We start from the raw sequence: 86,815 nt of genomic DNA, 5'->3' as shown, positions 1-86,815 counted from the left end.
TCATTGCTTTGGGATACAGCATTTTCTATGTAGAAGTGGAACTGCCCAATGGCTCTACAGGACAGCTGCTTGATATTATGGATTACATCAGCAACAGTGTTATGATGCCATTTATCGCATTACTTTCCACCATCCTGATCGGATGGGTTATGACACCTGATTATGTCATTGATGAAATGGAACGAAACGGCAGCAGATTCCGCAGAAAAAAACTTTATCGAATCATGATCCGCTATGTTGCGCCGGTTATGATGTTTATCCTGTTTTTACAGTCAACAGGAGTTCTCTCATAAGCAAAAACTTAATATAACAAAAAAGGAATCTGTTTTCCTGGAAAAGTTTTGAAATAAACACCAGTAAAAACAGATTTCTTTTTTATTCAATCACTGACACTCATAAAAACAAATGAATTTATATGCCTGACCCCTGCAAAAATTCCTGCACTGCGCAAAGCGATCCCAGAATCTCTTCTGCGAGGGACTTCATCTCCTCCGTCACCTCCATCAGATCCGGCACCATGATCGGATGCATCCCTGCTGCATAAGCCGCCCTGATTCCATTATGAGAATCCTCAATCACATAACAATTCTCCGGTCTGGTTCCCAGTCGTCTGCAAGCCTCCAGAAAAATATCCGGTTCCGGCTTACTCCGTTCCACCATATCTCCCCCGATAATCTGATCAAAATATCCCAGCAGCCCGCCATCTGAAATCTCCGAACGCACCAGTGCCTCCCGGGTAGAACTGGCAAGCCCAATCTTAAATCCCCTCATCTTCAGATATTTCAAAAGCTCCTCAACCCCCTGCTTCTTTGCCAGTTTACCTCCGGAAGCATGACTGAAAAACACCTCTGCCATCTCCGCTTTATATTCCTCATATGGAAAATCTTCACCATAATGCTTCAGAAAAACCCCTTTACTTACAACACTATTTGTTCCCAGACACTCATGACATGCCGCCTCAACTCCTGCGATTCCATGACGTTCTGCCACTTCTTTCCACGCTTGAAGCACAAGAATCTCCGAATCAAAAATCACTCCATCCATATCAAATATCACTGTATCAATTCCACTCGCCATAACTTTTGATCCTTTCCTCTTTCTCTCTATCAGCAGACTTTCTCAGGCAAAAATATCTTTGACGACAGTCTGATCGACTTATTCAAACCATATATAAGCCAGTAGTCTGACAATCTATTTTTTCATAATATAACCAATCGCATCACGAATCTGCGACACATAAACCAAGTTGATTCCTTCCACTTTTCCAACAGAAGCCCTACACACTTCTGGCAGCACAACTGTTCCAAATCCCAGTTTTTTCGCCTCCTGCACACGCTGGCCTGCCATATTCACTGCGCGGATTTCACCACTCAGGCCAACCTCGCCAAACACCATCACATTATCAGGAATCACAATATCCTTCGCACTGGAAACAATCGCCAGACAGATCCCAAGGTCAATTGCCGGCTCTGTCATCTTCATTCCCCCTGCAATATTGACATAAGCATCCGATGCAGCCAGACGGAGTCCGACTTTCTTCTCAAGCACAGCCATAAGGAGATTCACTCTGTTAAAATCAGTTCCCACCGCTGTCCGCCTCGGAATCCCGAAATTACTCTGGCACACAAGTGCCTGAATTTCAACCAGAATCGGCCGGGTTCCTTCCATAGAACACGCCACAACAGAACCCGACGCATCCTCCGGTCTGCCATTCAGCATATATTCCGACGGATTCTTCACCTCCTCAAGACCTGTATTACACATTTCAAAAACACCAATCTCATTCGTAGATCCAAAACGGTTCTTTACTGCACGCAAAATACGGTAAGATGCGTGGCGATCTCCTTCAAAATAGAGCACGGTATCTACCATATGCTCCAGCACTCTCGGACCTGCCACATTTCCTTCTTTCGTCACATGACCTACAATAAAAATGGACACCCCCATCCCCTTTGCGATCTGCATAAGGATATTGGTAGATTCTCTCACCTGAGAGACACTTCCCGGTGCCGAACTTACATCTTCGTGAAACATAGTCTGAATGGAGTCGATTACAACCACATCCGGTTTTCTGCGCTCGATCACCTCACGTATCACTTCCAGGTTCGTCTCACATAAAAGCTGCATCTTATCCGTAAACTGCCCGATACGATTAGCTCTCAGCTTAATTTGTCTCAGAGATTCCTCGCCTGAAATATAAAGAACCGAAACCTGCTTCTCTGCCAGATTCCTGCACACCTGTAAAAGCAGCGTTGATTTTCCGATTCCCGGATCTCCTCCCACTAAAACAAGGGAGCCGGGGACGATACCGCCGCCCAGCACCCTGTCAAGTTCACCAATCTGAGTTGTCTGCCGTTCATCTTCTGACAGGCTGATGTCTTTAAGGATCACCGGTTCCTGCCTTTTTTCTGATGATTTCATTGCTCCAGAAGAGGATGGCTTCTTTGTGGAAACTGTCTCTTCCACAAAGGTGTTCCAGGACTTGCATCCCGGGCACTGCCCCATCCATTTTGCGGATTCATATCCGCACTCCTGACAAAAATATACCGTCTTTTTATTTTTCAGCATTTTACAATCTTTACTTCTACTCTTGCAGCATTGCCAAGTTCCACGCTAAAGGAAAGTTTACCGCCCAGGTTTGTTTTCATCTTACCTGTGCTTGCCTGCTCAATAAATACTTCATATTCTGTATCCGGCTCCATCTCCACTGTGATCTGTGCATCTTCCGGTCCCTCTACATGGAAATCCATTTGAGCTTCACTCTGTGTAAGATTAAATACTGCTGTTCCCGGAACTGATTCGTAAACGAACATTCCGTTTCTCTCGAGCTTGGTAATCTCCTTAAAAGTTTTTACTTTATACATATCGCCCTGATGCTGATAGTCTGATAATTTAGACTTCTGTGCAAGCTCATAGTCACCAAAGCTGATTGCCCCATTCTCTTCTGTACGGATTAATTCTTTTACTACTGCCATTTCCTATGTCCTCCTAAGACTCTTTTGTTTGCCGCTCCACCGGTTCATCTGCCGATGCCGTACAGTTTTTCACTATCTCTGTACTTTTCCGACATTTTATGTGCTTATTATATAATACATTCACTTTTTTGACCAGTATCTCACTGATTTTTTTATACTAATTTCACAATTTCTGTGAATCATGTGGGTCCTCTGCTTTAATTGTAAATATCTGTCTGCTCAGAGATTTCTACTGTTTTTTCACTTCAAATGCAATCTCGTTTTTATGAAGTTTCACCTGTACACTATCTCCACGTTTTACTCTGCCTTCCAGAATCTCGTTTGCAAGCGCATCTTCTATCTTACTCTGAATTGCACGACGCAGCGGTCTGGCACCATATTTATTATCAGAACCTTTTTCTGCAATAAAATCTTTCACAGCATTTGTCACTGTAAGATGAATTTCCATCTGTTCTGCACATCGTTTCTCCATTGTTTTAAGAAGCAATGTCACAATTTTCCGGATATCTTCTTTATTCAGCACATGGAACACCATGATATCGTCAATTCGGTTCAGGAACTCCGGTTTGAAAATCCGGCGCACTTCTTCCATCACACCGCCTTTCATTCGTTCATAGTCTTTCTTCTCATCATTATCAGACATGAATCCCAGACGTTTCGGCTCCATGATCGCCTGTGCCCCTGCGTTGGAAGTCATAATAATAATCGTCTGTTTGAAGTCGACTTTTCTTCCCTGTGCATCTGTAATATGACCGTCATCCAGCACCTGTAAAAGTATATTAAACACATCCGGATGTGCCTTCTCAATCTCATCAAAAAGCAATACACTGTACGGATTTCTGCGGACCTTCTCACTGAGCTGGCCGCCTTCTTCATATCCTACATATCCCGGAGGAGAACCGATCAGCTTGGAGACACTGTGTTTCTCCATATATTCGGACATATCTACACGAATCATCGCCTGTTCACTTCCAAAGACAGCTTCTGCCAGAGCCTTGGAAAGTTCTGTCTTACCAACACCTGTAGGTCCAAGAAAAAGAAAAGAACCAATGGGACGGTTCGGATCTTTAAGTCCTACTCTTCCCCGTTTCACTGCCTGCGCAACAGCTTTCACTGCCTCATTCTGTCCGATCACACGTTTATGAAGTTCTTTCTCCAGACGAGCAAGACGTTTGGTTTCTCCCTCTGTCAGTTTCTGAAGAGGAATCTTTGTCCAGTCAGAAATCGTCTCTGCAACAGCAGCTTCATCTACAACAAGTTTCTTCCTCTTATTTCTACGTTCAGTCTTAATGCGGATTTTCTCCATTTCGGCTTCCACTTCATTTTGGCGTACCTGTGCTTTTTTTGCGCGTTCAATATCTGCAGTCTTAACTGCCTGTTCTTTCTCCTCACGAAGTTCATTCAGTTCCAGTTCATATTGTTCCATTTCAGGTGCTGACTGATAACCCGCAAGCTGAACCTTTGATGCTGCTTCATCAATAATATCAATTGCCTTATCCGGAAGGAAACGGTCATTGATATATCTTTGTGACATTTTTACTGCTGCCTCAAGTGCCTCATCTTCAATCTTTACCCCATGATGTTTCTCATAATATGGACGCAGACCTTTAAGGATCTCAACAGTCTCCTCTGAAGATGGTTCTTCCACTGTCACCGGCTGGAATCTTCGTTCCAGTGCTGCGTCTTTTTCAATATATTTACGGTATTCCTCCAGAGTAGTCGCGCCGATAAGCTGAATCTCACCTCTGGAAAGAGAAGGTTTCAGGATATTAGAAGCATCCAGTGCTCCCTCCGCTCCACCTGCTCCGATGATGGTATGGATTTCATCAATGAACAGCAGAATTCCCTGATGTTCTTTTACTTCCTGGATCACATTCTTAATGCGTTCCTCAAATTCACCTCTGTATTTGCTTCCCGCAACCATGCCGGAAAGATCTAACACAACAAGACGCTTATCCTTCACTGTATCCGGAACCATTCCCATAACGATGCGCTGTGCAAGTCCCTCTACAATGGCAGTCTTACCTACTCCGGGTTCCCCTGTCAGACACGGATTATTCTTCGTACGTCTGCTCAGAATCTGAATCAGTCTGGTAATTTCTTTATCACGCCCTATCACAGGATCCAGTTTTCCCTCTGCTGCAAGCTGTGTCAGGTCACGACTGTACTGATCCAGCGTAGGGGTACTGGTCACTTTTTTGTTTCCCGCATTCCTTGCGTACTGAAATTCCTCTGCAATGGTATCATTGTCAAATCCCATAGCTGTCAGGATAGCCGCAAACAACTTCTGGATATTTACTCCCATTGTAAAAAGCAGTCTGGTCGCTACGCAGTCTGTCTCTTTCAGAAGCGAAAGCAACAGGTGCTCTGTTCCGCAAAGACATTCCATACTCTCAGCATCTTCCTCCGCCTGTTCAATGATCCTTCTTGCTCTCGGGCTGTACTGGGGATCTTTTGTTTCTGCTACCGCAGTATTGCCCTGAACCGGTGTAACCAGGCTGCTGATAAGTTCCCTGAGTTTTTCTTCTTCTACGTTAAATTCCTGCAGCACTTTTCCCGCAGTGCCTTCAGGTTCTTTCAAAAGACCTGCAAGAAGATGTTCTGTTCCGATATATCCATGTCCACAGGTTTTCGCAGTTGTCTTTGCCAATTTGAGGGCATTCTCTGCCTGTCTGGTAAATTGTCTCTCCATGTCCTCTCCTATCTGTTTTCATCATATTCGTCAAAAATCTCATCAATAAGCTGATGTACTTCCTCTCTGCTTACGCTCTTGCAACATCCTTTCGCAAGCGCCACCATGAGATTCTGTTTCAGTTCTTCCAATGCTTTCCGTTTATTTACATCAATAGAAATCACTGCACCACGTCTGCGGTCGATAGTGACAAATCCCTCCTGTCGCAACAGTGAATATGCTTTATTTACTGTATGCATATTTATCCCAACTGTATCTGCAAGCTGTCTCACTGATGGCAGTGTATCTCCCTCCTGCAGTCTTGACGTAGCAATCCCCATGATGATCTGATTGGTCAGCTGGATGTAAATGGCTTCATCACTGCTGAAATCTATTTCTATCATCATACGTTTTCTTCTCCTTTTTGTGTTACACATATCCTAGCACAAACCAGCATTTTTTGCAACAGAAAGACGTATTGCTGTATTATTTTTCAAAACAAAAAGGGGTGTACTGCCATGTTCTCACACAGCATGCACACCCTTTATCTTCTTTCTGTCAACTGAATTTCATCTACATGACTTGATTATTTTAAGCCAATGATCTTATTGAGCTGTTCTCTGTTCAGAACAAGGTTAAAGCCTAATGGATTAACTGCATAAGCCATTGCCTTATCGATTAACAGCTCCGGAAGTTTTGCAAACGGTACTTTCGCAATACGCAGCTTCTGACCTTTTGTAAACTTCTCAAGTTCCATAACGTCTGTAAATACAGGCTGGAGAATTTCTTCTTTTTTATTTTTGAGATACGGAATATTGATCTTCTTAGGATCTTCAGGATCTACATTCATAGCAACCAGATATTCGGATTTCTTCAGGTTTACGATCAGTTCTTCCTCAAGCTCACGAAGATTTCCATGCTGATCCTTCTCTACCGGACGGCGGAGTTCCTGCATAAAGTAAATGCCGGAAAGCTCCAGTGTAGGATTCAGAAGCGGTCTCTTAGCCGGCTCAATCTTGCTCATATCTGCCTGTTTTGCAACATCCGGAAGATCAATCTCAATTTTATCTTCACCATCTACCCATACAACTGTATTTACGCCAATTGCATAGAAAGTTCCATATAATCTGGGATAATCCTTCTTGGTAAATTTCATACCCATAAGAAGAACCTTTTCTTCCAGCATTTTTTTGCCGAATTCTTTGATTCCTTCTTCTGTGGAAAAAATCCATGCCTGGTCATTATAAGTCTCTTCGTCACATTTCACATATGGCAGTTTGGTAGCCTGTGAGTATGCAACAAATACTGTCTCTCTGTTCTGTAATTCCTTGATTGCTTCTTCTTTGCTGATTCCCATTATTTTATCCTCTCTGTCTCATTTCTTTTATGATCTTTTTCATTTCCTTATCAACACGATAAGACTCTGTGATCTTCTGTAGTGATTTCTTATATGTAAATTCATCCAGTTTGTGACCGTCCTGCAAGTATGTCAGCATCTCATCCGGAAATGCCGCAAAATATACAGATACTGCCCACGCCACTGCCATCTTTGCATAATATCCCTGCTGAGTGATACTCTCCAGACGTCTGATACTCTCTTTCAAATATTCACGCTTCACAAAATGTCCCAGAAGCATGACTGCCGCAAATCTTGCTTCGTATTCTTTATTCGAAGTAAAATACGTTTCAATAAAATCCCAGTATTCTGTCTGGTATTTATCTGCATCTTTTAATGTACTGCAAAAGCAATCGCATACTGCCCAGTTATTAATGTCCGGCACAAATTTTGCCACATATGTTAAGCGTTCTTTGCATTCCATCTTTGCATAAGCGCTCACCAATCCGCGAAGCATCGTTTCTTCATACCACTGGTCATCCGCCTGTTCAAACCATTCCTGCCAGTCCATACCAGAAAGCTGCTTTGCAAATTTTCGCAACACCGGAAGTCTGATTCCCATAACATTATCCACACCCGGCAGAAGATTGCTGTGAAAATCCCGATAACCGGTATCTTCATTCTCCTGCAGAAACTGGCGCACCATATGTGTCGTCACCTGAATCTCTTTCTGACTTTTCCTGTTCATAATATTTCTCCCATTACTGTGCATATGCTGAACAGTAACTTTCTCCTTGCTGTTTCTGCTACGTTACAATTCATCTCAATCTGTAACTTTGCTTTACAGCACTTTTCTATTTTATAACAGATTGCATGAAAAGTAAAGGAAATCGCTCGTATTATTTATGCAAAATAATTTATGTGGATTCTATCGTTCTTTCAAAAAATATTACATCGAGATCATTTTGGACAGAAAAAGTATCTGCCAACCATAAAACAGGAGACAAGAATGGGACTTTTATCCCAGCTTTGTCTCCTGTTTATTTTTAAACATCAATATTTTTTATGCTTCATCAATTGCTTTTCCAATATCATGGCGCATATATTTATTTGCGAATGTAATCCACTCTGTAGCTTCATATGCATTCTTTCTTGCTTCTTTTAAATCTTTGCCTGTCGCAGTAATTCCCAGAACACGACCACCATTGGTAACAATCTGACCGTCTTTCAGTTTGGTTCCTGCGTGGAAGCAGTAATATCCGTCTTTGCCTTTGAAATTTTCAAAGCCGTACATTGGGATACCTTTTTCATATTTTACAGGATATCCATCACTTGCAAGTACTACGCACACTGCTGCATTATCCTCGAACTGAAGGTCTACCTGGTCCAGTGTTCCATTTACGCAAGCTTCCATTACTTCAATGATATCATTCTTCATACGTGGCAGGACTACCTGTGCTTCCGGATCTCCGAAGCGTGCATTATATTCCAATACCTTCGGGCCATCTGCGGTAAGCATAAGACCAAAGAAAATGATTCCCTTAAACGGGCGTCCTTCTGCAGCCATTGCGTCCACTGTCGGCTGATATACATATTTCCTGCAGAATTCATCTACTTCTTCTGTATAGAACGGACTTGGGGAGAAAGTTCCCATTCCGCCAGTATTCAATCCCTGATCACCGTCCTGAGCACGTTTGTGATCCTGTGCGGATGTCATTGTACGGATAGTTTTTCCATCTACAAATGATAACACAGAGACTTCACGTCCTGTCATAAATTCTTCAATGACCATAGTATTTCCGGCATTTCCGAATTTCTTATCTTCCATGATCTCTTTTACGCCGTCTTCTGCCTCTTTCAAATCCTTGCAGATCAGCACTCCCTTGCCGAGTGCAAGACCATCTGCTTTCAGAACAATTGGAAATCTGGCTTCCGTGCGGAGATATTCCAGTGCTTTCTCAGGATCATCAAAATTCTCATATGCCGCTGTGGGAATATTGTATTTTTTCATCAGATCTTTTGAGAACGCTTTGGAGCCTTCAAGGATAGCTGCATTCTTTCTCGGGCCAAAGACTTTCAGACCACGTGCTTCAAATACATCTACCACACCGCCAACCAGAGGATCATCCATACCGATAATGGTAAGATCAATTGCTTTCTCCTGAGCAAAATCAGCAAGTTTCTCAAACTCCATAGCACCGATATCTACACATTCTGCAAGTTCTGCAATCCCTGCATTTCCAGGTGCACAATAAATTTTATCCACTTTCGGACTCTTTGAAACACTCCATGCAATGGCATGTTCTCTTCCACCGCTGCCTACGATCAAGACTTTCATTTTATTTTTGCTCCTTTATCTACTCTTCTGTATCAAATTCCTCTGTTTCTACTCTTCCATCCACCACTTTCACTTTGTCATTGGCAATAAGATTGATAGCTTTCGGAAGAATCTTCCACTCCGCTTTCTCCATAACACGTCTCTGAAGAACTTCCGGGGTATCATCAGATTTAATCTTTACGGCCTTCTGAAGAATGATCGGACCTGTATCTGTACCTGTGTCAACAAAATGTACGGTCGCACCTGTCACACGTACGCCTCTTTCCAGAGCTTTCTCATGTACATGCAATCCATAATAGCCCACTCCACAGAAAGACGGAATCAGTGACGGGTGGATATTGATGATCTTATTTGGATACGCTTCCACGATCATTGGAGGAATAGCCACAAGAAATCCCGCCAGAACGATAAGCTCTACACCACTTTCTTTCAGCTTCGCAAGAAGTGCCCTGTGAAATTCTTCTCTGTTCTCAAACTGTTTTGGGGAAATACATACAGCTTCTATGTTGTGATTCTTTGCTCTCTCCAGCGCATAAGCCTTCGGATTATTGCTGATAACCAGAGAAACTTCTGCATTTGTAATCTTTCCACAGTCAATGGCATCCAGGATAGCCTGCAGATTCGTGCCGCCTCCTGAAACCAGTACACCGACTTTTAACATAAAGTCACTCCCTTTTCACCATCTTCGATACGTCCTACTACGTACGGAGTGTCACCTGCTGCTTTGATTGCTTCCATTGTTTTGTCCACATCTGCCGCATCTACAGCAAGGATCATTCCAAGTCCCATGTTATAAGTATTGTACATCATCTGTTCGTCAATATTGCCTTTTTCAGCAAGAAGTTTGAAGATTGGAAGTACCGGATAGCTGTTCTTTTCCACAACTGCACGTGTTCCCTCTTTAAGCATTCTCGGAATATTTTCATAAAAACCGCCGCCTGTGATATGACTGCATGCGTGCACACGAACTCCGGCATTTTTAATGCTCTTTAATGCTTTTACATAGATTCTGGTTGGTGCCAGAAGTGCTTCACCAAGTGTTGTTCCAAGTTCTTCATAATAAGTATCAAGAGATTCCTTTGTCATATCAAAAACTTTACGGACAAGAGAAAATCCGTTACTGTGAACCCCTGTGGATGCCATACCGATCAGAACATCTCCTGCTTTCAGTTCTTCACCTGTGATCATCTCTTTTTTATCGCAGACACCTACTGCGAAACCAGCCAGGTCATATTCGTCTTCCGGCATCAGTCCCGGATGCTCTGCTGTCTCACCGCCGATCAGAGCTGCATCTGACTGCACACAGCCTTCTGCAACGCCGCCTACGATAGCTGCGATCTTTTCCGGATAATTCTTACCACATGCAATATAATCAAGGAAGAATAATGGTTCTCCGCCTGCACATGCAATATCATTGACACACATGGCAACTGCATCAATGCCAATGGTGTCATGCTTGTCCATGACCATAGCAAGTTTTACTTTAGTTCCACATCCGTCTGTACCTGATAATAATACCGGTTCTTCCATTTCTTTGATCTTAGCAAGAGAAAAGGCACCGGAAAATCCTCCCAGTCCTCCCAGCACTTCTTCACGCATGGTTCTCTTTACATGCTCTTTCATCAGCTCTACTGATTTGTATCCTGCTTCAATATCTACTCCAGCGGTCTTGTAATCCATGATAATCCTCCGTTTTTACCCCTGATCCTGTTTATGAACCTGAGTTATCCTCATTTTATCTTAGTAATTTTTATATCCGACTTCCTGTAATCTTGCGTCTTTTGCTTCCACCTGTTCTTTTAATTCCTGGCTGTAAGCTTTTAATTTTGCAAGAAGTTCCTCATCTGATGTTGCAAGTATCTTAGCTGCCAGAAGTCCTGCGTTTGCGCCTCCGTTGATAGCGACTGTTGCAACCGGGATTCCTGACGGCATCTGTACGATAGAATAAAGGGAATCTCTTCCTCCCAGAGAAGTAGTGTGCATAGGAATTCCGATAACCGGCATCGGGAAGATTGCTGCGCACATTCCCGGCAGATGAGCTGCCATTCCTGCACCTGCGATGATTACTTTAAAGCCTTTTTCCTCTGCTGTTTTTGCATATTCAAAAAAGACATCCGGTTCCCTGTGTGCGGAAATGATCTTTATCTCGTAATCAATTCCCAGTTTCTCCAGAATGTCTGCTGCTTTGCTCATGATCGGCATATCTGAGTCGCTGCCCATCACAATTCCTACTTTTGCCATGATTATTCTCCTTTTCTTCTCAAGTATTCTCAGACAGACCAGATTTTATCTGTCCGGGACTTTGTTTTTATTTTATTGATAAAAAAAGTACGGTCAGAAAAGATTTTATCAAAACCCTCTCTAACCGTAGATTCTACTAAGATTCCCTTTTTCTGTCAATAAAATTAATGCAAAGAAATATTTTAACGAACTAATAAATTTTTTTGTATTCCGAACTTAACAGGAAAATGCCTTTATTCCCCAAACGGCTCGTTCAGAGCTTCCGTACCCGGAAGGACAAATCTTCCATCTTCAATAATAGAGATCATATCCCCCTCATCATCAATCGTACGGATGCTTCCCAGTTCGTCATATGGAATCGTAATATCTGTGTGACATCCATAATAAGCAAGGCTGACGTCTTCTTTTCGCATCTCGGAAATCTCATTGTCCCTTGCGATGATCTCTTTACCATCCGGATTATAGACCGGAGTATCTTCTGACCAGCTGTAACAGGTATCACCAACTGCAAAATGCGGTCCCATTTTCTCCGCGATCAGAATCGGAAGTTTGTCTGCGATATTATATTTCTGTGCTGCCACATAAGCTGTTGTATTAGTTCCGATCGCAAATTCTCCCATTGCAAGTTTCGGATGATGGAACAGAATATTATCTTCAATATATTTACGGTTCTCTTCCTCTGTCTCAAAATTAGAACAGCTGTAATCGATCACCTGTCCGCAGTCAAACACAAGCTTCAGGTCACAAAACTGCAGTCCGTTAAGATATACTTTTGAAACATGAAGCATTCCGCCTGTTCCTGCAAGCACCGGTGAAGTAAATACTTCACCCAGAGGAATATTTACATCTGCCACACAGTTCTCAAAATTTGTCTGTGTTTTCGCATCTGTTAATGTATGAAGATGAATGAGCAGATCTGTCTCATTCTCTCCCTTTCCCTTGATTTCCACCCATTCACAGGTATCAAGAGTATCTATGATCGTCTGCTGGATCTTCTGATATTTCTTATAATCCAATGTATTGATCTTTACGATCTCGCGGAAAATTTCCGGAAAATCCTCCCCGATCTCAGGTATCGGATAAGCAATGATCGTAAAACTTCTTTCCTCACCTTTGATATAACGATTTGTGATTTGACCGGATTCATTGTCCAGTTCCAGCTGAAGCTTCTGCTGTGCTTCTGTAAACGCCCAGCTTTCCGGTTTACTTACCGGTGAAAACGGCTTCTCTCCAAATGTCTCGATCACAGCCGGTCCGCCATGTACATCTGCCAGATCTGCATATTCATCATAAGAAGTCTGCATGGCACGAAGTTTACGCTTTACAAAATCCGGATCCAGAAACAGCGCACTGTCCTGTCTGTGGTCATAATCAAACTGCGGATTTGCAATTCCTCCTGTAAATCCATTTCTGAACTGATTCCGTCTGTTCACCGCATGAAGTGCATGGCGGTAAATAACCGTCTGCAGCCCCATCTCCCGGAACTGAAGAACAGCCGCTTTTACCATACGCTCAAAGCCAAGATGATAACGTATATTAACCGTTTTCTTCTTTGTAATATCTTTTCTTCCTGTGATGAATCCCATCCGATAGCCTTCTGTATAAGTACGTGCCATCTCATCAATTTCCCTCTGGGAAAGTGAATTCATAAATTCTGCTGTTTTCAGTTCATTTTCCGATACATATTCGCCGGACTGATACAGATAACTCAGATCGCTCAGATCCGAATCCATGATCATTTCAACCACAAAATTATTCTCAGGATCAATCGCCTCTCTGATCCGATTTTCCACCATATCCTGGCAGTAGTCATTCACGTAGGAAACGAGAATTTCTTTCACCTGTTTCTCAGCAGGAATTTCTTCCTGCGTAAATGCAGAATAGATTTCCAGAAACAATTCAAGTACAACCGTAAGATCCCATGCTTTTTTTTCAAACGCATAAGCAATCGTGCCATAAAGTTCTGTATAAAGAAAGGTAAATACTTTTCCGTATTCTCCCAGCATTTTCTGTGCATATGCAGGATTTCCATAAGAATTTTCATAATTTTCGGGCAGAATATCCTGATATAATTCATGATTCTGTTCCTGAAGTTCTTCAAGATTTTTCCCCGCAATTCCATGGTCCATCACATGAATCACCTGCTGTAAAAACATTGCTTCTTTTGTAAAAAAATCGCAGTACGGTTCTTCTGCCATTTTCTCGTCCGGTATCTGAGCGATTCTTTCTTTCGCCAGTTCATACCGTTCCATAACCCATTCGTCCAAACTATATTTCTCCTTTTTCTATCAGACTTCCCTGTTAATCAGCCGGAAATTCCCATCAGAAAGATTCCCAGCCATCCGATCATTATGATTCCGTTTGCAATAGAGCCGATCATACCTGCTTTGTGTGTCCGGTTTTCTTCTGAAAAGCTTTTCAGTCCCATCGCAAATCCATATACAGACAGAAGCATTGCGCAAAGACTGATCCCGCCTACAATATATCCGTATTGTCCCTGCAAAAAAAATGCCAGCAAAACTGCAGTCACAAATAAAACCAGTGAAACAGCCGCCAGCACTGCTGACAGTTTTCCCTGCTGTGCCTCTCTTTTCTTTGCAAACGCATATCTATATCTTTTTGCCATAAATTTTTCTCCTCAGGTGATCGCAGATAAAAAAAAGCAGATATCCCAGAGCCGCCCCTGCTGTATTCAATATCATATCATCTACGTCAAAGCACCCAACCTTTGTAATAAGCTGGATGACCTCTACCGTAACACTAAGCCCAAATCCTGCCAGTACGATCAGCCATCCGCTTCTCATTTTGTCCAGAATAACCGGCAGTATAAATCCAAATGGAAGAAAACCAATTACATTTCCAAAAAGATTTGTAACTACCGCCATAAGTCCAAGCTGTTTCCTGTATACCCAGAAACGCCTTATCTCAACAAACGGTATCAGATTATATCTGTACTGTCTTTCTTCCATTGCTGCTCTTCCGTATTCTTCTGAAAAGAACAGAAAATAAATCAGTGCCAGAACATACAGGATAAACAAAATGGTTCCCAGTGTCCGTATGATATGCTTCGTTTCTTTTTTCAATGTTTTCTCCTGTTTCTGAAGCCTTTTATATCAATATCTCTGATTTCTTTTTCAGCAGTCTTGCACCGTTTACGATCATCATGATCCCTGTTACGATTCCCGTTGCCAGTACAATGATCCCGACTGTCAGACTGCAGGCTCCTGTGGAAGACATGGTTTTATAAATTTTTTCGTTCATAATCGTCCTCATCAGTATCATGATCTGCTTTCGCAGATCATGATATCTTATTTATAAATCGCTGTTACCTGTATTTGCTTATTTTGCACCGTACTGCTCATAATATGCGTCGATTGCGGCTTTCAATGTATCGTCAATGATTACTTTTCCTTTATATTCTTTATTATAAAGATGTTCAATGACCTCTTTCATTGTAACAATCGCATTTGTTTCAAACCCATAAAGGTCATGGACTTCGTCAAGGGCACACTTCACGCCGCCTTTTCCGACTTCCATGCGGTCCAGAGAAACCATAAGACCGACGATTTCCACATCAGCCGCACCTTTTACCTTCGGTACTGTCTCTTCCATGGATTTACCGGATGTTGTTACATCTTCGATCATCACTACACGATCGCCGTCTTTTAATTTACTTCCGAGGAAGCTTCCCTTATCTGCACCATGGTCTTTTTCTTCCTTACGGTCTGAACAGTAGCGGATTTCTTTTCCATATAATTCGCTGAATGCAATTGCAGTTACAACACTTAACGGGATTCCCTTATATGCAGGTCCAAAAAGCACATCGAAATCATCGCCATATTTATCATGAATAGCATGTGCGTAGTACTCACCCAGTTTCTTTAACTGAGAACCTGTCACATATCCGCCTGCATTCATAAAAAACGGGGACTTTCTTCCGCTTTTAAGGGTAAATTCTCCGAATTTCAGAACTTCACTGTCTACCATAAATTCAATAAATTCCTGTTTATACTGTTCCATCTTATGTTATGCCTCCTGTATCTGTTTTATTTTACAATACCAACCATCTCTTTTACGGAATTGAATCCATTCTTCTTCATATACGCTTCAATTCCATCGATCACGTCCAGTGTCACTGCCGGATTGTGGAAATTTGCCGTACCCACAGATACTGCGCTGGCTCCTGCAAGAATAAACTCAATTGCATCCTCTGCGCAGGAAATTCCGCCCATTCCGATGATCGGGATATTGACTGCCTGTGCAACCTGATAAACCATACGGACAGCAATCGGTTTCACGATCGGTCCGGAAACACCACCGGTTTTATTTGCAAGCGCAAAAGTCTTCCTGTTGATATCAATCTTCATTCCTGTCAGTGTATTGATCAGGGATACCGCATCTGCACCGCCTGCTTCCGCACCTTTTGCAATCTCTGTGATATCTGTGACATTCGGTGTTAACTTCATGATCACAGGCTGTTTTGCAATCTTTTTGATCTGAGCGGTAAGTTCCTCTACATGATGTGCATCCTGACCAAATGCAAGGAATCCTGCATTTACATTCGGGCAGGAAATATTAATCTCCATCATATCAATTGGCTGATCTGCCAAACGTTCCACCACTGCCAGATATTCTTCCGGCGCATGACCGCATACATTTACAATGATCTTTGTATCATACTGTTTCAAAAAAGGAATATCCCTCTCACAGAAAAGATCGATACCAGGATTCTGCAGACCAATCGCATTCATCATGCCTCCGTAAACTTCAGCCACACGCGGAGTCGGATTTCCGACCCACGGGACATTGGCTACGCCCTTGGTTGTCACTGCTCCCAGCTTATTAATATCTACATAATCAGCAAATTCTGCTCCTGAACCAAAGGTTCCGGATGCCACTGTTACCGGATTTTTCCACTCTACGCCGGCAATATTTACACTCATATCCATCAGATTTCCACCTCCGTAGAAAGAAATACCGGGCCATCCTTGCAGATTCTCTTATTATTCACATTGCTATGTGCATCTTTTTCTCTGGATTTGCACACACAGGCAAGGCAGGCACCGATTCCGCATGCCATACGTTCCTCCAGGGAAATATAACATTCAATCCCATTTTCTTCGGCATATTTCTTGATTGCACGAAGCATCGGAGTTGGTCCGCAGGCATAGATCACGTCCGCTTCCAGAGCATTCTCTCTGATAGCATCCATAACATTGCCCTTTGTTCCCACACTGCCATCCTCTGTGGCAATATAAAGTGTTCCCGCCGCCTCAAATTCCTCTCTGAGGAACGTATGACAGTCCCTGTATCCTGCAATGATCTGTTTTTTCTCACATTTCATCTGCTTTGCAAGTTCCAGGATCGGAGGAACACCGATTCCACCACCCATAAGGAAAACTTTTTTCCCCTCAGCCTTCTCTACAGGAAAACCATTTCCCAGAGGTCCCAGTACCGGAATGGTATCTCCGGCTTTCATCTGTGAAAATTCATCGGTTCCGGTTCCCTGTCCGGTCACTCTGTAAACCAGATGAAGACGGCCATTTTCTTTGTCAATCTCACAAAGACTGATCGGTCTGGGAAGAATTTTGGATTTATCATTTGTATAAAGAGATACAAACTGTCCTGGTTTCGCATCTGCTGCAATTCTGTCAGTCTGGATCCACATACTGTAAATGCCTGCACCAATGCTCTCCTGACTTACAACAGTGCAGATTTCTCTTGTCTTTTCGCTCATTTCATGCCTCCTAGCGATTGTTTAAAGCAGTACTGATGTCTTCAATCATATCTTTTACCGCCTGGCGGGATGCATCTGCATAATTTAATTCACCAAAGGAAGCATATTTTTCCTGTTTGTAAGCTGCAATGATTCCTCTGGAGGAATTGACGATCGCACCAAGTCCGTCTTCATTAAAGAAATGAACAAGATCGGCACCTTTTCCGCCCTGTGCACCATATCCCGGTACCAGGATGAAGGTTTTCGGCATGATCTTACGGAGAGTTTTTCCCATTTCCGGATAGGTTGCACCTACTACAGCACCTACATAGCTGTATTCATTTCCCATATGTGATTCTCCCCACTGGGCAACCTTCTCTCCAACCCACTCATAAAGCGGACGTCCGTCAATGATTCTGTCCTGAAACTCTCCGCTGGACGGATTGGATGTTTTTACGAGTACAAAAAGCCCTTTGTTCTCTTCTTTACATACATCGATAAACGGGTTGACACTGTCAGATCCCATATATGGATTGATTGTCGCAAAATCTTCGTCAAAACCTGCGATTCTGTTACTTCCCACCTGAACTTTACCCAGATGTCCGACTGCATATGCAGCAGATGTGGAACCAATGTCACCTCGTTTGATATCTCCAATAACTACCAGACCTTTTTCTTTGCAATAATCAATGGTGTTCTTATATGCCATTAAGCCCGGAATACCAAACTGCTCATACATTGCGATCTGTGGTTTCACTGCAGGGATCAGATCGCTGATCGCATCAACGATTCCTTTATTATACTGCCAGATAGCTTCTGCTGCTCCCTCTAATGTTTCCCCCAGTTCAGAAAAAGCTTTCTTCTGAATATGCTGCGGGATATAGTTGAGCATCGGATCCAGTCCTACTACGATAGGAGCGTTTGTTTTTTTAATGTTTTCAATAAGTTTGTTGATCATGAGTCTTTCCTCCTGAATATTGATATGGTATTTTTATGCATTCTGGTATACAACTTTTCCATCACAGATTGTATAGAGAATTTTTCCCTTTACTTTCCATCCGTCAAATGGTGTGTTGCGTCCTTTGGAAGCAAATTCATTTTTATCTATTTTATATTCGTGATCAATGTCTGCAATGACAATGTCTGCCGGATGTCCCTTCTGAAGTGTACCTCTGTCACTTCCCAGAATCTGTGCTGGGTTCCAGCTCATTTTCTCAATAAGCTGTGAGATTGTAAGAATTCCAGTTTCTACAAGTGCAGTATAAGACAATGCAAAGCTTGTCTCAATTCCCACAATGCCAAAAGCCGCATTCCGGATAGAGCCTGTCTTCTCCGGCACTGCATGAGGTGCATGATCTGTACTGATCACTTTAAAGGAACCATCCTTCAGTCCTCGGATCAGTGCATCTACATCTTTCTTCGTACGAAGAGGAGGGTTCATCTTATAGTTTGGATCATCACATTTAATATCATCGGAAGTGAGGATAAAATGATGCGGGCAAACCTCTGCTGTGATATTGTCCAATCCCTCTTCCTTCACAATCTCCATCATCTTCGCAACACCTTCTGTGGAACAATGGCACAGATGCAGTCTTGCCCCTGTCTCTCTGGCAAGAAGAATATCTCTCGCTGCGATCACATCCTCAACTGCATTGCAGATACCTGGCAGACCAAGTCTCCGCGCATTCTCATCCTCATTCATACATCCATCACCGCGCAGATCAATATCCTCACAGTGAGCAAAAATCGGAACATTGAATTTCTCTGCCACTTCCATAGCTTCTTTGCAAAGTCTGGTATTCATAACAGATTTGCCGTCTTCAGATAATGCCGGGATTCCCGCTTTTACCATTCCTTCGATATCAGAAAGTTCCTGTCCCTTCTCCCCCTGCGTAATGGCACCTGCCTGGAGCACATGAATGCCGGCAAGCTGTTTTGCCTTATTATGCACATAATTTACACGATCCGGACTGTCAATTACCGGTGTTGTATTCGGCATTGCAACAACCGTTGTCACACCACCTCTTGCAGCAGCCCGGGAACCTGTCTCTATATCCTCTTTCTGTGTCTGTCCCGGATCTCTGAAATGAACGTGAAGATCGATCAGTCCCGGCATTACCAGACATCCCTTCGCATCTATTACTTTGTCGCTTTTATCTTTTATTTTAAGTTTCTCACCGATCTCGGTGATCACGCCATCTTCCAGATAAATATCGCCTTTTTTATCAGTGTCAGTAGCCGCATCTACGATACGTCCTCCCTGAATCAGAATACCCATGCAATTCTCTCCCTTCGTTGTCGTTTGACAATAACTTTCTGATATACATAATACACGAAACTTCTTCTTTTATAAAGCCTTTTTTTACTGATGTGCAGTCTTTTTTGCTTGACAATTCAAAATGCGGGAGATATAATCAGTTCATATCTGGATTATTTAATGTATAGTCACTGGTTTTTAGAGATTATATAACAGTATATAATCTGTAAAATCTGGTGATTTTTTTATTTGCCAGAAACTATATAATTTTTTTATTTTTTATGGAGGTAACAACATGAACAAGGGAACTGTAAAATGGTTCAACGCAGAAAAAGGTTACGGATTTATCACTGGTGAAGACGGTGCAGACGTATTTGTACATTTCTCCGCTATCAATGGTGAAGGATTCAAATCCCTTGAAGAAGGACAGGCTGTAACATACGACTTAACAGAAGGCGCTCGTGGTATGCAGGCTGCAAACGTTACAAAATTATAATTTATAATTTTTGTTAACGCGAGAGGATTGAATTCCGCACTTTTCTATACGGATTAAACCTCAAAAAAATCCCCGGATCATCCGGGGATTTTTTATTGCTTTTCTTCTGTGAATCCATCAGAGATTCAATTTCTATTTAGCATCTGCGCTGTCTGCATCCGTTGTTGAATCTGCTGTTTCTGCAGCTTTATCGTCTGCTACATTTGTATCATCTGCTTCTTCAGATTTATCTGCGGTTTCCGTTTCAGAATCATCTGCGGTTGCGTCTGCTGCATCAGCATCTTCACTGTCTGTATCAGTGGAAGCTGTTGTATCTTCTTCCTCCGCTGTATCTGCATCAGTGCTGTCTGTATCATCGGATGCATCTGTTGACAGATTCGAAATGTAATTGTCAAGTGCAGTAGTATCCATTACTGTATTCTGAACCACATTCTCTTTGGCTCCTGTCACTTTTACATATGCAGAATAACCAATCCATGCAACAATCACAACACAAATGAATGCCCAGGCAAACATTTCCAGTCCAAAAAGTACTTTTTCTTTTCTGTCTGTTTTGTTATGCAGTCCTTTTCTGGCCTTATAAGCATCGACTTTCTTCTGGCTCATGATAGATCTCCTTTGCATCAATATTTCGTATTTTCTGATTATAGCACACTTTACTGCAAAAGAAAACAATTAGTTTATACTGCAACGATCACTCCGCCGTCATTTGCATACATAGAACTTACACCCGCTGTATCAAGGACTACGATCTTTGCAAGTTTCATTCTCTCTTCAAAAGCCTCTTTGAGCACCTGTGCTCTTGCCGGACAATTGCAGTGACTGATGGCAAGAACCTTCTCTGCACTGTCCGGGGTTTTCTCGATTACCTGCTCTACAAGCTTGATCAGAGCACGATTCATACCTCTTGCCTGATCCAGCTGGCAGATATTTCCATCATCCGTAGAACCCATGACCGGTTTGATTTTCAATGCACTGGCCACTAACGCTTTCACTTTGCTCAGACGGCCGTTCTTTCTCAAAGTATCAAGATTCTCAAGTATAAAAAATGTATGCTGTCCTTCAATATAATGTTCCACAGTTGAAACAACTTCTTCAAAACTCATCCCTGCTTCTTCGCATTCCTGTATCTTCATTCCGATCAGGCTTTCCCCGATGGATGCGGAACGTGAATTAAACACATGTATTTTTTTATCCGGATGGTCTTCCATAATAAGATCTCTGCCAAGCAACGCACTGTTATAGGAACCACTCAGCTCAGAAGACAAAGTCACTGCATAAATATGCTCAGCCTCGCAGTCATATGCTCTCATATATCTCTCAGGTGACGGGCAGGCTGATTTCGGACATTCCGGGCAGGCTGCCACTTTATCAATAAACTCTGCCTGATCAAATGTTTCATCATCTATGATCTGTTCAGCTCCTACCATCAGAGTCAGTGGAATGGATTCAAAACATTCATCTTTCTTCCATTCGTCCAAAAGTTCTCCACAACTATCTATGATAATCTTATATCTCAATTATATCGTCCTCTTTTCCATTATATGTAGTATTCAATACCAGATATATCTTATCACACCGCTTTACGTTTGAAAAGACTTTTTAATAAAAACACTGTTCTTTTTTTCAAAAGTGCTTTATAATAAAAAGACGCTTCCCGCAAAGTGCAGGAAGCGCTGCCTGATCCACAAAATATGTTCAGAAATATGCAGCAATCCAGAAGTCTTTTTTAATTCTGAACAGCTGTAAATCATGTTATCAGAGAGGTGTTGTATGCTTGCTTTAAAAATTACTGATGTAAAAGATTTTATGAATAAACTCCTGATCGGTGAGGTATTTGACCGTTTTTCTCTTGTCGAGGCATCTGTGACAACCTTCAACACTTTTACCATAAACGGAAAACTTCATTACGATTTCTTTGATACTGACACAAAGGCTGCTTTTGAGGAGAATTCCACAGAATATTCCCTCTGGCATGATGTAAAACCTTATTGTTTTTCTATCATACGCGGCAGACGCACACCTTTGAATTTCAGGATTGTATTTGAACTTTCTCATGATCAGACACAGTCGTTGTTAAAAAATGAACAGCATATTGCAGATATTCCTGTGCAAAGCTTTTATCTGAATATCCGGTACAAGAACCAGTCCCTTTTATGTACAACAGGTGTTTCTTATACTTCATTCAGTCCGGATAAACGTCTGGAACATCTCTGGGATGATTCCATGACTGTTTTTCTCTCCAGTCATCACATTCCCTGTGAGAAATTATGAGTAGATTCTGTTATCAGTCTTTATCCGAATAACGCAGATAATAGACCAGAATATCTATAAACTCACTGTTCGTCGGTTTATCTGCCATTGTACACCCTGCCATTTCTTCCAGTGTATCCTTATGATTCATCCAACATAAGTTTACCAGTGTTCTTATGTTGTGTTCTACATTAGACGGCGTTGATTTATATTTTCTTGCAATGACCGGATAAATATCTTTGGTGACTTTTACCGGTCGCTCATAAATTTTCTGTGCCATTTCTACTGCATCCACAACATAATAATATCCTTTATACTTTGATGTTGCACCCAATTTTCTAATAACTCCATAAACTGCACTCATACATCGTTCCTCCTGTAACTTCCATAATCTGTGTTTTTACAGATTTGGATATCTCATTTATTTACACACATTTCTCTATAAGTAAATGAAAGTCACGATATTGGCTGCCCGGAAGCACCATTGCAGTCACTATTCTCTGTAACCCGTTATATTTTATGCGGATTCGGCATATTCATTAAAATATCGGCAACTTAATAATAGGAATTCATAAGACATTTGTCAATACCAATGTAATTGTTTTCCACAAAAATAAGGAGCAAAAGTTATTCTCCGCTCCTTATTTGATATTCTGCTATTCTGACAGGCGTATCTGTCCTCTCATTGATCTGCCGGCAAATTGCCTGCTTTCTATCTTATTTTGCAACCATCAGCAAAATTTCATTGCTTCTCTGAACAAATCTGGTCATTTCGTCCGGTGAAAGCTGTTTATGGCTCATCATCGCAAGGTCATACAACTGTTCACAGATAAGCGGAGCCTTGTCAGATTCCTGATTCTCTGCCAGATATTTAACCAATGGATGATTCGCATTCAGAACCAGTGTTTCCTGTCCGCCAAACATATTCGGATCCATTCCATACATATTATACATCTTCATCATATCCTGCATACGGCGGCTCTCTTCGGAAAGAGTCATCATTGCTGATACATTTTCATTTTTCAGATTCTCAACATGTACTTCCAGTTTATCTTTATTAAGGCTCTTGCGGAAAAGTTCTGTCAGTGCTTTGACAGTTGCTTCATCGGCAGTACCCTCACCCTTCATTTCTTCGGTCAGATCAGCATCAATACGCTTAAACTGTACTTCCTGATGTTTCTGCTCAAGACTGGAAATAAATGCACTGTCAATATTATGCTTCAGGATAACGGCATCTTTTCCTGCTTCCTTAAACATATTGATATACTGACTCTGCTGAACTTCATCAGTTACATAGAAAATTACTGTCTTCTCAGGTTCTTTCGCTTCCGCATTGTCTTTGTTTTCAGACTCTGCTGCATCTTCTTTCTTTTCTTCTGTCTGAGCCTCAGTTTCTTCTGTTTCTTTTTTATTCTCTTCAATGCAGTCCTTTAATGTGAGATATTTGCCATCAAGATTCTTAAAGAGTACATAATCTCCCATTTTCTCTGCAAACTTAGCATCTTTAATACAGCCATATTTAATAAACGGGCTGATATCATCCCAGTATTTCTCATAAGATTCTCTGTCAGTCTTGCACATTCCGGTAAGCTTATCTGCCACTTTTTTGGAAATGTATTCAGAAATCTTCTGTACAAATCCGTCATTCTGCAATGCGCTTCGTGACACGTTCAATGGAAGATCCGGACAATCAATCACACCTTTCAGAAGAAGCAGGAATTCAGGAATTACTTCCTTGATATTATCTGCGATAAATACCTGATTGTTATAAAGTTTGATTGTTCCTTCAATGGAATCATACTCTGTATTGATCTTCGGGAAGTACAGGATACCTTTTAAATTAAACGGATAATCCATATTCAGATGTATCCAGAATAACGGTTCCTTATAATCCATAAACACCTTGCGGTAGAATTCCTTGTATTCATCATCTGTACATTCATTTGGATGCTTCATCCAGAGCGGATTAATATCACTGATGGAAACCGGACGTTTATTGATCTTTACTTTATCCTTTGCAGGAGAAATTTCAACAACTTCCTTTTCACCTTTATCATTTTCTTTTTCTTCTGTCTTTGCTTCCTCATGAATATGTTCAACAACTACATCATCGTCTCTTAACTCAGATTCATCAATTGTCTCATATTCCTGAGGTGCATTTGCTTTGGAAAGGTAAATATGAACCGGCATGAAGGAACAGTATTTCTCAAGAATCTCACGCATACGGTACTCATTTGCAAATTCCAGGCAGTCTTCATTCAGGAACAGGGTGATTTCTGTACCAATCGTATTCTTGTTACCTTCCTGGATATCATATTCTGTTCCGCCATCGCAGGACCAGTGTACAGGCTGTGCACCTTCTGTATAGGAAAGTGTATCAATATGCACTTCATCCGCTACCATAAATGCAGAATAAAATCCAAGTCCAAAATGACCAATCATCTGATCATCTGTAGTTTTGTCTTTATATTTCTCAAGAAACTGAGTTGCACCTGAAAAAGCAATCTGGGTAATGTATTTCTCTACTTCATCAGCAGTCATGCCAATACCATTATCGATGAATTTCAGAGTTTTCTCATCAGGATTAACAATTACCTGAATCTCCGGTTTGTATCCTTCCGGAAAAGTATATTCTCCCATTACTTCCAGTTTTTTCAGTTTAGTGATCGCATCGCATCCGTTGGAGACCAGCTCTCTTACAAAAATATCATGATCGGAATATAACCATTTCTTGATGATTGGGAAAATATTTTCACTGTTAATTGATAAATTTCCATGTTTTACAGCCATGCTGTCCACACTCCTTTTTGTTTTTAATCATTTGCCGCAACTTTATCTGTCAATATACTGCATTCTTATCTGCTCTGCCTCCGGAGTCAAAACTATCCTCTCCTGTTTATCCTTTGAAATAGCTTTTGACTCCTGTAAGTTGCTTCTCTGAAAGATATAGTAATACCATTTATTCCAAAAGTCAAGAAAAAATTAGCACTCACTAAAAATGAGTGCTAATAATTTTATATTTTACATATTCCCCTGTATTTTTTTCTTCAGATAACTCTTATTTCTTTCGTCTTTTGTATACCACAACTCCCACAATACATCCTGCTGCAATCGCCAGAATAATCACAAACGGTGTGATATTAGTCGTATCTCCTGTCTTTACCGCTGTTTTCGCAGTTGCTCCATTCGGCTGTGGAGTCGGAGTTGCAGTTACAGTCTGCGCCTGCGTAATACTGAAATTCACCTGTTTAGTATCCTGCTCCCCTGTATTCTTCCATTCACTTCCATTATACTTCTGACGGTCAAATGTAACTGTCAATGTGTAGGTTCCGGCCTTCGTAATTCCAAATGCAGCAGTATAAGGTGCACTGCTCCAGCTATTTGTATTGATCACTTTCCAGTTATACGGTACATAGCGGACATCTCCCTTTCCCGGACTTTCATTGTCCATACCCGCTCCGACTGCTGTAAATGTAATCTTTGACTGTGTTGTGTATCCATCTGAACTGATTCCTGTAATCTTATTATCTGCCGGATCTGCAATTTTCGCCTTGCGGGCAGCTTTAACCGTAAACTGAACTTTTACTTCTGCACTGATCTGCTGTTCATTATCAATCACAACTGACTCTGTATAGGAGCCGGCCTTTAAACCCTCCTTCGGGCGGATTTTAAATGTACAGCTCTCCCCCGGTGCAAGCTCTGTGGCTGAAAGTTTCCCGATTTTAAAGTTTTTACCTGACGGTGCATTTAAAGTTACATTTGTATTCCCCTTATTCGTCACTGTAACTTTCTGCGCTTCCGGTGCCTCACTATATCCTTCTTTTGCTTTTCCAAAATTCAGTTCTTCCGGTGTTACGGATAATTTATAAATCTTTTTCACTTCCGAAACAGTCGCAGAAGCTTTGATCGTTGTTAATACATCTTCCTGTCCTTCCGAACTGGTCTGGGCTATCTGAATACTGTCCAGATAATTGCCGACTTTCAGACCGGTCACCGGTACTGCTGTAAATGCAGCAGAATCTCCCGGCTCCAGCACTGATGCCGAAAGTTCCCCAATATCAAAATACTCTGCATATGGCTGCATCAGCGAAACAGTTGTATTTCCTGTATTGGTAAGTGTAATGGTCGTCGCTTCAGGAGTATCATAACCTTCCTTCAGATCATCATAACTGAAAGATTCCGGATCTGCCTGAACTGCTGTGATCTGTTCCTGTTCTGCCTCTTTTACAGATACTTCCGCAGTTACCTGCACTGCTACTTCCGAATCCTCTTCACTTTCAAATATCAGGGTATCACTGTAATCACCCTTCGTCAGACCGGTTTTTGGCTGTACCATGAACATAAGAGAATCACCTTTTGCAATCTGTATTCCTGATACAGCTTCACTTCCATCTTCGTTCATCACCTCAAAATAATCTGATTTCGGTATCTTTAAAGTGACAGTTCCATCCCCTGTATTTGTTACGGTTACGGACAGTTTCTCATTGGCCTGTGTATAATTTTCTTCGATATCGCTGAAATTAAGACTTCCTGTATTTACCTCAAGAGACTGTGCCTCAAGAGATGCATCTGCATTGTCACCTGCCGATGGAGCCTCGCTGTCATCCGGCGTCTCTGTCGGTTCTGCAGAAGGCTCATCCGAAGGCTTCAGATCTTCGTCATCTGATGAATCATCCTCACCTTCAACTGCAATCTTCGCTTCAAAAGAAACCTCAATACCTTCTTCCGTCCGGTATGTGATCATATCATCATATTCACCCGGTTCCAGCCCTTCCCTCGGCTGTATCCATACGCTTACAGATTCACCTGCACTCAGCGGTTCTGTAATATCCTGAACCATAAAATGTTCCGGACTGATCTCCTGAAAATTCAAGCTCTCATTTCCGGTGTTCGTAATCTGCACATACTGTGCTTCCACATCCTCAAGATCACTCTTTACTGTTCCAAAATCACAAATCTGATCTTCGCTGTCCTCTACAGTGGCAGTCGCTTCGTAAGTCTTTTTATCTTTATCATCTTCACCTGCTGCCTGTCCATCTTTCTCTGATCCATCTGTCTGCACATTTCCGTTCTCATCCACCTGCAGCTGATCTTCTGTATAAATTTTCATCTGGGAATCATCAGTACCTTCTGTTGTTTCCTCCGGCTGACCTTCTGTGTTCTGAGATCCATCTTCCTGTTCATTTCCTGCATCCTGCTGTACATCTTCTGTTCTATCTGTGTCCTGATTTTCAGAATCCTGACTGCCTTCTGCATTATCTGCTGTTTCTTCCAACTGTGCATTCTCTGTTCCATCTGCCGTTTCTGCCTGCTGTGTATCCTCTGCTTTCGCCTCTTCTTCAGTTGCAGCTACCTCTAACGTCTTTGCAGTAAGAGTACCTGTCAGTCCGCTTCCATCTACAGGGGTCAGATCAAGCACCAGTCTGCATCCCAGATCATCCTGAGTAATCGTATAGGTCTTCTCAGTACCTACCTGTGTTAACTCCTTCTCCCCGGTCTGTCTTGACCAGGAAAAAGTGAAATCTTCATCCGTAACCTCTTCCGGTGTAACCTTTGCATAATCTGCACTCAACGCTACGCCTACAGCTGCAAGTCCCTTAATCTTAAGCTTACCGCCCAATTCTCCTGACGGAGCTGCCGCAAAAACCATGGATGGAATCATTGAAATAACCATCATCACAGTCATTACAACTGCAAGAAATCTCTTTCTCTCCATCTGTAGTCCTCCTTTTCATTTATAATAAAATTTGTAATTATTCAGCAGCCGCTCTGAAGGTACTGAATAATTACAGTTCTGTGATGCTTCTGTGTCTGTCTGCCCTTTTCATTCCCATCACAGACCACAACATCGTTTTTTCTCTGTATAAAAGCATTATAGCATCACATTTTCCGGAAATGTAATCTGTATTTTCTCCCTTAAAACAACTTCAGCCCCTGAGTATCAGAGTTCAATTTTCTCCAATATTCAGGGACCGAACTGTGTTTTACAGTTATTTCTCCGATATATCACGTGATATCCATAATTTGACCGAACAGTTTTTATCCTTCTACTATCAGATATTTTCCATCCGGCAGAGCAAATACTTCACTTGCATCTTCCAGTTCTTCATCTGACATTCCTTCCACATCAGCGCCTGACTCTTCCAGATATTCTCTCACTTCTTCAATAGAATCCACAACCTGCGCCATGCAATCCTCAAGGAATGCTTCCGCTGCTTCATATGATTCTGCTACCGCCTGTGGAAAAAGCTGCTCCTGATTTTCAAGAAACGTATTAATACATTCTTCTGTAAACAATTTAAATAACCTCCTCAATCTTTCCCTTTGCCCGGATCAGCTTCTCAAGGACCGGTTCAACCTGTTTTGTCATATAGGACGTAGCTGCCCGTACCCCCTCCTTGGAATGCTCCATGGCAAAGCCATATTTTACCGCTTTAAGCATCTCTATATCATTATATTCGTCTCCGAACGCAATACATTCTTCCGGCGAAATATGATATCTTTTCTGATATTCTCTGATTCCTTTTGCCTTGTTTGTTCCAAAAGGAATAAAATCAATCCACTCATTTCCCGAAGTGACAACAACACATTCTTTTCCAAATCTGTCCATCCAGTATTTCACAGATTCTTCTGTAAGGCCGGCCGGTTCAAACACAGCCAGCTTCATGATAGGAGCCGTCATCTCTTCCATGCTGTTTACAAATCTGCATTCATTTTTTACTTCATATAACATATGGTCATGAAATCTCTTTGTCTTCGGCATCAGATAGTGGTAATCCTTTGCAGAACAGGTAAACTCGGCATCCTTCTTTTCCAGGATTGCAGAAATAATCTCCCCTGCCAGCTTTCTGTCAAAAGAATCCTGATACAGTACCTCTCCATGATCCACTGCCAGTGCACCATTCTCCGAAATATAGGAAATCTCTGAAGCAACAGGCGCAAACAGCTTTGTCATATTCGGATATTGTCTTCCACTGGCTGCCACAAACATAATCCCCAGTTCCTCTAACTGCCTGATCAGCGAAAAAATTTCTTCAGGCAGAGACTGTGCCTTATGTAAAAGTAACGTCCCATCCAGATCACTTGCAACCAGCTTAATCATTTCCATGTTCCTCGCAAATCTTTACCAGATCTGTCGGTTTCTCAGCGACAAGATCTGCTCCATTCTCATTCAGTTCTTTTCGGTCACGAAAGCCCCATAGCGCACCTACTGTATACATTCCTGCTGCTTTACCGGTCTTCATATCTGTACTTGTATCTCCCACATACATACATTCTTCCGGTTTTACACCAAATTTCTCCGCAACCATAAGCGGACCATCAGGTGCCGGTTTCCTGCGGATTGCTTCACTCTGACCGACTACCATATCAAATTCCCCGTCAAAAAGCTGCGCAATTACTTTCACAGCTGCAGGATGAGGTTTATTTGAACAAACTGCCAGCTTCATTCCATGTTCCTTCAATTTCTTTAAGGTTTCCGGCATTCCCTTATAGGGAACTACTTTATACATCGGATCTGCTTCAAACATTTCCCGGTAAAGCTTCTGTCCCTCATCATAATGCGCAAGTTCCGGATCCCCCGCATCCTTAAGTGCGCGGCGGATCAGCATATTTGCCCCTTCTCCGCTGTAATATCTGAAATTATCCACCGGAAGTGTTTTCAACCCGAATTTTTCCATAATAATATTAGTCACATAAGCCATGGAATCCAGCGTATCAGCCAGTGTTCCATCCAAATCAAATATACATGCTTTAATCATCTTTTGTCATCCTCTTAAATCAATTCCTGATTTCTTCATTTCATAAAATAATCTGGCCACCGGGAGTCCTACCACATTATTGTAATCTCCGCAGATCCCCTTTACATAAATTCCGAAAAGTCCCTGGATGCCATAGCTTCCGGCCTTATCCATAGGCTCTCCTGTAGCAACATACTCTCTGATCTCCTCATCTGAAACCGGATAAAAAGTCACATCTGTACTTTCATAAAAAGTATGTTCTGTCCAGACTTTTTCTTTCTTTTCCCATACAGAAACGCCTGTATATACCTGATGAGTATCAGCCTGAAGTTTCTTTAATGTATTCACTGCATCCTCTGTATCATGAGGTTTGCCAAGGATCACATTCTCAAACACTACCACTGTGTCAGATCCGATCACAATTGTTCCGTCGGCACTATCTTTCATAGTGCGGATAACAGAAGCTGCTTTATCCGAAGCTAGCTGTTTTACTGCCTCTCCCGGATTGTCTGAGATACGGTTCTCATCGCCTGATGCAGGCAGTACTTCAAAATCCACGCCAGCCCGTTCCAACAGTTCTTTTCGTCTGGGTGAAGCAGACGCCAAAATAATTTTTCTCATAATAACCTCTTCTTTCCTGTCATAGTATACCTTGTATCTTTTGGGTATGCAACTGCTTTCATTAACTCTTTCCATAAAAATTTCGCTTTTCTTTTTATCTGAAAAGTATTAAAATAACAATAACCTATAGCTGAATAAAATAATGTCAGGAGTAAAAGATATTTTTATCCTGACTCGCTTTCAAAAATAGGAGAATATCAGAAAGGAGTTTATGATTATCATGGCTAAAATTAATAAATACTGGGGATATGTTGCAATAGGTGCCCTTACAGCAGCAGCTGCCGGTGCTGTAGCTGCCCTTATTGCCAAAAAAGGATCCTGTAAAGAGGATTTTGATTTTGAAGATGACTTTGATGATTTCGATCTGACTGATGAAAAGGAAACTGCTAAGGAAGATCAGGAACCTGCCGAAGATTTCCAGTCCTGGGAACATACAGGCGAGCAGTCTGCAACAGATGACACCGAAAGCGAAGAAGCTGAAGAAGCTGCTGATACAGACGATTCTGAGAAGTCTTCCGATAAAGCTGCTGAAGTTGAGATTAAAGATGCAGAAGAGGAAGAAGATGCCGATGAACCCGAGAATTTTGAAGAGACTATGGACGCTGCATCTGAATCTGAAGAATAAACGTTACCGTTCACAGTAACGTAACCAAAAAGGAATGTTACTTCACGATTATACAATCGTAAAAGCAACATTCCCTTTTTATTCTGATTATATTACTATTTCAGTCTCATTATGCTTTCGGAAGTTTAAATGAGCTCTTCAGAGACACGATACGGTTGAATACCGGTGCACCCTTTTTAGAATCATGGATATCTGCACAGAAAAATCCTGTTCTTACGAACTGGAAGCTGTCATAGCCTTTTGCTTCCATAAGTGCTGGTTCTACATATGCAGTAACTTTTGTCAGAGAGTTCGGATTTACATTCAGAGAACCATCTTCTTTGTTGTATACACCCTTCTCCTCGTCTACGATATTCTCATAGAGACGTATTTCTGCTTTTCCTGCCTGACTTGCTTCTACCCAGTGAATGGTTCCTTTTACTTTTCTGCCATCCGGCGCATTGCCACCCTTTGTTGCAGGATCATAAGTACAGTGTACAACACGTACAGTTCCATCTTCATCAGCTTCATATCCTGTACAGGTTACAAAATATGCGTTCATAAGACGAACCTCTGTACCCGGGAACATTCTCTTATATTTCTTAGGCGGATCTACCATGAAGTCTTCTCTCTCAATATAGATTTCTCTGCCAAACGGTATTTTACGGGTTCCCAGTTTTTCATTCTCCATATTATTCGGAGCTTCCAGATATTCTACTTCGCCTTCCGGATAATTATCGATCACAAGCTTGATCGGATCAAGAACAGCCATCAGACGTGGACGTTTCAGTTTCAGATCCTCACGGATGCAGTATTCAAGCATTGCATAGTCAACAGAGCTGTTTGCTTTGGATACACCGCAGAGTTCTACAAACATTTTGATAGATTCCGGTGTAAATCCACGGCGGCGCAGTGCTGCGATGGAAACCAGACGCGGATCATCCCATCCGTCTACGATGCCTTCCTCTACCAATTTCTTGATATAACGTTTACCTGTAACTACATTTGTCAGATACAGTTTTGCAAACTCAATCTGCTTCGGTGGCTGTGGGTATTCCAATTCTTTTACAACCCAGTCATACAGTGGTCTGTGATCCTCAAACTCCAGAGTACAGATGGAATGTGTGATTCCCTCAATCGCATCCTCGATGGGATGGGCGAAATCATACATTGGATAGATGCACCATGTATCACCTGTTCTGTGGTGAGTCATATGAGCAACACGATAGATAACCGGGTCGCGCATATTCATGTTCGGAGATGCCATATCGATCTTGGCACGAAGCACTTTCTCTCCGTCTGCATATTTGCCTTCTTTCATCTCTTCAAAAAGCTGCAGGTTCTCTTCTACGCTTCTGTTTCTGTATGGACTTTCTTTACCCGGCTCTGTAAGAGTTCCACGATATTCACGGATCTGATCTGCTGTCAGGTCACATACATAGGCTTTGCCTTTCTGGATCAGCTTTACAGCAGCTTCATACATCTGTCCGAAATAGTCAGATGCAAAAAACAGTCTGTCTTCCCAGTCTGCACCAAGCCATTTGATATCTGCCTTGATGGATTCTACAAACTCACTCTTTTCTTTGGTCGGGTTTGTATCATCAAAACGCATGTTGAACTTGCCGTTATATTCCTGTGCAAGACCATAGTTTAAAAGAATAGATTTCGCATGACCGATATGAAGATATCCATTCGGTTCCGGCGGGAAACGCGTATGCACGGTGTCATAAACACCCTCTGCTAAATCTTTATCAATGATATTCTCAATAAAATTTTTGGAAACTGTTTCGTTCTCCATCTTTTTCCCTCCTGTTGTCGTATTTTATACTGTTTTTTCACACATCTATATATAAAAAATACAACTGAATATTTTTTATGTCGAATGAATTTATATTATCATTGGAAATTCCATCTGTCAACCGTTTACACAACAGTGACAGGCCTTATATTTCTCAGACGTTACTGTTCACTCCGTTCACAGTAACGTAGCCAAAATTCATTCCAGATTGCCTGCGGCAATGGAATTTTGGCTTGTATGTCTCGGGATTTTGGCATATTCATGCCAAAACACCTCGCGGGACAGTGGTGTGTGAACAGTAACTTTTTATTTGTTTCAGAATGTTTCAGAATCACTTGCATATTGATTTCCTGATCTGCATATGCTATAATGCCAGTAGGCGAAAAGAAATAGCAAGTCCATGTAGACAAAAAGAATGAAGCCCTCAGTAGTGCGAATACTGGGGGCTTCTTCTTATTTTTTATGGTAGACAAGAAACTGCCAGGTTAGTGTTGCCCTACTTATCTCCGTCTAACCATTTGCAAACATAATAGGCGGCTATGCTTGCCATAAAGGAGACAAGAAAAGAAATAGCAAGATTCTCCATATAGACTTCACCTCCTCCCGTTGCCGGGTATCGGTTGGACAACACTGTAAGTATAACATATCTCTTGTCATTCTTGAAGTACAAACAGTTCTTAGAAGTATATCAAAACTTCTGTTCTGATTACTTTTGAGTTACTGAAGTTCAAGAAACCCTTTATTTTTAAGCAATAAAAAAAGCTGATGACGGGAATTGAACCCGTGACCCCTTCCTTACCAAGGAAGTGCTCTACCTCTGAGCCACATCAGCATTGTGTCGGATTTACCGCTCACATTTAAATATACTACCAGAACTTGTTTGTATTGTCAATCCCTATTTTTAACTTTTTGATTTTTATTTTTGGGTTTTATACAGATATCTTTCTATTTTTGATATTGCTCCAACTGCTCTCTGATCTTGATTCGGATACGCTGTAATGCATTATCTATGGACTTGGGTGTTTTTCCCATGATCCGGGCAATCTCTCCGTATCCGTTTCCTGCCAGATAATATTCAAGAACCTGGTTCTCCATTGGACTTAACGTTGCTGTTATCTCCTGCTCCAGATCCTGGACATTCTCCTGGTCAATAATGATAGACTCCGGGTTCTCTCCCCAGTTATCTCCAAGATGTTCTTCATTTTCCCCATCCTGTTCGCTGAGGGAAATATAGGAATTCAGTGGCTGGTGCTTCTGCCTGTTGGAACTCTGGATGGCGTTGTAGATCTGTCTGTCCACACATATACTGGCAAAGGTCTGGAATGCAGCATCCCTGTCCGGCTGGTAATCGCGGACTGCCTTAAACAGTCCGATCATGCCTTCCTGTATCAGGTCATCGTTCTCCCCGCCTATCAGGAACATGGTCCTTGCTTTCTTGCGGACCATGTTCTTGTATTTTTCCATCAGATAGTCGAGGATTTCTGATTCCCCGTTTTTGAAACGGGAAATTAATTCTTCATCTTTAATTCCGTCATACTGTTTCATCAATTTAACCCTTCCGTTTTTCTGAAAATCTCTATCATTCGCCCAGAGGGCTTCTTATAGCATAACAATATTGTGGAATAATTTTCTGCTGCAAAAATTCAAGCAGTCTGAGATAAACTTACTTCTTCTGCAGTCTCTGACGTACAATCTCATATCCAAGTACTCCGGCTGCCACAGATGCATTGAGGGAATCAATGTCACCCTTCATAGGAATAGATGCCACGAAATCACACTTCTCACGGATCAGTCTGCTTACACCTTCACCTTCATTGCCGATCACTACGCCGATCGGACCTGTCAGGTTAAGATTGTACATGGTTTCACCGCCCATATCTGCACATACAAACCACATGCCCTGTTCTTTCAGTTCATCGATGGTATGTCCCAGATTGGTAACCTTTGCAACAGGTGTATAGTTTAATGCACCTGCTGAAGTCTTGGCAACTGTGGAAGTCAGTCCAACTGCTCTTCTCTTGGGAATAATCACCCCATGTGCACCTGCAAGGTTTGCTGTACGGATGATCGCACCAAGATTATGAGGATCCTCAATATTATCCAGGATAAAGATAAAGGGATCTTCTCCTTTTTCCTTTGCCTTCGCAAGAATATCTTCTACACTTGCATATTCATAGGCTGCCACCTGAGCGATCACGCCCTGATGTGCGCCTGTCTCGCTTAACTGATCCAGACGTTCTTTTGCCACATAGTTAATAATCGTATCTTTTTTTCTTGCCTCTCTGGCAATAGTGCGGACCGGTCCGTCCTGGCATCCGTCCAGGATAAAAAGCTTATCTACACATTTGCCGGAACGAAAGGCTTCCAAAACCGCATTGCGTCCTTCTATCTGTTCACTCATATCTTATCCTCTCCGATCCCTGCACGGACCAGTTCTATGATCCTGCTGAAATCATCTTTTAAATATAAATAGCCCATCAGAGCTTCAAACCCTGTTGCCCTGCGGTAGTCTGCCATAGTTGCATGTTTGGCCATTGTAGGAGAATGAGCATTCCTTCCTCTTCTGTAAACGCTGTGTTCCTCCTCTGTAAGCATGGGCTCAATCACTTCCATCATGGAAGACTGAGTTCCTGCCTTAACCAGACTGCTGGCTTTTCTGTGAAGCTGGTTTACCGGACAGTTGCCTTTTTTTACAAGGATCGTGCGGATCACCAGTTCATAGACGCCATCTCCGATATACGCCAATGTCAGCGGAGAATAGGTTCGTAAGTCTTTATCCTCCAAATGAAATACCTGATTAAGCAAACCTTTCAAACTACTTAAACTCTCTTCATTAAGCCCGTTTGTCTCACTCATATTATTCAAGCTCGCTTCCATTTTACTCCCTCGCGGGTATCCTTAAGGATGATTCCCTTAGCCAGAAGCTCATCTCTGATCTCATCTGCTCTTGCGAAATTCTTTGCTTTTCTTGCTTCCTGACGCTCTGCGATCAGGTCTTCGATTTCTTTATCAAGGATTTCTTCTGTTTTCACAGCCTTCAGACCAAGTACATCGCATAATTTCACCATTGTGTCAAGAAGTGCTCCTGCAAATTCTGCGGAACTTGCCTCTGATACATTTGTATTTGCAAATTTAACCAGTTCAAAAATTGCTGCCAGTGCATCTGCTGTGTTGAAATCATCATCCATAGCTTCTTCAAATTTCTTTACGAATTCCTGTGCCTGTGCAAGCAGTTCTTTCTCTGCATCTGTTGCAGTTTCTGTCTGTGCTGCTGCTTTTCTGTCCTTTAAGTTTGCTGCTGCATCTGTGATACGCTCTAATGCATTCTTTGCAGCTTCCATCAGATCTGCGCTGAAATTCAGCGGACTTCTGTAATGTGCGTTCAGCATGAAGAAACGAAGCACCTGCAGGTCATACTGTTCACTGATTTCACGAACAGTACGGAAGTTTCCAAGAGACTTGGACATTTTTCTATTATCAATATTTAAGAATGCATTGTGCATCCAGTATTTTGCAAAGATTTTGTCGTTGCAGCATTCACTCTGTGCAATCTCGTTCTCATGGTGAGGAAAGATCAGGTCTTCTCCGCCTGCATGGATATCAATCTCATCACCAAGATATTTTTTCGCCATAACAGAACACTCAATATGCCATCCCGGACGTCCGTCACACCATGGTGAAGGCCAGGATGGTTCTCCCTCTTTCTTCGGTTTCCAGAGAACAAAATCCAGTGGATCTTCTTTCTGGTCTTCACCGGATACCTGCAGAGAACGGAAGCCGGACTGCAGATCATCCAGGTTCTTGTGCGAAAGTTTGCCATATTCTTTGAACTTCTTAACTCTGAAATAAACAGTACCGTCTGCTGCCGGATAAGCATATCCCTTATCAACCAGAGTCCGGATCATACTGATCATTCCGTCGATTTCCTGTGTTGCCTGTGGATTGGTTGTGGCAGGTTTTACATTCATGCCATCCATATCTTTCTTACACTCTGCAATATATCGCTCGGAAATTTCCTGTGCGCTTACGCCCTCTTCGATTGCTTTCTTGATGATCTTGTCATCTACGTCTGTAAAATTGGAAACATAGTTTACTTCATATCCTTTGTATTCCATATATCGGCGTACGGTATCGAAGATGATCATCGGACGTGCATTTCCGATATGAATCAGGTTGTATACAGTCGGACCGCAGACATACATACGAACTTTTCCCTCTTCAAGAGGTACGAATTCTTCTTTTCTACGTGTCAGTGTGTTAAAAAGTTTCATGTTTTATTCCTCCAGTTTTCTCTATCATTAACTCTCTTTTCTTTCATTAAGAAGACAGATCGCCTGAGATGCAATTCCTTCTTCTCTTCCCGTAAATCCCAGTTTTTCCTCTGTAGTAGCCTTAATGTTCAGCTGAGACTCATTGATTCCCATTGCTTTTGCCATATTGGCTCTCATCTGTGGAATATGAGGTGCCATCTTTGGTTTCTGTGCAATGATCGTTGCATCTATATTTCCGATCTCATAATGGTGCTCTCTCAAAAGCTTCGTCACATGTTCCAGCAGCAGAATACTGGAAATTCCTTTATATACAGGGTCTGTATCCGGAAAATGTTTTCCGATATCGCCCAGTGCAGCAGCTCCCAGAAGTGCATCCATAACTGCATGGATCAGTACATCTGCATCTGAATGTCCCAGGAGACCTTTTTCCCAGTCTATCTTCACACCACCCAGAATCAGATCTCTATCTTCGGTCAGTCTGTGTACATCATATCCCATTCCAACACGCATAATCATTCTCCTCTTATATCCAGCATCTTGCTGATTCTCAATAAGCTTAACCGTCTCCTTGTATAAGGAGCAAGTCTGAGGCTTGGCAAAACAGCCGATTCATCGAGTCCGATATCATAAACGGTTTTCGCGCATCCGGCTTTCTCCAGCAAATGGAACATAGTTTGTTCACTGGGAAGCTCATCAATAATCTCCTCTATCCCGTTCAGGCATTTTTCCAGGTGCTGGGGTGAAATAGTTTCTAACAATTCCGGCTCGTTTTCTTTTCTTATTTCTTCCAGAAGTCCTTTTTTTCCAAAAGTTTCTTTCAGAAGCTCATCGTCCTCATTCTCATAGGGTTTTGCGTGACATCTTCCCTGTGTGATGGCTGCAGCGATACGCTTGTATTCTTCCAGTACAAGAAGTGCTGCTACAGAAACCTTCTCTCCGTGGAGTGCATCCAGCGGACCATTGATCACTTCCATATCCCACAGATGTGTGACCTGGTGCTCTGCACAGGACGCAGGCCTTGAATTACCAATCATCTGCATTGCAAGTCCGGAAAGAATCAATGCATACATAAGCTGTTCGCATTCATCTTCCTCTCCCTCTGTAATATCCTGAATCGAAGATTTCACAGTTTTTAACGCTTTCTCTTCCAGCTTTACAGTTTCGCGGCAAAAATACTCTCCGGTGACCAGGTTCGCGATCTTCCAGTCTGCAAGACAGATGTATTTCGCCATCAGGTCTGAAATCCCGGCTGCAGTCAGGCGCTGTGGTGCTTTTGAAAAAATATCTGTATCTGCATATACACAGATCGGAGCTACTGAAGGCACAGTCTTCTTTACTCCATCCAGGGTCATTGCTGCTACTGTTGTTACAAATCCATCTCCACTTGCTGCGGTAGGCACTGAAATGAAAGGTACTTTGTAATTATGTGCAATATAACGGCTGATATCATGGATCGTGCCTGCTCCTACTGCAAGGATCAGGTCAATGTCCTCTTCCATGTTGTTCTCCACAATTTTTATTGCATGCCGGTCTGCCTGAAGTCCCTCTGCATCCAGAACAAGTACCTGACACCTGTCATAGATATCCTCCATAAGTTCTTCTGTTGCTGCATAGGTATTGGTATCGCAGATGACCAGCGGGGATATGTACTCTCTGAGCATTCCCTCTGACATCTCTTCTTCAAGCTTCTCTACAGCTCCGGCTTCTATCAAAATCTCTTTCACTGCAATCTGGTGTTCCCTGCCGCAGCTGCAAGGTCGGGCAAAATCGTCCGCATCAACTCGCATTTAAATTCTTCCTCCTGACTTTCCTGAATCAAGCGGATAAAATCATCCGTTTGAATATCTGCTCATAATTGAATAGTTGTTTCACAGCCTGATTCGGTTAAACTTTTTTCTATAGGCATAGTTCGTTGGTATTATACATGATTTTCCTGTAAAAATCAATCATTCCGCGCAGGTCTGGCGGCTACAGGTTCAAATAATTATATACAATCTTTGAAATATTCTGTATGTTCGTCACCGCCGTACTCTCCGGGCAGTTTTCAGACATCACACATAGGATATAAGTTGTCTTTTCGCCATAGACAATTGCGATATCGTGCTGATCCTGGTCTGTCTCGCCGGTCTTGTTGGCAGATTTTATTCCATCCGGAAGTCCCTGGGGGATTTTCCAAGTGTTTTCCTGATTTGACAGAAGATTTAACATTTCTTCTGATGCATCTTTGCTGACACATTCCCCCTTGTAGATTTTTTCAAGCAGAGTGCCGCAATCTTTTACAGAAGTCATGTTTCTGCCACCCAGACTCTCCTGTGCGGATGCCGCAGGATGGAGGGTGTGCTGCACACTTGTCTCTGTATAGCCCTCTTTTTCCAGATATTTGTTAATATCCTCCGCACCTTTTTTGAAATCAAGGGAATCTGTCTGAAGCTTCACCAGTTCATTGCAGGATTCATTGTCACTGACTGTGATCATATTCCACAGCAGGTCATTTAATTTTACATCTACAGTTTTTGTATCTGCAGTATTTAATTTCTTTGCCTCATCTGCCTTTACCTGCTCCATGTCCTCATATGTCTTTGCCATTACAAAGGCTTTGATCAGACTTGCAGAATAAAGGGAAGTATCATTGATCAGGATTTCCTTTTCTTCATTAAGGTCTTTCACATAAACACTCCAGGTTCCCTGATATCCGGACAGCATCTTCTCAAGCTGAGGCTTCAGATTATCCATCCCAAGATCATCCATATTCACGATCTTTCCCGTATCATCCACAATAAAACCATCATCCGTCACTGTGCTTTCCTGAAGCAGGGCGCCATTTGTACCGCCAAAATAATAGCTTCCGTCAAAATTCATCTCATAACAGTCCATCTCAAGTGAATGGATACCTGGCTCGGTTACCAGTCTGCCATTTTCATCAAAATAATAATATCCATTCAGAGTAATCCCGTCTATTGCCAGATTGTCAATATACCTTACCTGCGGTGCTGCTGACAGACGCCCCAGATTGTTCACAAAGTAATATCCGTCAAATTTCTCTGCCTCCTGGGCATTCTGTGTATCAGCTTCCTCATCTGTCTTATCCCCAAACACTGCAACACCTTTCAGATGCTCCATATGAGGACTGCAGGCTTTGAATTTCCCATCTGCATCATGGTAATAATATCCGTCAAATACAGTTCCGTCTATCTCATAATCCTGAAAATAATGGATCTCCGCCTGGGTACTTCCGGCGCCATTCACATCCAGACAGTAAAATCCGTCACTCTTCATCATATATTTGCCACTTCCGTCTCCCATGGGCTGAATCTGTGCCTGCCCGGTGACAGATGCAAGGCTCTGCTGTGCAGCCATAACAGGAACCGGCAAAGCCAGTGCCATGGAAATGGCTCCGGCCAGACTTCCGGCTATGATATAACTTTTAATATGATATTTCGCTGTTTGTCTATTTTTTCTCATGCAAAACTCCTTTTACGGTTTCTTTTCACATCCCATTCACAGTAAGCAAAGTATATATTGTTTTATTCAGGATAGCAAGATTTTTATCTTTTTTCCAGCAAAGACCAGAATCTCAGTATCAGTGTTCAGTTCTTTTCTCTGATCCTGTTCCAGAAGCTTCCCAGCTGTTCTTCCACAGTATTTAAAGTACAGTTTCCCCTGTCAGACCACTCAGCAGGAAACAGATTCCTGTAATCTTTTCCTGCAAATCTCTCGTCCAGCAGAAGTATGATCCCTGTGTCCTCCTGGGTTCTGATCACACGCCCGGCTGACTGCAGCACCTTATTCATCCCCGGATATCTGTATGCATAATCAAATCCATTCACACCCTTTTTATCATAATACTGCCTGAGGATCTCCCTTTCTGTTCCAATCTGAGGAAGACCAGTCCCTATGATGATTGCTCCGATCAGCTTCTCTCCCATCAGATCAATCCCCTCTGAAAAAATCCCGCCCATCACGCAAAATCCTACTAGCGTTCCCTCTGATGCAGAAAATTCCTCCAGAAATTCCTCTTTCTCCCTTTCATTCATTCCCGATGTCTGCGAAATACAACGAACCCATTCCGCTGAAAACTCATTCTCATACACCTCCAGAACATCTTCCATAAATTTATAAGAAGGAAAGAATACCATATAATTTCCTTTTCTTGTCCATACAGTTCTGGCAATGTAAGATGCGATCCTGTGATATTCCTCATATCCTCTTCTGGTATACCTGCTGCTCACATCCCGTCCTGTGAGAATGCACCTGTTCTCCTGCCTGAAAGGAGAGGTCACATAAATCCCATAGTCATCCTTTCTGGTGCTTAAAAGTGCACGGTAATAATCCATGGGAAGCAGAGTCGCAGAAAAGAACACCGCACTTTTTCCCTTTTCCAGACATCTATGAATATTTGCTGCAGGATTTACACAGAAAAGCCGCAAAATCACCTTTCCCCCTTCTCCCATTTCTGTATAAACCACATAATTTTCATCCAGAAGTTCATCAATGTTCAGGAAATCTCTCACACAGAAGTAAAATTCCAGCAGCTGCTCCGGAAGTTCCTTTCCATGAAGTTCCTCCAGGAGCTTATCCATCTCCCCCATCACCTGAAGCATTCCCAGAGAAACTGCTCCGGGATTTGGAAGGATTTTGTATTCTGTACACTCCTTTTCCAGAGTTCGAAGCTGTCGATTCACTTTTTCCAGTGCTCGTACCAGACCTTTGCTGTAATCAGCAGCCAGCTTCTTCGCCTCCAGTACGTCCGCTCTGTCCACATGAGCACTGTACATTTCCCTTCCTCTGTCCACCAGATTGTGAGCTTCATCGATCAGAAAAATGTATTCTCCGGAAGTACCCTCCCCGAAAAATCTTTTCAGATAAACATTGGGATCAAATACATAATTATAATCACAGATCACAGCGTCCACCCAGACTGCCAGATCCAGGCACATTTCAAAGGGACACACCTGCCATTTCTTCGCATGTTCCAGCAAAATATCCCTGTCATAGCTGTCCTGCGTAGTCCACAGTTCAAAAACAGCATCATTCACTCTGTCCAGATGTCCTCTCGCCCACAGACAGTTCTCAGGATTGCATTCTGTTTTATCACAGAAGCACAGCTTTTCCTTCGCGGTAATGGTAATCACTTTAAATTTCAGTCCATGCTCCTTTAATATGGAGAAAGCTTCTTCAGCCACAGTCCTGGTAATGGTCTTTGCTGTAAGATAGAAAATATTTTCCCCCAGCCCTGCACCAACTGCTCTCACTGCAGGAAAGATCGTGGACATGGTCTTTCCTACTCCTGTAGGTGCCTGGACAAAAATCTGTCTTTCTGTGGATATAGTGTGATATACACCGGATACGATTTTTCGCTGTCCCTCACGATATTCAAAAGGGAACTCCAGATCACTCATGGACGCATTCCGTTCTTTTTTCCATGCAAGCTGGTATGCGATCCATTTATGATACCTGTCCAAAAAATTCTGGTACCACAGTCTGAGTTCTTCCAGCGTATATTCTTCTCTGAAAAACTTAAGCTCCTCTGTGTCCAGATTCCCATATGTCATCTGCACTCCGATCTTCTCCGTTTTTTGCTCCTGTGCGTAGATCCAGGCATAACACATTGCCTGTGCACGGTGAACCTCCACAGGCTTTTCCAACTGACTGACATCTGCATAAACACCCTTAATTTCATCGATCCAGCACTGTCCATCCTCTGTGAAGATTCCGTCAGCTCTGCCCTCTACCTGGATACTTACATCTTCATATTCTGTTTTATATTTAAGAGAAACCTCCGCTCTGTAATGGCTTCCCATCCTGCCCTGTATTTTTCTGTGCAGTCTGCTGCCCTTCTGCATTGCTTCTCTGTCAGAAGATCCTCCCCGGTTGTCAAGATCCCCGCTTCTTAATATAAACTCCACCAGATTTCTGACGGAAATACGAACCACCGGCTTATCCATATCAAAACACCTCACGCAACAATAGCTGTCAAATAATTATCCACATCGTCCGTTCATTATAACACAGAATTCATCATCATGTAAAAACTCCTGAATTTAAGAAAGAATCCTGCTTGCAGAATTCTCCGCCTGCAACGGGTCGCTTCAGCGACATAATTCCTCTCCGTCGCAGTGCGATCCTGCCCGGAGGGCTTTTTTATGTTATAGGAACATTACGGAGTAATTTCCTATAATATAAAAAGCCGCCAGAAATCTCTATGCTGATTTCTGACGGTCCATTATTTTGTTTATCCTATAATTGGTAAACATCATATCCACAAATTGCTCCGCTGTGAAGGAGCTCCTGCAATTCTCAATTAGATCTGAGTAATTACAAAGATATCATAAATAGCCTTTACTGCAGTCTCAAAATCTCTGTTCTCCACACCGATAATGATATTCAGCTCACTGGAACCCTGGTCAATCATCTTCACATTTACATTTGCATGGGCAAGTGCTGAGAAGATTCTTCCTGCTGTACCTCTGGTGGATTTCATACCACGTCCTACAACAGCGATCAGTGCAAGGTCAGATTCCATTTCTACGAAATCCGGCTGTACTGCGCGATGGATTCCTGCGATTACCTGCTGCTCTTTCTCTTCGAATTCATCCTGATGTACATATACAGTCATTGTATCGATTCCTGATGGAACATGCTCAAAGCTGATTCCCTGATCTTCGAATACCTGAAGTACCTTACGTCCGAAACCAACCTCACTGTTCATCATGGATTTCTCAATATTGATAGAACAGAATCCCTTCTTACCTGCAATACCTGTGATTGTAAATTTCGGTTTCTTGCATGTGCTCTCAACAATAAAAGTACCCTTGTCTTCCGGTCTGTTTGTGTTTTTGATATTGATCGGAATTCCCTCTTTACGAACCGGGAAGATCGCATCTTCATGAAGAACAGTTGCACCCATATAAGAAAGCTCTCTGAGTTCTCTGTAGGTAATGCTCTCGATTACTTCCGGATTTTTAACAATACGTGGGTCTGTTACCAGGAAACCGGAAACATCTGTCCAGTTTTCATAGAGGTCTGCCTTAATAGCCTTTGCCACAAGAGAACCGGTTACATCAGAACCTCCTCTGGAGAAAGTTTTAACTTTTCCATCTTCACCAGCGCCATAAAATCCAGGGATAACGGCATGTTCACATTTTGCCAGCTTTTTGGACAGAAGTCTGTCTGTCTTCTCGGCATCCAGATTTCCGTTCTTATCAAAACGGATCACATCTGCTGCATCAACAAATTCATAACCCAGATATGCTGCCATCACCTTACCATTGAGAAATTCTCCTCTGGATGCTGCATAGTCTGTGCCTGCCTGTGCCTTGAAATCAGCTTCGATCTGAACAAATTCGTCTTCCAGAGAAAGATCAAGGTTCAGTCCGCGGATAATCTCATAATATCTTCCCTTGATTTCCTGCAGGATCGGTATGAAATCCTCCCCCTCAACTGCAGTATTATAACATTTATAAAGTAAATCTGTAACCTTTGTATCTCCGTCAAATCTCTTTCCGGGAGCGGACGGAACCACATAACGTCTACTCTCATCACTTCTGATGATCTCCCCTACTTTCTGAAACTGTTCTGCATTTGCCAGAGAACTTCCTCCGAATTTAACAATTTTCTTCATTTTTCCTGCTCCTCATATGTCACTAAATATTTTCAGACCGATCTCCTATCAGTCTTTGTCACTCTACCAACATAAAGTCTGTTTAATATTGTATTGAATAAACGCCAATTTTGCAAGCCTTTCTTACAGAAATATCCGAAAATGGTTATTTTCCACAATCTGCCGAAGATTCCTGCTGTTTTTTTACAAATTCTGTCACATTATAAACACGAAGGATATCTCCATCCACCCGAAAATGAATATCCTTCTCTCCAAAAGGCATTCCGTAAGACCGTTCCGGATCATTCTGATAAGCAGGACGGGGATCATCTGCAAGCACTGCGATCAGAGCCTCTCTGCTTTCCTCGGGTATTCTTTCCAGAAGCTCCTGGGGAAATTCTACATTCAGATGATGATCTTTGGAATATTCGGTAAAACTTCCTGTTGCTTCCGGATGGCAATCCGCATAAGGAATATATGGTTTAATATCGAAAATCGGTGTTCCATTCATCAGATCTGCACCTTCTACATAAAGTACAGGGCTGTCCGGCTCATCCAGAGCTACTTTCTCAAGCTTCACACAGGATAATCCTATGGAATTGGGACGGAAGGGAGATCTTGTGGCAAAAACTCCTTTTCTCACATTTCCCCCAAGTCTGGGCGGGCGGACAGTCGGTGACCACTTTGTCCTCTTTGCCTCCGAAAACTCCCAGATCAGCCAGATATGACTAAACTCCTCCAGACCACGGCAGGCATCCACATTGCGATATTCCGGTTCGAATACGATTCTCGCTTTAAGCGCCCCTACACGGCCACTCTGCCTGGGAATACCGAATTTAGTTGGAAAATCATTTTCTATATGTGCGATTGGAACCATTGTATTATTCTCCTTTTGTAACTGTTCAGTACCTTCACAGTTACGAGTCAAAATCCACAAGAAAGAATCCTGCTTGCGGGATTTTGGCATGTTCATGCCAAAACACCTCGCGGGATAGTAGACTGCTGAATAGTTACGAAATATCTTTTATAATAGCAATTTTAGTATAATCAAGTCCTGATCTATGTTTTTGCGAACGAGACGATTTGCGAAAGTGATATGCATATTTATGGGAAATCTCTGTTCTATATGGAATGCATATAAAATATCCATAATGACTTTGAATAAGTAAACAAGCATATCTTCTTTCCTTTTTCTTTAAAAGTTCTTTATATGGCGGATTCGGATATTTCTCGTAAAATTCATCTGAAAGGCTATAAACAGCATAGTCAATTTCCAATTTTCTTCTCCTTATATACATATAAACGAGAGGGAAAATGAACTCCCTCTCGTTATACTCTTCGCTCGGTCATATTTTATTTTACCGATGAGTCAGAACCGTCACTCATCTCATCTCTCGGTTATATTTATTTTACCGATGAGTCAGAACCGTCACTCATCTCATCATGCGAATAGAGAATTAACTCTCTATATATTGTATTATATAACATATTTTCTTAAATAGCACAATCCTATATTTTTAATTTTTCAAACACGCTCTAACATCGTTTCTGTTCACAGCAATATGCTTTCTAACACACTGGACTTGTGTGAATTTATATTATTTGATCTTAGCGCTCTTTGCTTTAGAATAGCTGCTGTATATTCTTTTACCGTTTTCGGTACGATATGCCCGCACCTTGTAATAGTATGTTTTCTTAGACGTAAGCTTCTTATTTATATAAGAAACAGTGCTTCCCTTTTTAATCGTTGATACTGCCTTATATTTACCGGATTTGGATGTGGCACGGTATACTACATACCCTTTGGCACCGCTTACCTTTTTCCATTTCAGTGTAGCCTGTTTCTTACCGGCAGTTACTGTGACAGCCGGGGTTTTCGGTTTTACTGTCTGTGCCGGAGTTGGTGTCGGTGCAATTCCATTGGTTGTTACAGAGAAGTTTTTGTCATAACTGCTTTTAATAGCACCGCCCCATTTGGTGGAAACAGCCTGTACACTGTAATAATAAGGAGTTGACGGAGAAAACGCTGTATCTGTATAGGAGAGGTCTTTGACCGTAGCAATCTTTGCGAATTTGCTTTCACCCATCTTACGTCTTAAAATAATATAAGAATCTGCATTTTCATATTTATTCCAAGTAAGAAGAACTGTATTTCCTGCCGCCTTGCAGGTTGTGATCTCTGGCATTCCTGCTGCAAAGAGGTCTTTCGCAGTACCCTTTACAACTACATGGCACACTGCGGTTACATTCTGATCTGTTTTTACACGGATATCGGTTTCTCCTACAGAAACAGGTGTGATAACACCCTTCTGGTCTACTTTGGCAACGCCTGCATTATCAGAGGTCCATACCAGTTCCCCGCCGCTTCCCTTCGGACTGAATGTCCAGGTCAGGGTATAGGTTCCCTGATCAATTGCCAGAGTCAGCGTTTTGTCACTCAAAGCAATGCTCTGTGCCGGTGCTGTAACAGTCACGTGGCAGGTGCCTTTCATTCCATTGTCCGTAGTCAGTGTAATATCTGCAGAACCGGCACCCACAGGAGTTACCTTGCCGGAGCCATCTACGGTTACTACAGAAGAGTTGGAAGATTCCCAGTACAAAGAGGACGGTTTTGCGCCGTTTGGCGTGATCGTGTAATCCAGTGTCCTGGAACCGCTTTTCGTTGAGAGATTCAGGCTGGACGGAGAAATACTCACCCCTGTCACACTGACCGGTCTGGAAGAAACGGAAATATTGCAGGTCGCATAGACACTTCCGGAAACTCTCGCAGTAATCACCGCAGAACCTTCTCCCACTGCTGTTACCACACCACCGTTTACACTTGCAACAGAATTGTTGGAAGAAGTCCAGCTTACAGTTCCCACCGCATCAGACGGAACAATCGTATAAGTCAGTGTATAGCTGTCTCCCTTTGTAAGAGTCAGATCAGAAGCATTTAAGCTGATCAGCTTCGGTGCTACCGGAAGCTTTGACTCAATACTTTTAAGCAGCTGAACCGCTTCATAAACTCTGTTTGCAGACGCATCCAGCGTAGTCAGCGCACTGTCCGCTTCGGCATATGCACCGGAGAATCCGCTGACCTGGGACCATCTGGAACGCTCTGCATTTGCCTTTCCCATCATGCGGATAAGCTCGCTCTTATCTGCCGCCTCAAAAATCTGCCTGTTATTATTATACGGGTCACATCCTGTAATGTCCGTACCACCGCAAAGGGCAAACATAACACGCAGGACACTTCCGTCTGACGGATGACTCGCACCCATTCCGACACCCATAAATACATTATCCAGAGTATACGTCCATCCGGATGCGGAGCAGTAGGAAAATTCTGTCAGATCCGGTGCATATTTGTTATCAGTAAGCTTATAGGCATCACCGGTCCAGGTGGAAGTCTCGGAGAGAACCTTCTGGATACATGCCGGTGGATTCAGGCTTCCACTGTCACAGTTGGCAATTCCCCTTAAGTAGAAACCATAACTTGTATTTGTGTCATAAAGCGGCGTAATCCCGTTCTCACTTAACCCGCGGAGCAGAACATCTGCACAGGTTTCTCCTTTCGCAAATTCCACCTGTACAGGATCCAGGATCATACCCTGGCCGATCGTGTTCTTCTCCACAGTCAGCGTCAGGGTATCTGCCAGAACATCGGTCTGTCCCAGCGCAAAAATCCCCACTGCCATTCCGGCTGCAAGAGTCAGCCCCTTAATGGCCTGCCATAGCTTATTCTTTGTCATATTCATTTTCCTCCTTATTTTCGGGCCGCTGCAGCAGCCCGTATTTTCTTTTTACTCTCTCCAGTTTCTCCAGCAGAGGCCTGCTTAGGATCCACAGGAAGATTACCGTAGAAGTTGCCTGCACCAGATCTACCGGTGCACCTGAGATATAAAACGCGATCAGGCTCTTCTTTGTGATGTATCCGTATGCCATCAGAATAGATGCCGGATTCATGATCCCGCCGAAGATCAGAAACACACTTAAGAATCCGTAAATACACAGATCCACCTTCCTGGCTTTGAGAATCCCTTTCTGAAAAAGGATTCCTGCCAGATATCCGATCATTCCATAGGAAAACATCTGCCAGGGTGTCCACGGTCCCTGCCCGAAAAACATATTTGAGATCATCATGATCAGACAGGCACACAGAAACCCCGCCTCACCACCTAAGGAAACCCCGGTAATGATCACGATGGCCGCAATCGGCTTAAAGCTTCCGATCATAAAGAAAGCACTCCTGCCTGCGACCCCAAGAGCCGCCATTACGGCAATGACCATAATCTCTCTTGCCTGTGGATGCCGGCCCTCAAATACCATAAAGAACGGGATCGTGGCATAGGCAAGTATTAAAAGACTGATCACTACATCATGCTTACCATGAAACTTATGAACCAGGATAAAAAGCACCAGCGGAACAAAAGCCAGAAACATAATCAGACCGATCCAGGTACGCTTCTCAATCTTTCCTTTATGGATCGGCTGGATAATGATTCCATCCTCTTTCAGTTCATATTCCTCTAATTCCTGTCCGGATTCCTCTTCCCCGGGCAGGCTCTGTGCACAGGAATCCCCGAAGAAACGGTCCATAAACTGGTCTAAAGCCTTGCCTTCAAGCACGCAGCCACCTCCTTTCCGGTAACAGCATCAGGAAAATAATGCCTTGCCATGCGATTGGCAGCAGTCGTATAAAAGCTGTTTCCCGCAAAGAAATCCCTTGCACTCTTACACGTCACCACATTTCCCTGAAAGAACAGGCCGACCCTGTCTGCATATTCTGCGACAAACTCCACATCATGCGAGATCATAAAGATAGTGATCCCGTGAGCTTTGAGCTTCTTTAAAATGTCTCCCAGTTCCTGTTTATATTCTGCATCCAGCCCCTTCGTTGGTTCATCCATCAGAAGAAGCCTCGGCTGCAACAGCAGAACCTTAGCCAGTGCAAGACGCTGCTGTTCTCCACCGCTTAAATCATACGGATGACGGTCAAGCAGTCCTTCCAGTCTGGTCAGACTTACGATTCCCTCGATTGCCTCTGCCTTCCTCATATTGGCAGTGTATTCGGAAGATTTCTTCTCCTTTGCCCCACCGATGATAGAATACAGATCCTCCCGGACTGTCTTCTTGATAAACATGCTCTGGGGATTCTGTGGCAGCACACCCAGATACCCTCTGTAAAGCTGGGTATCCGTATACCTGCGGATATCAGTCCCATTCAGGAGAATCTTGCCTCTGTAGGGAGCACGGACACGACTGATCAGCGATAAAGTCGTACTTTTCCCCGTTCCGTTTCCACCGACAAGCGCATAAAATTCTCCCTGCTTTACTTCCAGGTTCAGATCCTGCACAACATCCTTTCCGTCTTTTTCATAACGAAACCACACATCCTTTACCTCAATAGCCGGTGGCATAGAGCTTTTGGAACCAGACAGCAGTTTATCTCTGACTGTATTCAGCTTTTTTTGCAGTTTTTGTTTATTTTTACAAAAATAACTTTCTTCACAAACAGAAACTGTATCAGAAGTTGCTGCCATCACCTGTGTGATCCAGTTCCTTCCCTCTTTTACAGTCAGCGGACATGGCAGATTATTTTCTACCTCTGCATAAATCTGCATGGGAACCGGCATAGACAGAAACATTCCATGATGTTCCCTCTTCAGGAACTCACCGATCTCCCGTGGCGCCCCCTGCGTGAGCAGACTGCCCTTATCCATCACATATACCCTGTCCGCCCACGGAATGACATCCTGCAGCCGGTGCTCCGTCAGAATTATGGTAGTGCCGATATCCCGGTTAATCTTTCTCACCGTTTCCAGAAAATCAGAAGCCGCGATCGGATCAAGCTGAGAAGTCGGCTCATCCAGAATCAGAAGTTTCGGGTGCATAGCCATGATCGCCGCCAGGTTTAAAAGCTGCTTCTGCCCTCCGGACAGCTCCGAGACATTCTTATAAAACCACTGATGAATCCCGAAATAGCTTGCCATCTCTGCCACTCTCAGACGAATCGTAGGCGTATCATACCCCAGACTTTCCAGACCAAATGCAAGCTCATGCCACACCTTATCTGTCACGATCTGATTTTCGGGATTTTGCAGTACATAGCCAATTTCCTGGCTCTGCTGCCGGTGGCCGACTTCCTTCAAATCCCGCCCATAATAACAGATTTTCCCGGAACTGCTGCCAAAAGGAGCCAGATCCGACTTCAGCTGGCGAAGCAGCGTACTCTTGCCACAGCCACTCTTACCGCACAGCACATTAAAGGTACCCTCCTCCACATCCAGTGACACATGAGACAGTGACTCCCTGCTGCCATTCGCATAACGGAAGGAAAAATCTCTCACTTCTATTATCTTCATCTCGCTTCTCCTTCCATATCTTCATAAATCTTTCTGTAGGTCACTGCCATCTCTCCCTGTACGTGGCTTCTGCTTTTCTTCATGGCAGATTCCTCACACAGATCCAGAATCAGCGGCAGAAAACAGAACACACCAAAGCTGACAAATGTGACAGCAGCCAGCAGCGGACTGCACGACTGCTTCGGAACCCTTCCGAAAACAGTAAAACCGGCAAGCAGGATTCTGGGATTGTACTGTGCAAAAGCAGCTCCCCGGTAACATCCATATCCGAAAATCACACAAAGCCCGACAAGCATAGTTCCCAGTAGTTTATCCCTTCTGTTAAAACGGTAAATAGAAAAAGCCGTACGTCCTCTTAACCCATAGCCACGGCTTTTCATGGAATCAGCCGTCTCAATCGCATTTTCCAGTGCCCATGTGACAAGAATGGACACCATATTTAACGCATAACGGATCTTCTTAAACCATTTGCCATTGCTCACATCCATCCCCACGCATTTCTGTCCATTGCGGATCACCTTCAGCTGGGCCATAAAGTGAGGCACAAACCGAAGCGCCATAGACAGCATCAGAGACATCGCAGGGATAATCCTGCCAAAAAGATAGATAAATTTATCACTTGTCATGATCTGGTTATAGCAGGAGAACCACAAAATCATAATAAAAAGTACACATCCCAGAACGATTCCATATACCATTGCCTCCAGCGTAACCCAGTTTCCGCTGCTTTCTATATAAAGAAGCGGTGTGACTCCGTAATGGTTAAACATCGGGTTTAAGAGTGCCACGATAAGGAGACTCGGTAGCGTCAGAAGAAAATTGATTTTCAGAACCTTCTTTACTCCGTTAAGCCACATGGAGTAAGCTGTGGCAGCCACAAAAGAGACTGCCAGGTAAACCGGGTGCTGGATAAACATGGTAAACCCCAGCACCACGGCAAAATAAAAGAAATTTAAAACAGGATGGCACCTGGAAAAAGCATCAGTCATAATACTGATCCCCCACATCCCTGCCAAGATTGCAGGTATAACGCCATTCTACCGTATCGCCGTCCTCCAGCGTATATTTCGAGCAGCCATAATTCGGATACCAGCCGTTGACACAGTACATCCATCCGGAATCCTTGCCACAGTCAAACTCATACAGGTTATTGATACCGGATACATAATAACTGTTATACATAGGTGTCCACTCCGACTCCATCTGAATACCGGCCTGATTACATACACGCTTCAGCACATCAAATACCGTCTCCCCCTCATAGAACTCCACCTCCGAAGGATACAGGATCCAGCCGTCCGCAGGCACAAATTCTGCCTTGGACTCTTTCAGATCATCCCAGTTATTCAGGATCGTAGAACACTCGATAGAGAAAGTACAGGTCATGGCTGTATCTGAGCTGTCATCGCCACCGGAAGTGTCTGTATTGCCTGTTCCATCGCCGGAAGAGTCTGTCTGTCCGGAACTGGTATTTCCATCTGTGCTGGACTGACCGCCAGAACTTCCAGTGGAATTTTCACCGTTTTGTGTATCCTTATTATCAGCAGTGCCCTTGGATTTGTCATCGGATTCATCCGTAGATTCACCTGTGGTAGAACCGCCGATCAGATAGAAATCTCCTCCTGTCTTAGTCACGTTAAAGGTAAGTGTTGTGCGCTCTGTTTTTTTCTTTCCGGTTTCTCTGGTAGTAATCTTTGCAGTATCAAGCTGATAAAGCTTTCCATCTTCTTCCAGACAGTAAAGAACCTTATCCGCGTCCCATTTTTCTTTCAGATTCAGGGTCAGCTTCGCAGGCGCTGCCAGATTCATCTTCTCCAGTGTGACTTTCAACGCATAAGGCGCATCATTGGCAAGCTTCTTTACCTCTTCTGTTCCATCTTCACTGCACTGTACCAGAAGTTTTTGCTCCACCGGATTCTGAATCTGGCTTCCATTGTAAGTCCATTTATAACTGATCCCGCTGTCCGTTTTTCCGGTAAAATAATACTTTTCGTCCTTTCCGGCGATCGTTTCCATCTGTGCCTGGGTGATGATTCCGTCCTCAGGAAGCTTTGTTTTCTGCTTCAAAGGTTCCACATCTGTATCAGAATCTTCCTCCGTGCTGTTTAAGATCTCAGCTCCTTTTTCGGAAAGCTGTGTCATGCCGTCATCCCCGCCGCCACAACCTGAGAGCGAACTTACCCCCAGAAACAGTGCAAGCCACAGGGCAAGTCCCTTTTTCTTTATCCTCATTTCTTCTTCCTCCGCTTCTTAATAAGAGCCCTCACTCCGGCCTTAATGCCGCTGCCTGCCAGTCCTCCCGCCAGAGCACCGCCTGCCGCAAAACCAAAGATCATACCATATTCTTTCTTCTTTGAGGTCAGACTTCCGGTTCCACTCTCCCCGGCAGTTTCCTGATATCCATCCTCACCGGTATCCATCTGTGAAGTCTCTTCCGACTCTGTATAAGGCTCTGCTTCGAAATCCCAGCCGCCGGAATTCTTATCCTTTGATGACTTACTGTTCTTTGATTTACTGTTTTTAGAATCCTTTGAACCGGAGCCACTATCCTTTCCTGAGCTTTCGGAACCCGTGGAGCTTTTGCTGCCGGAAGACTTACCACCCAGAGATTTCCCGGATCCACCCGGCGTTTTCGTATTGCCGCCTGACGGTGTTGTGGCAGGAACCGGCGTCGGGGTAGGAATCGGCGTGGGTTCTTTCAGACCGGTACCGGAACCATCTCCCTTGCCACCTTTTTTGATACTCACATCTGACATATCATAAAGGCTCGTCTTGCCATCCTTCAGGCGCTGGTAGGCAACCAGTGCGTAATATCCCTGCTCCGTAGCCATCCCGTCCAGAGTGCCTGCTGCCGCCCCGCCGTTATTTCCGGCACCCGCCTTTACATGCATAAATCCACTTCCATCGATATGATAGGAAAGAAGATTCTCTATTGTCCAGTGGCCGCCCTTGATGAAACGCGAATCCGTCTCCGGGTCAATCCCAAGGCTGCATAAAGCCGTGATGATCTGTGCACAGGACTCCTCTGTCTCCACACCCATCGTGGAATATCCACCGCTGTCGTTCTGCATTTCCGACAATTTATTCAGCCCTCTGTCAATGGCAGCAGTCACATTCTCATAACCTGATTTATGATAATACGGTGCCAGCGCCTGCAGTGTCATGCCGGTGATATCAGAATCTGCATTACTCCCCATCAGCGTCCATCCGCCACCCGGGAGTTCACTCTGCAGCAGGAAATTCACCAGCGCAGATTCCGAATTCTGCTCCTTCGCAGACGGGTTCTCCGGGAAAGAATATTCCGGGTGGCAGTTAAGGGCAAGGAGTGCCCAGATCGGGCCGTTTAATCCCTGTTCCTTCACAAGGCTGAGATCAGAGATATATTGAAACAGATTGTAACCCCCCACATTGCGGGCATCCTTCCCCTCCGAGGTCAGGACCAGGATTCTCTTGGAATATTCTGTATATTTGGAGGTATTGGTAAGGATTCCCTTCTTTTCCTCGATATAATTTGCCGTGTGATTATAATAGGTAGAGAAATATTTCTCCTTCAGGCTTAAACCGCCTCTTGCCAGCCCAAGCACATACCATTCGCTGCCAACAGAAGGATTGGTATCTGTTGCACGCATATAGGCGCTGGTCTCTGCCATAACCTGACTGACCGATTTCTTCAGGGCATTTGCTCCCTGCATGACCGTTACCTTACAGGAGGCCGTCATTTCCGGGTGTTGTGTTACAGAAGCGGTAATCGTAGCTTTGCCATTCTTTACTGCTGTGACAACTCCCTTTTTGCTTACTTTCGCAACAGAAGTGTCACTGCTTTTCCATGTCACTGTATACTCTTCCGTAACCGATTCCGGTATCGGAACCACCTTCAGGGTGTATTTCTGCCCCCGGTTGATCTTAACGGATTTACTGTTAAGAGAGATTCCCTGAAGTCCTGCGGGAAAGTCAGCAATGATCAGATGGTTTAAAGTTCTGGCACTGTCCAGATAGAATCGGTTATCTTCTGTCGTCTGAGGGGTCAGTTCCATAAACGAATCCCCGGTACTTCTAAGAACCCTCGGTTTCGTCAGACTCTCATATCCATCCGGGACAGGAAATGTCAGAGAGATCATCGTCATTGGCTGATAGCTTTCTCCTGTACGGATATCCGTATAGGAAATATTTATATCATAAAGAAGCTGTGGAAGAGTCCCCGGATATGCTTCGGAGAGCTCCTGTATAGTCTGTTCCTGATCCGGGTTCTCCTGCACATGGGTCTGCACATACCAGGGATTTCCCGTGGCGGTCACTCCACTGTCAGAAGAAATCAGTGCCGCAATACGGTTTCGGACAGTTTCAAGAGCCTCTTTGACTCCGGCATCAATTTCTGCCTGCTCCTCTTCTGTCAGACTGTCATAGGTGTCACTGGCAAGAAAGAACTTCGAGACCGTTTCTGAGGACAGATCAATTTCTTCGAGCGCCGCTGCTTCCTGAATACAGGAAATCATGGCTGGTATATCCAGCTTTTCTTCACCGGCTTCATTATTTTCTTCTTCATTTCCGGCCGCGCCATCGTCTGTCTCTGACTGAGATGGTTCGGTGTCAGACTGGAATTCATTCGCAGTTTCTCTGTCGTCAGAATCATCATGCTGTACAGGGACAGAAGTTTCTTCTGCCTCCCCGTGTATCTGCTCAGCCGGTGGCATCTGGGCTGCGGGTACAGGACATGCGGTCACAGCAATTCCTGTACTGAGAAGCAGTGCCATCCATTGTTTATTCATTTGTTTCCTCCGCGTTTTTAATCTAAAAAATTACATCCGGGTAAAATAGCACCCGCAATTCCTGAAATTACAAAATGACAGATGACTCTCCCCCTGTCATATAGCAGGTAGAAAGGACATCTGCCTTATTTTTTTGTATCATTCTTTCCAAATTTTGCAGCAATTATCAGAGCGATTATTACATTTATCAGAAAATTCCATCCATAAGTATCTTTCCATATGTTTAACAGGCAGCTCAAATCTGAAATTTTATTGTGGAATATAAATTCTCTTGATATAAATATAGCTGCCAGGCTCGCCAAAAACATTAATGAAATAGTCAGCAAAAATATTTTTATTTTATTCATATATATAAATTATACAGGATAGGAATCTGTAGACATTTTATATTCAGAAACTAATTTTGTTCTTGCTGAATCTGAATATATTGATATAATCACGCGCAATTTTGAACCATACATAGCTGTAATTGAAGTACCATATCCCTTTTTTTTGAATTTACTGTAATGTTCCTCTATACAATCACTCGCATAAGAAGAAATTCCCGCTCCAATTGCACTTCCTGCTATAGCTGCTCCTTCACCTCCGCAAGATCCAATTGCTGTTCCAGTTGCAGTTAACACAGCACTACATAATGCCTTTATAGTTTTCTTTTCGGTAGATACATTAAATGAAAAATCATACTTAGCGCGCTTCCATTGATTAAATTCCCGTGATTCATAATTATCAGCGCTTACAATATTTACATTGCTATCATTTGCATATACAGTAACTGTAAAAATTTGCAAAATCATACATAAAATTATAATTATAAATGCTTTTTTCATTCTCTTACCTTCTTTTGGGGTATGCAGTGTGTTGATAACACACTGCATACTGATTTTATTATTTAACAGTTACTTTTTTAATCTTTGAGAAAGAGCCATAAACTGCTTTTCCGTTTACTTTTCTGTAAGCACGTACTTTATAGTAACGGGTCTTTCCGGTGAGGAGGCTCTCGTCTGTCGCACCTGTACCTTTGGTGATCTTTATGCGGGTATAGGTACCATTTTGGGAATCGCTGGCATATACCTGATAGCCATCGGCACCCTTTACCTTACTCCATTCAAGCACTGCTGTCTTTGAAGTTGAGCCTGCGGACAGGGTCGGAGCAGAAAGTACTGCCTTTGCTTTCTCTGTTGCTGAATAGCTTCCGTATACTTTCTTTCCGCTTACATTGCGGTAAGCACGTACTTTGTAATAATAAGTCTTACCGGTAACTGCTTTCTTATCTAGGAATGTAACTGCGCTGTTCTTTGCAGTGGAACCAATCGCTGTATACTTGCCATCCTTTGAAGTGGAACGGTATACTCTGTATCCATTTGCACCGGAAACCTTATTCCATGTTACGCGGATCGTACTGTAGCTTTCAGAATTTGCCGTAGCAATCTTTACTTTGCCAAGTCTGGCTTTTCCTGCAACACCATCTTTGTCATAGCTGCTTACAGTCATCTCGCCCCATGCGTAAGAGTACGCCTTAACAGTATAATAATAGGTTGTTCCTGTAACTGCTTTCTGATCCTTATAGGAAATGTCTGTTACCCGGGATGCGATCTTCTTCCATCCGCTGTCTGCAGTTCTGCGGTATACCATGTATCCGTCTGCGTTATCCACGCTGCTCCAGCTGATCTGGACAGTCTTATAGTTGATTGCCTTTGTCTGAAGATCTGCAGGCATATCTGCCTTAAATGCACCCTGTTTGCCCGCAAGTTCAATGTGGTAATCTGCCACGATCGTCTTGATCAGCCCTAACTGCTTCGCATTCCACATATAGGACTTGCCTTCCACACTCATGCCGTCGATCAGCTTCTGAAGTGCTGCAAGCTCTGCTTCTACATTTGCAATGTTCTCTTTGGTAACAGCAGTCGGAAGATTGCTGATCCACTCATCTGCCTGCTGTGCATCTGAAATGTCCTTACCTGCCTTGTCAGCCTGTGCCGTCAGTGCTGCGATAACCTCTGCAAAAGTCATCTCCTGACTGCCGACTTTGACTTTCAGGCCTGCCATGGCATCTTCCTGTCCCTGATAATCCTTAGCATAACGGTCAAGGAAAGCCTTAACATCTGCGTAGGAATCTCTGTCTACCGGGTGATCTTTTACTGTTGCATAAATCTGTGCTGCTTCATCTGCGAAGAACTGCTGATATGCACTCTGGCCTTTCTCATAAGTCAGTGCCATGGCAAGAAGCTTCTCCATATTCTCAACCAGTGCGGTGTTCTCGCTTCTGAATTTCTTCTCTTCTGTTTCTGTTAATCTGTCATAAGCATTCTTGGCTTCTGCAATCTGTTTCAGCTCTGCTTCTGTAAGTTCACGCTTAGAGGTATCACCTGCTGCCGGAACTTCTTCATCAGAGGAGAAATCAACATCTGTCTGGACATCTTCAGTATCTTCAGCTGATTCTGCCTGAGGGATATCCACTGTCTCAGCTGCCTGCTCCTCAACTTCATCACTGCTGAATGCGTCCGCACTTCCATCTGAGAAATCAGATTCCTCAGACTGTGCCGGTACCGCCTGTTCCTCTTCAACAGAAGCTGCCTCCTGTGCTGATGGAACTGTAGTCGGCTGAGGTGCCTCATATCCTCGTACTGTCTGCGCATCCGGGAGTGCTTTAAGCATTGCCTTGAGCGCATCGGCTTTCAGCTGGTAAATATAACCTTCTGCTTTCTCCAGAGAAGCTGTATTTGTAACCTGGGCTTTCTGCTGGTCATCAAGCGTATCATACAATGCTCTTGCATTTACCACATAAGCCTTCCAGTCATTCCAGATTTTCTCTGTCGGAACATTGTTATTCTTCTCTGTCAGTCTCAGAGGTCCGTCAGAAAGAGCACCTGAAGATGAAGTAGTGATATTCAGTTCATCGATAAAGGAGATCACATAAGCAACCTTCTCATCCGTACTCTGTCTGCTGATAAACAACTCCGCTTTTTCAAGCTCTGCATAGTTTGTCACACGCTTCTTCTGATCTGCTGTCAGGGCATCATAAGCCGTTCTGGCTTCCACTACAAGAGCCTGTTTCTTCAGATAATTATCGGAAGTAACCTCACCGATCGCCTTGATCTTATCAACAACTGCAGCCGCAGCCTTCAGATCAGGGATCAGATTTCTCAGATACTGTAACGTACTGTAATTCGTAACCAGAGCCTTCTGCGCATCCGTAAGAGCATTGTACTCTGCCTGTACGCGGTCAAGAAGCTGCAGAACATACGGATCAAGAGTCAGTTCAGAAGAAGAAGGAAGCGCATCAATATCAGCGATAACCTTCTCTGCCGCTTTCTTATCCTTATCTTTCTGCTCCTGCTGTTTCTCGAGTTCTCTGATCTTAGCCTCTGCTTCAGTCAGCTTAGAGTAATTTGTAATTACAGATTTCTCTTCATCATTCAGTGAATTATAAAGAGTTCTTGCTTTCTCTACAGCCGCCTTGTCATCCATTGTCAGCTTATCCGCTGCTGGGATCGCATCAATGGCTGCCATAGCTTTTTCAATAGAATTACCTGAACCAGTCTCTGCTGCAAGAAGCTTTCTGAGTGTATCCTTGTTAAAGATTGCCTTGTGAGTTTCATCTAATTTATCGTAAGCCTCTCTCGCTGCTTTGATGTCTTCTTTCGAACTGTTATCGTTAAGGGCAAGGATCATGTCGTTAACGGATCTGGTTGGAACGGTTACGTCTGTAAATTCCCAGAAGCTGGATGTTTTTTCATATTGTCTGATAAATGCATCCAGACCACGTGCAATCTGCGGAACATCATAATTTGTGAATCCATGAATACTTCCGTCAAGAACATCATCTACATCTACCAGATCAAAGAATGCATCAAGAATATTGTTTCCATTCTTAGTATATCCACTGGAAGAATCTAAAACATTTACACCAAACGTTCCTGCAAAAAGCATTGCCTGTGCATCATTCCATGCGTTGTTTCCATAAGACATACATCCTGTTTCAAATCCTGGTGTACAGAATGAACCTGTTGAACGTTGTGCAATTGCTGGAAGCTTATGTAATGCCTTGTCTACAGCTTCTGTTACATCATCGTAACCAGGCTTTTTGTACCAGAAAATAAGTGGCTGCCATCCTATGGTATTGTCGGCATTTGCAAAAATTTTGTCTTCGGCATTTGACAAAGCTTTTGCTGTATCATGTGCCCATTGGTTAAGTTCTGTATCTTTAAAAGTGTCAGCGGTATACCCACCTGCTTTTATTGCATTAATAGCATATACAGTTGTATAAGTAAGTTCTGTGCTTTTTCTTGATCCAACTGCCGAAAGAAGGTCTACAGACGAAATGTCCCTTGGATCATATCCAATAGCTTCAATAGCTAAAATTAATTTTGAAAGTTCTGTTGTCTTCCATTGAGAAACATCAGTTCCCTGATTTTTAAGTAACTGCAAATACTCTTTGGTATTTGCAAACCATTTGTCAAAATAATTTGTATCTCCATATGGAATATAGCCGCATCTAGCTGCTGTAAAAATGGCCCAAATATCTGTATTTTCATAGGATGGGGATTCTTTAGATCCAAAGGCATTTTTATTTTGGCAATAGTTCATAATAATGTTACAAGCCTTTTTAGCTTTTTCATAGTAAGATGGCCAATGACTTGGATTACTTGAGTTTCCCTTAGCTCCATTGTCTACAACTTCACCAGTACCGTCAACTACTTCAACTTTGAAACTATACCCATCTTCTTCTGCTTGTTCTTCTTTTCCATCTTTAAATTTCAAAATAGGCATATTAATCCATTCTACGCTTAATGGACGTTCGCCTAAAAAACTCGTATCAATTGTAGCAGATTTTATATCTTTCTTTACATCATCAGATGGCAAAACTACTTCTATACCATATTTTTCAATAATAGATTGTTGTTCATCAGTTAAATCTGTAAATTTTACACCTATCACATTTACAACATTATTATTACCGTCATCGTAAATATTCTTTTTTTCACCATCTATAATATCTACTTGATATGGGAAATGATAATTTTTAGCATAATCAACAAAACGATTATAATCTCTGGGTACGCTTGTACTCCATACTTTAGGTTCAGTGGAAGCCTGAACTTTAAGAGTTATTTCTTCGGTTTGTAGATTATAATATGGATAGCCATTATTATCTTCTGGGGAAATAGTCCATTTTTTATTAAAGTCAAACCCTTCATAAGTTCCCTGGTTTTTCATTTCAGACGTAGTTTTGCCAAAATCAGCATAATTAGGAAACTCTTTATTATTATCTCTATTTGCAATATATTCAGACCTGATTTTAATGTCTGGCATATTTTCTTTATCATAATAACAATTGGTTGCACTTGCTGACGTACTAGAAAAACTTTTTCGTGTAAATGAAACACATAGATTTCCCCATGTATTATCTTCTATTTTGGGTTCCAGTTCATCTGCTAATGACTTTATTGCTTCCGAATACTGTCCATATCCTATACAATTTTGGTAAGTTATTCCAGCATAAGTTGTTCCTAATTGACAAAATTCAAATTCTAAATCATTCTCAACAATATCCTCAGCTATTTCTTCGATTGTTTTTTCACTCTGCAAATCGTAAGTTATCGCTATGGAAGAATCCATTAAAGTTCCATTTCCCTCGATTGCACCTATTGAAACATCTTCATCTTCATCGTCATAAATACAAGTTACGTTTCCTTTAATTGTTATTCCTTTTGCAATTCCATCACATTGCGAAAAGACAGTTTGAAATTCATCTGTTTCGCTATTATATGCATATGATTCATCAATTTGTACATTTATATTTTCTACAATTCCATTGTCATTTATACGAAAAGGAAATACAGCAATGTTTTCTTTTGCTTCTTTTGAAGCATATGTAATGGTGTGTCCTTTTCCGTTCAATATGCCGCCAAAACTAGATGTTGCTTCTGGAACATCTGAAATGTCAATGTCATTACATAGTATAACCGTTTTATTATTATAATTTTGTATATTTTCGATAAAATTATAATAATCTTGTTCTGTATTAATACAGTATTTCCCTGTTGAATCTTGTGATAATATATCTGAATTAGCTTTTACAAGATAGGCATTACTAAATAATAGAAAAGCTGAGAATATTAACTGATATAAGATTTTTTTTTTTTTTCTTTTTCTTCATATCTATTTACACCCTAAAATTAAAATAATATGAAAAAGACGAAGAACTAATGCTTTATAAAGTGAAACTTTATAAAGCATTAGTATCTTCATCTTTTTATTTGCTATTAAAATTTACTTTATTTCCAACCCGGAACCTGAATCCACTGATCTCCCTGCTGAACATAACTGGAAAATCCAAGATCTAATCCCATCATCATAGAAAAATCTAAGCATACAGTGTGTTCTTTAGTGTCGGAAAGTACAGTATCAACACCTAAGTTATCTGTATTACCATCAATAATAGTCATCCAACCTGAATAATTATTATAGTCTTTCTCAGAAAGCCAATCTGTTTTATGTACTATATTGTTCCAGGTTGAATTTTTTGTAACCTTCATGCTTTCTGTTTCTGTTGTATTAAGATTTGATAATTTGAAATATTTTCCTCTTCCGTTAGCAAGAGAGTTTGCTGTTTTATTTGCTGTACCATCATCTGCAAATACTTTCCCTAAATCGCTATTAGCATGATTTTCCATTTTAACAGCTGGAATATAATTTCCATACTGACTATCATACCAACTTAAAACTCCTTGATAATGATAAGTTTTACCATTTAAAGTCTCTTTTGTTTCAGTATCAGATCCCGAAACTGCTTTCAGAACATCTAGTGCAGTAACAGAACCGTTGGAATTTGTTACTGTAACAACTTTTTCTGGCACAATGTCTGGTGACGCACTATTTTTTCCTGTTAAACCAGTTGTCTTTATAGACACTTTTGCAGTTACTGTATCTGCCATAGCCGGTACTGCTGTGCTTCCTACCATTGTTGTTGCCATTAAGAATGCAATCACGCTTTTTCTTACTTTCATGTTCATTTCGTTTCCTCCTTGAAATTAAAATATAGTTTGTTCTTTTGCAGGTTATTCTGCAAAATATATCTTTTCACAATCATTCAGACTGCGTTGATATCTGTTTTCCCTAAAAAAGGGTGCAAAAAATAAACCTCTGCTCTGCCTGCATATGTCCATTCTTCATTTTCACACACACTCTAAAGCCCGTCTCCTGACTTAAAGTTCCAGAGTATTTTTCAGACATACTCTAACCTACTTACTGCCCTTCTCAGAAATAATTTCCAATGGCTTCGCAGTGTTCGTCCTTATTACAGTGGGGATGAAACCGTACCGGTATCTCACCGGATTTCCAAAAGCTAAAGATAAAGAGATAACGTTACTTCCGATATTCTGTTATCAAAGTGCAAAAAAAATCCCTGCCGGATTCGGCAGGGAATATCAATGTACAAACCAAGAATCCACTCCTATCCTTTATATTAAAGTATCCCTTATGAATACTTCTACAAGAATACAGTGAATTGCAGACTGAATATACTACAAGGGACGAAAGCCCTGTTTGGGATTCTCACCCAACGATTCTTCAATCATTACCGTAGTAATGAGCTGTACATGTGCGCTAAACGCTATTCGTTTTTTACGAAACCATCTTAACATTTTGTCCATAATTTGTCAATATCCCGATTACAAATAATTACTTCCCTTATTATCCCCGGAATACGTCTGAGAAAACACTCTTTTACAGAATCTCCACAATGCGGAATATACAAATCAAAGGAATGATCTTCCACACCTCGGTTCTAAAGTCCATACTCATCATAATACTGCCTGCGCTTTTTAGCATCTGTCACTACGATCTGAATCTCATCATTTCTCTTATCAAGAATAAGTTTATTAATCAAAACACTAAGGCGTTCTTCTCCTCTGACTTCGCCAATTGCTTTGCCAATAGATTCGCCAATTGCCTTGCCACGCGCTTCTCCAATAGATTCGCCAATCGCCTTGCCACGTGCTTCCCCTTCCGCTCTTAACCTTTCCGATTCCAGTTCCAAAACTTTTCCACCCATAGCATCACCTATCCCTTTCTGGATCTTCTCTTCATCCTGGAAGATATAGTCCGAGATTTTTACAATCAGTTTTATCAGATCCGTATATAATTCCGACCTTCCAGATCCTGTCAGTTCCTTGTGAACCTCACATGACTGAAGTCACATGCTTCCAGACGCTTTAGGCGTCCGACTGAATATCGGCGGATACGCCTGTAACTTAGGTACGCAGTTATGCGCATTTCCCATGCCAGATATGGCAGGTTCCCACATTACAGGTAGTCCACTGTATATCTGCCTGTATCTATGCTGCTTTTAAACGTTCCATTTCTGAATGGAGTTTCCTCAGATCTGCATAGACGCATGAGGTTCTACGCTTTACAGGAGGGACTTTTGCCTCCAGTAAAGACCTTTCCGTTGCCGGAAGGGATTTTAAAAGTTCCCTTATAAAATATCTCGCCCCTATATTATAGGATGCTGACAGGTCACAATTATATCGTTTTCCTGTCTGGAAAGTACAGAGGCTGTGATTTTCCCAGTCACGTGTTACCGCCCCGGAACCATCATAAGCCAATCTGCTGGTATTCCATGCGCAGATCCTGGATACCCGCATCCCTTTCCTGTGTGCCTGATGTTCACAACACTTCTGGATATCTCTTTTTCTCCACAGGTGCAGTTTCTGTTTTTTCTTTCCCGATATCTTCCCCTGCATCTCCAGATACTCGAACACGATCACATCTGCATGGTTTTCTTCCGCATATCTTACAATCGCACCTGCAATCTTTTTACCCAGTTCTGTGTTCAGACGTTTCGTATATGCCCATCTTCCCTGTGTCTGCGCAGAGCCATGTTCCCTCTGGGATCTGCGGATCCGTCCCAGTGTGCGGTACATCCGGTCTTTTTCACTGGGATGATCTATGAATCTTCTTCCCAGGACAGTTCCGTCTGCCCGCATGATCGTACAGACTGCATCGGTATTGATCCCTAAGTCCACGCTGCAGATGATCTGTTCTTTCACAGGTGTTTTGGTAAGTGTTACTTCCTCTTTATAGGAAAAACGCAAAAAATACTTCTGGTGTCTCTTTTCCAGAGTCGGGGCAGATGCCTTTTTCCCTGACCAGCATTTTCTCAGATATTCCATATCCGTATGATCCAGACGTACACAGGACCATTTCCAGTCATGACCGTCATAGAGTTTCAGGTATGCTTCGTCTTTCCCTTCTGCGCCTTCACGATACATGACATCACGGTAGAAGACCGGCATGGCGTGGTTTTCATATACAAGCTTTGGTTTCCCGCTCTTTCCGTCGGTCTTTTCCCATAGATCCAGCCGTGTTTTATAAGAGGATACTGTCCCCAGTGCATGCTGGATGGCAGATCTGCGCAGATAGGAAGGCATCTTTGGGAACCGGATATCAAAATCAAAACAGGCATGGTTTTTCTTCGTAGTATGTACCAGATGTTCTGCAGCATTAAAACGCCTCTTTGCATCCGGGATTTCTGCTAATTCTTCCCATACCTTCACATAAATCCCAATCAGATAGCTGACAGCAGAACGGTAGATTTCCAGTGTCTGGCGGATCGGGATATTCTGTTTTCGTAATTCCACACCATAACTGGATATTATCTGCATTTTTATTTCTCCCTGATAACTCTTTTCTCAGATTCTGTTGTTTTTTCTACTACCTACTTAAATGAAAAACTAAATTCCAGCTGTGGATTATCTCAGTAACTATGCGGGATTAAATTCTGTAATGCACCTTAACAATTCTATTTTTTTGTCTTATAATAAACCTGTAAGCACTCATGATTTATGTTTTTATGCATACTAACCGGGCATCTGAAAATAGTGTGCGAGACTAAATTCCACATGCCTTATGTGCAAGACTAAATTCTGGTGCAGTGAAATCTGCCTGTGCTTTACTATTTTATTTTATAAGTTTTGGACTAAGCATAACATCATCAGGTGCGATTGCCTTTAATCCTAATGCTTTGTGCAGTTTGTTGTCCAAGAGTAAAAGAGAGAGTTCATATGGGCTATGTCCATTAAGACTGTCTCTTTTTTCGTTGTTTATGTGATTCATCATAAGTCTGACTTTCTCGTCATTTAAATCAGCGAATGAACTCCCTTTCGGACGGATGTAGCGGATATACTCGTGGTTCTTTTCGCAGGCACCTTTTTGCCAAAAGCTGTATGGATCACAGTAAAAGACCGTCGTGCTTTTACTTCCGTCACAGAATTTCTCCATCTCTTCACGAGCTGAGAATTCTGAACCTCCATCCGTGAGGATCACCGGAAAAAGCTTTTTGAATGCATCCTGTCCTAACACTGTTTCAAGCCATACAAAGACCTCTAACACGCATTCCTGGTCTTGATATTCCAACAGGAACATAAGCATAAGATTGCAGTTGCGGAATGTAAAGGTCAAGAGGGCGCAGCTTTCGCCTTTCATTCCTTCCACGCAGTCCATTTCCACAACATTTATATCTGGATGATCTTTCATATAATTCTGGAAATTTTCGTAGTTATGACCTTGACGATAAGAACGATCTTTTGCACTGGTCTGTGTAGGTTTCTTGCGTTTCTTATAACGTACAGAACGTCTTAAGTCACCATTGCGGACATCGAATACACAATCATTGATGTAGGAGTAAAGTGTTCTTCTGGAGCAACCCAATTCTTCTGCATGAGTAGCATAAATATGACCGATGGACTGATGCTTCTCCTTGATCAATGGAACCAATAAATCATTCATGGATTGAATGCTTTCCGGAGTCTGGTTAATGCCGACTCTGCAATCGACCAGCACGCTACGGTACTCATCATGGGCATATTTGGATGAATAAAACTTTCTGGGCATAAGACAATGGGTCTTTTTACCACAGCCATTACATACGTAGGGAGGTTTATTCAGTTTCTCACATTCAGCTGTCTCATATGCGGGACATATATCAGTGCAGCGAAAGGATGGTTTTCTGCAAAGCTTACAATGAATGCCACACATCTTATCACACAAGCATGTCACCTTACAGTTCTTGCGATGAATACATGGCGGGTGAGTGTAACCTGAATCCGGACGTTCTTTTGTATGTGCGTGGAGACGTACTTCCTTTGATATGGTAGATGGATTTTTACCAATAATCCGTCCAATTTCAGTGAAGCTTTTATTCTCAGTAAGACCTTTCTCGATATCAACACGCTGTTCAAATGTTAAATGTTTCTGATTGCCTTTATTTTTCATAATTATCTCCAATCTGCACAGGCAGGCAATCAGCTGCAAGTACATTATACGGAGTAATGATTATCAAAGACAATATGGCAAATATGTGTGCAAAAGTAACTTCGACCTATATGGAATTTACTCTTGCATTTGGTCCAAAACCGGAATTTAGTTTTTCATTTAAGTTTTTCTACTACCTATGGTTATATTTTAGCACATATAGTGCCAAAAGTAAACATGTGTTCTTTCTTTGAGTAAAAAATTTGCGCGTCTAACTCATCACTAAAGTAACGAGAATGCGACGCGCAATTATTCAAAACCAAAAACATTACCTGCAAATCATACAAATCCCCACACATCCAATAACCAGCGCACAGAAAAGAAACGCTTTCCCTGCGCGTCCCCTCCCTGATTTTGTCTCCCCCTCAAAAAATTTGTTGTCTTTTCTCCAAAAAAGTGTATAATACGATTTAATCGAACATTCATTGACAATTACCGGTTTTTAGTTCTGTCAGTCACGGTATAGAAATGTCGGACTTTCAGCTAAGAGGGAATCAGGTCAGAATCCTGAACAGTCGTGCTGCTGTATACGTGCAGCCATATCTCATATCCATTGCATCGTTATGCGAGAAGGAGAGACATGGCGTTACTGCGTGAGTCAGAATACCTGCTATAAACTGCCGCCATTAACTACACGCAATAGGAAATGGAAGGGTGATCTTCTTTAGTGTTCTCTTTTTTACAGAAGTATCATCCTTACATATGTTTTCTCTGTTCCTTTTAAGGAATATAGAACACCGGCAGTTATCGGTACCTTGTTATTTTTATCATAGTCCATACTACTCCCATACAGAGAAAACAACATTGTCTATCAGCAAAGGAGTATTTTTTTATGTCACATTCTCTGACACTTACGCGTCGTAACTGCGGACAGTATATTGAGAAGAATATGGAACTTCCACAAAACTGCCGCGCTATCTCAGCAGAAACCTTTTTTAACAGACCTGATATTCGTTCTGTGGTATTTCCCTATGAAATGGAACAGATTGGAAACAAAGCCTTTCAGGGATGTTCCCGGTTAAGCAGAATAGAGCTTCCTGAACATCTGCAAAAACTTGGCATAGGGGTATTTTCAGACTGCATTTCTCTGAAAAAAGTCAAAATTCCCGCCAGCCTTACCAGTATTCCAAAAAACGCATTTAACAATGGCCGGAAACTGAACAGTCTGGAGTTCGCCCCGAACAGCAAACTGACATTTATCGGTCCGAATGCCTTTTCAGAATGCGCTACTCTTACGGAAGTTGTTTTCCCTGCCTCTCTGGAAGAAATTGATGACAGGGCTTTTTATAAATGTAAGAAACTGAGTTGTATTTCTTTTCCGGGGGGGGGATTTAAGGGTTATCGGAAAGCAGGCTTTCTATTTCTGCGGAATGGATTCGCTGCAGCTGCCTGATTCGCTGGAAGTTCTTGATGAGAGTGCTTTTTTTAAGTGCTGTAATCTGACCTCTGTGGTGATTCCGCCCAATGTCAGATACCTTGGAAAATGGATCTTTCATGGATGTAACCGCCTGCAGTATCTGGAGATTCGCCATGATCCTGAATTTATCGGGGAATGGATCATCAACAAAGCGGCTACGATCCGCTGTTATAAAGGTTCTAAAGTAGACAGATACTGCCAGCAGTCAGGATTCAAAGTAGAATACTTTTCCTAATAACAACAAAATCTGTATTGAACAGACAAAAAAGAGGAATGTTTATGAATGATACTTTTACTTATTTTCAAAAGAAGGGATGTACTGTTTTTTCTTTTCCGGGAAAAACAAGGGTTCTTAGCACCAGTCCTCTTAATGGCGGGATCACTGCTCATCTCACGCATGCTTTAAATATCAACTGCATGAATGGTGCCTATGAATGTGAAATGCTTGGAAACACCTATGAGGAAGACCTGAACATTCATACAAAAGAGCTGGGAATTGATCCGCAGACAGCAACCGCACTCAGCACAGCGGCATGGACTGAACTGTGTGCTGTTGAGAAAATCTGTTATCAGGAGTTATCCGTGACTGCTGCTGTTACAGGGGGAATTGATTCAAACGGAATGTGTCCGGGAGATCCTTCTTCTTACTATGAAAGAAACGGCGCTTACGAGATGCTGCCACCCGGTACGATCAATGTTTTTATCTATATCAATCAGAATGTTACAGAGGCAGCCATGGTCCGCTCAATGATGATTGCTTCGGAGGCAAAAGCAGCGGCCGTTTCACATCTCTTACTTGGAAGCTGTTATTCAGAAGAAATCGCGACAGGTTCTGGTACTGACGGAATGGTGATTGCCTCGGCTATGGAGGGAGAGCTGACACTTACCGATGCCTCCGGACATTCCAAGCTTGGAGAGCTGATTGGCAGGGCAGTCCGTATGGCAGTAAAACATGCCCTGATGAAACAGACAGCTGCCTGTGGTCCGAGACAGTTTCAGGTTCTTGTTCGTACTGGCAGATATGGAATCACCCCGGGAACTCTGTGGGATTTTTATACAGAGCATGAGATTCTTTTTCATGCATACAATATTAGTTTTAAGAAAGCTTCTGAGCTGGAAGGAATACTTCTATCGCGAAACAGAAACAGCAATCTGGTTTTATGTGTGTCTCTTTATCTTCATCTGATGGATCAGCTTCGCTGGGGACTAATCATGGAACCGGAGGCTGTCCGAGAGGGAAAAAGGCTGCTTCTTTATGGACTGTACTGTGGACGGGATACTTATCTGGGCGATGTTTATCCTGAAGATGTATGGAAGAACGAAGTACTGAAAACATTTTCACTTAAAGAACAGCTGATTTATATTTTAATCTGTTATTTTTCTGTCAGATCATAGTTGGATCATCACATTTTTATGGTAAAAATATTCTATGCCTGCTTTCTCCTGATGAAATACAAAAGGGAAGTGAATAGAATAAGTTCAATGTCCACTCACTTCCCTCCTGAAATCGTTGAAATCTATATACACATTATAAGGGAAAAGCCGCAAAAAAGCGAATCCGGGTGGTTGTGGATAAAGTAAAAATGACGGATAAAAAACAGTACATAACATCAAGCATCAGGTAAACTAATAAACAGCCTGAAGAAAACTCTCCAGACTGTTTTTATCATTTCTGTGCGAAATACTCTTTTGTAAGTGTAATGGCGGTTCCTGAAAGCAGGAATACACCAATTAAGTTGGGGATTGCCATAAGACCGTTGAATGTCTCAGCAATGCTCCAGAGAAGTCCCAGATCTACAGTTGCACCAAGGATTGCCACTAATGAATAGGCGATCATAAATGGGCGGATAACTTTTGCAGAGAATAAGAATTCAATGCAGCGTGCTCCGTAAAGTCCCCATCCGATAATCGTTGAGAACGCAAAGCAACACATGGCAACTGCTGTAAAGATAGAAACCCAGCCTCCGTATGTAGCAGTAAATCCGGAAATTGTAAGTTCTGCGCCTGCCGCTGCACCGTAATTTACCGGCACGCCGCTTACAAGGATCACAAGTGCTGTCAGAGTACAGATCACGATTGTATCTGCAAATACCTCAAAGATACCAAACATACCCTGTTTTACAGGTTTGCTTGTATCTGCACAGGCATGAGCGATAGACCCTGTACCAAGTCCGGCTTCATTGGAGAAAATACCTCTGGAAACACCCTTTTTCATACTGAGGAAAAAGCTTCCGATCACACCGCCTGTCACTGCTGACGGATTAAAGGCTCCATAAACAATATCATGGAAAACTGCCGGAACTCTTCCGATATTTAAGACCACAACGCCCAATGCAAGTACAATATAAAACAATGCCATAAAGGGCACCAGCTTCTCGGAAACACTTCCGATTCGCTTGATACCACCCAGCAGTACCATACCAACCAGCAGCGTGATCACAATTCCAAGGATCAGATTCAATCTGCCTGTGGAAGACTCTGAGATCACATTGAAGTTAATAAGAGCTGTATCAATTGCTGTTGTAATGGTATTTACCTGAGTAGCATTACCTGTTCCAAATACAGTCAGTACACCGAATGCAGAATAAAGAACTGCAAGAAATCTCCAATTCTTTCCCAGACCGTTCTTAATATAATACATAGGTCCGCCTACATAATCTCCATGTCTGTTTCTCTCACGGAAGTGTACTGCCAGAGTAACCTCTGTAAATTTCGTGCACATTCCAAGGAGCGCGGAAACCCACATCCAGAATACAGCTCCCGGACCACCGATGGCGATAGCTCCGGCAACACCGGCGATATTTCCCGTACCTACTGTACCTGCCAGTGCAGTACAGACTGCCTGGAAAGGTGTCATGGAACCGTCAGAAGCCTCTTTCTTCTTAAAAATTCTTCCCAGTGTGGTTTTAAGCGCATACGGGAATTTGCGGATCTGGACAAACCCGGTCCGCAGGCTCAGGTAAAGCCCTACGCCGATAATACAGATCATAGCCGGGACACCCCAGATAAAATTATTTACGACGTTATTGATGGATTCAATTGTCTGAAGCATGTTAAATAAACCTTTCTTTCGTGTAATAATAACAGTTTAGCACTTTTTTCACCGTATGTACAGAAAAATTCTATTAAGATAAAGCATTAAAGCACAATAAGTTAACAGCGCAAACAGATACGATCAGCCGCTCCACTGCTTGCCATACCCATATCACTGCTTCACAGTTTGAGCAAAAGTCAAAATAACGTATAAATTTGTCATAATTTCAGTAGCATTTCCTCACCCAAACCTCTATTATTGTAAATATGAAATCAAGGAAAACACCTATGTATTTTCTAACAGTACTTAAGCGTTTCAGTCATTAATTTAACACTTTTCAACCTAAGGAGGACATGACAAAATGATTCAGAAATATACTTACGGAACCCCATTTGAAACCGATGCCATCGTAACTTCTATCCCGGCTTCTGAGGGGACTCCTGCATACGGAACTATCTCCACAGAGAACGGCTTCTCTTTTACTTATGACATGGATGACAACGATGTTGTCTATGGTCTGGGCGAATCAAACCGCGGAATCAACAAACGTGGATACGTTTATGAAAGCAACTGTTCCGACCAGCCAAACCATACAGAAGATAAAATCTCCCTCTACGGAGCACATAACTTCATCGTAATCTCCGGAAAACAGACTTTCGGTCTCTTCGTTGATTATCCCGGAAAACTGAAGTTTGATATCGGTTACACACTCTCTTCCCAGTTAAAGATCACCTGTGAGGATGCAGATCTTTATCTGTATGTGATCGAGGGTGAAACCCCTTACGATATCGTAAAACAGTTCCGTAAAATCATCGGAAGAAGCTATATCCCACCTAAATTCGCATTTGGTTTCGGTCAGAGCCGCTGGGGATATACAACTGCTGATGACTTCAGAAAAGCTGCTGACGGATATCGTGAAAACAATATTCCAATCGATATGGTATACATGGATATCGATTACATGGAAGACTACAAAGATTTCACAGTCAATCAGGAAAACTTCCCTGACTTTGAGGCCTATGTCAATGAAATGAAAGAAAAAGGCATCCACCTTGTCCCGATCATCGATGCAGGTGTCAAGGTAGAGGCTGGCTATGATGTTTATGAAGAAGGCGTTGAGAAGAACTACTTCTGCAAACGTGAAGACGGCAGTGATTTCGTTTCCGCCGTATGGCCGGGCTGGACTCATTTCCCGGATGTCCTGAACGCAGATGCCAGAGCATGGTTCGGACAGAAATACGAACGTCTGATTTCCAAAGGAATTGACGGTTTCTGGAATGACATGAACGAGCCTGCAATGTTCTGCACACCGGAAGGCGTTGCTGAATTAAAAGAATACATCAAAAACAACTTCATGGACAATGAAGAAACATCTGGATTCGTTCTCGGCGCAAAGGTAAAAGGACTTGCAAATAATCCGGAAGATTACAAACGCTTCTATCACAATGTAAACGGTCAGAAGATCCGCCACGACAAGGTACATAACCTGTTTGGCTATAACATGACCCGTGCAGCAGGTGAAGCATTTGAAAAAATCGCACCTGGCAAACGTTTCCTGATGTTCTCCCGTTCCTCCTATGTGGGAATGCACAGATACGGCGGAATCTGGATGGGAGACAATAAATCCTGGTGGTCACACATCCTTCTGAACTTAAAGATGCTTCCATCCCTGAATATGTGCGGTTTCCTTTACACAGGTGCAGATCTGGGCGGTTTCGGTGCAGATACCACACGTGATCTGGTACTGCGCTGGCTGGCACTTGGTGTATTCACACCTCTTATGAGAAACCACTCCGCTCTGGGAACCAGAGAACAGGAAGCTTACCAGTTTGAAAATATCGAAGACTTCCGCCATGTGATCGGTGTCAGATATCGCCTTGTTCCATATCTGTACAGTGAATACATGAAAGCTGCATTAAACGATGACATGATGTTCCGCCCATTGGCATTCGACTACACAGAGGATGCATTCGCAACTCAGGTAGAAGATCAGCTTCTTCTCGGAAACGAAATCATGATCGCACCTGTTTATACACAGAATGCAAAAGGCCGCTATGTATATCTGCCAGAAGAAATGATGTTCGTAAAATTCCTGCCTGACGGAACAATTTCTCAGGAGATTCTTGAAAAAGGACATCACTATGTAGAAGTTGCCCTGAATGAAGTTCCACTGTTTATTCGCAAAGGAAAAGCAATCCCGGTTGCTGATGTTGCGCAGACAGTAAAGGATATCAATCCGGCTACGATCCGCATGATCGGATATGAGGGAGCTGAATATGACCGTTATGATGATGACGGAGTAAGTGCTCTGTAATTTAACCAAATCAATCAGATTTATCTGCCTCAATTACAGGAATTACCAGACAGCAGTTAGAATTGAACGAGATGTCACCTCATAAAAAATAAAAAGAAACAGTCACATGTATCCAATGAATATCAATATATTCTTTCAGTTATGTGACTGTTTTCTTTTAACTTATCAATTCTCCAAAAGAACCTGGTTTTGCCGGAACAAAATTTCCACCTTCATCAATTGTTCCAAATTTTTCTTGATATTCTCCTTCAGTACGCGAAATTTTAGGTTTTTATTCTCTTTAGCAGATTCTACTCATGGGGAGAACATACTCATACCCATTGTATCCATGGAAGCCATACTTACGCTGTAGGGCTTTCTATCCTCCCCATAGAAACACTTCTCCGAAGAAGTGGGCTAACATACTTACTTAATTCCGTTAAAAATTAATACGTATTCCATGCAGGAATATCGGAATCACCTCCAACATAATATGATTATCTTTTTCAATCATCTTCAATCACTTTGTTCAGCATCAAAATATCTATTTTCCTCCATACCTCGTTTCCAGCTATTCCATCAATTGTTAATCCTTCTTCTTTCTGAAAGTTCTTTATTGCTTCCGTTAGTTCTTCATTTGATTTTGTAACAGAGTTTCCATTGTAATATTGTAATTTTTCCAAACATTTTTTTAACAACTTCATATCATCATTTTCCGTTACAAAATATGTCTCATTATTTTCTGTATTTATCACAGCAACAACTTCCGTAAATAATGAATCACCCTCCCTGATATTTTCCGGGTCAAAAGGCAAAATCGGAATATTTTCTAAAGATCCATATTCAAAATATAATTCATTCAATAAATGAATACTTTTCTGAAATTTCTCCTGCTGTTTCAATTCTTCTTCCGTATAGTTTTCAAAAAATAAAGTATTATAATAATATAATACTTTATTCATTTTATCTACATCATCCGGATTCTCTTTTTCCAGTTGATCCATCGTCCCTGTTTCACGAGCCCACACATTATTCAAACAAATACTACAAATAAAGATAATCATCAATAACACTGCGTTTTTGCTTCTGCTATGTTTCATTTGATACTTCTCCTTTCTTCAGATACATTTCAGTTCTTCTTACTTATATTTAAATGATAACACATTCGTCGCAAAATTTTATGAAACAGCGAAATTCATATATAAATTGGCGAAATTCGTTTTTTCAAAACATAGTGTGTTTTTTATAAGGTTTTTTGCCACAATTCCTCTCCAATATTTCTGTAATGTTGCACAAACAGTAAAAGATATTGAACCCGCTTTTATCTGCATGATCAGATATGAGGAAGCTAAATATAGCCGTTATAATAGCGACAGTATAAGTATGCTGTAATCATCTGCCCAAAACAGTTACCTCAAAAATAGCAATAAAAAGAAACAGTCACTTACATCTGATGAATTAAGATATTCACTCAAATATGTGACTGTTTTCTTTTTGAAATCTGTTTTATTACAGCTTCACAATCATTGTATTTTCCTCTTTAAAAACTATTTCTCCCAATGAACTTAAAAGTGCTACATTAACCCCTTCATATTTTTGATATTCACAGCTTCCAATAAAAATATAATTCACCTCATATTTATCAAGCAGTTCCTGTACTTCTTTTTTATCTGTTGAAGTATAAATAGTTTCCACGTCTGTTCTTCTTTTGTTTTCTTCATCAAGATTATTTCGCCATAACCATTCATGAACATACCATCCTAATACCGTCGGCAATCCTGTCATAGCAGAAACCCGGTTGTCATAGTCTTTATAACTGTCGCCGCAAGCTTCAAGAACAGTTGGCTGACCTGTTATATTTTTATTCAGCCATCGTATTGCTGCCGCATCTTCAGGAATGGCATTTTCTAGATAAGCAGTTGCATTGAGAGTTTGGTATTTATTTTTCAGAGGAAAACCTGTAAACCAATTTGTTGTAGCATTTATGAAATATCCACAGGTAGATATAAGAAGTATTATTGCCATTCCCCCAACGGTTATCTGCACTTTTGATAATCTTACCTTTTTCTCATATCTATTATCCAATTTAGTTTCTTGCAAAATTTTTATTCTGTCTGCCACAAAAAATACCAAAATATACGACATCATAAGTGCAAAAAGTATATATGCCTGATAAGTCAGCTTAAACATAGTATTTGCTCTTGGTGCTGTTTTTTCATAGATATCTCTTACATAAACGATTTCCGGAATCAATATTAGTCCCATTGCACAAAGAGAAAGTACAACTCCGTATAAATCAGAAACATTAATTTTGTAAAATAAATTCCTGGTTTTTTTATTTGTAAAATTTCTATTTTTTATCAGCGTAGATACGACAAATAATCCACATATAAGCAATGGAAAAGCCCATAATACACAAAACTGATAAAACGCCGTATGAATTTTCACTATTCCGATTCCCTGTACCATAACGCTTTTAAACTGTAAATGGAATGGTAACGAAATCAACACAGCAGTCAGCAGAAGTTCTATCCATTGCACAACGCTCCATTTTATACCGATTCTCATATCTGTAGAATTAAGATATCTCTTCAAATTTCCAAAAAACAGTGTTCCACATATTACAACATAATAAATCATAAAATCCCATGTATTTGAAAACAGGAAAATTCCAAGGAACAGTCCCAGCAGAAATATCTCTTTCTGTTTCCAGCTTTTACCGGAATTTCTTTTTATCCATGCATATAAAATCCCCAATACTGCCAAAACAAAAAACACATTAATCACATGCGCATGTAAATCCCCAAGAACAAAAGAATATGAAGGAAATTCATGAATTGTCTCGTCCCCTGTCACAGGTGGATCAAATCCTATAAATCGTGTTGTGCTTGGAAACCAGTAATCTTCTCTTATCCCCAGTAATGTAAAAATTTTTCCATATATAATATAATGAAGGTTTCCACTCATGGATACAGATAAACCTGCTAAAATACCTCCAAAATCTGTTATCCATGCTCTTCCCCTTTTACCTAATTTATCCTTAAGCATCTGACGCACAAGACTAAATGGCAATACAAACGCAAATGCAGCTATCATGGTACGCATAAGATTGTATGTAATCTCTACCTTTGTTCCTGTAAGTTTCGTAAGAAACACCGCAAAATATTGACCACCATAATAGTAGTTAAAAGCTTTGCCAGCATACCACATATCTTCTGACGGAAGTGTTGTGCTATGCATCATAGACTTCATAAAACCAAAATCCATATATTTTTCAGTTCCATGAGCTGCCGGATGAAATCCTGCCATATATGTCCATAAAAGAAATACAACAAAGAAAATCACTTCTTCCCAATAAACAAGTTCCTTATGTTTCCACGGAAAAATCTTTCTTTGTTTTCCATATATTCCATAAGCAATACTGCTCCCCCCACATAAGGTAGTAATTACGACAGAACTCAATGTGGTAAAGTGAACCACTTTTATAGAAGTCAAAATCCATACTCCATATCCGCATATCACTATTGCTATAACCTTTGAATACATCCATCCATTATCATCAAAACCTTTGAATATCTGAGCCGTTATCGGCATAAATACCAATCCAAGAATCCATAAAATTTCCCACCATATCATGAATGTAAAGAAATCGGATCCTAACAGCCAAAAAGCAACTCCTATCAATAGCCCTGCTGCCAGTAATTTAAATTTATTTACTTTTTTCATAATAATATATTTCTCCATATTTTTTATATAATTAAGCAAAAAATATACCAGTCACTTCATCATATAAGCTACAATAGCTCTATATCTTTTTTTTCATCATTTGTATTTGAATAATATCATATTTATTGCAAAATTTTCTAAAATGACGAAATTCATATATAAATTGGCGAAATTCGTTTTTCGAAAACATATTGTGGTTTTTTATAAGGTTTTCTGTCACAATATTTTCCCTCTTGACTAATTTTCTGCAAAATAAAAGACAGCGCAGTCCTCCACTACACTATCTTTTATAGATTCTACATAATTTATAAGTACAGCATTACCTTTACAATAAAAATCTGATTTGTATTCGAAACATCCATAAATCCCTGATATTTCTCTACCATCTTCCTGACATTTGCAAGACCAATGCCATGTCCTTTTTCTTCCTTCGTTGACAATAATTTATTTTTCTCTACAGCCAATTCATGTTGAAAGCTGTTTTTTATTTCCATGGAAAGCATGCCCTTTTCATAGTATATATCCACTGACATCCATTTATCTTTCGTCTGTTCTGCTGCTTCTATTGCGTTCTCTGTCAGGTTTCCCAAAATCACATTTAGATCAAATGCTGATATACACAAATCAGATGGTACCCGTACCTCATACTCTACATGATTCAACTTCTTTTTTGCCTGTCCCAGAAGATAATTCAGCAGACTGTCAAGATTCTTATTCCCACAGCTGACCAGTTCAGACTGGTTCTGCATATACTCCCCCATGTCCTGTATATATTTCCGAATTTCTTCATTATTCTGATTTCCAGCCATAAGTGCAAGTTCTCCCAGATGATTTTTCATATCATGGCGTAGAGCTTTTACTTTCTCTTCCGATTGCATCAACACATCCAACTGGTGAGAATAAATGAGCATTTGTTTTTCCATAAGAGATTGTTCTTCCAGTTTCTTATACGCACTTATCAGAACATCATATAAATAGAAAATCAATAATACAACTGCCAAAACACAACATCCAAATAACACCAGCAGGATACGATTTTTTAGTTCCTGTTCAACAATAAGCAATTCTGCCAGACAAAGTGCTGAAATAACCGCCAGTATCATCCCATGCGGAGTTTTATCTTCTCCTTTATTCTTAATCAAGATTTTTTCTGAAATAACATCGCAAATCAGCAATAATAGTACAGTTATATACGCAGCACATTCACCGACTTTCCCTGTTATTGAATAATCTGTCAGTAAATGAACAGCTACTAAATCACATCCCATATTAGTTCCATATACAAGTAGTGTCACAAATATTTTCTTTTTCAATGCTCCTTCATAACACACTGTAATCAAAAAAATCAGCACTATATTTGTTATCACACTCATACCTGGCGAACAAAATATCAAATGCACTCCTGCTGTCAAAATAAAAAACAATACATAACAGGCTCTTTCTTTTTTCTTTTCCTCAATATCTGTCCAAAAGAACAACCTCATAAAGCGATAGATTATATATGTACGCAAAAGATTCGTGCTTAATGTAGTTATCAACGCAAACATTTACTCTCTGTCCCTCCACACACGTTCCGCCAGTTGCTTTCTCACTGATTTCCGATATGACTGGCTGATTGGAATTGTATCTCCGTTTTTCATTTTCACAGATTCATAAGAACATTCTTCGATATAATCAAAATTGATCAGATACGACTGATGAATCTGAATGAAATTTCCCGGAATTTTCTTTGCTATTTCTTTCAGTTTGCCATTAAATTCTACTACTTTGAAATCAAGCAGGAAGATGGAAACAAAAAGTATGGAAAAAGCAAAGAACACAGACCAAATCCGATCATTCAAATGGATATGTTTATGGATGGCGACGGCATCCCTCTTGCATTTTCTACCTTTGCAGAAAATGTAAACGAACAGACATCCCTCAAACCATTGGAAAAAAAGATACTTGGAGAGTTTGGATGCCAGAAATTTATTTACTGCAGTGATGCAGACCTGGGTTCCGAATCTATCCGTGAATACAACCATATGGGGGAACGTGCTTATATCGTAACTCAGTCCATTAAAAGACTAAAAAAAGAAGAAAAAGAATGGGCATTAGATCCACAGGGATTTAAAAAAGTATCCGATGACACTCCTGTTGATATCACTAAGCTCGATAGTAGTGACAAAGGTCTTTATTACAAAGATGAACCTTATACCACGAAGAAGCTGCACCAGCGTCTGATCATTACTTATTCACCGAAATATACAGCTTATCAAAGAACAATCCGTGATAAACAAGTGGAACGTGCACAAAAAATGCTGGATTCAGAAAATACAAAAAAGAGCCGTAAAAACCCTAATGATCCGGCATGTTTTATTGAAAAGACAGCAGTTACGCCAGAAGGAGAAGAGGCTGATATCAAATATTCCCTAGATGAAAACAAAATTGCTGAAGAAACTCTGTATGATGGGCTTTACGCAGTATGTACCGATCTTCTTGATGATAATGTTGCTAATATTTTGAAGGTAAGTGAAGGACGGTGGCAGATAGAAGAATCCCGTCTTTGACAGTTTGTAAAAGAAAAAAACGCTGCAACCCTTGTATTTACTGGGCTGTGGCGATTTTTCTCATCATCACGAAGTATGGTAATTTATTCTTTTCTTTTACTTTTTTCTGGATTGTTTTCATTCTGCTTTTCGTTATAAATTGATAATCCGTTCGAAAGCCCCAGGCTTCATGAAGATCATCAGTAATAGCTTCCCGTTTCTATAAAGGTATAAATCCCTGTTCCTGGATCTCTGCAAAATTCATTGCTTTTAATGTATCTAATGATTCCTCACAAGTATATTTATAGTTCAATTTTCTCCCAAAGAAACGATAGATCATTAATGCCAGAAAACAGATCAGAAAATGTGCTTTGATCCGTTTTTCATCCCGCAGATAAACAGGTCTTGCGGAAAAGTCTGTTTTCATGATCCGGAAACATTCTTCGATCTGCCATCTTCCTTCACTTACTTTTAAAATATCGCTGACTTCATCGTCTGACAGGTTCGTGCATACTGCATAAAGTCCATCATACTGGCTTTCTTCAGAGATCTTATGTTCATCAAGATAATGCCGGATATCGGCAGTCTCACTTTCTTTTGTTACTGCTGCTGTTCCAATAAATCTGGCTGAATTGTTTGGGTTCCTGCGGTTCTTTTTTGTGTTCCCGGAATCCAGCATCGCTTGTGCACGTTCTATCTGTTTGCTACGAATGGATTTCTGGTAAAGGGCATATTTAGGGGAATAAGTAATGATCAAACGCTGCTGTAACTTTTTAGTGGTATATGGCTCGTCTTTGTAATAAAGTCCTTTGTCGTCCTCGGGCAGTTTTGAGATATCAACAGTTTTATCATCAGATACCCTTTTGAATCCCTGCGGGCTTAAAACCCATTCCTTCTCTCCTTTTTTCAGCTTTTTAATAAACGTGGTCACAATATAGGTCCGTTCCCACATATGGTTATATTCCCTGATAAATTCGAATCCCAGACCTGCATCGCTGCAGTAAATAAATTTCTGATATTCAAAATCTTCGAGGATTTTTTGCTCTAATGGTTTCAGCGATGTCTGTTCGTTTGAATTCCCTGAAAAGAGGGAGAAAGCAAGGAGCCCTATGGGTCCCTTTTACTCAAAACAAAAGAGGCTGTCATTTAACAATGATTTCCAACATCGTCAGCTCCAAATAAAACTATCCCGGCAAGTACAAGACTTTTATTCTTTGTAGCTTGTTCGGGATAGTTTTATTTTAAGAAACAAATTTTATTTTTGAACGAAAAAACTTATCTGAAATTTTGCATCCATATTCGATTAAATCCATATTCTTCTTTCTTATTTTCTGATCGCATTCATACAATATTTATAAATTCTTTTATAGGTACGTGTAGAATAGTGAACGCCGTCATCTATATTTCCCTTAAACTCATTGTATGTACTGTAACCATTCTTCATCAGATATTTATAGGTATCTATCCATTGAAATCTCTTATTTAACCTGCTCTGCAATCTGTCATTAAAGTAACGTAACTGCGCTTCTTTTCGAGTTGGTTTCATTGCTGTATTTACCGGATTCACAGACATATAAAACAATCTGCAGTCACTTTCAAGTTCCTCTGCAAGAGTGTTCATACGCGCAAGATATGCATTTGCCTCGCCTTTATAATCAACCCCATTTCCGGAATTATGACTCGAAAGATCATTCACACCAAGATTAAAAATAACTGCTACGGGCTTATCTGAATCTGACTGCAGACGGGCAATTTCACTTCTCATTACTCTCTCTCCTGCTGTTTCAAACCAGCTCAGTCCCTCCCCTGTCTTACATACAAATGATACTTTTGCAACTGCATCCTTTCCATATTCCTGAAGAAGAGTTTTCTGCATAAAATACGTTCTGGAATCTCCCACAAAAATAATTCCGGAATACTCCGACAGCTGAGCTGCCAGATTATTGACCTGAATATCCGGCTCCTGTTGCCAGTTATACATAACTGCATATAAATGGGTTTTCTTCCTTACCTGTATCACCTGTCCCGCCTGATACTGCGGATTCTGAGTCTGATCCGGCTTCGTGCTCCATCCAAGAAAAGTATATCCGGTCTCGTTCTTTATTGCAGGAAGTGTCACTTTTCCATTACTGTCTGCTTTTCTTGTTATCGTAGACCCATCTGCCTGATGAAAAATAACTGCCTTCTGAGAAGCAGATGAAATCGCTCCTGTTCCCTCCGACGGAGCCAGTGACTCATCCTTTTTATTATCCGAATATGTAAAAGATGTGAAGCTTGTGGTTCCTTTTTCCGCATCGTAAACCCTTACTTTGCTGGTTTTCGCAAAAGCTGTTTCACAAAAACACGAACTGAAACAAATCATTCCTGTCAACATTACAAAAAACAATTTTTTTACCATAATATTTATCTCCTTACACAAACAGTTTCTCCCGGATATTTTCCGAGCAGAAGCTGTTTTTTTATTATTAATCATCTATAAGATTTAACAAAATTATATAAATAATTCCCAAATCTTGTTCCTATATTTACACTAAAATCCAGTCTCCTATCCATTGTTTTGTTGTACAATTATATAAACGTTTATACATCTTTCCGTTTATGATTTTATATTTGCAGACTGTTTAATACAAAATTTTTTATTTTTCCTATAATCACACATCCTCCAACAGTCAGATTTGTTACTCCAACTGTAATGGCTATGCTTCTTATCGCGGTAAAATTCAAAAAGATACATAGCACATACATACACCCTATTCTCACTCTTGCTTTTTTCCATATTTTTCTTTTTCCCAATATTCCAGACGATGATTCTTATTGTCCACTGGAACAAGAAAATACAGAAGAATAAAATTCAGATTTTGCAGAAGAATAAAAATCTCATTATCACTACCATCAGACATATAGCGGATTGCCAATAATGCAACTGCAATAATTGCTGTTGAAATCACATAGCACCGATTTTGTGTATCTGCATGATAACCACCGGCATATTTCCTTAAAGCAATAAAGCATACAAGAAAAATTATGCTTTGAAAAAACACCTGAAAGATACATCCCATCAGTAATGTCACAAATGTCATAGTGCAGATACTTTTTATTCTGTCAAGTCCATAGCGAATAATTTCCTCTTTTTCTTCCTTTGAAAAAGTTTGTGTTTCCATATCAATGTTTTCTTAATTTTTTTGCAGTTTCTGGTACTTTAGGCTGATATGTAAGCCAGGAGCATGTTTCATTTACATTTGAAGCAGCAGCTTTAAATGCAATTCTTTCAATGACTTTTTTCAATTCCTTTCTCGTTTCTTGTTATCCTCCCTTCGGATATATTTCATTTCTTCTTACCTTGTATTTGAATAATAACATATTTATCGCAAAATTTTCTAAAATGGCGAAATTCATATATAAATTGGCGAAATTCGTTTTTTCAGAACATATTGTAGTTTTTTATAAGGTTTTCTGTCACAGTCTTTTCCCTCTTAAATAATTTTCTGCAAAACAAAAGACAGCGCAGTCCTACCACTACACTATCTTTCATAGATTCTATATAATTTATAAGTATAACATTACCCTTACCGTAAAAATCTGATTTGTATTCGAAACATCCATAAATCCCTGATATTTCTCTACCATCTTCCTGACATTTGCAAGACCAATGCCATGTCCTTTTTCTTCCTTCGTTGACAATAATTTATTTTTCTCTACATCCAATTCATGTTGAAAACTGTTTTTTATTTCCATGGAAAACATACCTTTTTCATAGTATATATTCACTGACATCCATTTATCTTCTGTCTGCTCTGCTGCTTCTATTGCATTCTCTGTCAGGTTTCCCAAAATCACATTCAGATCAAATGCTGATATACACAAATCAGATGGTACCCGTACCTCATACTCTACATGATTCAGTTTCTTTTTTGCCTGTCCCAGAAGATAATTCAGCAGACTGTCAAGATTCTTGTTCCCACAACTGATCAGTTCAGACTGGTTCTGCATATACTCCCCCATGTCATGTATATATTTCCGGATTTCTTCATTATTCTGATTTGCAGCCATAAGTGCAAGTTCTCCCAGATGATTTTTCATGTCATGGCGTAGAGCCTTTACTTTCTCTTCCGATTGCATCAGCACATCCAGCTGATGAGAATAAATGAGCATTTGTTTTTCCATAAGAGATTGTTCTTCCAGTTTTCTATATGCACTCACCAAAACATCATAAAGATAAAAGACTAATAAAATTGTCATTAGAATACATATTCCGGATGCTACTAATAAAATCCTGTTTCTTACACCTTTATCAATAATAATTACCTGAGCTATACCGATAAAAGAAATAAACATCAGAATACTCTCATGTGGCATATCCTTTTTTTCTTTATTTTTCATAAGTATTTTCTCAGCTGCAATCTCACTAAACATAATCAAAACAACAGTACCATACGAAATTCCTTCTTCGTAACTTTGTGTAGCAGAATAATTCGTCAATAAGTTAATTGCTAAAAAATCGCATCCTATATTAACCCCATAAATCAGCAACGTCACAAATAGCCGTTTTCTTCGAGCTTTTTCATAACATCCCGAAATCACATAAAGCATTATTATGTTTGCAATGATACTCATTGTTTTTGAAAAAAATATCAAATGCACTCCTGCTGTCAAAACAAAAAACAATACATAACAGGCTCTTTCTTTTTTCTTTTCCTCAATATCTGTCCAAAAGAACAACCTCATAAAGCGATAGATTATATATGTACGCAAAAGATTCGTGCTTAATGTAGTTATCAACGCAAACATTTACTCTCTTTCCCTCCACACACGTTCCGCCAGTTGCGTTCTCACTGATTTCCTATATGGCTGACTGATTGGAATTGTATCTCCGTTTTTCATTTTCACAGATTCATAAGAACATTCTTCGATATAATCAAAATTAATCAGATACGACTGATGAATCTGAATGAAATTTCCCGGAATTTTCTTTGCTATTTCTTTCAGTTTGCCATTAAATTCTTTCTGTCCGTCTTTTAAAACCAGATGCACTTTTTTATTCGACTGCTGAAATACAGAATATCTTTATACAGCACCTTGAAATAATATCCACTGCCAAAGTACTCGAAAATACCTTTTCTGACTTCCGAAATTTTCTGAATCCTGTTCATGACATTCCCAACTTTTATTTTGTCTAAAGGTTTGATCAGAAAATCTGTAGGCTGTACACGGAATAAATCCATCGCATAACTGCTGTTCGCTGAAATGTAAACAATTGCAGTTTCCATGTTTTCCTGTTCTTCTCTTATAAAACGTCCCACCTCAATTCCATTTGTTGTCAGTAATTCTATATCCAGAAATAACACATCAAGAATCTTCTTGTTTTCTCTCAAGAACCGGCACAGGCTTTCTCCCTGATACCAGATATCAATATTCATCTGAAGTTTATTCTCTTTTCCATAATCATAAAGCATTTTTTCCAGTTCCCCGCAGAGTCCTTCATCATCATCGCAAATGCCAATACAAAACATTTCTTTTCTCCTTTCATACTACATGCAGTATACAGCTCTTACAACTCTACTTCAAGACAAAAGTACCCTTTGATTTCGCGTGGAGTACTCTCAGGGAAACCAAAGGGTTCATATATGAAAGTTATTCTTTGTCTTTATTTGCCAAAACAATATAACGGTAAATTTCTGTAAACGGGATCTCTTTTTCTCTGCTCAACTGTGCAACGCTCTCATATTCCGGATAAAGCTGCTCTTTTCCATTCAAAGTGCATACCTTTACCTGAACTTCTCCCCATGGAGTCGGAAGGGTTCTCGTTTCTCTGGGAAGAATCGTACGTTCCATTATGCTATAACGAATTCCAATCGTAGTAGTCTCTTCAAAAATAATATTCTGAAGCGTTTCCATATCTTCTTCCTTACAGATCACATTCAGAACCCATGCAGGTCTGTTCTTTTTCATAAAAACAGGCACATAATGCACATCTCTGGCACCGGCTTTCATCAGACGTTCCATGACAAATCCCAGAACTTCTCCACTGCAGTCATCAATGTTTGTTTCCATCTTGATAATCGTATCTTTGGTTTCCTGATTTTCAGCTTTCGGATTATTTCCGATTTCCGGGTTTTTGAATTCTTCTGTCTGAGCCTTTTCTTCATCTATTTCTGCGCTCTGTGAGATAATCATTGCCCTTAGGATTCCCGGGCATTCATACTGGCGTTTACCTGCACCGATTCCAATCTTCTGGATTTCAAATGTTTCCGGAAGTTTATCCTTTGTTTTCACTGCTGCCACTATCGCCGCACCTGTAGGCGTTACAAGTTCACCTTCTACCTCTGTCATTTTCAGATATAAATGATTGGCACTTACTATATTTGCAACTGCCGGAACCGGGATTGGCAGGATGCCATGCTGACAACGGACAGTTCCACGTCCCTCGCAGAGAACAGGAACGATCACCTCTGTAACATCCAGATTATCCAGG

General features: G+C 41.4%; 73 protein-coding genes, 1 tRNA gene, 2 pseudogenes and 2 riboswitches (2 of these 78 running past the window's edge). Of the genes and pseudogenes, 9 read left to right on the top strand and 67 right to left on the bottom strand.

The annotated features are described in order from the left end of the window. Positions 1–293 carry the end of a sodium-dependent transporter gene (locus NQ550_RS06030; RefSeq protein ID WP_025579505.1) on the top strand. Its footprint begins 1,099 nt before the window's first position, so only the last 293 of its 1,392 coding nucleotides appear in the window; its start codon lies off the left edge, out of view; the stop codon is at positions 291–293. Between the two features lie 118 nt (positions 294–411). Here the strand turns inward: NQ550_RS06030 and NQ550_RS06025 are convergent, their stop codons facing one another. The 20 genes from NQ550_RS06025 to NQ550_RS05930 all read right to left on the bottom strand — a co-directional run bounded on the left by NQ550_RS06025 (position 412) and on the right by NQ550_RS05930 (position 19,555). Next, entirely contained in the window at positions 412–1,077 is a 666-nt protein-coding gene (locus NQ550_RS06025; RefSeq protein ID WP_025579503.1) for an HAD family hydrolase, read from the bottom strand. A gap of 114 nt (positions 1,078–1,191) precedes the next feature. After that, a complete protein-coding gene (radA, locus tag NQ550_RS06020; protein WP_025579501.1) occupies positions 1,192–2,568 on the bottom strand; it encodes a DNA repair protein RadA in 1,377 nt (458 codons plus the stop codon). Then, positions 2,562–2,975, bottom strand: coding sequence for a hypothetical protein (locus tag NQ550_RS06015; protein WP_008705473.1), 414 nt, complete (start codon positions 2,973–2,975; stop codon positions 2,562–2,564). The genes radA and NQ550_RS06015 overlap by 7 nt, the downstream gene beginning before the upstream one ends. Positions 2,976–3,204: 229 nt before the next feature. Continuing rightward, the gene (locus NQ550_RS06010; protein ID WP_025579499.1) at positions 3,205–5,667 is read right to left on the bottom strand and encodes an ATP-dependent Clp protease ATP-binding subunit; all 2,463 of its coding nucleotides are present in this window, start codon (positions 5,665–5,667) and stop codon (positions 3,205–3,207) included. Positions 5,668–5,675: 8 nt separating this feature from the next. Beyond that, positions 5,676–6,053, bottom strand: a complete 378-nt coding sequence (locus NQ550_RS06005; RefSeq protein ID WP_020993363.1) for a GntR family transcriptional regulator — start codon at positions 6,051–6,053, stop codon at positions 5,676–5,678. A gap of 179 nt (positions 6,054–6,232) precedes the next feature. Beyond that, positions 6,233–7,003 (bottom strand): SseB family protein, encoded by a 771-nt coding sequence (locus NQ550_RS06000; RefSeq protein ID WP_025579497.1) that lies wholly within the window; start codon positions 7,001–7,003, stop codon positions 6,233–6,235. A gap of 4 nt (positions 7,004–7,007) precedes the next feature. After that, the gene (locus tag NQ550_RS05995; protein ID WP_025579496.1) at positions 7,008–7,730 is read right to left on the bottom strand and encodes a DNA alkylation repair protein; all 723 of its coding nucleotides are present in this window, start codon (positions 7,728–7,730) and stop codon (positions 7,008–7,010) included. 315 nt (positions 7,731–8,045) lie between these two features. After that, on the bottom strand, positions 8,046–9,320 hold the full coding sequence (purD, locus tag NQ550_RS05990; RefSeq protein ID WP_025579495.1) for a phosphoribosylamine--glycine ligase: 1,275 nt from the start codon (positions 9,318–9,320) through the stop codon (positions 8,046–8,048). Between the two features lie 19 nt (positions 9,321–9,339). Beyond that, positions 9,340–9,981 carry a phosphoribosylglycinamide formyltransferase gene (gene purN, locus NQ550_RS05985; protein ID WP_025579492.1) on the bottom strand — a complete coding sequence of 214 codons (642 nt, stop codon included), beginning with the start codon at positions 9,979–9,981 and terminating at the stop codon, positions 9,340–9,342. Further along, entirely contained in the window at positions 9,975–11,000 is a 1,026-nt protein-coding gene (gene purM / locus NQ550_RS05980) for a phosphoribosylformylglycinamidine cyclo-ligase (RefSeq protein ID WP_008705483.1), read from the bottom strand. Before purM ends, purN begins: the two co-directional genes overlap by 7 nt. A gap of 60 nt (positions 11,001–11,060) precedes the next feature. Next, positions 11,061–11,561: a 5-(carboxyamino)imidazole ribonucleotide mutase gene (gene purE / locus NQ550_RS05975; protein ID WP_008705484.1), complete on the bottom strand. Its 501-nt coding sequence runs from the start codon at positions 11,559–11,561 to the stop codon at positions 11,061–11,063. 233 nt (positions 11,562–11,794) lie between these two features. Then, positions 11,795–13,813: an aminopeptidase gene (locus tag NQ550_RS05970; RefSeq protein WP_029677051.1), complete on the bottom strand. Its 2,019-nt coding sequence runs from the start codon at positions 13,811–13,813 to the stop codon at positions 11,795–11,797. A gap of 53 nt (positions 13,814–13,866) precedes the next feature. Further along, positions 13,867–14,187 carry a DUF6142 family protein gene (locus NQ550_RS05965; protein WP_008705486.1) on the bottom strand — a complete coding sequence of 107 codons (321 nt, stop codon included), beginning with the start codon at positions 14,185–14,187 and terminating at the stop codon, positions 13,867–13,869. After that, positions 14,171–14,644, bottom strand: coding sequence for a VanZ family protein (locus tag NQ550_RS05960; protein WP_008705487.1), 474 nt, complete (start codon positions 14,642–14,644; stop codon positions 14,171–14,173). The genes NQ550_RS05965 and NQ550_RS05960 overlap by 17 nt, the downstream gene beginning before the upstream one ends. Before the next feature lie 25 nt (positions 14,645–14,669). After that, a complete protein-coding gene (locus NQ550_RS05955; protein WP_022380872.1) occupies positions 14,670–14,822 on the bottom strand; it encodes a hypothetical protein in 153 nt (50 codons plus the stop codon). 78 nt (positions 14,823–14,900) lie between these two features. Then, on the bottom strand, positions 14,901–15,581 hold the full coding sequence (gene pyrE, locus NQ550_RS05950) for an orotate phosphoribosyltransferase (RefSeq protein WP_025579488.1): 681 nt from the start codon (positions 15,579–15,581) through the stop codon (positions 14,901–14,903). 26 nt (positions 15,582–15,607) lie between these two features. Beyond that, a complete protein-coding gene (locus tag NQ550_RS05945; protein ID WP_025579486.1) occupies positions 15,608–16,510 on the bottom strand; it encodes a dihydroorotate dehydrogenase in 903 nt (300 codons plus the stop codon). Next, a complete protein-coding gene (locus NQ550_RS05940; protein WP_008705492.1) occupies positions 16,510–17,298 on the bottom strand; it encodes a dihydroorotate dehydrogenase electron transfer subunit in 789 nt (262 codons plus the stop codon). The genes NQ550_RS05945 and NQ550_RS05940 overlap by 1 nt, the downstream gene beginning before the upstream one ends. Before the next feature lie 10 nt (positions 17,299–17,308). Further along, on the bottom strand, positions 17,309–18,235 hold the full coding sequence (gene pyrF / locus NQ550_RS05935) for an orotidine-5'-phosphate decarboxylase (RefSeq protein WP_008705494.1): 927 nt from the start codon (positions 18,233–18,235) through the stop codon (positions 17,309–17,311). 33 nt (positions 18,236–18,268) lie between these two features. Beyond that, the gene (locus NQ550_RS05930; protein ID WP_008705497.1) at positions 18,269–19,555 is read right to left on the bottom strand and encodes a dihydroorotase; all 1,287 of its coding nucleotides are present in this window, start codon (positions 19,553–19,555) and stop codon (positions 18,269–18,271) included. A gap of 274 nt (positions 19,556–19,829) precedes the next feature. Here NQ550_RS05930 and NQ550_RS05925 point away from each other — a divergent pair, with 274 nt between their 5' ends. Continuing rightward, positions 19,830–20,030 (top strand): cold-shock protein, encoded by a 201-nt coding sequence (locus NQ550_RS05925; RefSeq protein WP_008705499.1) that lies wholly within the window; start codon positions 19,830–19,832, stop codon positions 20,028–20,030. Positions 20,031–20,162: 132 nt separating this feature from the next. On the opposite strand, the gene NQ550_RS05920 is transcribed toward NQ550_RS05925, so the two are convergent. Further along, positions 20,163–20,636 (bottom strand): hypothetical protein, encoded by a 474-nt coding sequence (locus NQ550_RS05920; protein WP_025579482.1) that lies wholly within the window; start codon positions 20,634–20,636, stop codon positions 20,163–20,165. A 74-nt stretch (positions 20,637–20,710) separates the two neighbouring features. Beyond that, a complete protein-coding gene (locus NQ550_RS05915) occupies positions 20,711–21,550 on the bottom strand; it encodes a DegV family protein (protein ID WP_025579480.1) in 840 nt (279 codons plus the stop codon). Positions 21,551–21,803: 253 nt separating this feature from the next. On the opposite strand from NQ550_RS05915, the gene NQ550_RS05910 reads away from it, so the two are divergent. Further along, entirely contained in the window at positions 21,804–22,304 is a 501-nt protein-coding gene (locus tag NQ550_RS05910) for a DUF5721 family protein (RefSeq protein ID WP_020993367.1), read from the top strand. Positions 22,305–22,317: 13 nt separating this feature from the next. Here the strand turns inward: NQ550_RS05910 and NQ550_RS05905 are convergent, their stop codons facing one another. The 7 genes from NQ550_RS05905 to NQ550_RS05875 form a co-directional block, all read right to left on the bottom strand. Beyond that, positions 22,318–22,647: a sporulation initiation factor Spo0A C-terminal domain-containing protein gene (locus tag NQ550_RS05905; protein ID WP_008705507.1), complete on the bottom strand. Its 330-nt coding sequence runs from the start codon at positions 22,645–22,647 to the stop codon at positions 22,318–22,320. 353 nt (positions 22,648–23,000) lie between these two features. Beyond that, the gene (htpG, locus tag NQ550_RS05900) at positions 23,001–25,073 is read right to left on the bottom strand and encodes a molecular chaperone HtpG (protein ID WP_025579479.1); all 2,073 of its coding nucleotides are present in this window, start codon (positions 25,071–25,073) and stop codon (positions 23,001–23,003) included. Positions 25,074–25,341: 268 nt separating this feature from the next. Next, on the bottom strand, positions 25,342–27,999 hold the full coding sequence (locus tag NQ550_RS05895) for a COG1470 family protein (protein ID WP_025579477.1): 2,658 nt from the start codon (positions 27,997–27,999) through the stop codon (positions 25,342–25,344). A gap of 323 nt (positions 28,000–28,322) precedes the next feature. Further along, positions 28,323–28,580 carry a glyoxalase gene (locus NQ550_RS05890; RefSeq protein ID WP_008705512.1) on the bottom strand — a complete coding sequence of 86 codons (258 nt, stop codon included), beginning with the start codon at positions 28,578–28,580 and terminating at the stop codon, positions 28,323–28,325. A 1-nt stretch (position 28,581) separates the two neighbouring features. Next, positions 28,582–29,391: an HAD family hydrolase gene (locus NQ550_RS05885; RefSeq protein ID WP_242832753.1), complete on the bottom strand. Its 810-nt coding sequence runs from the start codon at positions 29,389–29,391 to the stop codon at positions 28,582–28,584. Beyond that, the gene (locus NQ550_RS05880; RefSeq protein WP_008705515.1) at positions 29,378–30,043 is read right to left on the bottom strand and encodes an HAD family hydrolase; all 666 of its coding nucleotides are present in this window, start codon (positions 30,041–30,043) and stop codon (positions 29,378–29,380) included. The genes NQ550_RS05885 and NQ550_RS05880 overlap by 14 nt, the downstream gene beginning before the upstream one ends. Before the next feature lie 6 nt (positions 30,044–30,049). Continuing rightward, a complete protein-coding gene (locus NQ550_RS05875; RefSeq protein WP_025579474.1) occupies positions 30,050–30,643 on the bottom strand; it encodes a Maf family protein in 594 nt (197 codons plus the stop codon). A gap of 220 nt (positions 30,644–30,863) precedes the next feature. Between NQ550_RS05875 and NQ550_RS05870 the strand changes: the two genes are divergently transcribed. Further along, complete coding sequence (locus NQ550_RS05870) at positions 30,864–31,268, top strand: hypothetical protein (RefSeq protein WP_044956000.1); 405 nt, start codon at positions 30,864–30,866, stop codon at positions 31,266–31,268. 109 nt (positions 31,269–31,377) lie between these two features. On the opposite strand, the gene NQ550_RS05865 is transcribed toward NQ550_RS05870, so the two are convergent. The 25 genes from NQ550_RS05865 to NQ550_RS05745 form a co-directional block, all read right to left on the bottom strand. Next, a complete protein-coding gene (locus NQ550_RS05865) occupies positions 31,378–33,045 on the bottom strand; it encodes a glutamine--tRNA ligase/YqeY domain fusion protein (RefSeq protein ID WP_025579471.1) in 1,668 nt (555 codons plus the stop codon). Between the two features lie 760 nt (positions 33,046–33,805). Next, positions 33,806–33,877, bottom strand: a tRNA-Thr gene (locus NQ550_RS05860). Between the two features lie 113 nt (positions 33,878–33,990). Continuing rightward, a complete protein-coding gene (gene sigH, locus NQ550_RS05855) occupies positions 33,991–34,590 on the bottom strand; it encodes an RNA polymerase sporulation sigma factor SigH (RefSeq protein ID WP_025581013.1) in 600 nt (199 codons plus the stop codon). Between the two features lie 118 nt (positions 34,591–34,708). Then, entirely contained in the window at positions 34,709–35,446 is a 738-nt protein-coding gene (rlmB, locus tag NQ550_RS05850) for a 23S rRNA (guanosine(2251)-2'-O)-methyltransferase RlmB (RefSeq protein WP_019161073.1), read from the bottom strand. Beyond that, a complete protein-coding gene (locus NQ550_RS05845) occupies positions 35,443–35,901 on the bottom strand; it encodes a Mini-ribonuclease 3 (protein WP_044956001.1) in 459 nt (152 codons plus the stop codon). The genes rlmB and NQ550_RS05845 overlap by 4 nt, the downstream gene beginning before the upstream one ends. Before the next feature lie 5 nt (positions 35,902–35,906). Beyond that, on the bottom strand, positions 35,907–37,316 hold the full coding sequence (cysS, locus tag NQ550_RS05840) for a cysteine--tRNA ligase (RefSeq protein ID WP_025581016.1): 1,410 nt from the start codon (positions 37,314–37,316) through the stop codon (positions 35,907–35,909). A gap of 27 nt (positions 37,317–37,343) precedes the next feature. Further along, positions 37,344–37,826 carry a 2-C-methyl-D-erythritol 2,4-cyclodiphosphate synthase gene (gene ispF / locus NQ550_RS05835; protein WP_025581017.1) on the bottom strand — a complete coding sequence of 161 codons (483 nt, stop codon included), beginning with the start codon at positions 37,824–37,826 and terminating at the stop codon, positions 37,344–37,346. Between the two features lie 2 nt (positions 37,827–37,828). Further along, the gene (locus NQ550_RS05830; protein ID WP_025581019.1) at positions 37,829–39,103 is read right to left on the bottom strand and encodes a sn-glycerol-1-phosphate dehydrogenase; all 1,275 of its coding nucleotides are present in this window, start codon (positions 39,101–39,103) and stop codon (positions 37,829–37,831) included. 181 nt (positions 39,104–39,284) lie between these two features. Continuing rightward, on the bottom strand, positions 39,285–40,778 hold the full coding sequence (locus tag NQ550_RS05825) for a serine hydrolase (RefSeq protein WP_025581020.1): 1,494 nt from the start codon (positions 40,776–40,778) through the stop codon (positions 39,285–39,287). A 125-nt stretch (positions 40,779–40,903) separates the two neighbouring features. Beyond that, entirely contained in the window at positions 40,904–43,261 is a 2,358-nt protein-coding gene (locus NQ550_RS05820; RefSeq protein ID WP_025581021.1) for an ATP-dependent DNA helicase, read from the bottom strand. A gap of 356 nt (positions 43,262–43,617) precedes the next feature. Then, on the bottom strand, positions 43,618–44,937 hold the full coding sequence (locus NQ550_RS05815) for an aspartate kinase (protein ID WP_025580286.1): 1,320 nt from the start codon (positions 44,935–44,937) through the stop codon (positions 43,618–43,620). Positions 44,938–45,082: 145 nt separating this feature from the next. Continuing rightward, a complete protein-coding gene (gene tsaA, locus NQ550_RS05810; RefSeq protein ID WP_025580287.1) occupies positions 45,083–45,793 on the bottom strand; it encodes a tRNA (N6-threonylcarbamoyladenosine(37)-N6)-methyltransferase TrmO in 711 nt (236 codons plus the stop codon). Between the two features lie 133 nt (positions 45,794–45,926). Beyond that, a complete protein-coding gene (gene tenpIN / locus NQ550_RS05805) occupies positions 45,927–46,193 on the bottom strand; it encodes a type III toxin-antitoxin system TenpIN family toxin (RefSeq protein WP_147417420.1) in 267 nt (88 codons plus the stop codon). Positions 46,194–46,514: 321 nt separating this feature from the next. Next, on the bottom strand, positions 46,515–48,650 hold the full coding sequence (locus NQ550_RS05800) for an Ig-like domain-containing protein (protein WP_025580289.1): 2,136 nt from the start codon (positions 48,648–48,650) through the stop codon (positions 46,515–46,517). After that, the gene (locus tag NQ550_RS05795) at positions 48,637–49,527 is read right to left on the bottom strand and encodes an ECF transporter S component (RefSeq protein ID WP_022380417.1); all 891 of its coding nucleotides are present in this window, start codon (positions 49,525–49,527) and stop codon (positions 48,637–48,639) included. Before NQ550_RS05795 ends, NQ550_RS05800 begins: the two co-directional genes overlap by 14 nt. Next, positions 49,506–51,263 carry an ABC transporter ATP-binding protein gene (locus NQ550_RS05790; protein WP_022380416.1) on the bottom strand — a complete coding sequence of 586 codons (1,758 nt, stop codon included), beginning with the start codon at positions 51,261–51,263 and terminating at the stop codon, positions 49,506–49,508. Before NQ550_RS05790 ends, NQ550_RS05795 begins: the two co-directional genes overlap by 22 nt. Continuing rightward, positions 51,260–52,252 (bottom strand): energy-coupling factor transporter transmembrane component T, encoded by a 993-nt coding sequence (locus NQ550_RS05785; protein WP_025580291.1) that lies wholly within the window; start codon positions 52,250–52,252, stop codon positions 51,260–51,262. The genes NQ550_RS05790 and NQ550_RS05785 overlap by 4 nt, the downstream gene beginning before the upstream one ends. Next, a complete protein-coding gene (locus NQ550_RS05780; RefSeq protein WP_025580293.1) occupies positions 52,245–53,495 on the bottom strand; it encodes a DUF4430 domain-containing protein in 1,251 nt (416 codons plus the stop codon). Before NQ550_RS05780 ends, NQ550_RS05785 begins: the two co-directional genes overlap by 8 nt. Continuing rightward, a complete protein-coding gene (locus NQ550_RS05775) occupies positions 53,492–56,029 on the bottom strand; it encodes an Ig-like domain-containing protein (RefSeq protein ID WP_025580295.1) in 2,538 nt (845 codons plus the stop codon). The genes NQ550_RS05780 and NQ550_RS05775 overlap by 4 nt, the downstream gene beginning before the upstream one ends. Positions 56,030–56,385: 356 nt before the next feature. Then, positions 56,386–56,856 (bottom strand): hypothetical protein, encoded by a 471-nt coding sequence (locus NQ550_RS05770; RefSeq protein WP_025580297.1) that lies wholly within the window; start codon positions 56,854–56,856, stop codon positions 56,386–56,388. A gap of 58 nt (positions 56,857–56,914) precedes the next feature. Further along, on the bottom strand, positions 56,915–61,930 hold the full coding sequence (locus tag NQ550_RS05765) for a hypothetical protein (protein WP_259839498.1): 5,016 nt from the start codon (positions 61,928–61,930) through the stop codon (positions 56,915–56,917). A gap of 377 nt (positions 61,931–62,307) precedes the next feature. Continuing rightward, entirely contained in the window at positions 62,308–63,045 is a 738-nt protein-coding gene (locus tag NQ550_RS05760) for a hypothetical protein (protein ID WP_025580300.1), read from the bottom strand. Positions 63,046–63,205: 160 nt separating this feature from the next. Beyond that, a riboswitch (cobalamin riboswitch) is annotated at positions 63,206–63,420 on the bottom strand. 398 nt (positions 63,421–63,818) lie between these two features. Further along, positions 63,819–64,085, bottom strand: a complete 267-nt coding sequence (locus NQ550_RS05755) for a hypothetical protein (protein ID WP_025580301.1) — start codon at positions 64,083–64,085, stop codon at positions 63,819–63,821. 283 nt (positions 64,086–64,368) lie between these two features. Next, positions 64,369–65,697, bottom strand: a complete 1,329-nt coding sequence (locus tag NQ550_RS05750) for an IS200/IS605 family accessory protein TnpB-related protein (RefSeq protein WP_259839494.1) — start codon at positions 65,695–65,697, stop codon at positions 64,369–64,371. 295 nt (positions 65,698–65,992) lie between these two features. After that, entirely contained in the window at positions 65,993–67,306 is a 1,314-nt protein-coding gene (locus tag NQ550_RS05745) for an IS30 family transposase (RefSeq protein WP_173702612.1), read from the bottom strand. Positions 67,307–67,771: 465 nt separating this feature from the next. Next, positions 67,772–67,974, top strand: a riboswitch (cobalamin riboswitch). Between the two features lie 203 nt (positions 67,975–68,177). Here NQ550_RS05745 and NQ550_RS05740 point away from each other — a divergent pair. The 3 genes from NQ550_RS05740 to NQ550_RS05730 are packed head-to-tail and all read left to right on the top strand — an operon-like array spanning position 68,178 to position 70,157. Further along, the gene (locus tag NQ550_RS05740; protein ID WP_025580996.1) at positions 68,178–68,738 is read left to right on the top strand and encodes a leucine-rich repeat domain-containing protein; all 561 of its coding nucleotides are present in this window, start codon (positions 68,178–68,180) and stop codon (positions 68,736–68,738) included. After that, positions 68,716–68,997, top strand: a complete 282-nt coding sequence (locus NQ550_RS05735) for a leucine-rich repeat protein (RefSeq protein WP_025580995.1) — start codon at positions 68,716–68,718, stop codon at positions 68,995–68,997. The genes NQ550_RS05740 and NQ550_RS05735 overlap by 23 nt, the downstream gene beginning before the upstream one ends. 44 nt (positions 68,998–69,041) lie before the next feature. After that, positions 69,042–70,157 carry an adenosylcobinamide amidohydrolase gene (locus NQ550_RS05730; RefSeq protein ID WP_025580994.1) on the top strand — a complete coding sequence of 372 codons (1,116 nt, stop codon included), beginning with the start codon at positions 69,042–69,044 and terminating at the stop codon, positions 70,155–70,157. Positions 70,158–70,428: 271 nt separating this feature from the next. Here the strand turns inward: NQ550_RS05730 and NQ550_RS05725 are convergent, their stop codons facing one another. After that, a complete protein-coding gene (locus NQ550_RS05725) occupies positions 70,429–71,814 on the bottom strand; it encodes an alanine/glycine:cation symporter family protein (RefSeq protein WP_025580993.1) in 1,386 nt (461 codons plus the stop codon). Between the two features lie 343 nt (positions 71,815–72,157). On the opposite strand from NQ550_RS05725, the gene NQ550_RS05720 reads away from it, so the two are divergent. Beyond that, complete coding sequence (locus NQ550_RS05720; protein ID WP_025580992.1) at positions 72,158–74,110, top strand: glycoside hydrolase family 31 protein; 1,953 nt, start codon at positions 72,158–72,160, stop codon at positions 74,108–74,110. Positions 74,111–74,595: 485 nt separating this feature from the next. On the opposite strand, the gene NQ550_RS05715 is transcribed toward NQ550_RS05720, so the two are convergent. The 4 genes from NQ550_RS05715 to NQ550_RS05700 form a co-directional block, all read right to left on the bottom strand. Next, positions 74,596–75,189, bottom strand: a complete 594-nt coding sequence (locus NQ550_RS05715; protein WP_025580991.1) for a peptidoglycan-binding domain-containing protein — start codon at positions 75,187–75,189, stop codon at positions 74,596–74,598. 409 nt (positions 75,190–75,598) lie between these two features. Continuing rightward, complete coding sequence (locus NQ550_RS05710) at positions 75,599–77,815, bottom strand: DUF2298 domain-containing protein (RefSeq protein ID WP_025580990.1); 2,217 nt, start codon at positions 77,813–77,815, stop codon at positions 75,599–75,601. A gap of 305 nt (positions 77,816–78,120) precedes the next feature. Further along, positions 78,121–79,188 carry a sensor histidine kinase gene (locus NQ550_RS05705; protein ID WP_259839490.1) on the bottom strand — a complete coding sequence of 356 codons (1,068 nt, stop codon included), beginning with the start codon at positions 79,186–79,188 and terminating at the stop codon, positions 78,121–78,123. 174 nt (positions 79,189–79,362) lie between these two features. Next, positions 79,363–79,635 (bottom strand): LytTR family DNA-binding domain-containing protein, encoded by a 273-nt coding sequence (locus NQ550_RS05700; protein ID WP_259839488.1) that lies wholly within the window; start codon positions 79,633–79,635, stop codon positions 79,363–79,365. Between NQ550_RS05700 and NQ550_RS05695 the strand changes: the two are divergent. Then, positions 79,576–80,352 (top strand): annotated as a pseudogene (locus tag NQ550_RS05695) (IS1634 family transposase); the annotation flags it as partial. The gene NQ550_RS05700 and the pseudogene NQ550_RS05695 sit on opposite strands and share 60 nt — an antisense overlap. Positions 80,353–80,401: 49 nt before the next feature. Here the strand turns inward: NQ550_RS05695 and NQ550_RS05690 are convergent. The 8 genes and pseudogenes from NQ550_RS05690 to larC all read right to left on the bottom strand — a co-directional run. Further along, a pseudogene (locus NQ550_RS05690) lies at positions 80,402–81,445 on the bottom strand (IS1634 family transposase); the annotation flags it as partial. A gap of 222 nt (positions 81,446–81,667) precedes the next feature. Next, complete coding sequence (locus NQ550_RS05685) at positions 81,668–82,741, bottom strand: DUF459 domain-containing protein (RefSeq protein WP_173681861.1); 1,074 nt, start codon at positions 82,739–82,741, stop codon at positions 81,668–81,670. A gap of 358 nt (positions 82,742–83,099) precedes the next feature. Beyond that, positions 83,100–83,504: an accessory gene regulator ArgB-like protein gene (locus tag NQ550_RS05680; protein WP_025581334.1), complete on the bottom strand. Its 405-nt coding sequence runs from the start codon at positions 83,502–83,504 to the stop codon at positions 83,100–83,102. A gap of 1 nt (position 83,505) precedes the next feature. Further along, positions 83,506–83,628 (bottom strand): cyclic lactone autoinducer peptide, encoded by a 123-nt coding sequence (locus NQ550_RS05675; protein WP_081703353.1) that lies wholly within the window; start codon positions 83,626–83,628, stop codon positions 83,506–83,508. Positions 83,629–83,889: 261 nt separating this feature from the next. Next, entirely contained in the window at positions 83,890–84,957 is a 1,068-nt protein-coding gene (locus NQ550_RS05670; RefSeq protein ID WP_259839483.1) for a sensor histidine kinase, read from the bottom strand. Positions 84,958–85,131: 174 nt separating this feature from the next. After that, the gene (locus tag NQ550_RS05665; RefSeq protein WP_049947381.1) at positions 85,132–85,374 is read right to left on the bottom strand and encodes a LytTR family DNA-binding domain-containing protein; all 243 of its coding nucleotides are present in this window, start codon (positions 85,372–85,374) and stop codon (positions 85,132–85,134) included. Then, positions 85,359–85,853 carry a LytR/AlgR family response regulator transcription factor gene (locus NQ550_RS05660; RefSeq protein WP_049947380.1) on the bottom strand — a complete coding sequence of 165 codons (495 nt, stop codon included), beginning with the start codon at positions 85,851–85,853 and terminating at the stop codon, positions 85,359–85,361. The genes NQ550_RS05665 and NQ550_RS05660 overlap by 16 nt, the downstream gene beginning before the upstream one ends. Positions 85,854–85,974: 121 nt before the next feature. Next, positions 85,975–86,815: the 3' portion of a nickel pincer cofactor biosynthesis protein LarC gene (larC, locus tag NQ550_RS05655; RefSeq protein WP_025580513.1), read on the bottom strand. 512 nt of this gene lie beyond the right edge of the window; the window shows 841 of its 1,353 coding nt (coding positions 513–1,353); its start codon lies beyond the right edge, outside the window — the gene reads right to left on this strand; it ends in the stop codon at positions 85,975–85,977.

Source organism: Blautia wexlerae DSM 19850 (assembly GCF_025148125.1).
Taxonomy (GTDB): domain Bacteria; phylum Bacillota; class Clostridia; order Lachnospirales; family Lachnospiraceae; genus Blautia_A; species Blautia_A wexlerae.
This window is presented reverse-complemented; position numbering and strand designations above follow the sequence as displayed.

What these genes read in the sequence shown, in the direction of transcription:
- NQ550_RS06025 (WP_025579503.1), bottom strand. Translation starts at nt 1,077, where the DNA reads ATGGCGAGTGGAATTGATACAGTGATATTTGATATGGATGGAGTGATT.
- radA (WP_025579501.1), bottom strand. Translation starts at nt 2,568, where the DNA reads ATGCTGAAAAATAAAAAGACGGTATATTTTTGTCAGGAGTGCGGATAT.
- NQ550_RS06015 (WP_008705473.1), bottom strand. Translation starts at nt 2,975, where the DNA reads ATGGCAGTAGTAAAAGAATTAATCCGTACAGAAGAGAATGGGGCAATC.
- NQ550_RS06010 (WP_025579499.1), bottom strand. Translation starts at nt 5,667, where the DNA reads ATGGAGAGACAATTTACCAGACAGGCAGAGAATGCCCTCAAATTGGCA.
- NQ550_RS06005 (WP_020993363.1), bottom strand. Translation starts at nt 6,053, where the DNA reads ATGATGATAGAAATAGATTTCAGCAGTGATGAAGCCATTTACATCCAG.
- NQ550_RS06000 (WP_025579497.1), bottom strand. Translation starts at nt 7,003, where the DNA reads ATGGGAATCAGCAAAGAAGAAGCAATCAAGGAATTACAGAACAGAGAG.
- NQ550_RS05995 (WP_025579496.1), bottom strand. Translation starts at nt 7,730, where the DNA reads ATGAACAGGAAAAGTCAGAAAGAGATTCAGGTGACGACACATATGGTG.
- purD (WP_025579495.1), bottom strand. Translation starts at nt 9,320, where the DNA reads ATGAAAGTCTTGATCGTAGGCAGCGGTGGAAGAGAACATGCCATTGCA.
- purN (WP_025579492.1), bottom strand. Translation starts at nt 9,981, where the DNA reads ATGTTAAAAGTCGGTGTACTGGTTTCAGGAGGCGGCACGAATCTGCAG.
- purM (WP_008705483.1), bottom strand. Translation starts at nt 11,000, where the DNA reads ATGGATTACAAGACCGCTGGAGTAGATATTGAAGCAGGATACAAATCA.
- purE (WP_008705484.1), bottom strand. Translation starts at nt 11,561, where the DNA reads ATGGCAAAAGTAGGAATTGTGATGGGCAGCGACTCAGATATGCCGATC.
- NQ550_RS05970 (WP_029677051.1), bottom strand. Translation starts at nt 13,813, where the DNA reads ATGGAACGGTATGAACTGGCGAAAGAAAGAATCGCTCAGATACCGGAC.
- NQ550_RS05965 (WP_008705486.1), bottom strand. Translation starts at nt 14,187, where the DNA reads ATGGCAAAAAGATATAGATATGCGTTTGCAAAGAAAAGAGAGGCACAG.
- NQ550_RS05955 (WP_022380872.1), bottom strand. Translation starts at nt 14,822, where the DNA reads ATGAACGAAAAAATTTATAAAACCATGTCTTCCACAGGAGCCTGCAGT.
- pyrE (WP_025579488.1), bottom strand. Translation starts at nt 15,581, where the DNA reads ATGGAACAGTATAAACAGGAATTTATTGAATTTATGGTAGACAGTGAA.
- NQ550_RS05945 (WP_025579486.1), bottom strand. Translation starts at nt 16,510, where the DNA reads ATGGATATGAGTGTAAATATTGCCGGCGTAGAGTGGAAAAATCCGGTA.
- NQ550_RS05940 (WP_008705492.1), bottom strand. Translation starts at nt 17,298, where the DNA reads ATGAGCGAAAAGACAAGAGAAATCTGCACTGTTGTAAGTCAGGAGAGC.
- pyrF (WP_008705494.1), bottom strand. Translation starts at nt 18,235, where the DNA reads ATGATCAACAAACTTATTGAAAACATTAAAAAAACAAACGCTCCTATC.
- NQ550_RS05930 (WP_008705497.1), bottom strand. Translation starts at nt 19,555, where the DNA reads ATGGGTATTCTGATTCAGGGAGGACGTATCGTAGATGCGGCTACTGAC.
- NQ550_RS05925 (WP_008705499.1), top strand. Translation starts at nt 19,830, where the DNA reads ATGAACAAGGGAACTGTAAAATGGTTCAACGCAGAAAAAGGTTACGGA.
- NQ550_RS05920 (WP_025579482.1), bottom strand. Translation starts at nt 20,636, where the DNA reads ATGAGCCAGAAGAAAGTCGATGCTTATAAGGCCAGAAAAGGACTGCAT.
- NQ550_RS05910 (WP_020993367.1), top strand. Translation starts at nt 21,804, where the DNA reads ATGCTTGCTTTAAAAATTACTGATGTAAAAGATTTTATGAATAAACTC.
- NQ550_RS05905 (WP_008705507.1), bottom strand. Translation starts at nt 22,647, where the DNA reads ATGAGTGCAGTTTATGGAGTTATTAGAAAATTGGGTGCAACATCAAAG.
- htpG (WP_025579479.1), bottom strand. Translation starts at nt 25,073, where the DNA reads ATGGCTGTAAAACATGGAAATTTATCAATTAACAGTGAAAATATTTTC.
- NQ550_RS05895 (WP_025579477.1), bottom strand. Translation starts at nt 27,999, where the DNA reads ATGGAGAGAAAGAGATTTCTTGCAGTTGTAATGACTGTGATGATGGTT.
- NQ550_RS05885 (WP_242832753.1), bottom strand. Translation starts at nt 29,391, where the DNA reads ATGGAAATGATTAAGCTGGTTGCAAGTGATCTGGATGGGACGTTACTT.
- NQ550_RS05880 (WP_008705515.1), bottom strand. Translation starts at nt 30,043, where the DNA reads ATGATTAAAGCATGTATATTTGATTTGGATGGAACACTGGCTGATACG.
- NQ550_RS05875 (WP_025579474.1), bottom strand. Translation starts at nt 30,643, where the DNA reads ATGAGAAAAATTATTTTGGCGTCTGCTTCACCCAGACGAAAAGAACTG.
- NQ550_RS05870 (WP_044956000.1), top strand. Translation starts at nt 30,864, where the DNA reads ATGGCTAAAATTAATAAATACTGGGGATATGTTGCAATAGGTGCCCTT.
- NQ550_RS05865 (WP_025579471.1), bottom strand. Translation starts at nt 33,045, where the DNA reads ATGGAGAACGAAACAGTTTCCAAAAATTTTATTGAGAATATCATTGAT.
- sigH (WP_025581013.1), bottom strand. Translation starts at nt 34,590, where the DNA reads ATGAAACAGTATGACGGAATTAAAGATGAAGAATTAATTTCCCGTTTC.
- rlmB (WP_019161073.1), bottom strand. Translation starts at nt 35,446, where the DNA reads ATGAGTGAACAGATAGAAGGACGCAATGCGGTTTTGGAAGCCTTTCGT.
- NQ550_RS05845 (WP_044956001.1), bottom strand. Translation starts at nt 35,901, where the DNA reads ATGAGTGAGACAAACGGGCTTAATGAAGAGAGTTTAAGTAGTTTGAAA.
- cysS (WP_025581016.1), bottom strand. Translation starts at nt 37,316, where the DNA reads ATGAAACTTTTTAACACACTGACACGTAGAAAAGAAGAATTCGTACCT.
- ispF (WP_025581017.1), bottom strand. Translation starts at nt 37,826, where the DNA reads ATGCGTGTTGGAATGGGATATGATGTACACAGACTGACCGAAGATAGA.
- NQ550_RS05830 (WP_025581019.1), bottom strand. Translation starts at nt 39,103, where the DNA reads ATGCGAGTTGATGCGGACGATTTTGCCCGACCTTGCAGCTGCGGCAGG.
- NQ550_RS05825 (WP_025581020.1), bottom strand. Translation starts at nt 40,778, where the DNA reads ATGAGAAAAAATAGACAAACAGCGAAATATCATATTAAAAGTTATATC.
- NQ550_RS05820 (WP_025581021.1), bottom strand. Translation starts at nt 43,261, where the DNA reads ATGGATAAGCCGGTGGTTCGTATTTCCGTCAGAAATCTGGTGGAGTTT.
- NQ550_RS05815 (WP_025580286.1), bottom strand. Translation starts at nt 44,937, where the DNA reads ATGAAGAAAATTGTTAAATTCGGAGGAAGTTCTCTGGCAAATGCAGAA.
- tsaA (WP_025580287.1), bottom strand. Translation starts at nt 45,793, where the DNA reads ATGGTTCCAATCGCACATATAGAAAATGATTTTCCAACTAAATTCGGT.
- NQ550_RS05800 (WP_025580289.1), bottom strand. Translation starts at nt 48,650, where the DNA reads ATGACAAAGAATAAGCTATGGCAGGCCATTAAGGGGCTGACTCTTGCA.
- NQ550_RS05790 (WP_022380416.1), bottom strand. Translation starts at nt 51,263, where the DNA reads ATGAAGATAATAGAAGTGAGAGATTTTTCCTTCCGTTATGCGAATGGC.
- NQ550_RS05785 (WP_025580291.1), bottom strand. Translation starts at nt 52,252, where the DNA reads ATGACTGATGCTTTTTCCAGGTGCCATCCTGTTTTAAATTTCTTTTAT.
- NQ550_RS05780 (WP_025580293.1), bottom strand. Translation starts at nt 53,495, where the DNA reads ATGAGGATAAAGAAAAAGGGACTTGCCCTGTGGCTTGCACTGTTTCTG.
- NQ550_RS05775 (WP_025580295.1), bottom strand. Translation starts at nt 56,029, where the DNA reads ATGAATAAACAATGGATGGCACTGCTTCTCAGTACAGGAATTGCTGTG.
- NQ550_RS05770 (WP_025580297.1), bottom strand. Translation starts at nt 56,856, where the DNA reads ATGAAAAAAGCATTTATAATTATAATTTTATGTATGATTTTGCAAATT.
- NQ550_RS05760 (WP_025580300.1), bottom strand. Translation starts at nt 63,045, where the DNA reads ATGAACATGAAAGTAAGAAAAAGCGTGATTGCATTCTTAATGGCAACA.
- NQ550_RS05755 (WP_025580301.1), bottom strand. Translation starts at nt 64,085, where the DNA reads ATGGGTGGAAAAGTTTTGGAACTGGAATCGGAAAGGTTAAGAGCGGAA.
- NQ550_RS05750 (WP_259839494.1), bottom strand. Translation starts at nt 65,697, where the DNA reads ATGCAGATAATATCCAGTTATGGTGTGGAATTACGAAAACAGAATATC.
- NQ550_RS05745 (WP_173702612.1), bottom strand. Translation starts at nt 67,306, where the DNA reads ATGAAAAATAAAGGCAATCAGAAACATTTAACATTTGAACAGCGTGTT.
- NQ550_RS05740 (WP_025580996.1), top strand. Translation starts at nt 68,178, where the DNA reads ATGTCACATTCTCTGACACTTACGCGTCGTAACTGCGGACAGTATATT.
- NQ550_RS05735 (WP_025580995.1), top strand. Translation starts at nt 68,716, where the DNA reads ATGGATTCGCTGCAGCTGCCTGATTCGCTGGAAGTTCTTGATGAGAGT.
- NQ550_RS05730 (WP_025580994.1), top strand. Translation starts at nt 69,042, where the DNA reads ATGAATGATACTTTTACTTATTTTCAAAAGAAGGGATGTACTGTTTTT.
- NQ550_RS05725 (WP_025580993.1), bottom strand. Translation starts at nt 71,814, where the DNA reads ATGCTTCAGACAATTGAATCCATCAATAACGTCGTAAATAATTTTATC.
- NQ550_RS05720 (WP_025580992.1), top strand. Translation starts at nt 72,158, where the DNA reads ATGATTCAGAAATATACTTACGGAACCCCATTTGAAACCGATGCCATC.
- NQ550_RS05715 (WP_025580991.1), bottom strand. Translation starts at nt 75,189, where the DNA reads ATGAAACATAGCAGAAGCAAAAACGCAGTGTTATTGATGATTATCTTT.
- NQ550_RS05710 (WP_025580990.1), bottom strand. Translation starts at nt 77,815, where the DNA reads ATGAAAAAAGTAAATAAATTTAAATTACTGGCAGCAGGGCTATTGATA.
- NQ550_RS05705 (WP_259839490.1), bottom strand. Translation starts at nt 79,188, where the DNA reads ATGAGTGTGATAACAAATATAGTGCTGATTTTTTTGATTACAGTGTGT.
- NQ550_RS05685 (WP_173681861.1), bottom strand. Translation starts at nt 82,741, where the DNA reads ATGGTAAAAAAATTGTTTTTTGTAATGTTGACAGGAATGATTTGTTTC.
- NQ550_RS05680 (WP_025581334.1), bottom strand. Translation starts at nt 83,504, where the DNA reads ATGGAAACACAAACTTTTTCAAAGGAAGAAAAAGAGGAAATTATTCGC.
- NQ550_RS05670 (WP_259839483.1), bottom strand. Translation starts at nt 84,957, where the DNA reads ATGAGTATCATTGCAAACATAATAATGCTTTATGTGATTTCGGGATGT.
- NQ550_RS05660 (WP_049947380.1), bottom strand. Translation starts at nt 85,853, where the DNA reads ATGTTTTGTATTGGCATTTGCGATGATGATGAAGGACTCTGCGGGGAA.